Source organism: Psychromonas sp. SR45-3, from assembly GCF_014163575.1.
GTDB lineage: Bacteria > Pseudomonadota > Gammaproteobacteria > Enterobacterales > Psychromonadaceae > Psychromonas > Psychromonas arctica.
In genome coordinates this window covers 1-81,468 of sequence record NZ_JACJDP010000012.1, presented here as the reverse complement: position 1 = coordinate 81,468, position 81,468 = coordinate 1, and the positions used below count along the sequence as shown (strand labels likewise).

Below are 81,468 nucleotides of genomic sequence, written 5' to 3'. Positions count from 1 at the left end.
ATTCGTCTAGGCCTGCAATCACTCACAGGCTCAAGCAACCTACCCGCTTCCAGCATGGGCCATGCCTCAGGAAGCCTATTTGGTTTTGCTTCGGGTGGAGTTTACCTTGCACTAATGATTACCCACTAGCCGGTGCGCTCTTACCGCACCCTTTCACCCTTACCTACTAATAAATTAGCAGGCGGTCTCCTCTCTGCTGCACTTGTCGTTAGCTCGCGCTACCCAGGCGTTACCTGGCACCCTGCCCTTTGAAGCCCGGACTTTCCTCCCCTTTTCAATACTTTAGAAATACATCTTAAGCAATCAAAGCGGCGACGATCTGGCCAACTCCGCGGCGTATTATACGGTAAAGCGATCACACTACAAGTAGTTAAAGCAATTATAATTACTGTAACAATTCTTAAATTAAAATAATAAGCAAACAAGTAAACTATTTCGTTTTTTCAAACGACTAGCATTAACAAATTAAGTTATTTTATAGACTAAAAGTATTTATAGATAAAAGGCTATTATAGATTAAAAGCAGTTATAGATTAAGGTTCATTAGATATTTAAAGTAATACATGAACTAAACCAAGAACTATAAATCTGCCTTTACTTATTAAAGGTAGATTTATAGTTTGAAAGGTAAAGTAGAAAACTAGTACAGCCTATATTCAACCTATAAATTTTCTAGGCCCCATTTATAAAGGTCATTTTTCTTAAGATGATGAATTTCAGCGGTGATCGCAGCTGCTTTTTTAAGCGGCAACTCTTTTTTTAATAAAGTAAGTGTTTTGATCGCTTCTACCGAGAGTGCATCTTTATCTTTGCTCGCACCAGCTACCATCAATACAAATTCACCACGACAATGGTTAGTATCTTGCCCTAACCAATCCAACATTTCACCAGCTGGCAACACGTAATACGACTCGAACATTTTAGTTAATTCACGTGCAATCACTAATTTACGATCCGCACCCATAATATTAATGATATGTTTCACCGTATCTTGAATACGGCGTGGCGATTCATAAAATATCATGGTCTGTGTTTCTTCTGCTAAAGCGGTGAGTTTCTCCGTTTTCGCCTTTTCTTTAACCGGTAAAAAACCTTCAAATGAAAATCTATCCGAAGGTAAACCTGCCGCTGAAAGCGCAGTAATAGCTGCACAGGCACCTGGCACAGGCACAACATCAACACCCGCTTCACGACATTCATTAACCAAATGGTAACCGGGGTCACTGATCAGGGGCGTACCTGCATCTGAAATCAAAGCAACAGATTGCCCTGCTTTAATTTTTTCAATTAACACTTTGCCACGTTGACGTTCATTATGATCATGTAATGGAAATGTAGGCTTACTTATTTGGTAGTAACTTAATAGTTTACCGCTATGGCGGGTATCTTCTGCTGCAATTAAATCAACGCCTTTTAATATTTCAATGGCGCGGTAAGTAATATCTCCAATATTGCCCAAAGGAGTGGCAACAATATACAATTTTGCGCTTACTTCGTTATTTAATTGATTATTTTCAGACATATTTGACTCTATTAAAGTGTTAAGGATTGTTTAACTAAGTCGGCAATATTACACTATAGGCATCTTGATACCTATCTGAAAACTGATCTGAGATTGGTTTGATTAAAAAGGACAAAAAATTTGAACACTGCAATCTTATCTAAACGCGCTTTATACTTTCCTCTCATGGTTTTGAGCATGTTGTTTGTGTCCGCTTGTTCTGTCATTGAGCCAGATAAAAGTACAGCACCAACATTATTTACTGAGTTTAATGAATCAGCACAATATTTATTAAAACAAGCCGATAAACTCGATGAAGCTGACAATACGCCATGGCAATTAGCCGCTGTACAAGCCTTAACACAGGAAAATAAGTTTGTTTTGGCAGATTCTGTGATTGAGCATTTACAAAAGAAAACGCTGACGACACAACAAAAAAATCATTTATTGTTATTGATTGCTGAAAATGACTATGCGCTTAATCAATTTGATAAAACCGATGCAATACTTAAAAAGATTACTCAAAATGTATTAAGTGCGCCGGCGAATCTACACTACTTAAAAATAAAAGTTGATTTACAAGTTAGTAACAAAGAACATCAAGCGGCGTCCGATACATTACTAGAATTAACACCTCTATTAACCACAGGGCAAGATAAACAAACTTACAATGATTTGTTGCTAAATGAGCTATCGTTATTAGACCCAAGTGTTTTAAACAAATTTAAAAAAGTTACGTCAAGCGCTGAAATATTCTCAAATAAGGCCCTAGTAACCGATGCAACGGGTGAAAATACGAATGCACAAACAGCACTTGTTACACAGCAAAAAGAGATGTTTGTACATGGCTGGTACACATTAGCTAGCGTTTATCAACGCTATCAATTACGCAATAATCAATTACTGCAAGCGGTGGACGCTTGGAAGTTAGCTTATTCAAGTCACCCTGTTATTAATTATATGCCTACGCAATTAACTAACATTGAAGAGGCGATTCCTTACAAAGCAAATAAGATTGCCGTGTTATTACCATTATCTGGTCGATTCAAGAAACCAGCTGAAGCAATACAATATGGCATCAGCCATGCTTTTTATAATCAATTAGCATTGAAAAAGCAGTTAGATAATGAACAAGATCAGTTTAAAGAGTCTGACCCGACAATCGCTTATACACCTGAGATCATTATTCCTAGTGAGTTAAAATCGCCTCCAGCCGATTTGCTTTTTATTGACACAACAAAACACACTGCACAATCAATTGCAGACCAACTACATGCTCAAAGTATTGATTTTGTAATCGGTCCTTTAGTGAAATCTAATATTGATCAGTTATTACCTTTGATTACAGATATTCCAGTATTAGCTTTAAATCGCTTCCAAGAGGATGATGAATCAGCGGCGGCAAGCTCATCAATTCATTACGCGTTTCCACTTTCTCCGGAAAATGAAGCTGAACAAGCTGCAGAAATGATCTTCAAAAATAATCATAAAAAACCTTTATTATTAGCGCCAAAATCTAAATTTGGTGAGCGCGTTGCAGCTGCATTTGAAGCACGTTGGATAGCGTTAAATGAAGAGCAACAAGCAGAGTCTGATTATGGTGTAGAGGGGTATCCTGCTGAAACGCATTATTTTGCTGCTAAATCAGAGTATCCAAAGTTAATATCGACGGCATTACAAACAGATAAAAGCCAACAACGTATTAACCAGATGAGATCGGTGGTTGGCTATGGTATTAAATCGGAGCTCAGAAGCCGCCGCGATGTGGATGCTATCTATATTATTAGTAGCCGTAGTGAATTAATTTTATTGAAACCTTTTATTGCGGTGACGGTCAGCCCTTTTGCTAAAAGTATTCCTCTTTATGCAAGTTCACGAAGCCATGCTTCTGATTTAGCTAATATTCAAAATAAAGAACTTTCTGAACTGACGTTTTCAGACATTGCCTTTTTAATGGATGACGACAGTCAGATGAATAAAAATATTCAAGCAATCTGGCCACACCAAAGCTTTAGAACATTACGTTTGTTTGCATTGGGTTATGACAGCTACAATTTAATTGAGCAGTTAAAACAAATGCAAGTTATTGAAGGATATAAATATCAAGGTTTAGTGGGTGAGTTAACATTAGATCAGCGCAATACGTTACGTAGTAAGTTACACTGGGCAAAATACCAAGAAGGCGAACTCGTTGAAGTTACCTCGTCTGTTTCAGGCCAGTAATAACAGTGGCGTAAAATACGAACAACAAGCCTTGGATTTTTTACAACAGCAAGGCTTATTGCTTGTATGCCAAAATTTCTATTGCCGATTCGGTGAAATAGATTTGATTATGTCAGACCAAGATACATTGGTTTTTATTGAAGTACGGTATAGGAAAAATCAAGATTATGGTGGCGCACCGGCCTCCGTAACCTATCAGAAACAACAGAAATTAATTAAAACAGCAAAGCATTATTTATCGCAACTTAATAGTGAACCCTATTGCCGTTTTGATGTGGTCGCGATCAGTGAAAAAACATCAACACCGCAATGGATACAAGATGCATTTCAAGAGTAACATGTCACATGATTAATGAAAAAATTCAAGCTCACTTTGCAGAGAGCATTCAAACTAAGATCGTTGCAGCGGAAGCGCTGCCAGAGCAGATAGAAGCAGCAGCACTATTACTCAAAGATTGTTTAATCAATGGCCATAAACTGTTGGTTTGCGGTAATGGTGGTGCAGCAGGTTTAGCACAAATTTTTGCATCACACTTACTTAATCGCTATGAAACAGATCGCCCTGCTTTACCTGCCATCGCGATCACTTCCGATTCATCGTTAGTTTCAGCGATTGCCAGTGATAGCCATTTTGACCAAATTTATGCACGCCAAATATCTGCATTAGCACAACCGGGTGATGTATTAATTACTATTAGCCATGGTGGTAATAGCCGTAATATGGTGAAAGCCGTTGAAACAGCACTCAGTAAAAATATACAAATTGTTGCTATGACAGGGGTTGATGGTGGCGAAATTGCAGGCTTATTAGGAGCAGATGATATTGAAATACGGGCACCAAGTGATAAAGGTGCACGCATTGAAGAGATTCATTTACTCGTGGTTAACTGTTTAAGTGACTTAATCGATCAACAATTATTCCCACAGTATTAAGCCTACTGCTCGTTACTACTTTGATCTTGTGTTCCATGAGGTGTTTTGATCGAAGCAGACAAAGGATGCCTGCTTATCTAAGTCATGATAGACAATAAAGAACAACACCCTGTAGTGATGCCAAGTAAACGGTTTGATGACTATTTATAGTGCCTTTTCACTTATTTATGTGCGCTAACTACCGGACATCAACCTAGGCTTATATAAAAAGCCAGGAACTCGTTGTAAAATAAACTTGAAAGATTCACCGTCTCTAGGAAAAATTATGAAATATATAACCCGTTTTTTACCCGCTTTATTATGCTTTGCACTGTTACAAGGTTGTGCGAGTGGTTTGATTGTTGCTGCTGGTACCGCGGTCGCGGTTAATAGTGATGAGCGTACTCTTTCTCAACAAATTGAAGATGATCGTTTATCCATGGTAGCCATTGATAAAGTCGTTAACTCAGACGTATATAATAAAAATATGCGCATTAACATCGTCACTAATAACAGCTTTATTTTATTAATTGGACAAGCAGATAGCCAGGCGAATAGTAATAAAATAGAAGATATATTGATTAATATTGATGGTATTAAAGGGGTTTATAACCAACTACGCATCGGTCAAACCATCGGCCTAGTCAGACAAACACAAGATACTTGGCTAACGGCTAAAGTCAAAAGTAAGCTTACTGGACACGATAAAGTCGACCCTTTAAAAATTAAAGTGGTTACTGAAAATGCAGAAGTATTTTTAATTGGTCAAGTAACCAAAGAGATGTCTGACTTTGCGACCAACATTACCAGTAATGTTGAAGGCGTTAAACAAGTAATCAGAGTGTTTGAAGTGATACCAGAGAAAAAATAAGTAACAATAGAAGGCTCTGTTACCTAGGTTTTATGCTCATAAGTGTAGTCATTAGTCATTAGAGATTAGGCATTAAATATATAAGCTTAAAAGCCTTTATTATTGTCCAGCATTTAAAATTGAAAGTATAAAAAAGGGAGTGACTACATAATGTAGAGACTCCCTTTTTTTATCATTACTTTTTGGGTTTAACTTTTAGTTTATTTTCAAATATGGCAAGTGCTATGCTTGTTTCACTAAGCTGTAAATGGCTGTCGATTTACTCTTTAGCTCATTACAATGCTCACACCAAAAACTCACCGCACCACAGGCCTTTAAACGCTGTAATGGTTGTCCACATTCACGACAGCAAACGTTAACTACAAAATCACTGTTACAACTTGAACAATGGCGTTTTAATTCGCCACTATGCGTTAACTCTGATTCACAATCTGGACAAGATAACTGCATATTACTTCTTATTTTTACTGTTAGCGTAGTTGCGTAATAAACGTTGACGTTTATACATTTGATGCGGTGTTAGTTTATTACGACGGCCTTCAAATGGGTTACTTCCTTCTCTAAACTCGATACGGATCGGTGTCCCCATGATCCCTAACGTACGACGGAAATAGTTCATTAAGTAACGCTTATAAGAGTCCGCTAATTTTTTAACTTGGTTACCGTGAATAACGATCAACGGTGGGTTATAACCACCTGCATGTGCATATCGTAATTTAACACGACGTGCGCCAACCATTGGTGGCTCGTGGTCATCGGTTGCCATACCCATAATACGGGTAAGCATCGCCGTTGAGATTCGTTTAGTTGAAGAGATATAAGCTTCTTCTACTGATTCAAATAAATGTCCAACACCCGTACCGTGTAGGGCAGAGATAAAGTGAATTTTAGCAAAATCGATAAAGCCTAAACGGCGATCCAATTCTGTTTTAACACGTTCTTTATCGTATTCTGTCATGCCATCCCATTTGTTCACTGCAATCACTAATGAACGGCCTGAATTTAAGGTGTAACCTAATAGGCTTAAATCTTGATCAGAAATACCATCACGCGCATCAATAATCAACATAACAACGTTTGAATCTTCAATCGCTTTTAAAGTTTTAATAACAGAGAATTTCTCAACGGTTTCATTGACTTTTTTACGCTTACGAACACCGGCGGTATCGATCAGAATATATTCACGTCCATCGCGTTCCATAGGAATATAAACACTGTCACGCGTTGTACCCGGCATATCAAATACTAATACTCGCTCTTCACCTAAGATACGGTTAGTCAATGTTGATTTACCAACATTAGGACGGCCAATCAGTGCAAGTTTAATCGGTAAAGCGGCTAAACGTTCTTGTTCTTTAGCAATTTCATCTTCGTCTTCATCATCGTAATCCAATGCAAATTCATACTCATCAACTTCATCTGAGATTGGATTTTCTTGATGGAACTCTTCTAGTGCAGCATCAATCATTTGACGTACACCTTTACCGTGCGCAGCTGCAATTTGATAAACTTCGCCTAATGCTAAGGCATAAAACTCGCCACACATTGAATCCGCATCAATACCATCAATCTTATTCGCCACGATCATGACTTTTTTGTTTTGCTTACGTAAATGCGCGGCAATCGCTTCATCGGCAACGGTTAAACCAACTCGTGCATCTACTAAAAATAATACGGCATCGGCTTCTTCTATCGCAATTAATGATTGCTCAGCCATTAACGCATCAATGCCCTCTTCATCGCCTTGAATACCACCGGTATCAATAACAATAAATTCAAGTTCTTCAACTTTGGCTTGACCATATTTACGGTCACGCGTTAAACCGGGGAAATCGGCAACTAGCGCATCTCTGGTGCGAGTTAAACGATTGAAAAGCGTAGATTTACCTACATTAGGGCGACCTACTAAAGCGATGACTGGTAACATATTTTTTGAAATCCTATAAACTAAAAAAGCCCCATGCACAGCAAGGGGCTACAGTATAGCGTAAAAACGTATTAAATTATTCTACATTTAATATCGGTTTTTCAATGGCGATCAAATCACCACTGCGTGTTTGTAAATAAAGATGCGTAGACGTTGCAACAGGTTCGATATACAAACCATCAGAGTCTAGATCTTGTTGTGCAACAAATTGTCCGCTTTCGCGATCAATCCAATGTAAATAACCTTCAGCATCACCGACTACAATATATTCATTGGCGACGGTTACCCCTGTCACATTGCGGTAAGCTAATTCTTTATTGATCCAACGTTGCTCACCATCATTACGATTGACAGCAAACACATAACCACGGTAATCAGTTAAGAAAATATCACGACCAGATACCGTTAAGTTCTTAAAGCCTGAATATTTTTTAGACCACAACAACTCACCTTTTAACAGGTCAATCGCCACTAAGTTACCATTGTAACCCAACGCATAAACCGTTCCATTAACAATAACCGGCTTCATATCAACATCAGATAAACGATCTAACTCAGTCGCGCCATAAGGTCTTGAAACCGGAACTTGCCACAATGGTTGACCATTTTTTAATAGTGCGGCAGCCAGATAACCGTCAGCACGACCATAGATGATCCCGCCTTGCGAGATGCTTGGTGTTGCACTGCCACGCAAGGTAAGTTTAGGTTGAGCATTAGTTAAACTCCACATTTCCTTACCGGTTAAGCTATCAAGCGCAATTAATTCACCACGTGAAGTATGTATCACGACTAGGCTATTATCATAAATAGGCTGTGCGACAACTTCACCAGAGACTTTGCTCATCCATTTAATGTCACCGTTAGCAGCATCAAGTGCAAACACTTGTGCATTTTCGGTACCGATATAAAGTGTATCACCACCTAAACTAACACCACCAGATAAACGTGCAGACCGATTAGAGTCATTGGACTCATGATCGCTTAAGTCAATAGACCATAGCTTTTTACCATTTTTAACCGTCAGTGCTTTTACTTCACCATCACGAGCGGCAATGTAAACCGCATTGCTGTCTACGGCAGGTTGTAGTTGAGAGTAGTATTTATCCACACCATCACTAATACTGCTTGTCCAAGCAATAGTTGGTTCATAAATCGCTTCAAACTCTGGCAATTCTGCCATTTTAACAACATCATCTTCACTGCTAAAAATAGAGCAACCACTTAACACGAGTGTTGTTGTGGTGATGACAGTTAGCTTTTTAACCCATTTAATCATTGTATTATCTCAATTTATTGCGCAGCATCTAACTTAGGTGCTGGAGCAACATCTGCTTTAGCAACGGCTAAATCATCTAATTGTAATTGTAATAAAGGATCTACACGGCCTTCACTTGCATCAACTGCCGTTTGAAATGCACTACGAGCAGCTTCAAGATCGCCTTGTTTTAAATAAACTAAGCCTTTACTTTGATTAGCTTTAACAATAAAACCTTTTGCTGTGATTTTGTCTAACGTTGTTAATGCCGCTTGATAATCACCTAACTCACTATTTACTCGAGCAAGGCGTAATTGAATAACGGGTGTTAACGGCTCATAGCTATTGCTGGCTAATAAATTAGTCAACTGTGTTTTTGCTAATGCAAAATCTTTAGCTTGAACGGCTTCTTTAACTAATAATAATGCACCTAATGTGGCGTAGTTATTGTCTTTGTTATTGGCAATAAAAGTACGCATTTCAGCACTACTTTGCTCTTCGCCCTCGGCTTCAAATTTACTTAATACTTGCTGAAATTCAGTGGATGCCTTTTCTTGATTTGTGGTCACAGTTTCACCGTAATAACGCCATCCCCAAAGACCTGCTAAACCAACTACAGCGCCCACAACCAGCATGGTCCCATTTTCTTTCCACCACTGTTTAATGGCATCAACTTGTTGTTCTTCTGTTTCGTAACCTTCAATAATATCAACCACGTGTGTTCCTTACTTATTCTGTTTTTATCAATATACTATGCAAAGTAGGTAGGTAATACCTTAACTAAGCTGTCAATTGCAACGGTTTGTTGCTCTGAGTTTCCTTGCAAGTCTTTAATTGTGACGCAACCACTCTCTAATTCGCTTTCACCGATGATCAACGCAATTTTTGCACCGCTTTTATCAGCACGCTTCATCTGTTTTTTAAAGTTACCCGCGCCACAGTGATGCATCATTTTTAATTGGGGTAATTGATCACGTACAATTTCAGCAACTTTAAAGCCTGCAATATCAGTACCTTCACCAACAAGAATACTATAGATATCAACATCACCTTTAATATCATCATTTAACTCTAGGGTTTCTAGCATTAAAATAATGCGTTCTAAACCCATTGCAAAACCCACTGCAGGTGTTGCTTTACCACCAAGTTGTTCAACTAAGCCATCATAACGACCACCAGCACAAATTGTGCCTTGAGAACCTAGGCTCGTTGTTACCCATTCAAATACGGTGCGGTTATAATAATCTAAACCACGTACAATACGCTCATTGATCACGTATTTAACACCCGCAGCATCTAAATATGCTTGTACTTTGGCAAAATGTGCTGCTGTTTCGTCACCAAAATAATCAGATAGTTTCGGAGCATCTTCTAAGATTGCTTGAACCGCTTCATTTTTGCTATCTAACACACGTAATGGATTCGTTAACATACGGCGTTTACTGTCATCGTCGAGTTTATCTTCGTGTAGCTGCAAGAACTCAACTAATTTCGCTTTATAAACATTACGTTCTTCATTGCTGCCTAAAGAATTTAATTGCAGTTCAACATGTTGCTCAATACCTAATGCTTTCCATAAACGTGCAGATAATAAAATAACTTCTGCATCGATATCCGCACTTGCGATACCAAAGGTTTCTATACCAACTTGGTGAAATTGACGGTAGCGACCTTTCTGTGGGCGTTCATGGCGGAACATCGGCCCGATGTACCACATTCTACGTTCTTGGTTATAAAGTAAACCATGTTCATTACCCGCACGTACACAAGAGGCAGTCCCTTCTGGTCGTAAAGTTAAGCTGTCACCATTACGGTCTTCAAAGGTGTACATCTCTTTTTCAACGATATCGGTTACTTCACCAATCGAACGTTTGAAAAGATGGGTACTTTCTACAATCGGCATACGAATTTCAGAGTAGCCGTAACTGCTGACGGTTTGTCTAATTAATGACTCTAATTTCTGCCAAACTGGGGTTTGTTCAGGAAGGGTATCGTTCATACCACGAATAGCTTGTATCTTCTTTGCCACAATGATTTCCGAATTCTGTCGATGAATAAAAATACATACAGTATGTATTGTTAATAAAATTGTTAGTCATTATAAGGAAGTTTGTGTCTAGATGGAACAATACTGCAGAGGTTTGCTACGTTTAAGGTAAATAAAAAGCCCAAATATTAAAAACACTTGGGCTTATTTCGAGGTTTTCACTAAAAGTCTTGATTAACACAGACTTAATTTATTAAGTACCCGTTATGTTTACCCTTTAACGATAATGTTACTTTGGTCAGTACGGCTAATACGGGCACGAATTTTTGCTTCAAGCTGGTCAATCACGTTGTCATTATCGAAGCGATCACGTTGACGCGTTCCATCTTCGTAAAAACCACTTTTGTTTTTGCCACCAGTAATACCAATATCAGACACTAATGCTTCACCGGGTCCGTTCACAACACAACCAATGATCGATACATCCATCGGCATTACCACGTCTTCTAAACGTTCTTCTAAGGCATTAACCGTGGCAATTACATCAAACTCTTGACGTGAACAGGTTGGGCAAGCAATAAAGTTAATGCCACGACTACGAATACGCAGGGACTTTAAAATATCGAAACCTACTTTGATCTCTTCAACCGGATCAGCGGCCAACGACACGCGCAATGTATCACCAATTCCTTGAGACAATAACATACCGAGACCTACCGCAGATTTAACGCTACCACTACGTAAACCGCCAGCTTCAGTGATACCAAGGTGCAATGGTTGAATAATTTGTTTTGCTAATAGTTGATATGATTCAACAGCTAATAGTGCATCAGATGCTTTTACACTGACTTTAAATTGGTCAAAGTTAAGACGGTCTAGAATCTCCACATGGCGTAATGCAGAGTCCACTAATGCCTGCGCAGTAGGTTCACCATATTGCTCTTGAATATCCGCCTCTAAAGAACCACCGTTAACGCCAATTCGAATAGGAATATTTTTATCACGAGCGCAATCCACAACACTGCGGATGCGTTGCTCATTACCAATGTTGCCAGGATTAATACGCAGGCAATCGACACCGTATTCAGCGACTTTCAACGCGATACGGTAGTCAAAGTGAATATCGGCTATCAAAGGAATATTGCACTGTTTTTTAATTTCACGAAACGCTTCTGCTGCATTCATAGTAGGAATAGACACTCGCACCATATCCGCACCAACCGCTTCTAAGCGTCTTATTTGTGCAACGGTTGCATCCACATCTGTTGTTAACGTGTTAGTCATTGATTGCACAGTAATTGGTGCACCACCACCCACAGGGACATTGCCCACCATAATCTGTTTAGATACGCGGCGTATAATCGAAGAGGTATGACTCATTGTAGTTACTCTTTAAAGTTAAAGGTTCAAGGTGATACGTTAGTATATCGCTTTTATCGTCGAATTATTATGACTGAGCGAAGTGACAATTAGTTGCTTACTCGCACCAATTTAACATTATTTAGTAGAAACTTCGCCGCAATATTGATTGCGTTAATTTTAGTTGAAATAGAACTGCTACTGCAAGTATTAACTAATGGCTTTTAATCCACTATGTCTAATACTCTCTGATATTACCGATACGTTTTCATTTTGTTGATAGCCAACGGTTGATCTAGCTTGCTGAACACTACTGTGCCGTATCTGTTTCCACACTTTGCTGTTCGTCTATCACTGGTTGCGCTGTCGACTCTGCTGGTAAAGTATCTTGGTCATTAAACAAAGGTTCATTTTCATCAGAATGTTCCGGCAAGCGCATCTCTCTATTTTCTGTTACAACACCGGGTTTTACCATGGAGAACAACGCAGAATAATTCCAAAATACAGTCAATCCTGCAGCCGTGATCAAGATCAGTAGGAAGAGTATCCAGATCACTTTTTTTGCCGAGCTTTTTTTTGCCCTGAGAATATGCGGACTTTTTAAGGTTGTCACGCGTTTTTCAGGGTGTATTAGTTGTTGGTATTCAGGATAAGATTTTAGATCAGCCACCCCAACCATTTTACTGTAATTGGCAATATAACCACGCAAGTAAATGATCGGGTATCGATTTTCAGCAATCACCTGCTCTAGGTTATTTTCAATATCTAAAATAACGGTTTCTTTTAAGTTGAGTTTAAGAGCAACCTCATCAATAGATAAATTAGCCGCTAATCGACTTTCTTTAAGAATTTTATCGAGTGTCATTGTCGTTTCCATCTGTAGAATTTGATCAGTCATGGTGCTCATTATTTAAATAGCTCAAAGCTTGTTGAGAGGTAGGGAATTTATCTAAAAGTTGTGCTGAATATCTTGCTAAACTTGCTTTTTTACCGGAAGCATAACTCAAACGTACCCATTGCCATAAACTTTCTGCCGTTGCAGGTGAGCTACGTTGAAAGGTAAATAAATTGATTGCAGCCGCTTTATAATTTTTTTCAGTAATATTTAACTTAGCTAAAGATAAATTAATACCGATGCTATTAGGGCTGTGTGATAAAGCATAACCATAATAGAAAATGGCTTTCTTATTATCTTTTGCCTCTTCCGCACATACGGCTGCATTAGAGTAAGTGCGGGCAACGCGTGTGTAATGTGGTAATGAAATTGCTTTTAAGAAAGCTTCTTCTGCTTTTTCATACTTACCCTGTGCACATAAGAAAGTACCATAATTATGATAAGTATCGCCATTATCTTCATCTAAGGCTAAGGATTTTTTATAAAATTGCTCTGCTTTATCGTTTTCATTTACTTTTTGATAATAATAAGCGTAGATACGAAAGACTTTGGCACTATTAGGTTGGTATTTTAAGGCAGTATCAAGATTTTCTTTGGCTTGCTGCATTTGCTTGTTTTCGAGATATAACAAAGCTAATTTCAAACGTGTATCCGCAGCGCCTTCAGGATTAAAAGCCATTTTTTGGCCACCAGGGCTATTGATGGTTTTGATTGTTTCGCTTGAGACACAAGCTGAAATAAAAAATAAAGAGACTAAGCTAATCAATATAAAACGCATAAATTCCTCAAGAACGAAAAGTCGTGCAGGAAATGTCTTTCAAGCATCTCTATTGTGAAGTAACTTGTTGTTTGATGCATGCTTTTTTTAACTGTTCTTGAACTGGATCGTATTGTTCAAGAACAGAATTTAGGCTTTCTGTTATTAACTCTGTTGAATATTGATGTTTTCACCATGTTGGCGTTTATTCATGGTGCGTTTAGTACGGTCAATAACATCACCCACTAATTGTCCACAAGCAGCGTCGATATCATCACCGCGTGTTTTACGTACGATCACCGTATAACCATATTCCATCAACACTTTATTGAATCGGTCAACACGACTGTTACTTGGCTTAGTATAGTCATTACCTGGAAATGGGTTAAATGGGATCAAATTAATTTTACACGGTGTGTCTTTTAATAAATGCGCTAACTCGTGCGCTTGATCCGTAGAATCATTAACGTGGTCTAATAATAAATATTCTACCGTCACTTTACCTCGGTTTGCATTCGACTTACTAATATAACGTTTTACACCGGCTAAGAAGTCGGCAATATCATATTTGTCGTTAATGGGCATCATTTTAGAACGTAGCACATCATTCGGTGCATGCAATGAAATCGCTAAAGCCACATCAATACGATCGCCTAAGATATCTAACGCAGGCACGACACCCGATGTAGATAACGTCACACGACGCTTCGATAACGCATAACCTAAATCATCTAACATTAATTCCATTGCAGGAATGACGTTATTTAAATTTAATAATGGTTCGCCCATGCCCATCATTACCACGTTAGTAATAGGTCGAGTACCACTTTCCCCCATCACACCGATAATTTTAGCCGCGCGCCATACTTGTCCGATAATTTCAGACACGGTCAAATTACGGTTGAACCCTTGTTGAGCCGTTGAACAGAAATCACAAGCTAACGCACAACCTACCTGTGAAGATACACATAATGTTGCACGGTCTTTTTCAGGGATATAAACGGTTTCAACTTCTTGATTACCAACAGTCATTGCCCATTTAATGGTGCCATCTTCACTGCGTTGTTCAACTTTAACTTCTGGTGCAATTATCTCTGCACGTTGCTTTAATTTTTCACGCAATGCTTTATTAATATTGGTCATTTGATCAAAATCATCACAACCAAAATGGTAAATCCATTTCATTACTTGTTCGGTACGAAACGGTTTTTCACCCATTTCGGTGAAAAAATCACGTAAACCTTGACGGTTCAAATCTAACAGGTTTACTTTTTTCTGACTCATGGAATGCCTCAACTAGACTAATTCTGGTATAAATTCGGAGGTGGATTGTACATATTTTGAATAACTGATGCTAGTCACAAATTTTAACTAAAAAAATACCTGAACCAGTTACTGCATCAGGTATTTGTTGTGTAAGGTTTATTAGCAAAAAATAAATTTGCAAGAAATGATCAACGAAGCATGCTTCAACGCCCTATTTCATGTTCTTGGGCAGTTAGTGTGAGCGATTATAATAAGGTTGTCATTGGGATAACTTGTTGTTTATGCCAACTATAGAAAACCTGTGGAGGCAGTTTATCTCCGCGTTGATTAATTGTTTTTTGTATATGCCCTGCTCGGATCAGTATTTCAATCATCGGTGCAAGCCCATTTCTTTGTAACCTAAAATGCTTTAACAATGTGCCTTCTTCTACACGTTGTTGTGTTTCAATATAGTCTGATAAACGCTTTAAAATCATTGTTACTCCTCTTTACACTAAGGATTGCTCAGAACTAATAGAGACGTCAGCCAGTAAGTTGCCTTTCGACTTTAACTTATACAACACGCCTAAAATTATAATAGCGGAACCTAATAAGTACGCGAGGCTAACCATAGGGTGTAATGCAAAGGTCGCGATTTGGTAATAAGCAACCGAAACAATATAAGCAATGGCAGTAGACCAAACGGCGATAAATCGTGCCCAATTCATACCTACTTCCCTGACGATCGCGCCCATCGCAGCAGCGCACGGTGCATAAAGTAGGATAAATAGTAAATAAGCAAACGCAGCTTCTTGGCTAACAAAGGCTTGTTGAATATTGCTATAAATAGTTAAATCAACACCTTGTACTTCAGCAGCCGTTGTTAAATCCCCTAACTCTCCGACATTTATGCCTAAAGGGTCGCTAATATCAATGCCCATTAGATTTTCAGGAATAGTCGCTAATGCTTCATTAAGCTTCTCTAACAAGCTTAACTCTGCTTCTGCGCCTGCATCTTGGGTTGAGTACAAGTTATTAAGTGTGCCTACTACCGCTTCTTTTGCGAAAATACCTGTTACTATCCCCACGGTAGCTGGCCAGTTTTCATTATTAATACCCAATGGCGATAAAATAGGGGTAATAATTTGTGCCCCTTGACTTAGCAATGAGCTTTCACTGTCTTGATGGCCAAAACTACCGTCAATCCCTACCGAGTTAATGACGTTCAGTAATGTCACCACTAAAACGATGGTTTGTCCGGCTCCAAATAAAAAACCTTTTAGTTTTTGCCATGTTTTGATTAAAGTATTTTTAACGGTTGGTATTTCATAGTCAGGTATTTCTAAAAACATACTTTCACTTTTACCCGGCAGAATCGTTCTACTTAGTACATACCCTGTCAGTACGGCAACTAAAATACCAATCAAATACAATAGGAAGACAATATTTTGTCCTTGCTCCGGAAAAAATGCACTGGCGAATAAAGCATAAACAGGTAATCGAGCTCCACATGACATAAATGGAGACATGATTACGGTGAGCAGGCGTTCGCGCTCTTTTTCTAAGGTTCTTGCGGCCATCACTGCGGGTACGGTACAACCAAAACCCACAATCATTGGCACAAAGGATTTGCCCGGCAAACCGATAAACTGCATGGCACGGTCAATAACAAACGCCGCTCTTGCAAGGTAGCCTGAACTTTCAAGCACGGCTAAGAACAGATACAAACAGGCAATCACGGGAATAAACGTCATGACGGTTTGAATACCATTGCCAACGCCATAGGCTAATACATTTATCAGCCATTCAGGGGCATTAATCAGACTTAACCATTGTGCCATTTGATCAACAAAAATAGCACCAGCGGCAATATCAAAGAAATCAATAAATGCACTACCAATATTGATAGAGAACATAAACATCAAATACATCACTAATAAAAACACTGGGATCCCAGTAAATCTATTTAAAGTAACCGCATCAATTTTTTCCGTTAATGTTTGGCTTAAATGTCCCTTTGTTCTAACCGCTTCCTGTGTGATTACGTAAATGTAGGAGTAGCGAACATCGGCTATTTGTAAATCGACATCAATTGCTAATGAGCTTCTTAGCTGTTCAATAGTCTGTTTATCTTGCTGATTAAAACCTTGTAATATTGAATAATCATTTTCAATACATTTGATCGCTAATGCTTGTCGTTTAAGACGAGTATTAGTAGGAAATAATTGTGATGTTTGCTCAATAATGGGTTGTAATTGTTGTCCATAGTCGAGATAAAAGTCAGCTCCTAAGGTGGCTAAATCAAGTTCGCGAAATGTATGCTTTAATTGTTTTACCGCTTTTTGATCATGCGCAGATAGTGACACAACAGGGCAGCCTAACTGTTTACTGAGTTGCTTTTCATTAATCACTACATGTTGTTTATCTGCTAAGTCCATTTTATTCAGTACAACAAGCACTGGTAAACCAAGCTCTAGCAACTGCAGGGTTAAATACAAACTTCTTTCTAAGCAGCTCGCATCAATAATATTCATCACGATATCAGGTTGACTTTGCATCATATATTCAAAGGCAACGCGTTCATCTAATGAAGTGCCAAACTGGTCGAGGTCAAGGTTGTAGATACCAGGTAAATCAATGATTTTAACCGTTTGCTGCTCACCTAAACTAAAATGCCCTGTTTTTTTCTCAACAGTCACACCACTCCAGTTACCAACACGCTGATTACTCCCCGTAAGCGAATTGAATAAAGTAGTTTTACCTGAATTGGGGTTACCAATGGTTGCAATATTTAAGGTCATATTAACGCTCCACTATGATCTGATTGGCGATACTTTTACGTAAAGCAATGGAGCTATTGGCACAGCGAATAGCTATCGGGTCACCCATTGGAGCAATCCGTAATAATTGTATTTGTGCTTTTGGTAAAAAGCCTAAATTAAGTAGTTTTTTGCGCATGACAGGCTCTATGGCATTGATGTTCACAATGTTTGCTGTTTGGCCTATTTTTAATTCTGATAATGTCATCGTTGATCCTCACCACTGTTGCACTGAATGCGTCTATCAGCACTTGTTACTAAACAACAAGGTAATACAAACTATTATCATTAACAATGTAAAACACCTTAAAAGCTCAGCTATAAAGCGGTCTCTTGTTTTAGATCAATTTGTAACCTTAAAGCACCATGAAGTGAGGATTCTTTTATCGCAATTGCGTTATAAAGGTGTTGATAAATGAATTTTATAAAAGGATTTTATGGGATAATTTTAAAGCGAATATTTTATTGAATTTTGCATCTGCAGTATTAACGGGTATAAAATAGGTAAAACTTAAATAAGTAGGAATGATGATGGATTTTGGTGATTTAAATGTAGTTTATTCTACTGACGGTGGAAAAGTAGAAAAAACCAAACAAAAACAAGTTGCGCCTGAGGGTGACGGCATTATTCGTCTACATCGTGAAACTAAAGGGCGTAAGGGTAAAGGTGTCACGTTAATTAAAGGTTTGCAACTTGACGATAAAGCAATTAAAGCATTAGCGAAAGAAATTAAAAAGCGCACCGGTTGTGGTGGCACGGTAAAAGACTTTGTTATCGAAATCCAAACAGACCAACGTGAGATTATTAAATCTGTATTAGAAAAACAAGGTTATCAAGTTAAGTTGGCTGGCAGTTAGATTAACTCCTTATTAAATTAGGTGTTTGCTAAATAAAGCACTAGTAAATTTAACAAGTAGTGACCAATAGTTGAATGATTTTATTTAAAAAAGGGGCTAATAATAAGCCCCTTTTTTATGACAAATAGCAATACAATTCTGTCATAAGTTATTTAAGCGCTTATAACGGATTTAATGCCACTGCATCAAAATGGATACCAGACCAACCATTAAGCATAAACTGACGAATATTTTGGTGATCACTGGCTTCAGGGTTTTCTAGAACATCATTACGGTAATAGATACCAAAACAAGCTAAGGTTTGCGCTTCAGTTAATTTATTTAATTGTGCAAATGAAAAAACCTTACATGAGCCTGAGTTTTCACCTTCCGCATTAACTTGCAAACCATTGCTAAATGACGTTTCGGTAAATGCATAGTTTGCTTCAATCACTGCCATTGTATCGGCAAACTCAACCTGCTCCGGTTGTGTATTCAGTTTTGCTATAAAGTCTTGTAACGTCATTATTTTCCCTTGTATTTCATTTATTATAATTGTGATGATTTTTGGTTATAGGTTTTAATTTTTAGACAACCGTTATCAATAAAGTGGTGATTGACTACAATTGTTATCATTCATCAGCTATATATTGTACTTGATTACGTCCATTTTGTTTTGCTGAATAAAGGGCTTTATCAACTAATGCCATCATCTCCGTCACCGTTTTAACTTCCGGACGAACCACCGCTACTCCAATACTCAATGTCATCTGTACCGCTTCAGCGTGATCATTCATAACAATACATTCTTGCACTGCTTTTCTGATACGCTCAGCAACGACAACCGCTTGTTCAAGGTTGGTATGTGGTAATAATATAATAAATTCATCACCACCGATCCTAGCAAAAACATCGACATCTCGCAGCGAATGAAAACAAACTTGAGTGAAGGCAACCATTGCTCTATCGCCTGTCGCATGACCATGTGTATCATTAATCAATTTAAAGTGGTCAATATCCAAGGCAAAAATAACCAAATCTGTTTCATATCGATGCACTAGACTTAACTCTTTATTAGCCTCTAACATAAAACCTCGACGATTTAATGTTTTGGTCAAGTGATCAGTTTGCGCTAACAACAAGAGTTTTTTAGCTTGATCCAATTGCTTCCAATAATTCAATAGCAACAAAATCGACATTATAAATAATATGCTGACAATACTGAACATCATCAATGTTTTTAAATACCAACTTTTTAACCAGTCTGTGTCGGCTTCACCAACGATGATATAAAACGGTAAAGTATCAACTTTACGCATACCATAAAAATGACTTTCAGTATCCAATGGGGACTTATATTGAAAGGTAGATAAAGTACCACGATCGGAGTCAACGTACTCAGCAGCAACTTTATCTTGGATCTGCACACCCACTTTTCCTGGCATTTGAGGTTTTCTGGCTAACAACACCATATTGCTATCAATCACACCTATCACACCATGTTTATCCAGCACTACTTGATCGATTAAAGTTGAAAAGAAATTAAGCTCTATTTGAAAGCCGATCATGCCACCGAATTCTTTTGAACCACCGCGAAAAGCTCGATTTTGCACAACACTGAGATTTCCCGTCGTGCTCTTAAAGGAGGGCGTCACATATTGTCCTGAGTTTTCATCGTTTCTATGTTCAATACACCAATCTCGTTTGCTACCATTAAAGCCTATTGCAGATGACCGGGGTGGGTAGTTATAAGCATGAGAAATGATACAGTTTTCATCTGCAGTGCCTATGCCAGTGTAATAATTAGGTAAGGTTTGTAGTTTAGAAGTGAGAAATTTGGTGGTGGCTTGTTGTTGGCTTGGATTGGGATGTGGGTAAATCAAATCATCTGATGAAATATGACTCATTATGTCTAACAAGACATAATCGGATGCCTGAAATTCTCCCTTCAGCCATTCAGCGATCAGGAAACTTGTATTACCGACGCGAGAGCGAACCGCTTCTTTTTCCTTCGCATAACTTGCATATGTATCGTAAACAGCATAGCTCAGGATTAACACACAAAATAAAATACAACATAGCAAACTTCGTCTATATTCGTTCATACGTACCTACTTTTAATAGAGTCTTGTATCTAATGAATATTTACAGAGGGATAAATGAAAATATCCAGAATGTATTTTAAGTTAGGCTAACATTCTGGATTTATACAGCATAAATTATTTTTTGTTTCGGTTATTAAAAATAAATGGCTTTATTTAATCTTCTTCAAAATAAATAGTTTTGTTTTGTGGCAAATTCTCAGGGCTAACAGACTCGCCTTTAATCCGTTTTTCTTCGTCGGCCCATTCACCTAAATCAATAAGCTGACAACGTTTACAACAAAATGGACGGTATAAACTTTGTTTATCCCAAACAACTTGTTTTTGACAAGTTGGGCAATTAACTTTCATCGTTCTTCCTTACATATTTAATCTTTTATTTTAACATTAATCGCTTATGTTATTAACAAAAAACCTGTTCAAATTCTATATAATCAGCGTGGCTATTTTCAGCATTGGCATTCATAAAACGAACCGAATAACGATGTTTGTGCCCTGATATCATAGGATATACCTGTAACGCAGGATCCACATTAATGATAATAAACAAGGCATGTTCAACTTCACCTTGGTAAAAAGCATTCTTAGCACGCTGTTTAGACTTAATACCTTGATGACGTTTCATTTTCAAAAATAATGTTAACGCACGCTCTAATACATCAAAGTGTTCAAACCATTTTAGAGCATCTGCCTTTTGTACCGAAATAGGCTGTGCTTGCCAGAAGTGAAACTGCGGCAAATCAAAGTTACAACAACCACCCGGAATGAAAAAGCGTTGTTTTAACGATGTTAAAAAACGACTGTCTTTGAAGAATTTTAATTGTTTTGACATAACTAACAAGGTACTAATTAATTCACTTATTTCTACCATTAATGCCTTAATAGCTTTTGTATCTGCCTGCTCCCAAGCGAGCCATGATTGCATATCTTCTAATAAAGCGCGTAAGTCTTTAATTAAATCATGGCGAATATCACTGCGATCACTTAATTCTATTAATTCAAATAATGATTTGAAATAAGCAGTGGCATCACTTTCATGATCCAAACCCATGCTTTGCTTAATTTGTAAAAAAAGTGATTCAAAGCGTAAGTAACAACGACTTTTTTCTGTAAGGGGGTATTCAAAAGAGATCATAAAATAGTCTATTTATTTGTTTTATAAAAAGTAAGGTTACATTAAAAGGCATAACTAAGAATTAAATGTCTTCTTTTTTAGGGATAAAAATTTCAAATGTAACGATTTAATTTGTTGTTTTAAAGCCACGCGATCAATACTACTGTTGTCAATAACATAATCAGCTTGTTGTAAGCGAAGCGAACGGCTAATCTGCGCGTCCATAATGGCTTGAATTTGAGATTTTGAATTTTCGTCTCGTTTCATTGCTCGCTCGATTTGCAATTTTTCGTCCACATCAACGACTAGCGTATAGTCAGTATATTGGGTCAGTTTATTTTCCAGTAATAATGGCGCTTCCAAAATCACATATTCACTCTTAGCCATGTTTAATTGCGCTAATAATGTATCGCGAATGATGGGATGCAATAATGCATTTAACCATTTTTTTTTAGTGTCAGATTGAAAAATAAGTTTCCTCAGCTTCGCTCTATCAAGTTCGCCTGCAGCATTTAAGACATCGCTGCCAAAATAAAGTTCAATTTCAGTTAATGCTTGTTGTCCAGGTTCAACTACCTGCCGAGCAACTTTATCTGCATCAACAATATCTATTCCTAAAGCGGTAAATTCTTTTGCTACGGTTGACTTTCCGCTACCAATGCCGCCTGTTAAGCCAATAATTACTTGCATTATATCTTCTCTTTATATTGATCCGCACCTCTTATTTTATAGAAGTTAAGCATTTAGATCATTGGTATTCAAAGGCCATTAGGGTAATATTTCATTTTTTTATCCTCGTCTGGAAATTTACCATGATTGAACAAGAAATTGCACAAAGTGTTAGCTTAGCGTTAAACGAAGATTTAAATGGATTATCGGCAGCAGAAGGTGACATTACTGCTAATTTAATTCCTGAAGATAAACACTCAAAAGCGACAGTAATTACACGTGATGATGCAGTTTTCTGTGGTAAGGCTTGGACCCAAGAAGTATTTCGCCAATTGGGTGATCAAGTCGTTATCACTTGGCATGTTAAGGACGGAGATTTTGTTCTCGCTAATAGCCCTTTATTTACATTACAAGGTCCAGCAAGAACATTATTAACGGGCGAACGTACTGCATTAAACTTTATTCAAACGTTATCTGGTATCGCAACCACCACCAAATACTACTCTGACTTAATTGCGTCGACTCAATGTAAATTATTAGATACACGTAAAACATTACCCGGTTTACGCAATGCCTCTAAATATGCTGTTGTATGTGGAGGTGGTTTTAACCATCGTATTGGACTTTATGATGCCTACTTAATTAAAGAAAACCATATTATGGCCTGTGGTGGTATTAAACAAGCAATAACCGTGGCTAATCAACAGCACCCGGAACGTTGGGTAGAAGTTGAAGTGGAAAGCATTGATGAACTCAAACAGGCACTAGATGCGGGTGCACAACGTGTTATGTTAGATAACTTCAGCATTGCAATGATGTTAGAAGCTGTAGCCATTAATAAAAGTAATTCACGACAAGCAGATTTAGAAGTATCGGGCAATGTAGATAACACGACTATTTTAAGTTATGCCGAAACCGGTGTTGACTATATTTCAGTAGGTGCATTAACCAAACATGTGCATGCTGTCGATTTATCAATGCGTTTTATTCAAGAATAAAAATAACCTAACGCTAAAAAACTTCCTACACTTATAAAAGTCTTTATTCTTTTATCTGTGTTGGAGGTTTTTTATGATAGATACGCTTGCTCGCTTCATTCCCTACCTGTTGCTCGTCACGATAAACAGATTAATAAACCACTATTATATATTATGCAACTGCCTCACCCGCTTTAGACAGAGAAAAACAAGACTCCTGATAATACTCACCTTCTTTAGTACAACTTTTTGTTATGCGCAGACACCTGCTATCCAACTTGCAACAACCTTTCGACAAGACATTAATATTGAACAATATTTTGTCAGTGAAAAATTAGATGGATTACGTGCTTACTGGGATGGTAAACAACTTATATCCAAGCAGGGTAACCGTTTCACCGCCCCGGTTTGGTTTACACGTGACTTTCCTACTACTGCACTGGATGGTGAGCTATGGATATCACGACAACAATTTGAAAAAGTGTCAGGTATTGTGCGCACTCAAGATGTAAATAATTCTCACTGGCAACAGGTGAAGTTTATGATATTTGATCTACCACTTAGCCCAGCACCATTTTCACAACGTATTCAGCAGATGCAACAATTAGTTGATCAAGCGAATAGTCCCTATTTACAGATCATAAAACAACAAAAATTGACCTCTATTACCGCTTTATACGCATTGCTAGATAAGGTTGTTGATGAAAATGGAGAAGGTTTAATGTTGCACCACGAGCAAGCTTTATATCAACATAAGCGTAATAGAGACTTGATGAAACTGAAAAAGTTTGAAGATGCTGAAGCGATAGTGATGGAACATCTACCTGGTAAAGGTAAGTACAAAGGGCAACTGGGTTCTTTATTAGTAAAAACGGAAGATGGCATCACCTTTAAAATAGGCACTGGTTTTAGTGATAAAGAACGCCAAAACCCACCGCCAATTGGCACAACCATCAGCTATCGTTTTACCGGTAAAACGCGTAACAATGTGCCACGATTTGCCTCATTCATGCGTGTTAGAGTAATTTATTGATCACTGTTAAATTAGCTTTAGGGAACTCATATTCACTGAGTTGAGACACGCTGACCCATTTTATCTGTTGCCCTTCTAAGGACACTGGCTCACCTTCATAGTCACTGACTAAATAAAAGTGCAGACTTAGATTTAGTTGATCGTATTGAAAATTCAGTGAATCAAATAAAGTGAACTGGGTTGCACTTAACCCGACCTCTTCTTTCAACTCACGCAACATCGCTGTTTCAAGCGCTTCTCCCTGCTCAACTTTTCCTCCTGGAAATTCCCACTTTCCAGCAAGATGCTTACCTTGTTGGCGGCGGCTAATAAGTAGTTGTTTCTGTTCATTTTGTACAATGGCAATACTGATGGTTTGTTGTTCTATCATAATATTCACACTTACTGAATCGATTAAACTTATTTACGCTTTAAAAACAAAAAGGTGGTCTTCAAAGAAGTACCACCTTTATATCATGCTGTACTAATGTTATTTAAATAACATCGGTATTAGATCACCCTAACTTACCATGACATTGCTTGAATTTTTTACCTGATCCACAAGGACATGGCTCATTACGACCCACTTTTTTGTTTTCACGAATAAAGGTATCTGCCGTTTCATCCGCTTCTTTTTCAGCTTCACCATCGCTATTGACTTGCGCATGTTGATATTGAATTTTCGCTTTCTCTTCCGCTTCACGGCGTTGTTGGTCAATTGCTTCGGCTTCTTCTTTACTTTGGATTTGCACTTTAGACAAAATGCCCACCACATCCATTTTCAAGTTTTCTAACATCGCAATAAACAGTTCAAAAGACTCACGTTTATATTCTTGTTTTGGATCTTTTTGAGCGTAACCACGTAGATGAATCCCCTGACGAAGATGGTCCATCGCCGCTAAATGCTCTTTCCACAACATATCAATAGTTTGCAACATCACTGATTTTTCAAATCCAGCAATAATAGATTCGCCCACTTGCTCTTTTTTATCTTGGTAAGTATTACGAGCATGCTCGACGATATTTTCACGAATGGTTTCTTCTTGTAAATTAGCATCGTCGGTTAACCATTGTTGCACTGGCAACTCGATCAAGAAATCTTGTTTCAGACGCGCTTCTAACCCAGCTAAATCCCATTGCTCCGTTAACGAATGTTGTGGTACATATTCATCGATGCAGGTGTTGAAAACGTCTGCCCACATTTGCTCAATATTTTCAGTGATATTATCACTGTCCATAATGCCATTACGTTGTTGGTAAACGACTTTACGTTGATCATTAGCAACATCATCAAAGTCCAACAATGATTTACGCATGTCAAAGTTACGGCCTTCCACTTTACGTTGTGCATTTTCAATCGCGCGAGTTACCCAAGGATGCTCAATCGCTTCTCCATTTTCCATGCCTAATTTTTTCATCATATTAGACACTTTTTCAGAAGCAAAGATACGCATTAACGAATCTTCCATCGACAAGTAGAAACGGCTTTCACCAGCGTCACCTTGACGCCCCGCACGGCCACGTAATTGGTTATCGATACGACGCGATTCATGTCGCTCAGTACCTACAATGTATAAACCGCCAGCAGCTAATACCGCCGCTTGATCTTCTTTCCATGCAGCAGTTTCAGCAACAATTTGTTGTTCAGTCAGTTCACCTAACTTTTCTAGACGGTTTTGTAAATTACCACCTAGCACAATATCTGTACCACGGCCGGCCATGTTAGTCGCAATGGTAACTGATCCTAACGCCCCTGCTTGTGCGATAATATCAGCTTCTTTTTCATGGAATTTAGCATTTAAAACATTGTGCTTAATATTTGCTTTTGTCATCAACTCAGAAAGTAATTCAGAGTTTTCAATTGAAACGGTACCGACTAACACAGGTTGGCGACGCTCTAAACGAGTTTTAATATCTTCTATAATAGCTTGGTATTTTTCAAGCTCAGTTAAGTACACTAAATCGCCGCCATCTTTACGTACCATTGGGCGGTTCGTAGGGATAACAATGGTTTCTAAACCATAAATAGATTGGAATTCAAACGCCTCGGTATCAGCCGTTCCGGTCATTCCACCTAGTTTTTCATATAAACGGAAGTAATTCTGGAAAGTGATTGATGCAAGGGTTTGGTTTTCATTTTGAATTTTAACCCCTTCTTTTGCTTCAACAGCTTGATGTAAACCTTCAGACCAACGACGACCAGGCATAGTACGCCCAGTATGTTCATCGACTATAACCACTTCACCCTGCGCGGTCACAATGTATTCAACATCTTTTTCAAACAGAGTATGAGCACGTAATGCAGCGTTAACATGGTGTAATAGGCTAATGCTTGATGCCGCGTATAACGACGTGTTTTCTTCTAATAAACCGCGCTCTTGTAGAATACGCTCAACTTTTTCTTGGCCGCGTTCAGTTAATAATACTTGCTTACTTTTCTCATCAACAGTGAAGTCACCTTCACCCACATATTCTTCAGTATCTTCTTTATCTTGTTGAGTCAGTAAAGGAATAATTGAATTAAGTTTGGTATAAAGCGTTGCATCACCATCGGTAGGGCCTGAAATAATCAATGGTGTTCTTGCTTCATCGATTAAAATAGAGTCAACCTCATCGACAATAGCAAAATGAAGACCGCGCATAACGCGTTGTGATGCTTCAAAAGCCATGTTGTCGCGCAGGTAATCAAAACCGAACTCGTTATTCGTACCGTAGGTGATATCTGCAGCGTATGCAGTACGTTTTTCTTCACCGGTCATACCTGACAAGTTAATGCCAACGGTTAATCCGAGATATTCAAATAGTTTTGCATTCCATTCCGCATCACGACGCGCTAGGTAATCATTCACAGTAATAACATGCACACCGTTGCCGGTTAACGCATTTAAATAAGCAGGTAATGTTGCCGTTAACGTTTTACCCTCACCAGTACGCATTTCTGCAATTTTATTCTCATTTAATACAATACCGCCAATCAACTGCACATCAAAATGACGCATACCAAATACACGTTCAGAAGCACTTCTGACTACTGCAAAAGCTTCAACCAAAATATCATCTATGGTTTCGCCTTTAGCGAGACGTTCTTTAAAGTAAGATGTTTTGGCTTTTAGCTCTTCTTCCGATAGTGCTTTAATCTCCGGTTCAAGTTTATTAATTTCATTTACTACTTTACGTAGGTTCTTAAGGTAACGGTCATTTCGACTGCCTATTATTTTTGTTATTAGCGATGTGATCATTTTGCTTTCTCATTGTAAAAAGTCGGATAAAAGTTGTAATTTAGCTTGGTAATCTTTGTATATAATAAACTGGGTCTATTTGGGTGCCATCTTTGATGACTTCATAGTGCACATGTGGCCCTGTAGAGCGACCTGTTGTTCCCATCACTGCTATTTGTTGACCTTTTTCAACAATAGCCCCCACCGCGACAAGTAACGATGAAGCATGTGCATAACGTGTTCTCAAACCACTGCCGTGATTAATCTCAACCACATAACCATAACCAGTACGCGCTTCTGATCTCGTAACTACGCCTGCGGCAGTCGCATTAATTGACATGCCTGTATGTCCAGCGATATCAACGCCTTTGTGGCGACGTAAACGCCCCGTAAATGGGTCTGTTCGCGTACCAAAGGGTGAAGAGATCCAAGAGCCTTGAATTGGAACAGGGCGACCAGAAATGAATAACTCATCTGTAAGATGGAGATTAGTTAATGTAATTTCAAGTTGTTGCAGTAAATTTTGATTCTTTTGGTACTGATATGCGAGGAGTGATACATTTTTATGAAGTTTAGCTAGGTCTGAAGTGTCTAACGTCTTGACATTTGAAACAATATTTAACGGTACAGGTTGCTCAATTTCTTCATCTACTGACTCTGCATTTGCAGAGGTATTCTCAATCGGCTCATGGTCAATAGCCTCTTCGACGACTTGCTCGTTGTCAGACTCTACATTTTGGTCTAGGTTTTGGTCTAGACCTTGCTCTAAGTTATCGGCATCAAGGATAAGTCCTTGATCGATATATTGGTTAATATCAAACTCAAATTCCTCTTTGGGAAAATTTGATTTCTCGACAATACGTTCACCCAAATTATTTAAGCGGATACTCTGTGCCTGTAATTGACCTATTTTAACAGCCAGTGCTTGCACTTGTTGATTGGTTTGAGATTGTAAGGTGTCTAAATAATGTTGTTTAATGAGGTCTCGCTCACTGAGAGCTTGTATTTTATGTTGGGTTAATTGCTGATGGTAATGCGATTGTAATAGCCAAGCACTCGTCATCAAGATCGCGACAATCAATATGCACACGAAAATAAATGTCGATCTTGTTATAGAAAAGTTATGTTCAGTCTCCTTCCTATTATAAATAACCGTTATACTCATAAACTTAATTCACTATTGATGGCTGCTATGAAATCTTACAAGAAACAACCTAAACCCATTGCACTATTATTAGAAAAAAATAGTTATCAGAAAAGTACATCCTTGATAACTAAGTTGGATATGGTACTACAAAGGCTTTTAAAACAACACAACATCAGTGGATGTCGTATAGGAAATATTGAAAATGGGACTTTGATTATAGAAAGTCCGACCTCACTTTGGCTTCAGCGTTTACAATTTATACGAAGTGATATCCTCAGCGAATTGCGCACGCATCATTCATCTTTGATTAACATCAAGGTCAAAGTTAACCCAGCCCTTGCAAAAGTGAGTCCATCACAACTAAAAACCAACAAACCAGTAAAAAAACGCGCACAAAAAATGAGTAAAGATATTGCAGACTCCTTTTTAGCATTAGCTGAAAATGCTGATCCTAAATTAAAAAAAGCACTACAATCATTAGCTAAATTCTCAACCAATAAAAGTGAATAATAGCGATTAACTAATCAAACCTATTCAATTCTGTTGCATTGTATTGTTTAAAGTAGACCACCCCTGTGCTGCAGATTCTAAATTGCACAAGTATTTATCAAAACAATTCCCCTAAAAAACATAAAAAAAAACCACTTTAAATAAAGTGGTTTTCAATGAAGTCTATATTGGCTTAGCTAAACACTTAATTAAATCTTAATTAAGAGTTTTAAGCTGTAACAAACACAGGCTCAATATATTGTATAGGAGATTCGCTCACAGGTTCTTCAAAGGTCACCATTTCAAATGCTTCTTGATCTGCAAGTAATGCACATAAAAGTTTGTTATTTAAGGCATGCCCAGTTTTATAGGCTTTTAAATGACCCAGAATACTATAACCAGATAAATATAAATCACCGATAGCATCTAATACTTTATGTTTTACAAATTCATCTTCATAACGTAAACCTTCAGGGTTTAATACTCGGAATTCATCTAAACCAATCGCATTATCTAAACTAGCACCTAGTGCTAAATTATTAGATTGTAGATACTCAACGCTTTTCATGAAACCAAAAGTACGTGCACGACTGATTTCTTTGACAAATAAATCACCTGAAAACTGCATTTCAACATGTTGGTTTTGACCTTCAAATACAGGATGATCAAAATCAATTTTAAAATCTAAGCTAAAGCCATTATCAGAAGGCTGCAATTCAGCCCACTTACCTTCTTTTTCATCTTCCACACGTACTGTTTTCTTAATACGAATGAATTTTTTAGCTGCATTTTGCTCTTCGATACCAGCAGATTGAAGCAAGAAAATAAAAGGACTCGCACTACCATCCATAATTGGAATTTCTGGTGCGTCAACGTCGATAATAATATTATCAATACCTAGACCAGCCAAAGCAGCAGATAAATGCTCAACAGTAGAAATTTTCTGTCCTTGATCGTTCACTAAACAAGTACATAAAAGCGTTTCTTGTACTGCTTGTGCATGTGCTTTAAAGCTAACCACCGGGTCAAGGTCAATACGACGGTAAACAATACCCGTGTTAACAGGTGCAGGGTGCAACTCAATGGTTACCTTGTTCCCTGAATGTAAACCAACACCTGTTGATTTAACACTTTGTTTTAATGTTCTTTGCTTAATCATAAAATGACCTCCACTACGATGATATCTGCGACGAATGATAACAGTTTGAGATCAATATCACAAACTGTTATATCGCTAGCTTTAATTTAGTTATCTGCTTGACGTCTTAAAAAAGCAGGAATGTCCAAGTAACTTTCGGCGCTAGTTTTATCTTTAACTTCAGCAATTGGCTCTACTATTTCAGGCTCTGTTTGACTAACATCTTCAGTTTCTGCAGTGCTTTTTGCAACGTCCACTTCAGGTGTTTTCTCAACGTTCTCAGCTGTTTTCTGAGTATTAAGCGTAGGGTTTTTAACTACATTTAATTCAGATTTACGCTCACCAATACCCGTTACAATAACTGTAACGTGTAATTCGCCCGTCTCTAGGGTTGGGTCAACGGTTACACCGATGATGTTTTGAGAGTCATCAGAAGCAAATTGTTTTAACGCATCACCTACAGTGTGGTACTCATCCCAACTGAAATCGATACCAGCAACGATATGTACAAGTACACCACGTGCATCTGACAGATCAACATCTTCTAATAATGGGCATGAAATAGCTTCTTCAACGGCTTCTTCAGCACGGTTCTCACCAGAAGAAACACCAATTCCCATTACCGCAGTCGTACCCGCTTCTGTCATGACAGTGCGTACATCCGCGAAATCGATATTGATAGTACTTTCTTCATTATTGATGATTGAAGAAAAGCCAGAAACCGCATCATAAAGTACGCCATTCGCAGCACGTAATGCATCTAAGAAAGAGATACCACGCGGTAACGATTTTTGTAATTTATCATTTGGAATAATCAACAAAGAGTCGATATTCTCAGATAAACGAGCAATACCCTGCGTTGCGTAATTCATTCGCTTACGGCCTTCAAACAAAGAAGGTTTTGATACGACACCGATCGTTAATGCACCTTCCTCTTTAGCGATTTCGGCAACAACTGGACAAGCACCAGTACCTGTTCCACCACCCATACCAGCAGCAATAAATACAACATCGGCACCAGTGACGATTTCTCGAATACGCTCTTTATCTTCAAGTGCTGATTTATAACCAATTTCTGGGTTTGCACCGGCACCTAAGCCATTAGTGATATTAGATCCTAATTGTAAGCGAATATCTGCTTTTGATGAACGTAATGCTTGCGCATCGGTATTCATAGCAATAAATTCAGCGCCAGTTAGGCCTTTTTCGATCATATAATTGATCGCGTTACCACCACCACCACCAATGCCAATAACTTTAATTATGGCTTGTGCTGAATGGTCTTCATCATCGATTATTTCAAACATTTGACTCTCTTCCACTCTATTAACTTCTTGTGACATCGTCTGTTACCACCCAATCCATGTAACTTGATAACTAATATTCTTTTTTTATCCAGTTTTTTATTTTACCGAATAAACTTGTAAAACGATTTTCCGGCTCAGCATCCTCTTCACCTGCAAACTCGTCATTTTTATAACGTAATAAACCTACTGCCGTAGAATAAGCTGGTGAGTTTACATCATCAGCTAATCCTTGAATATGCTCCGGTTTACCAATTCGAACTTGAATATTACCAAAGACTTCTTCAGCAATTTCAACCAAACCTTCAATTTGAGCGGCACCACCTGTTATGACAACACCCGCCGCTAATTGTTGCTTTAAACCTTCACGTGCAAACTTATCATTCAATTTAAAGATTTCATTCTTAACTAAAGTTAATAGCTCACTGTATCGTGGCTCAATAACATCTACTAATATTGAACGCTGCAAACTACGTGCAGGTCGACCACCAACACTCGGTAAGTCGATGGTTTCTTCATCTAGTACTAAGCGTTTATTTAGACACCCATATTTAACTTTTATTACTTCAGCTGACGTTGGTGGAGCACTAAATGCAATGGCAATGTCATTAGTTACCGAGTTACCTGCGTAATCAAGTACCATACTATGCTGTAACGAACCCGCAATATAGATAGACAGGTCCATTGTACCACTCCCCATATCGATCATACAGACACCCAGCTCTTTTTCATCTTCACTGAGAATAGCTTCGCTTGATGCAACACCTGAAAAAGTTAACTGATCAATCACAAGACCACTACGTTCAACTGCTTTTTCTAAGTTTTTAACTAGGTCATTATGACAAGTAATTAAATGTACATTTGCTTTTAGCTTAACACCCGATAACCCAATAGGATTATTAATGTGCCCTTGGGAATCAATAGAGTATTCCTGAGGAATGACATGTAATAAGCGCTGTTCGTCACGAATTTTCACTGATCGTGCGTTATGGATCACACTTTCAACGTCATAGGTAGTCACTTCATGTGCTTCAATCGCCCAAGTACCTGATTCATTCATTGATTCAATGTGTGAACCAGAAACTGATAAGTTAACTGATGAGACTCGACAGTCAGCCATATCTTCAGCTTGCTTTAACGCACTTGTAATCGACTCAACAACTGCATCTAAGTTAGTTACCGATCCTTTATCAACTCCCTTGGACGGGGCACTGCCCACTCCAACGATATTAATTACATCATTTGCTAATAACTCACCGATTAAGACAACCACTTTATTACTACCAATGTCTAAACCAACTGTGTAATTACTTTCCATTCGTCTATCACCATTTTCTCTATTTTAAGAGAGAAGAATTAACTCAACATGAGCACAAAATTGTTATATTAGGTTTTATTATTTTCTGTTTTCTTCCATCCAATTGCCAACCCTGTATCATAACGTAGGTCAACATAATCGATGGAGCTAATTTCATATTTTTGTGCAATTCTTGGAAATGCATTTAAAAATAATTGTATGCGTTCTAATTTTTGTTCTTTACCTAACTTCAAACTAATGCCATTTCTTAACACCAATTCACTGGCATTACGTTGGTCACTGTGTAAAGCAGCAATTCTGTAATGACTTGGCAACAATAACTGATTTAATTGCAAATAAGTATTCAGCACTTGCTCTGCATGTTTATCATCACCAGACAGAGCAATATAATCATTCTCAGGTTCAGGTACCACATCGATAATTTCACCAAACCTATTCAACAATGACTTTTGGTTCCATGAAGCAACAATCGATTGCTCAACAATATGAATCTTTAACGTATCCGGCCAATTTTTTCGAATCGATGCAGAATAAACCCAAGGTTTTTGTTCTAACTGTTTTTGGATTTCAGCTATTTCTAAAGTAAAGAAATTTAACCTATCTTCTTGATCTGCTAACACCTCTCTCACCACGTCTTCAGTAATATGCTCGCGGTGGCCCGTAAGGACTAATGCCGTTAGGGGTGATGATTGGTGGTCCGTTAACCAAAATTTTAATTTAAAAAAGCTGTCCTGTAAGGCATACATTAAAAGTACAAAAACAAAGAAACCAATCCATTTGCTTATTTTGACTTGTTTTAACTTATGCCACATAGATTATAAAGTTTGCTCTAAAATAGATAACACTAATTGATCAAAGCTAATACCCGCTTGTTTCGCTGCTTTCGGCACTAAACTGGTTTCAGTCATTCCCGGCACTGTATTCACTTCTAATAGGAACCAGTTTTTGTTTTCATCACGCATAAAGTCAACACGGCCCCAACCACTACAGCCAATGGTTTTAAACGCTTCTTCAGCTAAATGGTTTAACTTGTTTAGTTCATTATCTGACAGTCCACAGGGACACAAATATTGTGTTTCTGTGGATTGATATTTTGCTTGATAATCATAAAATTGATTCGTTGTTTTCATGCTAATAGCCGGTAATGCGCGACCATTTAGCATTGAGACAGTAAATTCATCACCAGTTATCCAAGATTCTAACAATACTTTATTATCAAACTTAAACGCTTCTTCTAAAGCAGCCACCAATTGTTCTGCATTGTCTGCTTTAGCCATACCAATACTTGAACCTTCATGAACAGGTTTAACCATTACAGAACCTGATAAGGCAGCTAGTATATCGGTAGCGCTTGATGGTTCAAAGTTTTCTTTGATAATAATTTGATAGCTTGCAGTCGGTAACTGACAACTTTGCCAAATTTGCTTAGTTTTGGCTTTATCCATACCAATTGCTGAGCTCGACACATCACTACCAGTAAACGGAATATTCAATGTCTTTAAAAAACCTTGAATAGTGCCATCTTCCCCACCTCGACCGTGCAACACAATAAAGGCACGCTCAAAACCTAACGCTTTAATTTGTGAAATATCATCCAATTTAGGGTCAACCGCATGGGCATCAACACCTTGACGAAGTAAAGCATTTAACACAGCATTACCCGATTTTAATGAGATTTCACGCTCAGCACTCTCTCCGCCAAACAAAACTGCTACTTTTCCAAAATCAACCGCCATTAACCTGCACTCACTTGTGTCATTTTTTCGATATCTAATTTTAATTCAGCTAAGGTTTTAACAACAGCACCAATATTACCAGCGCCTTGAGTAAGCACCAAATCACCCTCTTGAATCACTTTTGCTAATGCACCCGGCAAAGCTTCCGGTGAGGCAACAAAAATAGGCTCTTTGCCACTTTGTTGGCGAATTGTGCGACATAGCGAACGGCTATCTGCCCCCGCGATTGGCGTCTCACCTGCGGAATAAACATCTAATAATAATAGTTGGTCAACCTGCGATAAAACATGTGCGAAATCTTCGTATAAATCACGGGTACGTGTATAACGATGTGGTTGGTACGCCATAACAAGACGTTTTTCAGGCCAACCTTCTCGCGCTGCGTTGATAGTAGCTTGTACTTCGGTTGGGTGATGACCATAATCATCCGCTAACATCGCTTTACCACGACCGGTTTCGAATTCACCATATTGCTCAAAGCGACGGCCAATACCTTCAAAACTTTGTAGTGCAGCTAAAATAGCCGCATCTTCAATATCATCTTCCATTGCAACAGCAATAGCCGCCGCCGCATTCAATGCGTTATGTTTACCAGGTAAATTTAACTGGATCGTTAAATCAGGGCGATTATTACGGTGCACTAAAAATTCACTTCTGCTAACTGTTTGTTGAAAGTTAGAAATACGTACATCGGCTTGCTCATGGAAACCATAGGTCACGCATTGGCGAGCAAAACGTGGGATCAAATTCTCTACCACTTGGTCATCTAAACAAACAACCGCGGTCCCATAAAAAGGCAAGTTTTGAATAAATTGCACAAACGTATCTTTTAAAATTTCAAAGTCACCTTGATAGGTGTCCATGTGATCAGCTTCGATGTTGGTTACCACTGACACCATGGGTTGTAGATGTAAGAATGAAGCATCACTTTCATCAGCTTCGGCAATTAAATAACGACTTTGTCCTAATTTAGCATTAGTACCAGCACTATTTAGCAAACCACCAATTACAAAAGTAGGATCTAAATCTGCTTCACGATAAATACTCGCAATCAAACTCGTTGTGGTGGTTTTCCCATGTGTACCCGCAACGGCAACACCATGGCGATAACGCATCAACTCGGCTAACATTTCCGCACGACGAACCACTGGAATACGCGCTTGCTGTGCCGCCAATAACTCAGGGTTTTCTTTATTAATGGCTGTTGAAACAACCACCACTGAAGCACCATAGATATTCTCTTGTGCATGGCCAATAAAGATTTCCACGCCAATGGTACGCAGACGTTTAACGACTGTGTTTTCAGCAATATCAGAACCAGTGATTTTATAGCCTTCATAGGCTAATACTTCAGCAATTCCTCCCATACCAGCTCCACCTATCCCCACAAAGTGGATCTGTTTTACACGGCGCATTTCAGGGATCATGGTACGGATTTCTGCTAACTCAATTTTTATCATCGGAATTCACTTTCACTATATTTTCACTAAGGAATTACAAACGGCAGCCACTTGCTCCGTTGCATTTCTAATTGCTATATTTTTACAGTTTGTACTCATATCAACAAGCAACTGCCTATTTTGACTTAATGTCGCCAAACATTCACTTAATTTCTTTGCATTTAAGTCTTTTTGAGGAAGTAATATTGCGGCCTCTGCATTTACTAAGCTTTGTGCATTTTTTGTTTGATGATCATCTACCGCATGCGGTAGAGGAACAAAAATAGCAGGTAAGCCTACCACAGCAACTTCAGCAACTGTAAGCGCCCCTGCCCTACAAATAATAACGTCCGCCCAATCATAAGCAGCAGCCATATCAGTAATAAAATCTTGTACTTTATACTCTACTTGAGAGTCTTGATAACGTGCTAAAACAGACTCAGAAAAGCCTTTTCCAGTTTGATGTAAAATAGACACTTTTGTCGCATCAAAGTTCATTAATGCTTGAGGTACTGTTTCATTTAAAACTTGTGCGCCTAAACTTCCCCCAATCACCAGTACCTTTAAACTAGAAGAGGATGCTGAAAATTGCTTTTCAGGTAAAGCCAAAAGGTCTTTACGTATTGGGTTACCGACTAAAATAGCTTTTTCATTCAAAAATGCACCGCTAAAGCCCATTAATACCTTTTTTGAGAAATAAGAGAGTAAGCGATTGGTCATTCCCGCGGTTGCATTCTGTTCGTGTAACACAACAGGAATACCTAAAGTCCATGCCGCGATACCACCCGGTCCACTGGCAAAACCTCCCATACCCAATACTAAATCTACTTGTCTATTTTTTAAGACTTTACGTGCTTGAAAAATTGATTTCAAAATTTGAAAGGGAGCGGCTAGCAAACGTTTGATGCCATTCCCTCTCACTCCGGCCACGTCAATAAAATCTATTTCATAACCATGTTCAGGTACCAACCTTGCTTCCATTCTTGCTGCTGTCCCTAACCAGCTCACTTGCCAGCCTTCATTTTTTAATTTATCTGCGACCGCTAAGCCCGGAAAGACATGCCCACCAGTACCACCAGCCATCACCAATAAGGTTTTAGTTTTGCTCATATTATTCACCCTTTAGTTCATTACTTGATGTATTGCCAGTCATCTTATTGGAGACCTTGCTGAATGTGTTGTCGAATACATTGTCTGATTCAGTATCGATAACATTACCGGAAATGTTATCGGATGGCTCGCTAGGTACATTTTTTGGTTTCGATTTTTTCTTTTTGACTTTCTTTGTAATACGTACCTGTGCTGAGCTTAAGCGTGTTTCAAAATCAATACGTAATACTAACCCCACGGCAATAGCAATAGTGATCAAACTTGAACCACCATAACTAATCAAGGGTAAGGTCAAACCTTTTGTAGGTGCAACACCGGAAGCGGCACCAATATTAACCGCAGTTTGAAAAGCGAACCAAATTGCAATACCGATAGCAACGTAACCAGCAAAAACAAAGTTTTGTTGTAACGCTTTTCTACCAATCGAAAAAGCTTTATAAACTAGAATAAACTCCAGAATAATAACAATACTAACCCCAATAAAACCTAACTCTTCTGCGAGAATAGCCATAATAAAGTCAGTATGTGCTTCAGGTAAATATTCAAGTTTTTGTACTGAATTACCTAATCCTTCACCGAACCAACCGCCTCGGCCAAAAGCCATTAAAGACTGTGTTAACTGGTAACTTCGGCCAAATGGATCAGCCCAGGGATCTAAAAAACCAAAAACCCTTGCCATACGATAGGGTGAGGTAACAATCAATAGGATGATCACCGATAACAACGCCACTGCAATCCCCACGAATGAGATCATGCGCGCATTAGCAATGAATAACATACCCATCATGATCACCACGATCACCACGGTTGAACCTAAATCTGGTTGTAATAATAATAATAAAGCTAATAGCGCTAATATTGCCAAAGGCTTTATAAAACCTTTAATAGTATCAATCACCTCTTTTTGCCGACGTAAAAGGTAACTTGAAATAAACAATACCACAGACAGTTTTGCAAACTCAGAGGGTTGGATATTCAAGGGCCCAAAGCGTAACCAACGTAAGGAACCATTTACTTCGGTACCAATAATCAACACTGAAAATAAAGCTAATGAAGAGAGCAGTAAAATAATAGGCGTGTATTTATGCCAGCGTGTTATTGGGATCGACACTACAGCCGCTAATATAAATAAGCATAAAATAATATAAATAAGGTGTCGTTTTAAGAAACGAAATGGGTCATCGGAAAGCGCTATTCCTTCAGGCATTGAAGCAGAGGCGACAATAACTAGACCAACGCCCATAAGCGTAAATACTAACACTAATAAAGAACGATCATAAGCTTGCGACTGCTGCGACGATTGAAAGGTTAGTGTTCTAAAGAGTGATGCTAACTTATTACTAATAGCCCTAAACATGACTAAATTTTTCCAGTAAGCGCGTTGACTAAACTAATAAAATGATCTCCGCGTGCCATAAAGTTTTTATACATATCTAAACTAGCACAGGCAGGTGTCAAAATGGCTAAATCACCAGCTTCAGCCTGTTGATTAATATATGAAACCGCTTGGTCTAAATTTTCAACAATTATGGTTCGAAGATCTTGCTCTGCAATTAATGTTGCGTCGCGCCCAAAACAAACAATTTGCCCTTTTACTTCTTGTAACACTGGCTTTAATTCAGAAAAATCAGCACCTTTACCATCACCGCCTAAAATAACATGCACTTTACCTTGGATAGTATCAGACAAGCCTAATAGCGCAGCTTGCGTTGCACCTACATTAGTTGCTTTAGAGTCGTTTATCCAACGTACTCCTTGGACTTCTTTAACAAATTCGCAACGATGTTTAAGCCCACTATAGGTTTGTAATGTAGACAACATAGAAGGCATTGGCAAATCGACAACTTGACCTAATGCAAGCGCTGCTAAGGCATTCATCCAATTATGTTTACCGCTCAGTTTTAAAGCTGAACAGGTTAATAAAGGCTGTTGTTCAAGACTGAGGTAATGTTCGTTATGTTGTAAAATCACCCCATAGTGTTGTTGATCAAAACCAAAACTTAATTGTGGTTGTTTGTCAGTAAAGGTTAATGGATCATCTCGATTAATGAGTACTGTTTGGCTCTGTTGATATATTTTATGTTTTGCAGCCGTGTAATCTTGATAGCTGCTATAACGATCTAAATGATCTTCGCTGACATTTAAAATAGTCGATACATCGGCATTGAGGGACTCTGTGGTTTCGAGCTGAAAGCTCGATAATTCTAGAATATACAGAGTTATAGTAGGAGCTAATAAATCTAAAGCAGGTACACCAATATTACCACCAACAGCAACATTCACTTTCGCATCTATCGCCATTTCGCCAAGTAAACTGGTTACTGTACTTTTACCGTTAGACCCCGTGATAGTAACTAATTTTGCATGCTGATAAGGGGGGGTTTTTAATTCACGCGCAAATAACTCAATATCACCGATCACTTCCACACCGGCTTTAATCGCAGCATCAATCGCGGGCGTTGCAATCGCAATGCCCGGACTAACCACTAAACAATCAAATTGACATAAAAGTTGTGCAGATAAAGGCCCAATGATCAGCTTTGTTGTAGCATCAAGTTGATCTTTGCCAGGCGGTACTGCTCGCGTATCGAAGACGGTAACTGAGATGTCTTTTTTACGGAAAAAGTTGATACAGGATAGGCCCGTCGTTCCTAAGCCAATAATAGCAATACGCTTAGCAATCATATTAGCGAACCTTCAGCGTAACTAAGCCAATCAACACTAATACGATAGTAATAATCCAGAAACGAACAATTACACGTGGCTCCGGCCATCCTTTTTTCTCATAATGATGATGAATAGGCGCCATTCTGAAAATACGTTGCTTACGCATTTTATAAGAGCCCACTTGTAAAATAACCGAGACAGTTTCCAGTACAAAAATACCGCCCATGATCACTAATAAAAATTCTTGACGGACCAGTACCGCAATAACACCAAGAATAGCGCCTAGGGCGAGTGAGCCCACATCGCCCATAAAGACTTGCGCAGGGTAAGTGTTAAACCATAAAAAGCCTAAACCAGCACCGGCAATGGTACCGCAAATAATCACTAATTCACTCGCTTGCGGAATATACGGAATAAATAGGTAATGAGAGTAGTTAACATGGCTGGTTAAATACGCTATTAATGCAAAAGCAGACGCCACCATTACCGTTGGCATAATCGCTAGGCCATCTAAGCCGTCGGTTAAATTGACCGCATTACTACTCCCCACCACGGTGAAATAAACCAACGGAATAAATAGTAAACCTAAGTACGGCATGTATTCTTTGAAAAAAGGCACCACTAATGTTAACTGTGCATCACCTTGCGCTGTCATATATAACACGATACCTAACGCTAGGGCGGCCACTGATTGCCAGAAATACTTCCAACGTGCAATTAATCCATCGGGATGTTTGCGTACCACTTTTAAGTAATCATCCATAAAGCCGATCGCACCGAAAGCAACAGTAGTGAACAATACAACCCAAACATATAGATTATCTAATCTTGCCCACAATAACGTACTTAATACAATCGCAGCTAAAATGAGTACACCACCCATGGTTGGTGTTCCAGCTTTACTGAAATGAGATTCCGGCCCATCATCACGTACAATTTGACCGATCTGCTGGCTCTGTAAATAACGGATCAACTTAGGTCCCGCCCACAAAGAAAATGCCAGTGCAGTCAACACAGCTAAGACCATTCTCACGGATAAGTATGTCAATACATTAAAGAAGGTGTAATGACTTGAGAGTAATTCCGCTAACCAGACTACCATGTTGAAATCCTATTTATATAAAGCTGTTGCACAGCTAATGAAGATGGCTTACGCACTGAATGTTTGTTTAATAAAAGCAACGATCTCTTCCATTTTTGCACTACGAGACCCTTTTACAAGGATCACTGTTTTAGATTCTTTATCACTTAAATAAGCATTAAGTGCTTCCTTAAGTTGTTGTTTATCTGTGAAATGTTCTGCCACAGTATTTTTAGCAGCCGCATTATACGCATGGCTGACAAGTTGACTCAAATTTCCTACGGTAAATAATTTCTGTATGCCTTGTTGTTGAGCATATTCGCCCACCGTTTTATGTTCTTGCTCAGCATAATCGCCCAACTCCCCCATATCACCACAAACTAATACTTGATTCGCCTGATATTGAACTAACAAATCAATTCCCGCTTTAACCGATGCGGAATTTGCATTATAGGTATCATCAATCACCGTGACGGTTTCTGAAATAACAGAACAATTAACCCGCCCTACGACTTGCTGGACACTTTCTAAGCCTTTTTTGATATCTTGTAACGAACATCCAAAAGCGACAGCCATGGTACTTGCTGCTAATGCATTACTGACATTATGCAAGCCAGGAAGGTTCAATTGTATGCTTATGTTTTGCAAAGTATTTAGCTTGTTTACTAAGGTATCTGAAAGATTTAGTGTAAAGCTAGCTTGCCCCAGTTCGTTATGCACAATATCACTGGCAAATAGATCCGGTTTCGCCCCGTTTTGCTGCTCACTTTTAGTCGAAAAACCAAGTAATGGTTGATGCTTATTAGCCAATTTCTGCACAAAGTCCACGGCAAAATTAGCCTCTAAATTTACTACTGCGATGCCAGATGGTGTCAAATTAGACCAAATTTCAGCCTTTGCTGTCGCCACACCCTGTAACGAACCAAAACCTTCCAAATGCGCAGGCATGACATTATTAACTAATGCAACATCGGGTTGTGCAAGTGCTGAGGTGTAGGCAATCTCGCCAATATGATTTGCCCCTAGTTCAAGTACGGCAAATTGATGTTGTGCTTGTAATCGTAATAAAGTTAATGGCAAACCGATATCGTTGTTAAAATTACCAGCGGTAGCTAATACCTTATTTTTATCTCCACTATGAACGCTTAATATGGCACTTAATAATTCTTTACAGGTGGTTTTACCGTTACTACCCGTGATCGCTGCACATTTAATGCCTTTTATTTGCTGTTTGATATAGCGTCCTAATAAGCCTAATGCAATTCTTGTATCGGCAACCATCACGACAATGCAATCATTAGCAAAAGTAAAATTGTTGTTTTGACTACAATTCTTTTCAGCCCTATTTTTTTCCACCCAGCTTTTTTCAACTAATAGGACTGCAGCACCTTTATCAATGGCGCTTTGTAACAGATTATGAGCATCAAAGGAGGGACCTTTTAATACGATAAAGAGGTCATTTTCATTGATCGTTCGAGTATCAGTGCTGACATTATTAATCACAACAGAATTAATTTCCGCTAAGGTTAGATTATCTGATTTCTGATCATCTAAATTAATCTGACCATCAGTTGCTTCACATAACTGCTCTACGGTGATCGGTATCATACGCTTTGTTCCTGCTGTTTCTCTTTGTTCTCAATCAAGTCGCTCAAACACTCTCGATCGCTGTAATGTATTTTCTTATCACCAAAGATTTGATAATCTTCATGCCCTTTTCCAGCAATTAAAATAATATCGTTAGCTTGTGCTGATTGAAGTAAATGCAGAATAGCTTGTTTACGATCATGTATCACTAAGGCTAATTCAGGTTGAGTTAAGCCTTTTTTTATATCTTCAACAATCTGCTGCGCATTTTCACTGCGTGGGTTGTCATCAACTATCACCACTTGGTCTGCGCCTTGCTCGGCCATTTTAGCCATTTCAGGTCGTTTGCCTTTATCACGATCACCACCACAACCAAAGACAGCGATAATACGCCCCTTTTGTTTATGATTTTGTAACGCTTTTAAAGCATTCAGCAAAGCATCAGGGGTGTGAGCGTAATCAACTACGAACGTTACCTGTTGTTGCGCAAAAAAGTACTGTTCCATTCTTCCTGGTACAACTGTTAACTTAGCTATTACGTCTGCAATTTGCTTAATCGAAAAGCCATCCGCAAGTAACGCACAACAAACTGCGGCAATGTTTGAAACATTAAAGTCACCATAAAATGGCGCATTGATCACTCCATCCCCCCAACTAGAGGTAAATTCGAAGCTAATTCCCTGCGCGAGGTACTGTACTTTTTTAATGCTGAAGAAAGGTTGATTTGAAAAATATTGCTGTGCATTCACACCATAAGCAATGGCATTTGGAAATGCTTTTAACCAAGCTTGCCCGACTGCATCATCGGCATTAATAATACGATGCTGCAGTGGAAACTCAGTAAATAATGTCTTTTTAGCTAGCGCATATGCTTCTAACGTGCCGTGATAATCAAGGTGATCACGCGTTAAGTTAGTAAAAATAGCGGTTTCAAAAGGGATCGCTGCAACACGGCCTTGTACCAAACCATGTGAAGACACTTCCATGATCGTATGTTTAGCACCTTGGGATTGATAATGTTGCAATTCACGGCAAACTGAAATGGCGTCTAAGGTGGTATTTAAACTGCTTTTTAACTGCCCATATAAACCATTACCAATAGTGCCCATTTGCGCACTTTGCTGATTCAATAGCATATAGCTATTTGCTAGCAAACTAGCAATGGTTGTTTTACCGTTGGTACCGGTAATAGCTGTGATGCTATGTAGATTTTTTTGAGGAAAGTAAAAACGCATTGCTAATGCACTAAGGTGTTGACCTAGTTGATAAATCTCTATGATAGGTGTTGTTGCTTCGAAGCGAATTTGGCCATCAGTAGTTTTATCTGTGGTTTCAGCAAGCACCACTGCAGCGCCAGCATTGATAGCATTTTTGATAAACCGACGGCCATCATTAATTGATCCCTGCAAAGCAACAAACAAGTCACCTTGCTGAATTTCACGACTATCTAAGGTCATGCCAGATAAAGACTGAGTTAATGAAACAGTTAACCAAGGTGCTAGTAGCCAAGCAACGTCGACATTATATTGGCGTTGATTTAGTACACTTTTTACATCCAATGCTGGCACCGGTTGCGTTTCTTTAACCATTATTTAGCCTCCAAATAGGTGTAGCTTTGATCTCCACCATCGGGTAATACATGTGTTAACAATAGAGTACTTTTCATCACAGCAGAAAATACAGGTGCAGCCACATCGCCCGCATAGTATCTATCTCCCTGTGGTTCATTAATCATCACTGCAATAGCAAAGCGAGGACGACTCGCCGGTGCTATTCCTGCAAAGACAGCAACATAATCATCACCATAACCGCCAGCTTCAGCTTTTCGAGAAGTCCCCGTTTTACCTGCAATACGGTAACCTTCAACTTTGGCTTTTTTTGCAGTGCCACCAGGTTTACTAACCCCTTCCATCATTGCGACGACTTCAAGTGCAATATTTTTAGGAATAACTTGTTCGCCAGGCTGTTCTGGACCTTTGATAATGGATAATGGATATTGCATGCCACCACTGCCTAAAATGGCATAAGCTTTAGCAAGTTGTAGCGTTGTCGAGGTAATACCATAACCAAAGGACATAGTGGCTAATTCAAAATCAGACCAACGATGGCGAATAGGTAAACGCCCAACACTCTCACCAATCAAAGCAATACCAGTATCATTACCAAAACCAAAATCCGCAAAAGTTTGCTGCAATTGCTCTGGTTTTAAACGTAAAGCTAATTTACTCACCCCAATATTACTGGACTTTTTCAAAATTTTAGCCAAATCTATTTTTCCGTAATTTCGACCATCGCGAACGCGACGACCACCAATGGTCATCCAACCAGGGGAAGTATCAATCACTTCATCAACATCGGTTTTATGGTGGATCAATGCACTAGCAACCACTAGCGGTTTAACCGTTGAACCTGGTTCAAAGGTATCGGTAATCGCTCGGTTACGTAATTTGTAAGCTTGGTATTGAGTACGATCGTTTGGATTAAATGACGGATAATTGGCCATCGCATAGATTTCACCCGAGTGAACATCTAGCACTACAATAGAGCCTGAAGTTGCGTTATTCATTTTAATTGAACGTTTCAATTCAGTATAAGCAACTGCTTGAATACGTTGATCAATGGTTAACTGTAAATTGCCTGCTAATTTTTTCTCTTTAAGCACTTCAATATTATCAATAACATTGCCTAAACGGTCTTTACGAACTCGTTTTTTGCCAGTTTGCCCTTGCAGATAATCATTATAACTTTTTTCAATACCTTCAATACCTTGTGCATCTAGATCGGTTAATCCTAAGATATTGGCATTAATTTCACCGGTAGGGTAAAAACGGTGTGACTCTAACTGGCTAGCAATACCCGACAGTTTTAACTGTTTAACATATTGCACCATGGGATCGTTAACTTGACGTTTTAAGTAAGCAAAACGCGCATTAGGTCGTTGAATTATTTTTGCAATGGCTTCACGTTCAATGCCTAATACCTCAGCTAATGCAGACCATTTTTTTGATTCATAAAAATATTTTTTGGTATGCCGCTCTAATCCTGTTTTAGGATTGACAACGACACTATCAGCCCACTCTTCAAGAGTGAAAGCAAAATGTTTTTTGACCTCTTTAGGATCTACCCAAATAGCAAAAGCAGGCACGCTGATCGCTAACTCTTCACCATTACGATCTTCAATATTGCCTCGATGTACCACTGATTTAGTGACACGCAAACTACGTTTGTCAGCTTCATTAGTTAAGTATTCAGGCTCTAAGATTTGTATAAAGGCAAGGCGAGAGATTAAGGCTAATGCAATTAATGAAATAGTCACTGCAACAAAAGCATATCTACCCGAGGAATAACTCAGGTAGATTTTTTTCTTTCTTGTTTGTGAGCTTCCTTTTGCCCTTGATGTCGTCCGTCTTTTATTCATCGAATTTCCACTAATACACTATTTTGTTTGGTTGGTTGCGACATTGATAACTGTTTGGTTGCAACTGAACGAATGCGACTATGTTCATCGAGGGTATGTTCTTCGATCAGCAAGTTTTTCCACTCGATCATTAAGTTATCTTTTTGTTGAGATAAGAATTCTTTTTTTGTTACTAACTCTCGTGTTTCATGCGTAATATAAATATTATATAAAGCACTGATTAGTATCATAATTCCAAGAATAACTAGGATCACATTTTGACGTAAATCCGCTAATATCAGTAATAATAAATTTTCACGAGAAGCCACCACCTAGTTAACCTCTGGCTGTCTCAATTTGACAGCAATACGTAATACCGAACTTCGAGCGCGTGTATTGACAGCAATTTCTTGAGCACTTGGTTTAATCGCTTTACCCACTGCTTTTAAGTTTTTACCCACTTGCATTTGTGCGTCAGTTAAAGGCAAACCAGGTGGGTACTCTGGCCCTTTTTCCTGCTTACGAATAAAGCGTTTTACAATGCGATCTTCTAATGAATGAAAACTGATCACCGAAAGTTGGCCACCAATCGCTAAAATATCTAACGCACCATCTAATACTTTGTGGATCTCTTCTAATTCGCTATTGATATAAATACGAATACCTTGGAAGCTGCGCGTTGCAGGGTGTTTTTTCTTTTCACGTTTAGGACATAAACGTTCAATTAACTGTGCTAATTGCAGCGTGCGCGTAAACGGAGTTTCTACTCGATCTGCGACAATTGCGCGTGCAATGCGGTAGGCAAACTTCTCTTCACCGAAGGTCTTTAAGGCCCAACCAATATCATCAACATCTGCTTTTGCTAACCAATCAGCAGCGCTAATGCCCGATGTCGGGTCCATGCGCATATCTAATGGTCCATCGCGCATAAAACTAAACCCGCGCTCTGCGTCATCAAGCTGTGGCGAAGAAACACCAAGATCCAATAACACACCGTCTATCTTACCGGCCAAGCCAAGGTCTTTAATATATTCAGCCAAACCTGAAAAAGGTCCATGAACAATTTGAAAACGACTATCTTCTTTTTGTAAAGCTTCTGCGGTAGCAATTGCACGCGGATCTCTATCGATCGCAATTAAACGGCCATTTGGCCCTAGTTTCGATAAGATATGTCGTGAATGTCCACCACGTCCAAATGTCCCATCGACATAAATCCCATCGGGTTTAATCGCTAGTCCATCAACGGCTTCATTTAATAATACGGTTATATGCTCACTCATCTAGAACGAGAACTCCTTGAGAGAATCACTTAATTCCATGCCTAACGACATGTCACTTTGTAGATCTTGCTGAACTTGTTGATGCCACACTTGCTCATCCCAAATTTCGAATTTGTTTAATTGTCCGACTAACATTATTTTTTTATCTAGCTTTGCATGTTGGCGTAAGGTCGGCGCAATTAAGGTACGGCCATTTTTATCTAACTCACATTCACTGGCATGGCCTAAAATTAACCGCTGTATACGTCTTTCCTGTGGGTTAGTACTTGATAAACCACGTAATTTATTTTCAATCAATAACCATTCATGTAATGGGTAAAGCAACAAACAATTCTGTGTTTGAAAATCAATCGTGCACACAAACTGCCCCTGACAAGTGTCAGATAGCCAATCACGATACCGTGTAGGGATCGCAATACGTCCTTTTGTGTCGAGATTGATCGCATTTGCACCACGCAACATGACGGTTCAGTTCCATTGATAGATGGGTGAAAGATCCATTTTATAAGAAAAAGATCCACAAAACGACACTTTTTCCCACTTTTGGACACCCAGTCTAATATTCTGCGATATTATTGCAAGCAATGGATCTTTTAAATGAGGATCACAATCACAGTTTCCTCGGCTAGGTATTTTATTTATTTGTTATATCGGTTAATAAAAAAGTGAAATTATCCTCAAAAGGCGACCAATTAATAAGTTGCGTGATATACTCCGCCGCTTAATACAATTTAACTAATAAACTCGGAAGGAAATTCCCTTGCAAGACGAACAATTAAAAGCTTTTATCATCAATCAACTTGAAGAAATGAAAGCAAAAGAAATCGTAACTATTGATGTTGCTGGTATCTCTGATGTCACTGATACTTTGATCATCTGTACTGGTACTTCAAAACGTCACGTACGCTCAATTGCAGAACAAACTGCATTAGCAGCAAAAAATGCTGGTGAAGTGCCACTGGGCGTTGAAGGCCTTGAAGGTAGTGAGTGGGTATTAATTGATATGGGCACTGTGGTTGCACATGTAATGCAAGATGAGACACGTCAATTTTATCAACTAGAAAAACTATGGACTGAAACAGCGTAATGAAAATTCAGCTAATTGCAGTGGGTACTAAAATGCCTGACTGGGTTGAAAAAGGTTACCTTGAATATGCACGGCGTTTCCCAAAAGAGATGCAACTTGAGTTATTAGAAATTAACGCAGGTAAACGTGGAAAAAACGCGGACATTAAGCGTATTTTGAAAAAAGAAGGTGAATTAACCTTAGAAGCGATTCCAAAAGGTAATAAAATTGTCACGTTAGAAGTGACAGGGAAATCGTGGACAACGGAACAATTAGCGAATGAAATGACTAAGTGGCAGCACGATGGGCGAAATATTAGCCTATTAATTGGCGGGCCTGAAGGTTTAGCACCGGAATGCATTCAACAGTCAGAGCAGCGCTGGTCTCTTTCTGCATTAACCCTACCGCATCCATTAGTAAGAATCTTAGTTGCTGAAAGCTTATACCGAGCTTTCACGCTAACCATTAACCACCCTTATCACAGGGAATAAAGTTGAAGAGAAAGCGTAATAGCATACGTAACCACAGTGCTGAATCAGCCCTTTTTTTACGTAGAACTCTAGTTGTTTTCTTAGCAATACTGCTTGCAGTGGGTATTTTGATCTCCAATTTGTATTACCTACAAATTAACTCCTTCGATACTTACAAAACACGATCTAATGCCAACCGGATCAGTGTACAAACAGTGCCGCCTAATCGTGGTTTAATCTACGATCGCAATGGCGTCATTCTCGCTGAAAATAGACCTGTGTATAGTTTGCAAGTCATTGCTAATAAAACCAATAACTTAACAAAAGATATTGAACGGTTAACCAAGCTTGTATCGTTAACTGACAGAGAATTGGCTAAATTTAAAAGTCAAAATCGTTATTCACGATCGTTTAAAGCAATCACTATTCGCGATCAGTTAACGCCTGAAGAGGTAGCACTATTTACTGTCAACCAACACCTCTTTAAAGGTTTTTCAATTCAAGCGAGCTTAAAACGTTATTATCCTTTTGGTAATGCATTTACACACGTCTTAGGTTATATCGCAAAAATTAATAGTCGAGACTTAGAAAAAATTGAACAACGTGGCGAACGTGCTCGTTATCAAGGTACCCGCTACATCGGTAAATTAGGTATTGAAAGATATTACGAAGATATTTTGCACGGTCAACCGGGGCAACGCCAAGTAGAGGTTGATAGCTGGGGTAAAGTGATCCGCACCTTACAATTTACAGCACCAACACCCGGTAAAGATATTACCCTTAACATCGATATTAACTTACAACTTAAAACACAAGAATTATTAGCTGATATGCGCGGCAGTATTGTGTTAATGGAAGCAAAAACCGGAGCAGTATTAAGTTTAGTTTCTGCACCAAGCTACGATCCTAATTTGTTTGTAACGGGGATCAGTCAAAAACAATACCAATCATTATTATCTTCTAAAGATCGTCCTTTAATCAATCGAGCTACGCAAGGCCGCTACCCACCAGCTTCCACCATTAAACCGCAAATGGCATTATTAGCGTTAGATGAAAAAGTGATCACCGAAGAAACGAAAATAAAAGATCCAGGTTGGTGGATTGTTCCTAACTCCAAACGCCGTTTTCGTGACTGGAAACGTTGGGGCCATGGTTTAGTGGATGTGTTCCATGCTATTGAACAAAGTTGCGATACCTTCTTTTATGATGCCTCTTATAAGTTAGGTATTGACCGTATCGAGCCCTTTATGCGTTTATTTGGCTTTGGTGAGTACAGCGGCTTAGATATTGCTGAAGAAACAAAAGCAATTATGCCATCTCGTGACTGGAAACGAGGCCGCTTTAATCAACCTTGGTACGATGGTGATACCATCTCGATTGGTATTGGACAAGGTTATTGGACAGTCACTCCTATTCAGTTAACAAAAGCGACGGCAATCTTGGCAAGACGTGGTGAGAATATTAAACCACACGTATTACGTTCAATTACCTCTGCAGGTGAAACCTCAACGCCAGTGTATGAAACAAAACCAGCGATCACATTACACAGCAGCCGTTATTGGGATGTTGCTTTAAAAGCCATGCAAGGTGTAACCAGTAAACGTAGCGGTACTGCTTATCGCGCTTTTGGTGATGCACCGTATACTGTAGCCGGTAAATCTGGTACTGCGCAGGTCATCAATATTAAAGAAGATGAAGTTTATGATGCAGATAAAATTAGTGAGCGTCATCGTGATAACGCAATGTTTGTTGCCTTTGCCCCATTTGAATCACCTGAGATTGTGGTCACTGTTATATTAGAAAATGTAGGTGGAGGCAGCAGTAATGCAGCCCCTATCGCTCGCGCATTATTTGATGAGTACTTTAAAAGTAGACATCCCATCGCTTCTAAATCTGCACCGGACTCTTAATTATGGTTAGCACTCAGGCTCAAAAAAGTATTTTTTACCGTTTACATATCGACCCGTATTTATTGGTTGGATTATTTGCATTAATGAGTATTAGTTTAACGGTATTATATTCAGTGGCTGGTTATGAAATGGTCTATCGCCAAGTAATTCGGTTAGCCATTGCCTTGGCCGTCATGTTAGTAATAGCTCAAATCCCCCCTGAATGGTACCAACGTTGGACACCAGGCATTTTTATCATTTGTGTTTTACTACTGATCGCAGTATTAGTGATAGGCCATACCGGTAAAGGTGCACAACGTTGGTTAGATCTAGGTTTTACTAAGTTCCAACCTTCTGAAATAATGAAACTGATCATGCCTCTAATGGTTGCTTATTATGTCAGCCAACACACCCTACCAACTCGCCTCAAACAAGCTTTTATTGCGCTTATTATTGTTATTGTACCGACCTTAATTATCGCTAAACAACCAGATTTAGGCACCTCTATATTAGTTGCCTCATCCGGGCTATTTGTGCTGTTTTTATCAGGTATTTCTTGGTTATACATTGCTATTGCTCTGGCTGGTGTGATCGGATTTATTCCTATTCTATGGTATTTTTTGATGCTCGATTATCAACGCGGGCGAGTATTAACCTTGCTTAATCCTGAAGCCGACCCGCTTGGTGCAGGTTACCATATTATCCAGTCAAAAATAGCCATTGGCTCGGGTGGTCAATGGGGGAAAGGCTGGTTAGAAGGCACACAATCGCAGCTAGAGTTTTTGCCAGAACGACATACCGACTTTATTTTCTCAGTATTTTCAGAAGAATTTGGCTTTATGGGGGTATTGTTATTACTGAGTATTTACATTTTAATTATTGGTCGTGGTCTGTGGATTGCTAATCAAGCGCAAGATGCCTTTACCAAACTGATCGCAGGCAGTATCATCCTGACCTTTTTTGTTTATATCTTTGTGAATATTGGTATGGTGAGCGGATTATTACCTGTGGTAGGTGTCCCGCTTCCAGTTATCAGCTTTGGCGGGACGTCGATTGTTACCCTATTAGCAGGATTTGGCATCCTAATGTCTATTCACACTCATAAACGCTTTAATATAAAACGGTGACCCCACAATGAAGAATTTAATTCTATTCAGCTTAACTTGTATTTTGTTAAGTGCCTGTAGTAATGATCGAGAACGCTATCAATATCATGATGATCATGCCCCTACGGCTATTCCACCATTAGCACATATAGAAGATGTAAACCCTCGCTATGAGCCACAATCTAGAGGTGGTAACAAAGACTACCGCGTACGTGGAATCAACTACAAAGTGTGGCGTGATATTACCGAGCTAACGGAAACTGGCGGCGCTTCTTGGTACGGCAATAAGTTTCATGGCCACCTCACTTCCAATGGTGAACGTTATAATATGTTTGCGATGAGTGCAGCGCACAAAAATCTCCCCTTACCAAGTTACGTGCAAGTCACTAACTTAGCGAATAAAAAACAAATTATTGTGCGTGTTAATGATCGTGGCCCTTTCCATAAAGGACGTATTATTGACCTTTCCTACGCAGCCGCTAAAAAACTAGACATTATTCAAGCAGGTACAGGACAAGTTGAAATAAAATTAATCCACTTTCCTGAACATGAAAGTACTAGCTTATTAGACAAACAACAAAATGAAAGTATATACGGCACCTTTACTATTCAATATTTAGTGACATCGAGTGCGGCAAAGGCAACACAGCTATCCAATGCATTGACTACTAAACATAACGTAGCCACCTTTTTTGAAAAAAAGAATAATCTGTATTATTTACGTATCGGCCCATTAAGTAGTGAAGCAAAAACAGAAGCTTTATTAAAAACGATTCAAAAAGAATACCCTAAAGCTTACATTATTCATCAAGAGCCTTAATATCAACACCGACTCATAAACTGCTTTTGACATAGCATACTTTTGAAATAATATGTCTTTCTGGCATAGCTTTGTTTCTCTAAAATCAGGAAAGCGGCTCAGAAAATAAAAATGCCGAGTTGAATGTATTTTACTCAACGCGGCATTTTAGCTTTATTCCTTCATTCCTTTATTCCTTTATTCCTTTATTCCTAGAGTCTACTCCCTGCTTGCTGATTTTTATGCTGCGTACTTACCAACACATTTATTTCCAAGCTCTCCCTATGGGCATCAGCAACGTTGTTGGCCTGCTATTCAAGTTTAAATTTATTGATAATAGCCACTAACTGAAGATTTGACTCGGTTAAATGATGAGTGCTATTGACCGTCTCTGTACCATTAATACTGAGAGTATCGACCATACCTTGAATCGCTGTCATATTACGGTTAATTTCTTCACTCACAGAACTCTGCTCTTCGGCAGAGGTTGCTATCTGCCCTACTAAGTCATTAATATCAAGTACAGCTTCGGTCATTAAATCAAGCGAAGTAGATACTTTAGATGTTGTAGTTGCAGTACTGAGACAACTTTGTTTGGTTGAGTCCATACTAACCACGGCAGCTTCAGAACCAACACTTAACTTTTCTAACATGGTATTAATTTCTATCGTGCTTTGTCTTGTTCTCGCAGCAAGTGCCCTTACTTCATCAGCTACCACAGCAAATCCACGACCATGTTCTCCGGCTCTTGCGGCTTCTATCGCTGCATTTAATGCAAGTAGATTAGTTTGCTGTGCAATTTCACCAATCACATTTAAAACACTGCTAATTTGAGTGCTGTCTTCACTCATTGATATAATCGTCTTGCCGGTATCTTCAACCTCATCGACTAAATCCGTGACACTCTGAACTGCTTGTCGCACCGCTACTTTAGATTGCTCTGCTTCACTATTGGTCGCTTCTGTCTGTTTCGCGGCATTAGCTGCACTTTCTGCCACCGCATCAGCTGTCGCACTCATTTCATGAATAGAAGTCACCGCCATTTCCATCTCCTCGCTATGCGACTGCAATAAGCGATGGCTAGACTTGGTCAGGTCTTCTAAGGTATTTATCTGATTGTTAATATTGACACTCGAATGAGAAACATCGAGCATCATAAGTTGTAGGTTTTCAATAAATTTATTAATACCACCCGCAATCTTACCTAAATCATCACTTGTTTCTACCTTAAGCCGATGTGTTAAATCACCACTGCCATTAGCTAAATCTGTGATCACATTTCTTAATGCCACAACAGGACGGAAGGCAATATTAAGGGCAAATACACTGAGCGGAATAATCACAGCAGCAGCAATTAATAATGCGATAGTAATGGAATTATTAAGGTTATCGGTATTACCTTGAATATAACTATTGTCGATGTAGCCGGTCAGCACCCATTCGTTACCCTCAATACTAAAGGTGTTGCTAATAGGCGTTAAATCACCATCTATCTTATTAGAAAATAAAACAGTGCCCACTGAATCTTTTAATACAACATAACTACCTTCCACGGCAGACACTTCAAAAAGGTGGTGTATTTTTGTAAGGTTAATGACAAAAATATCACCAGCATCATCAGCTTCTTTTTTAGTAATATTGATGTAAGGGATCTGATTTTCAAAATAGACATTACTGATTGATAATGGATCTTTTGCCGCAGCAATTTGTGCTATATATTTCTCGTTATTTGACGGGGCATCAATACTGCCTTTTTTATCAAATACCGACCCATACTTAAATTTTATAATATTGCTAAACCCAGTGGAATCGACTGTCTTTTGTATCTCAGAAAAACTAAAATTACTATTACGAGCAAGTTTTACATTATTTTCAAAATCATTAATCAACTGATCTTTAACTAGATTAAGCTGAGCTTGAATATTCTGGGTATCATTTTTATAAATGTACTCTTTAATATAATAATTTGCACTTAAGAAGGAAATCATTACTGATATCGTAATGATGGCAATAACCAATGTTAATATTTTTGCTTTAAATGGTATTTTCTTAAAACTATTTTGCATGTAATTACTCGCTTGCTTTTAGTTAATTGCTTATTTACTCAGTTGTATAAATATGATCAGAGTTCTTCTTGTAAAGCCTAGCTGGGATGTCATCAAAACCCGTTGCAAACAAATAAGTTGAAATAAATGGATTTATTATTAAACGTAGCGCAAACACATTCAGTGAGAGTTTCGTAAGGGGGATGAACAACTGCTGACTCGATTGAGTGTAGTGAGCTTTTAATTAAATGCTTTTGTTACATTTAATTAACATCTACAAATGCTGAGTAGATCACAAAAAATATTACTCATTGTTTTGAAACATTAAAAAAATACACAGACTTTTAAGCAAATAAAAACCAACCATTTATAAATACTATTTAACCTCAATCCTGATTAATGAAAGCGGAATTGTATTTGAAATCATAAAATTATATTTTTTGACTATACAGCGCCGTTAGTTTTGCATAGTTCAAGGAGAATTATTGAAGCAATAACTGGTTATTGAGAGATGATTTAACAAAGAAATCCGCGGAAATAGCGGTGTTGTATCGCCTTGCTTATCCAGAACTGACGTTATTTGGCACTTTACGCTGATTATTTAAACACAACTTCACTTTTACAACTTCATTTGAACAATCATTCAAACAAACCTTGATAAGCATTAAACCATCCCCATTACTTAACTATGTTTGCAAAAAGTAATTTGGTTTACCGCAACTAGTTACAACAACTAGTTACAACAACTAGTTACAACAATGATTGACAACAAAGGAACATATAATGGCTATTGATTTACTTTCACCGTTTAAATTAAACAACACTATCACGCTAAGTAATAGAGTATTAATGGCACCACTGACCCGTTGTATGGCTGATGATGATTTAGTCCCTACAAAGGATATGGTTGATTATTATGCGCGTCGAGCTGATGCCGGCTTAATTATTAGTGAAGCGACTATTATTCGCCCCGATGCACAAGGCTACCCTAATACACCCGGATTATTTACCCTGCAACAAATTCAAGGTTGGAAAAAAGTAACCGATGCCGTGCATAAAAATGGCGGTAAAATGTTTGCGCAATTATGGCATGTGGGTCGAGTGGCACATCCACATTTTTTCGATGGTGAAGTATTAGCCCCTTCTGCAATTGCAGTTGAAGGTTCTGTTCCGCGTATGCGTGAGCTAACTTATATCACGCCTAAAGCAGCGACGATTGAAGATATCCAAGGCTTAATAGCAGATTATGCAAAAGCGGCTGAGAATGCGATAGAAGCGGGTTTTGATGGTGTAGAAATACACGGTGCAAATGGTTATTTGATCGACCAATTTTTACATTATGCAGCCAATACACGTGACGATGAATACGGGCAAACACCTGAAAATATGTCACGCTTTGCATTACAAGTAGTTGACGCAGTGATCGCAGCAATTGGTAATGAACGTACTGCATTACGTTTAACACCCGGTGCTTATTTTAATATGAGTGAAGATAAACGTGATAAAGCGGTGTTTGATTATTTACTACCGCAACTTGAGAGCAGAAACTTAGCTTACTTACACGGTGGTATTTTCGATGATAGTACACGTTTTGACTCATTACAGGGTAAAACAACATCTGAATATTTACGTTCAGGCTACTCAAAAGGTACGTTAGTCGGTGTCGGAAGTTACAGCTTTGAAAGTGCGAAAGAGGCTATTAATACTGATAAGTTTGACTTAATTGCAATTGGTCGTCCGTTTATTGCTAATCCAGATTACATCAGCAAAATGATTCGCGGTGAAGAGACCCTTACTTATAGCGATGAAATGCTAACAGAATTAAAATAATAACAGACCGCGCTTTGTACTATGTAACGGGTATATATCCTATAAAACGAAGCTTAAAATAAAGACAACCTTGCATTAACATAGGTTGTCTTTTTAACTGGATATTTTTATCTTTAATATCTAGTAACTTCGCAAGCGAATAAAGCAAACAAACTTGGTAAGGTGCACAGCGAAAAAGAGGCACAGGCATTATTAGCAAAATTAAAGAACGAATACCCTAGCGCTTTTGTTGTACGACAAAAAAACGCTAGAAAACAATCTCTAAATTAAGCGGCACTAGCCTCTAATTCTGTCACTTTACGGTCTTTTGCTATCAAACTATAACCAACAATAACAAATACCCCTTGGCATGCCATAACTGCGCTCATGGCTATTACACCATACTCACTGAAAAGTGACACCATTGCGCTAGCTAGTACACACAACATCATCTGTAAAAAGTTCAATAAGCCAGATGCTGATGCACTGTTACTTTTGAAAGATACCAATGCATTATTTGCTACAATCGGATAAATTGCACCGTTAGCTGCTGCCATAAAACACATCGGAATTAGCAAGGGAACAATACTATTACCAGTGCCTACCATCGCAACTACAAAAGTTGAAATCACACTTAAAATGAAAGTTTTCAGTAACAATGGCAGTATTTGCTCAGTATTATAGCGATTTAGTAATGTACGACAGGTATATCCACCAATGATAAAAGCGATAGTTTGGGGTACATAACTCAAACCAATATCAGTACCTGAATACCCCATTGCACTCATTGCAAAAGGAGATCCGGTTAACCATGCAAAAAAGGCCGCTGAACAAGCCGCATAAATGATCATATTACCGCTGAATTTTTTTGATTTTAAAATACTAACATACTGTTTTAAAATCGAGATTGAGGGTTGAACAGTGACCTTTTGTTGAATAACGTTATTACTACTAAAGTCGATTAAACTACTTCGAATCGCCCAAACAACACCAATGAAAAGTAAACAATAAAAAATGCTCTGCCAGCCTAATTGTACTTCAAGAAAACCGCCTAATAATGGAGCTAATGCAGGAGATAATGCGACTAACGGCATAACCGTAGCAAATATGTGCTGAGATGTTTTATCATCATATTTTTCGATAACAAAAGATTGCCAAATAACTGTCGCCCCCGCAGCACCTAAAGATTGTATAAAACGCCCTACTAATAATTGTTCTACATTACCCGACATTGCACAGATAATGGTACCAATACTAAAAATAGCTAAGCTAGAAATAAGTACTTTTTTTTGACCAAGTCGTTCGCTTAATGGCCCATAAATAAGCTGACCTATCGCCATACCTAGCAGAAAAATACTTAATGACCAACCGATCATCTGATTTGTTGTTGTTAAATCTTGGCGTAATACATCAAAAGCGGGAAGGTACATATCCGTTGCAAGAAAACCCAGCATACTCAATCCAGATAACCAAATATAAGGAATTTTAGCTTGTTTTTTAATCATTTCAGTACTCTTTATAATAAATTTCCGACAGTATATTCTTGTACAAAACGAGATTAAAACGGTATATTTTAACCTTTACTATCAAAAAAGTTGACGTGTATGTTTTCTCACCATGATTTGATTGTTATCGATACGGTTGCCCGCCGCGGAAGCTTCTCTGGTGCCGCTGAAGAGTTGCATAAAGTGCCCAGTGCAATCAGCTACACGGTGAAATTGATTGAAAATAAATTAGATGTATTGCTGTTTAAGCGCCTACACCGGAAAGTACAGCTCACACCCGCGGGTGAGTACTTTGTCTCACAAACACGTTTGCTACTTAAACAGATGTCGGAGGTGAAAGTACAAGCACAGCGGATTGCTAATGGCTGGCAAAGTAGTGTTTCTATAGCACTAGATAATGTTGTAAGGGAAGCCTCGGTAAATCAATTGGTTGCAGATTTTTATCAGCAATTCCCATATATTGAACTATTACTCACCATGGAAGTGTTTAATGGTGTTTGGGATGCATTAGTTGATGGCCGTGCTGATATCGCCATTGGCGCAACGTCTGCAGTGCCGATTGATGGCGGTGTGGCTTACCGGAGTATGGGTGAATTGTCATGGGACTTTGTTGTCAGTAAAAATCACCCCTTAGCAAAGCATAACGAAGCGTTAACCGAGCAACAGCTAATTATCTATCCAAGTATCTGTTTAGAAGACAGTGCGCGCATATTGCCAAAACGTACCACCTGGCTACTCAATAACCAACGTCGGTTAGTAGTGCCTAACTGGCATAGTGCAGAACAGATTTTTATCGCAGGATTGGGAGTTGGGTTAATGCCCACACATCGTGCAACGCCATTAATCAAACAAGGACTATTAGTAAAGAAAACGTTAGCTTTTAGTACTCAAGATAATAGCCCTTGTTGCTTAGCGTGGCGTGATGGTGTTCTACCACCGGCAATAAAGTGGTTATTAAACTATTTGGGGGATAGTGAAAAATTACATCAGCAATGGTTGGCGTAAACATAAAAACAGCTGTCAGTTACTCTTCTGCCAGCTGTTAATAAAATCAAAATATACAAAGCAATTTAAATGTGTAATTTATGCGCCAGCTATCTTCATTTTTTTAATTAAGATAGAACCCGTTTGTAAACTACTTCTTGGGTCGGTATCACAACCAACCGCACTAATATCCATGAACATCTCTTTCAAGTTACCAGCAATAGTAATTTCATGAACAGGGTAAGCAATCACCCCATTTTCGACCCAGAAGCCCGCCGCACCACGCGAGTAATCACCGGTCACCATATTAACGCCTTGCCCCATTAACTCTGTAACAAATAATCCAGTGCCCATCTCTTTTAATAAACCGGCTAAATCGAGTCCGCCATCCTTTACAAACCAATTATGGATACCGCCAGCATGGCCAGTGCTCTCTAGGCCCATTTTACGTGCAGCATAGCCTGTTAATAAATAGGTTTGTAAAAAGCCATTGTCGATAATATTACGTTTTATAGTACGTCCGCCTTCACTATCGAAAGGTGAACTAGCAATACCTTTAACGATATGTGGGTCTTCAGAAATTGACAGCCAGTCAGGGAATATTTGAGTATTGATTGAGTCTAGTAAGAACGAAGATTTTTTATATAAGCTTGCGCCACTGATCGCCCCCACTAAATGACCAAATAATCCACTGGCCATTTCAGGACAAAATAATACAGGGCTTTCCTGGGTGGCTATTTTACGCGCTCCTAAACGTTCAACCGAGCGCTTAACAGCTTGTTCCGCAACCCATTGTGCAGAAAAAAGATCATCCATATCGCGGGCACTGGTATAACTATAATCACGTTGCATCTCACCGTTTTCTTGTGCAATTAAGACACAGCTTAAACTATGACGACTGCTGCCGTAACTTTCTAAGAAACCATTGCTGTTACCGTACACTTGTAAACTGTTGTGGCTATTAACACCTGCACCATCTGAATTAACAATGCGTTTATCTAAGTTCAGCGCAATATCTTCACATTGCTTGGCTAATGCTAACAGTTGGTCGGTATTTTTATCACTTGCATGGTATAAATCTAAATCAATAGGATCCTGCTCTAAAAAGCGTTTATCTAATAACCCTGCATAGGGGTCTTGGCTTGTATATTTGGCAATATCAACCGCCGCTCTTACACTCGCAGCAATCGCCTCTTCACTTAAATCAGCGGTAGAAGCGCTGCCTTTACGGTGATCAACATAAACACTGATCCCCATCGCACCATCGTGGTTAAACTCAATGTTTTCAACTTCACCTAAACGGGTATTCACAGAAATCCCAGCACTTTTCCCTAACGCAACTTCAGCTTGGCTTACACCTAAATCATTGGCAATATTAAGCGCCGTATTAACGGCATTTTCTAGTAACTGTTTCTGTTCAATCATGTTTAAGCACCACAATGTATAATTAAATTTAAGATAAGAAATAATAACATGGATTAAGGTAAGCATCTTGTGATGATGGTATGATGCGCTTAATTATTTAATCCCTAACGTGATAGACCATAAGCTATGAATAAAAAAGTTGAAGAGATCTTTGAAGAAGACGAGATCAGTAAGTCGCAAATTAAACGTGAAGCTGAAGCTTTAAAAGATATCGGTCGCCAACTCGTGGCCTTAAATGCAAAGCAATTAGCACAAATCCCAGGCAGTGATACCTTGATGGAAGGGATTAAAGTAGCGCATAAAATATCCACTAAACATGAAGCACTGCGCAGACAGTTCCAATATATCGGAAAAGTATTACGTACTGAAGATATGGAAAAAATCACTGCTAAGTTAGATATTATCAATGATAACAACCGTAAACGTACTCATGCGATTTCGCATTTAGAGTTGTTAACGGATCAGTTGATTGAATTGGGCGACCCTAAAGTGAATGATGCACTAGAGATGTACCCACAACTTGAACGTCAAAAATTGCGCCAAATGATTCGCCAAGCAAATAAAGAAAAGAAACTAGAAAAACCAGCTAAAACGGCTAAAGAGTTATTTGTCTACTTAAAAACTAACTGTTTATAAACGCCTATATTGCAAAAAAAAACCAGAGTAGCTATCTATTCTGGTTTTTTTGTATCTATGTTTTTTGTATCTATGTTTTTGTGTATCTACAGCATCGCTAATACTCTTTGCATACTAAAGCAGGAAAGGATCGGTATTAGTTAGTGCCACCCACTGTTAATTGGTCAATTTTAAGTGATGGCTGTCCTACTCCAACGGGTATACTTTGCCCTTCTTTACCACAAACACCAACGCCTGGGTCTAAACACATATTATTAGCGACCATAGACACTTGTTGCATAGTATCAAAGCCATTACCAATTAATGTCGCGCCTTTAATCGGTGCAGTGATTTTTCCATCTTCAATCAAATAAGCTTCAGAGGCAGAGAATACAAATTTACCCGAGGTAATATCAACTTGTCCGCCACCAAAATTCGGCGCGTAGATACCTTTTTTAACACTTTCAATCAACTCTTCATGCTCATACTCACCGTTTAGCATAAAGGTATTGGTCATACGTGGCATTGGCAAGTGAGCATAAGATTCACGACGCCCATTACCCGTTGGCGCAACTCCCATCAAACGTGCATTCAGCTTATCTTGCATGTAACCTTTTAAAATACCATTTTCAATCAGTACATTACGCTGACCTTTAGTCCCTTCATCATCAATGTTTACCGAACCGCGACGGTCAGCAATGCTGCCATCATCGATAATAGTACAATGCTTAGAAGCCACTTGTTGGCCTATTTTTCCTGAAAATGCAGATGAACCTTTACGGTTGAAATCACCTTCTAAACCGTGCCCCACTGCTTCATGTAATAACACACCAGGCCAGCCTGCACCAACAATCACTGGCATCGCACCAGCAGGCGCGGCAATCGCATCAATATTAACTAATGCCTGACGAATTGCTTGGCGTGCATAGGAGAAGGCTTTAAGTTCACCTTCCTGCGTATCAGTAAAATAATCTAAATCAAAACGCCCACCACCACCGGCACTGCCTCGTTCACGTTTACCATTTTTTTCAATTAACACTGAACAGCTAAAGCGGATCAAGGGGCGGATATCTGACGCCAATGTACCATCACTAGCCGCCACTAATATTTCTTCATAAACGGCATTTAATGACACGGTAACTTCACTAACAGAGGGCTCTAATGCACGAGCGAAGGTATCAACTTGCTTTAATAGCTCAATTTTTTTATCGCGGCTCATGCTTTGTAAAGGATCCGCTGAACCATAGTAAATAGGTTGTGCGGTTGGCATTATCAGCTTGATTGACTTTTCTTGCCCTGAATTAGCAATACTTTTGGCAGCATTAGCAGCTTCAGTAATGGCTTTTTTTGAAATATGATCAGAGTACGCAAAGCCAGTTTTTTCACCAGACACGGCACGAATACCAATGCCTTTTTCGATGTTATAACTGCCTTCTTTGACAATCCCATCTTCTAATAACCAAGATTCATGGCGGCTTGCTTGAAAATAAAAATCAGCATAGTCAATTTGAGCTCCAGAAATTTGACTCAGTTGTGATTCTAAATCACTAATTTGCATATCAGCTGGCGCTAAAAAATTGTCTACTACTTGTTCAAAAGACATTGACGATCCTTATTTCTATTAAAGTTTTTGTGTACAGCTAAATTGGTTATGTTGCTGTACAGGCATTATTTTTCTTATATCGAGTAATTTTTCTTGATTAAAATCGTCATAGATAACACCGTTACCAGTGGTCAACTGCGTCATTATTTTTCCCCACGCATCTATGATCATGGAGTGCCCGAACGTATAACGCGGCTCGAAGTGAGCATGATTAAGAAAATGCTCTCCACCCTGATTAGCCGCAATAAAATAACACTGGGTTTCGATGGCTCTAGCTTGTAATAGCGCTTGCCAATGTGCTTCCCCTGTTACCTTAGTAAAAGCTGCTGGCAATAAGATAATATCAGCCTCAAGCTCTCTCAGCTGCTGGAATAATCCTGGAAAGCGTAAATCATAACAGATAGCGAGGCCAACTTTTGCAAAACCGCAATCAATGACCTTAATTTCTTTTCCTGCGATAAAAGTATCAGACTCTCGATATGCGCCCTGAGTGTCTGCCACATCGGCATCGAACAGATGTATTTTATTGTAATGTGCAGTCAATTGCCCCTGCGGCGAAAAAACCAAACTACTTGTATATATTTTGTCTGATTGCTCACTTTGAATTGGGAAGCTGCCACAGACTAAGGTACAGTGATACTGAATAGCCAATTCACCTAATCGGCTTTGAATAGGTCCATCACCTAACACTTCCGCTATACTTAAGTAATGTTTTCTACTGGAAAAACAAAGTGCATTTTCAGGTAACAACACTAGCCTATTTAGCTCTTTTTTTGATTCAGGTAGTGCCTGTAATTGCTCAATAATCTGTTGAAAATTATCTTCAATACAATCATTGCTTATTATTTGAATGGCAACCATTTGACATGTTGCAGTGTGAGTATTTTTAGTGCTCATTTTACCTGACCTCATTTTAAGCTGAGAATTTACAACGACAGTTTTCAGCGATCATTTATAATGACCGTTTACAAGCATAGCTTACAGAAAAATTGACAGTAATAAGCATGTAGTTAAAAGCAAGTAGTTTAAAAAAGATAACATCCAAGGTGAATTTTGTAATAACACTACGCGTTAACATTAGAGTTCAAATTGCTCAGCACCCAACACGTCTATTTTTTAACGCCATTTACGGTAGTACCGTTATCAACCTTACCATTATCAACAACACTACCCTCAATCTCTTCTAACACTTCGCTGTTTTGCAGTTTAACCACGCCTCTTTGTCTGTCTTCTATTTTAACATCAGGATTATCTAACGCACCTTTAACAGAAAAATCTACACGAATAATACTATCCACAACCGGTTCAAGTATTTTGGTCATCATTAATACCGCTGCGCCAGTTAATGGGTTAATAGCAAAGGCTGCCAACACGGGTAAGCTAGAGGTCACAGCAGGGCTATAACTAAAACGATAGTTAACATTGAGGTTGGGTAAGTCAATTAACCCTTCACCTGATATTTTCCCCGCCGAACCATTTAAAAAGTAATCATCATTTTTCAAAATACCATTACTAATATTGGCGGAAAGCGACATATCGTCAAAACCTAGCCCTTTCGAGAAAATATTACCAAACTCTAGGTTCAAACTACGTCTAATTCCGTCGAGGCTTAAGAAACTTAATAGGCGAGCACCTTTATCATCAACTTCAGTGATTTGGCCATTCTCAGCTTTCACTGACAGCTGGCCATTCAACGAATCTAAATTAAAATGCCAAGGCGCACCGACCCAATTTAATGCGCCATTTAGCGATGCTTGTTCATAAACCATTGGGCTACTATAACCTAAACGATCAACAATACTGTTATCACTGCTGCCTTTACTATCAACAATAATATTGGTTCTACGCTGATCCCATACACCTGAAATATTAGTCGCTTGGTCTTTTTCACCTAAGTTTAAATAATCAATATTAAGACCTAATTTACTCGGGTACACATGTGCTTTAAGTGGTGATAATTGCATTTTTTTATAATCACATTGCACACACTCTAAAAAGACTTCAGGATAATCTTCTCGTAAGTTATTGCTCAGTTGAGGTAATGAAGGTCCTTCTTCTTTGCTGAATAGCTCCTGTATTGCATCAACATTTAATAACTGGAAATTCATCTTTTTAATACTAATGTCATAACGGTCAGGAATGCCCTGACGATACTCTATATCCGTAAGTAAATTATCCGCTTTAAGTTTGATCGCCCAAAAATCATCACGATAAATAGCTTGTGAATCTAAATTTACCAAGGGTTGTTCAAATAATTCCGCATGTCTAATATCGAGATAAAACTCGTTAATATTAAATAATGATGTGCTCTTATTATTCGACGCAGTCGCACTTATATTGCTAGCCGCTGTATTTTTTTGAGTGAAGACCCATTCATTAACAATCTCAGCCCAGGGTGTTAAATTAATTTTATCACCAGTAATACGTACTATCTGTTTACGCTTATCAATGCCAATCGCTTGCCCACTCCCCAATCCAAGATAGAGGTACTTAAGAACCGCTACTCTTTCTTTATTAGAGTTTTCAGGGTGTAAAATCTCGCCCACGGACTTCAGTTTATTATTAATACGCGCGTCCCACTGCGTACTGCGCTGATTGCCACTGACATTAATAGAAGTCGGCCATGCTTGTAAGGAGTTTTTATTAAATGGTGCTGGCAAACCTATCTTAACCCCCTGTAATTGCGATGATAAATTCACCGAAAACTGATAGTCTTGGTTCAAACCTTGGGTGAAATCGAGCTGTCCCTGCCAATCTAAATTACCAATTGCTTGTAATGGTGCTAATTGTTTTTCATAACGGCTTAACTTAGCAACATTCCAAAGCCCTGAAAGGTCTGCCGTCAGCCGATATTGCTCAGGCGACTCTTTACTCGCAAAAGATAAGTTAACAGGCTGTTCGAATAAGGTCGCAGTCAGGTCGTTTGCTGTCAGGTCACCATTCACAAAGCTAAAGGAACCATTTACTTTTTTAAAGGGCAAGATCACATCGCTGGTTAACTCAATATCGATATCATTGTCGACTAAATCCAACTTACCTTTTGCAACGGTTTCTGCGTTGCTGGAATCGAGCGGGATTTCTAAGGTTAATCCGCCAGTCACTTGACCGCCGATACGGATCATTTGTACCACTTTACCGACACTGTCTTTAAGTGGTGACCCAATCAAATAGTCAGCAATCGATGAGGATGTTTCAGCAACTTTAGCGTTGATGGTTAATACGCCATCAGGGCTTAAATGGTCGATAACCGCAGATAACGAATCAACACGAATATCGCCTAATTTAGCTTTGTCACTGCTCATAAATAGTGAGTCATTTTCAAATAATAGGTCTAAGTCTAAATCACTTAACCCTTCCCAACCTGTATAAAAGTTATATTGGCCATTTTTAACGGGAACAAAAGCTTGGAATACACCGTCATTATCTTTGTAAGGGTAATCAGTTAACGGCCCATGCCATACAATTTTGGCTCCCGTTACCGATCCTTTCTTAAGCGTGGGTTGCAAATAATCAAACACATCTTGTCCCATTGCTAACATCGGCAAATAGTACTGTGCTTTTTCAACGTCACTTAAAGAGGCATAAGTAAACAAGCTTAAAAATGGACTACTCAGCTCACTATCATTAGGAAAAAATAGCGTAAATTGACTACTGCTATCAAGCTCATCAGTCACTAATATACTTTTATCACTGACCAGTTTGAATCCATCTTGTTGGTTTTCCCAACGTAATTCAAATTGCCCTTTTTGTAATGGCATACTACGACTAAACTGTTTATCAAAAAGGATCGATTGAGGACCCAGTTTAATACTAGCGCGACCCGTTCGTTGATTGCTAAGCAATGAAATATTGGCATCACTAATACCAGGAAATGCCCCCACCGCTTGATTGTTAAAAGCATCGACATTTGCACTTATTGAATACTCGCCAGATTGATCCACTAATAATCCAACTTTATTTACATCTCCACCAAGCTCAAGCGCCAGTATCTGCTCAATATTCGCTTCGGGCAATGTTGAAAATAAGAGGGCAAAGGGCACGATTGAATTAACATTAACACCTGCTAGGTCAAATTCACCAAATTCATTATCAATACCCGCCCCAGAAAAATTAGCATTATTAAGCGGAATGTAATTATGGGTAATATTTAAATCGTAGCTATCAAATAACCAATGTTTATCCTGATCCGTAAACTGTAATAAACCGTCATTAATTTGCCAGTCATGGGATTGATTTAACATCGACCAGGCAATCTCTGAATTGCCCCATTGTAACTGCATGCTCTTAGGCCCATTAAAATCAAAGTCACTCCAAAGCTCAAAAGAAACAATGGCTTTTTTAAGCTCTGCTAATGGATTTACTTGAGGTTGTAAGTATTCAGTTGCATTTAGGTTTTCTGCCTGTGCGTAAAAACGACCAATCAATTGCTCATTGGCGCCTTCTGCTTCACCAGTAATATCAATCACAAACTGTAATGTATTCTCACCTATTGTATTAGGTAATGATGCTTTACCAACACCTTGATGGCGTTTGTCATCATTAACCCAACTAAGATCTTGGATTAAAATAGTCTTTTTATTATTTAGATGATCGATAAAATTAATTTGGCTATCAGTGATAGAAAATGAACTTAAATGTAATAAAAATATATTTTTAAGTGCATCAAGCGTTAACTCTGATTGTGCTTGATCCTGTTCAGATTTCGTTAATACAGACTGGCTAGCAATCGCTTGAGACGAAACCGATGCACTGGCGACAGATTGAGTAGCAATAGCCTGAGAAGTTAATTGCTGAGGATTTGTAGCAACAGCAAGGTTCTGCATTTTTGTTGATTTTAATGATAAATTTGCTCCCTTTAATGAAATATCATTAAAGATAAGCTTTTGCTTAGTTAAACTATCAATAAAATCGAAATGTAAAAATAGATGCTCAATTTTTAACTCAAAGGGTAATACTTGAGTATCAATCAATGTCACATCTTTTAAGGTTAATACTAAGCCAGAAAAGTCGATGCCTGCCGAGACTTTTTCAGCATTAACATTGATATTCTGCTTCGCTGCGACCCACTCTACTAGCTGCTCTTTATAATCATCAACGCCATTGATAGCAAAGCGTGCAATGGTCAACAACACTGCAATAATAATTAATTTGGCAGCGAGCAGGACCCAGAGTCGCTTTAACCATTTAAAGGTGACATGTTTCAAAAATGATAACCCATTAAACCTACTTTCTCCTACTTCATAGCCACATACTAACGGTACTATAACCGTACTATAGCCGTATAATAGCTACATCAGAGCTACATCATAACAACATCAAACTGCTCTGGACCGTATAAAGGTTCAGCATGTATTTCTACGCGTTTTTGCATAAACACGATTAACTCGCCAAGATTATAGGACTCATCGCCCTGTAGTGCTTCAGCAACCGCAACAGAGCTGTAAACAACAAAACGCTCAGCGGTAAAGGCGCGGTCAACACGTAATATTTCTCGCAGTATTTCATAACAAACTGTTTCCACAGTTTTAACGTAACCACGGCCATTACAGGTACTACATTCACCACAAAAAATATGCTCTAAACTTTCATGAGTACGTTTACGAGTCATCTCAATCAAGCCAAGTGGCGAGAAATCATTTATATGCGTTTTCACACGGTCTTTCGATAACGCTTGTTCTAGACTATTAAAGACACGGCGTCGATGTTCTAAAAGCTTCATATCAATGAAGTCGAGTATAATGATCCCACCTAAATTACGTAACCTTAATTGACGCGCAATTGCTAACGTTGCTTCAATGTTAGTATTAAAGATAGTCTCTTCTAGGTTACGGTGCCCCACAAACGCGCCGGTATTGATATCGACCGTGGTCATTGCTTCCGTTTGGTCGATAATTAAATAACCACCTGATTTTAATTCAACCTTTCTATTTAATGCTCGCTGCACTTCATTTTCAACATCAAATAGGTCGAAAATAGGACTTGCACCATCATAATATTCGACTTTTTTCGCTAATTCAGGGACAAACTCCACGCTAAATTTAGAAAGTTGCTTAAAGCTCAACTTTGAATCTATACGAATGCGATCAATTTCATTGCCAACAAAATCACGCAAAATACGAAATGCTAGTCCCAGATCCTGATATAACATCTTATTTTTAGATTGAGTACGCTGTTTACGCGTGATCACTTTATTCCACACACGCTGCAGAAAAGCGGCATCATTTCTTAATTCTTCTTCAGGCGCACCTTCTGCAGCCGTACGAATGATAAAACCACCTAATTCATTAACACAAGATTGAGTAATATCCTTAAGTCGTTCTCTCTCCTCTGCGCTTTCAATACGCTGTGACACGCCTACATGCTGTGTATCGGGCATAAACACTAAATAACGAGAAGGTAACGTAATATCTGTGGTCAAACGCGCGCCTTTTGTACCGAGTGGATCTTTCACCACTTGCACAATAATATTTTGGCCCGGACGAACTAAGGTCGAAATATCGGCCACCTTGAATTTATCTTTTTCAGGATCCGCAACACATTCAGTACGAGGATCAATATCTGAGGCATGTAAAAAAGCTGCTTTTTCTAAACCGATATCAATGAAAGCGGCTTGCATACCAGGGAGAACACGTGTCACTTTCCCTTTATAAATATTACCTGCAATGCCTTTACTCGCTTGGCGTTCAATATGTAACTCTTGTAAAACTCCCCCTTCGATTAACGCAACTCGCGTTTCAGTGGGGGTAATGTTCATTAATAATTCAACAGACATGCTGTTATCCTTTAACGCTTTTGATCAGTTGAGCTGTCTCGTAGAGGGGAAGCCCTACTACAGCACTATAGCTACCGGAGAGATGAGTCACAAATTGACCCGCAATACCTTGAATACCGTAACCACCCGCTTTATCCTGTGGCTCGCCTGTTTCCCAATAGTCCGAAATTTCTTGTTCTGTTAATGCTTTAAACGTGACATCTGTGGTAACTAACTTAACGCGCTGTTGATGTGCAGAAATAACCGCAACCGCAGTTAACACTTGATGAGTATTATCCGATAATAATGTCATCATTTGTCGAGCATGTTGCTTATTTTTTGGTTTCTCCATCACAGTTTTACCACAAACTACAATAGTATCTGCCCCTAACACCACACCTTGCTGATTATTATTATCTAAACCCGCTAACGCTTTCTCTAATGCCAATCGTTGCACGTATTCTGAGCTACTTTCATGAGCTTGTTGAACTTCGTCAATATCTGCTTTAATTCGTTCATATTGAATATTAATTTGCGATAACAATTCACCTCTACGGGGGGAATTCGATGCAAGGAAGATAGGCATTGTTAGCTGACCTTAAAGCGAATACGTAAAAAACGCATAAACAGAAAAAACCATGGCCAAACTAGCATAGAAGTAAACACTGACCAAAAATAATGACGGTGTAAAACGATCTCTTGCATACTCGATGCTATCCAATACAAGGCAAGCTTGGACATAAAAATAAACACACCTAGCAGTAATGTTGTTTGTACTAAGGTGAAGTTTCGAAAACGTTGAAAGTTAATACTGGTGATATAGGCAAGTAACGACAATAACATGGCATGCATACCCAGGATCGATCCGAGCAACAGGTCTAAAAAAAGTCCTAGGATAAAAGCATGCCCAATATTCACTCGGTGCGGTAAGGCAATGATCCAATAACACAGGACTAAAACCATCCAATCTGGACGAAACGCATTAAGTATGATCGGTAACGGAAAAATAGCAGCAACCAAACAGACAAAAAATGTGAAATAAATTATTTTATAACTATTGAACAGGTTCATCGAATGTTTCCGGCGAGTCTAAGGTTAAATCTGCACCCGCTAACGGATCATTATTCCACAACAACAATAAATAACGGCTTCTATCTAAGTCCGCCACAGGCGTCGCCGTAACCGTTGCATATAACTCACCTTCTTGATACTCAAAACGGCTAATTTTAGCAACAGGATAACCAGCAGGAAAACGTCCGCCTAACCCCGATGTCACCAGTAAGTCACCTTCTTTAATATCGGCATTACTTTGTACAAAAGGCACATTCAACTTATCCCACGCGCCACTACCATGAACCACAGCAATAGCATCGTTACGCTGTACACGCACCGGAATACCATGACTGGCATCAACAATTAATACAACCCGACTGGTGGTGCTGCCCACTTGTGAGACTTGTCCAACCACACCTTGTTCATTAATCACCGGTTGCCCGAGATAGACACCATTAATGGCCCCTTTATCGATCAATAATTGATGTGTAAACGGATCTGAACGTAAGCTCATCACTTCGGTGATCATACGTTTGTATTTGAATTGTTTTTTAGAGTTTAATAATTCGCGTAATTGTTTGTTTTCACTTTGTAACTGCCCAAGTAACAAACGATCCGCTTTTAAATGCAAATTATCTTTCTCAAGCTGTTGGTTACGATCCACTAACGCCTGCCTAGTCATAATATTTTCAGAAAAGGCACTAAACAATTTTTGTGGCGCATCAGCAACATACTGAATAGGAGAAACAATGGAGTTGAGGTAAACACGTACGGAGGAGAAAAGGTTAAACTGACTATCGGCGATCAGCAAACCTACGCAACAGGCTATTACAACGAATAGCCTTAACGTAAAAGAAGGACCGCGGGTAAAAATTGTTTTCATGGGTATTTCTATTGAATCAGAGCGCAGGATTTAGCCTGCGCTAGAAATATCAATCTCCGTTAAAGACATCGCCGCCATGCGTATCGATCATCTCTAATGCCATACCGCCGCCACGTGCAACACAGGTAAGGGGATCATCAGCAATAATAACGGGAATGCCAGACTCTTCTGACAACAAGCGGTCTATTTCGCATAACAATGCTCCACCACCTGTAAGTACCATGCCCTGCTCTGCTATGTCAGCAGCCAGTTCTGGTGGTGTTTTCTCTAATGCAACCATCACAGCAGCTACAATACCACTTAATGGCTCTTGTAATGCTTCTAGTATCTCGTTGCTGTTTAATGTAAAGCTACGAGGTACACCTTCAGCAACATTAACACCACGTACTTCAATTTCTTTAATTTCGTCAATTGGGTAAGCAATTGCAATGCTATGTTTGATACGTTCAGCAGTAATTTCACCGATAGTACAGCCATAATTACGACGAACATAATTGATGATTGCTTCGTCAAACTTATCGCCACCAATACGTACAGAAGCAGAGTAAACAATACCGTTTAATGAGATAACAGCAACTTCTGTCGTACCGCCACCAATATCAACAACCATTGAACCTTTTGCTTCAGACACAGGCATACCAGCACCGATTGCAGCGGCCATTGGCTCATCGATTAAAAATACATCTCGCGCACCAGCGCCCATTGCAGATTCACGAATCGCACGACGTTCAACTTGTGTTGAGCCACAAGGCACACACACTAAAACGCGTGGACTAGGACGCATCCAACTGTTGTTATGTACTTGTTTGATAAAATGTTGCAACATTTTTTCAGTAATATAGAAGTCGGCAATTACCCCATCTTTCATAGGACGAATTGCTTGAATATTTCCAGGTGTTTTACCTAACATTTGCTTTGCAGCACTACCAACAGCAGCAACTCTTTTGCCATTTTTATCCATACGGATTGCAACCACTGAAGGCTCATCCAATACAATACCTTGGTCTTTTACATAAATAAGGGTATTTGCAGTTCCTAAATCGATTGATAAATCGTTAGAGAACATACCACGGAACATTTTAAACATGAAGATTTCCAAAAGAAGCGAATAAAAGTAATTCGCGTACTCTACCAACCCACCCAAAATACAGCAAGAAAAGAAAGTGAAAAGCTTGTTTAAAGAGCGATACAACGCCCTAAAGTGATATATTTTGCTGTTACCTGTTGGATATTTAAAAGATGTTAACAAAGATATAAAAATAACTGACAAAATATTGACAATTTAGACATCTGGCTTTTAAAAAAGTAATGGCAAAATATTAAGGTAAGTGAGTGCTTCATTGAACAATTAGCGCTTATAACATTAATGATTCATTTTTATAGCACTAATCATTAGTACTTATGAAATTCACAATAATGTCTGATCAAATTTAAAATAATGTCTGATCAAATTTAAAATAATGCCTAATGAAACTTGCTGAACTTTGCACCTTGAATGGTAACGGCTATAGATGTTAAAGAAATAAAAAAACCTACCGAAGTAGGTTTTTATTAGACCGTTAATGATCGTGCTATAAACGCTTTTTATCGCGTCAAATAAACACAATTAAAAACTAACAGACGCTAATTTTTCAAAGTAATCAGGAAAAGTTTTAGACGTACATTTTGGATCGTTAATAGTCACAGGTGTACCACTTAATGCCACCAATGAAAAACACATCGCGATACGGTGGTCGTCGTAAGTATCAATTTCAGCATGTTTGATTTGTGCAGGTGCCGTCACTTCAATAAAGTCATGGCCTTCAACCACTTCTGCACCCACTTTACGTAATTCAGTCGCCATCGCGTATAAGCGATCGGTTTCTTTCACACGCCAGTTATAAACATTAGTGATTTTAGTGGTTCCTTCAGCAAACAAAGCCGCAACCGCAATGGTCATCGCCGCATCAGGAATATGATTCATATCCATATCAATGGCTTTAAGCTCACCTTTGCTGGCTTTAATGTAATCATCACCCCATTCAATATTAGCGCCCATTGCTTCCAATGCATCAGCAAATTGAATATCACCCTGAACTGATTTTTTACCAATTCCGGTCACTTTAATACTGCCGCCGCCAATCGCCGCTGCCGCTAAAAAGTAAGAAGCCGATGAAGCATCACCTTCTACTAAATAGTTGCCAGGTGCTTGGTAAGTTTGTCCGCCTTTAATCACAAAGCTTTGGTACTCGCCATTAACATTATCTACTTCAACACCAAAGTCTTGCATAATTTGCAGCGTGATTTTGATGTAAGGTTTTGATACTAGTTCACCCACAATATTAATCGTTGTATCTTCAGAAGCCATCGGTGCTGACATTAAAAATGCCGTTAAAAATTGGCTTGAAACGCTACCATCAATAGAAATAACACCGCCCTTCAGGCCAGTACCTTTGATTTTTAATGGCGGGTAATTTTCATTCTTTAAGTAAGTAACATCCGCCCCAGCTTGCTTTAATGAATCCACTAAAGAGCCAATTGGGCGCTCAAACATACGTGGCTCACCGGTCAAAGTATATTCACCTTGGCCTAAACATAATGCAGCACATAATGGGCGCATCGCGGTACCTGCATTACCTAAAAATAGTTCGATATCACCTAGAGATTGGGTATTAAACGCATGTCCTAACCCTTCCACCACACATTGCTTTTTATCCGCTGACAATTGGTAATTAACGCCCAACTTGGTTAACGCATTTAACATGTGACGAATATCGTCACTGTCTAATAAGTTTGTTAACGTGGTTGTCCCCTTTGCCAATGCAGCTAACAATAAGGCACGATTTGACAAGCTTTTTGAGCCCGGTAAATTAATCTCACCATCGACTTTCTTAATCGGGTTTAATAATAACTGTTCCATAGTATTCGTTTCTCTTATTGCAAATTTAAAACTTTAGTAAGTGCTTGCTTGAAGCGTTGATTTTCTGCTTCAGTACCAATACTGATACGCAAATGGTTAGGTAAACCGTAACCCGTGATCGGACGTACAATGACACCTTCTTGTAATAACGCTTGGTAAACCTGATCGCCCGTCTTGTTATCAACCATCTTCTTATCGGCCGTATTGCTATCAAAAAAGTTACCGACATTCACGGTAATAAAGTTACCCATTGAAGGAATATACTGTAAATTATTGGCATCAAAAAAGGCACTTAAGTCTTTCATTCCCGCATTATTTAACGCAACACTTTGTGCAAGGTATTGCTCGTCTTGCAAAACAGTTTCAGCGGCTTTTAACGCGAGTGCATTACAATTAAACGGCTGACGAACACGATTTAAAATATCAGCAATGTCAGGGTGTGAAATACTGTATCCAACACGTAATCCCGCTAAACCATAAGCTTTTGAGAAAGTACGAGAAACGATTAAGTTAGGGAACTCTTTAATCCAAGCAATGGCATTGCCACGACGTGTATTGTCTGCATATTCAAAATAGGCTTCGTCTAATACCACTAATACTCGCGCCGGTACTTTTGCTAAAAAGTCTTTGATGTCTGCTTGCTCTAAAAACGTACCCGTTGGGTTATTAGGGTTAGCAATGAAGATAAGCTTAGTTTTATCGGTGATAGCGGCTACCATCGCGCTTAAATCATGACCATAGTCTTTCGCTTTAACCACGACCGCTGTCGCGCCAATCGCCTGTGTCACTAATGGATAAACGACAAAAGCATGTTCTGCAAACATCACTTCGTGACTGCTATCAACAAAAGCACGCGCAATAAGTTCTAACAGATCATTTGAACCATTGCCCAAAGTAATTTGATCGTTATTAACCGAATACTTTGTAGCAAGTGCTTGCTTAAGATAAAAACCATTAGCATCTGGATAACGTGTTAATTCCGTTAACTCTTTTTGTAATGCTAATTTAACTGATTCGCTTAACCCGAGCGGGTTTTCATTTGAGGCAAGCTTTACAATATCAGTAATTCCTAATTCGCGTTCTAACTCATCGGTTGGTTTACCTGCTTGGTACGGGCGTAATTTTTGTACTCCAACGTTGGCCAAGCTTAAAAAATCATTACTCATTCCAGTTCCTTACAATGCTTTATATTTCTTTGAATCTGCTCTTTATGGGCATTCTTTATAGGTATTCTTTATAGTTGTTGTTTATAGGTATTCTTTATAAGCGTTCTTTATAGGTATTGTTAAAAGCTATTATTTAAAATGCGTGGCGTAACGTATTACTTATAAAGGCCATTTAAAAAAACAACTTAAAAACACCACTCAAAAAAACATTTAAAAAGTGTTAGTTTAGGTTATTCAAACATAACACTTTAAAACAGATGATTTTTAGAGGTTTACTTAGGCGTATTTATTCTCGAAAACAGCCATAAAATCAACTAAAGCTTGTACACCTTCAATCGGCATTGCGTTATAAATGCTAGCACGCATTCCGCCAACTAATTTATGCCCTTTTAAAGTTAATAGGCCCGCAGCTTTAGCTTCACTTAAGAAGGTTTCATTTAAACTATCATCAGCTAATGTGAAAGGAATATTCATACGGCTACGTACACTTGCATCTACATTATTAGTATAAAAATCAGACTTATCAATTGCGTTATAAAGCAACTCTGCTTTAGCAATATTTTTCTGCTCAATGGCTGCTATGCCACCTTCCGCTAATAACCATTTAAACACAAGACCGGCTAAATACCATGAGTAAGTAGGCGGTGTATTGTACATTGAGTCGAAGTCGCTTTGAATTTGATAATCAAAAATAGACGGAATAGCTGTACGTGCATGGCCGATCAAATCTTCACGTACAATCACAATCGCCAAACCAGATGGGCCAATGTTTTTCTGTGCGCTGGCATAAATAACACCAAATTTTGAAACATCAATGGTGCGTGACAAAATGGTTGAGCTCATATCAGCCACTAACGGCACTACACCTGTTTCAGGCACATCAAATATTTCGATCCCTTCAATGGTTTCATTAGGGCAATAATGTACATAAGCCGCACCGGCGTTAACATTCCAATCCGCACTCGGTTTAACAGCAATTTTACCTTGCTCTGTGGTTAACATGATATCGGTCTCATGAATACGAGCATGTTTTTTAGCTTCCGCCACGGCAGACTTAGACCACTGCCCTGTGACAATATAATCAGCGTCTAATTTATCACCTAACAAATTAAGCGGTACAGCAGCAAATTGGCCACGTCCACCACCATGACAAAACAGCACTTTATAATTATCAGGAATAGCCATTAATTCACGTAAATCCAGTTCAGATTGTTTTGCCATAGCAACATATTCAGGACTACGGTGACTCACTTCCATCGCCGAAACGCCTAAACCTTGCCAATTACAAAACTCGCTTTGCGCCTGTTGCATTACTGCTTCAGGTAACATCGCGGGACCCGCACAAAAGTTATATATTTTTGTCATTGCTAACTCTCTTAAAAAGTTGACTCTTTTAAAACAAAATAAGCGGCTATTGCCGCTTATTAAATTGTCATTAACCGTTATTCAGGTGCGTCTGTTGGTTGCTCATCGACATTTTCTAATGCCTCTGATTCACCTTCTTGTACTTCACCCTCAACGACCGCTGGTGCTTGTAATACTAAGTCACCATTTTCATCGTAAACAGGCACATCTTTGATTTCTTCAATACGTTGTAATGCAACGATTTTTTCATCTTCAGCGGTGCGTATTAAGGTAACACCTTGTGTATTACGACCGACCACAGAAACCTCAGAAACACGAGTACGTACTAACGTACCACGGTTAGAGATCAACATGATTTCATCATTATCATCGACTTGAACCGCACCAACCACTTTACCGTTACGCTCACTCACCTTGATTGAGATAACACCTTGCGTAGCACGACTCTTAGATGAGTAATCGTCTAATGGCGTACGTTTACCGTAACCATTTTCTGTGGTTGTTAATATATGACCCGTTGCATTAGGTACAATTAATGAAACGACTTTACCGCCTTCATTTAATTTAATACCACGGACACCCGTTGCCGTACGACCCATTGGACGAACACCTTTGAACTTAATCTCAGGGTTACCGTTTTCATCCAGTACAACATTACCTTCTTCATCAGTTACTTCGCTTTCTTCCGCTTCTTTAAAGCGAACCACTTTACCTGCGTCCGAGAACAACATGATTTCGTTTGTACCATCAGTTAACGCCACACCGATCAACTCGTTATCATCGTTTAGGTTAATCGCAATCAAACCACTTGAACGAGGACGACTGTAAGCACTCAATGCGGTTTTCTTAACCGTACCGTTAGCGGTTGCCATGAACACATATTTATCATCTTCATATTCACGTACTGGTAAGATGGCAGTAATACGTTCGCCTTCTTCAAGCGGCAGAATATTCACAATCGGACGACCACGTGCTTGACGAGACGCTAATGGTAGTTGGAATGTTTTCAGCCAGTACAAACGACCACGGGTAGAGAAACATAAAATCGTATCATGCGTACTTGCTACTAACAGTTTCTCAATGAAATCTTCATCTTTCATCTTAGTTGCAGCTTTACCTTTACCACCACGACGCTGTGCTTCGTAATCTGATAACGGTTGGTACTTAACGTAACCTTCGTGAGAAAGTGTCACAACCACATCTTCTTCAACGATTAAATCTTCCATACATAAATCAGATTCGCTTTCAGTGATTTCAGTACGACGTTCATCATCAAAGTTATCACGCACTTCTTCTAATTCTTCTTCAATCACTTCCATCAAACGCGCAGGACTCTCAAGAATGAATAATAAAGCAGCAATGATTTCTAATAGCTCTTTGTACTCGCCTAAAATTTTCTCGTGCTCAAGGCCCGTTAACTTGTGTAGACGTAAATCTAGAATTGCCTGTGCTTGAATTTCAGTCATGAAATATTGGTTATCACGAATACCAAACTCAATCGCTAAGCCATCAGGACGAGCAGCATCAACACCGCTTGCTTCTAACATAGAAGCAACAGCACCTAAATCCCAACCACGAGACTGTAGCGCTAATTTTGCTTCAGCTGGTGTTGGAGACTTACGGATCATTTCAATGATAGCTTCAATGTTAACCAATGAAATAGCTAACCCTTCAAGGATATGTGCACGGTCACGCGCTTTACGTAATTCAAATACCGTACGACGAGTAACTACTTCACGACGATGTAGAATAAACGCTTCTAACATCTCTTTTAGGTTGAATAGTTTTGGTTGACCGTGGTCAAGTGCAACGGCATTAATACCGAATGTTACTTGCATTTGCGTTTGTGCATAAAGGTTGTTTAAAACCACTTCCCCCACTTCGCCACGTTTAACTTCAACCACCATACGCATACCGTCTTTATCTGACTCGTCACGTAGTGCGCTGATACCTTCAATTTTTTTATCTTTAACAAATTCCGCGATTTTTTCAATCAAACGCGCTTTGTTAACTTGGTACGGTAATTCATGAACCACGATCGTTTCACGACCGGTTTTTTCATTAACTTCAATATCCGCTTTAGCGCGTACTTTAATTTTACCGCGACCCGTATGGTAAGCTTCAATAATACCTTTACGGCCATTAATGATACCTGCCGTTGGAAAGTCTGGGCCAGGGATATGTTCAATCAACTCATTGATCGTAATATCTTCATCTTTAATTAGCGCTAAACAAGCACTGATCACTTCACCTAAGTTATGAGGTGGAATGTTCGTTGCCATACCAACCGCAATACCCGATGAACCATTAATTAATAAGTTAGGGATTTTAGTCGGTAACACTTCAGGAATGAATTCAGTACCATCATAGTTAGGTACGTAATCAACGGTTTCTTTTTCTAAGTCAGCTAATAACTCATGTGCTAACTTCTGCATACGGATTTCCGTATAACGCATTGCCGCGGCGCTATCACCATCAACAGAACCAAAGTTACCTTGACCGTCAACTAACATGTAACGAAGAGAGAAGTCTTGCGCCATACGAACGATAGTATCGTAAACAGCGGTATCACCATGTGGGTGATATTTACCGATCACATCACCAACAACACGTGCTGATTTTTTATAAGGTTTGTTCCAATCATTACGTAGTACATTCATGGCAAACAGAACACGACGGTGAACGGGTTTTAGGCCATCACGTACATCGGGCAATGCACGACCTACGATCACGCTCATTGCGTATTCAAGATAAGAATTTTTTAATTCATCTTCAATATTAATTGGAGAAACGTCAGAGGCAAATTCGCTCATAGAAACTTAAATCCTTAATTTAGTGGAAATAGACTGAATTTAGTAAGAGGCCGATAGTAGCACAAATGCACCTTGGCAGAAGCGTTTTAATGTGCAAAATCGCCTGAGAATCGTTTTATGGCGCAATATGGGGCATTTATTAACTAACTGCTCATTTTTCACACAGCCACTTGTGGCATTTTAAGCCCCTTAGAATCGCAAAATACATTCTCTCGCATTATTGTCATCAGGTTTTATTCGTTGCTCACAATTGGCTCTGGCAAAAAACAAGTAAAACTATCAACAATTAGCGACCACAGAGCAAGCCAAATTGTAATCATCTTCTATGTTAAAAACTCTTTTATAAACTGTTCATGTTCAATAACTATCAAAAATCATGCCTTTTAATCATTCTCGCGATGCAAGATTAACCAAGTTAATCGCTCGAAAGCTCAATTTTATACCTAGCCGCTAAGCACAATTTGGTTTGTTGATTTTGTATCTTGCAGTATCATGGGTACAAAAACCGCAACTAAATAGGATGACAATAGCGTGGCTGAAAACACCCCATCACAGAATAACGCAGCACAAACGACCTCATTACAAGATAATGCGCTGGAAGCGAATGTCGATCAGCAAGAAATTGAAAAGTTTTCTGCGATGGCTGAGCAATGGTGGGATTTAGAAGGTGATTTCAAGCCTTTACATATGCTCAACCCAACGCGTCTGGAATACATAGAGCAAGGTGTTGATGGGCTATTTGGCAAGAAAGTAGTCGATGTAGGTTGTGGCGGCGGCATTTTAGCAGAAAGCATGGCGATTAAAGGCGCAGACGTAACGGGTATTGATATGGCACACGCCTCATTACAAATTGCCCGTTTACATGCTTTAGAGACTGAAACCAAGGTCGATTACCAAAAAACCACTGCAGAGCAATTTGCCCAAACTCATCCACAAGCCTTCGATGTCGTGACTTGCATGGAAATGTTAGAGCACGTGCCGGATCCGGCTTCTGTTATTCAAGCGTGTTGTGATTTAGTTAAACCCGGTGGCACTGTTTACTTCTCAACAATCAATAAAACATGGAAAGCGTACCTAATGATGATTTTAGGCGCAGAGCATGTGTTACGTTGGGTACCAAAAGGGACGCATGAATATGAGAAGTTTATTCGCCCTTCGCAGTTGCTGAGTGCGATTGATGCAACGCAGTTACATTGTGATGATTTGTGTGGTGTGGAATATAGTCCGTTGATGAATGGGTTTAAGATCACGCAGAATGTGGATGTTAATTATATGTTGAAGTGTTCGAAGGTTGGGTAGCTAGCTACCCTTTTGAGTTCTTACTTCACACTTTAGCTCGTCTACGCTCGTCCAGTCACTTTGATGTTTATTAGCTTTGTATTTCGCCCTAACGGCGTGTTACTTTCTTTTGCGTGCCCAAAAGAAAGTAACCAAAGAAAAAGGCACACCGACTCGCTTTCTGATCCAAACCATCAATCCCTTTCCTAACGCACCAGTTCATACGGCGCGTCCATGCGCCGAATGAACTTACAGCAAACGTCCTGTTTGCTGTTGCTGAGTAAGCGTCTAGCAAAGCACACCTAGTATCGACTTTCTGATTGTTTAAAAATATCTGCTCAATAATAAATTCGGAACAGATAATGCAAACTTACAGAACAAGCGCACAGTGGCAACAACTCTTTCAACAACGCCGCCATTTCAGTGGTACTAATGTTGAATTCTGCCAACACCATAATGTCTCTATTACCACTTATTATAAACAGCGCACTTTATTGACAGAGGGCTTGCCTAAAACACCTTTACCAACACAAACGCCAAGACCCACAGCATCACGCTTTGTCCAGGTAAA

69 protein-coding genes, 1 other RNA gene and 1 pseudogene (1 of these 71 only partly in view) are annotated in these 81,468 nt (G+C 38.9%); 18 read left to right on the top strand and 53 right to left on the bottom strand.

Annotated features, from left to right (window positions below; all coding sequences use genetic code 11):
• Positions 1-331: RNase P RNA component class A (gene rnpB, locus H5084_RS08975), an RNA gene on the bottom strand; it reaches 143 nt to the left of the window's first position.
• 330 nt (positions 332-661) lie between these two features.
• Positions 662-1,522 (bottom strand): 16S rRNA (cytidine(1402)-2'-O)-methyltransferase, encoded by an 861-nt coding sequence (gene rsmI / locus H5084_RS08970; protein WP_028869814.1) that lies wholly within the window; start codon positions 1,520-1,522, stop codon positions 662-664.
• Positions 1,523-1,642: 120 nt separating this feature from the next.
• Between rsmI and H5084_RS08965 the strand changes: the two genes are divergently transcribed.
• From H5084_RS08965 to H5084_RS08950, 4 genes are all read left to right on the top strand, one after another.
• Positions 1,643-3,724, top strand: a complete 2,082-nt coding sequence (locus tag H5084_RS08965) for a penicillin-binding protein activator (RefSeq protein WP_182690221.1) — start codon at positions 1,643-1,645, stop codon at positions 3,722-3,724.
• A complete protein-coding gene (locus H5084_RS08960) occupies positions 3,693-4,061 on the top strand; it encodes a YraN family protein (RefSeq protein WP_028869812.1) in 369 nt (122 codons plus the stop codon). Before H5084_RS08965 ends, H5084_RS08960 begins: the two co-directional genes overlap by 32 nt.
• Positions 4,062-4,069: 8 nt before the next feature.
• The gene (locus H5084_RS08955; protein ID WP_182690220.1) at positions 4,070-4,657 is read left to right on the top strand and encodes an SIS domain-containing protein; all 588 of its coding nucleotides are present in this window, start codon (positions 4,070-4,072) and stop codon (positions 4,655-4,657) included.
• Positions 4,658-4,922: 265 nt separating this feature from the next.
• Entirely contained in the window at positions 4,923-5,507 is a 585-nt protein-coding gene (locus tag H5084_RS08950) for a BON domain-containing protein (protein ID WP_182690219.1), read from the top strand.
• 222 nt (positions 5,508-5,729) lie between these two features.
• On the opposite strand, the gene H5084_RS08945 is transcribed toward H5084_RS08950, so the two are convergent.
• The 12 genes from H5084_RS08945 to H5084_RS08890 form a co-directional block, all read right to left on the bottom strand.
• Positions 5,730-5,957 carry a zinc ribbon domain-containing protein gene (locus tag H5084_RS08945; protein ID WP_028869809.1) on the bottom strand — a complete coding sequence of 76 codons (228 nt, stop codon included), beginning with the start codon at positions 5,955-5,957 and terminating at the stop codon, positions 5,730-5,732.
• A 1-nt stretch (position 5,958) separates the two neighbouring features.
• Positions 5,959-7,434 (bottom strand): ribosome biogenesis GTPase Der, encoded by a 1,476-nt coding sequence (gene der, locus H5084_RS08940; RefSeq protein WP_028869808.1) that lies wholly within the window; start codon positions 7,432-7,434, stop codon positions 5,959-5,961.
• A gap of 76 nt (positions 7,435-7,510) precedes the next feature.
• Positions 7,511-8,710 carry an outer membrane protein assembly factor BamB gene (bamB, locus tag H5084_RS08935; RefSeq protein WP_051369227.1) on the bottom strand — a complete coding sequence of 400 codons (1,200 nt, stop codon included), beginning with the start codon at positions 8,708-8,710 and terminating at the stop codon, positions 7,511-7,513.
• Between the two features lie 14 nt (positions 8,711-8,724).
• The gene (locus H5084_RS08930; RefSeq protein WP_028869806.1) at positions 8,725-9,405 is read right to left on the bottom strand and encodes a tetratricopeptide repeat protein; all 681 of its coding nucleotides are present in this window, start codon (positions 9,403-9,405) and stop codon (positions 8,725-8,727) included.
• A 35-nt stretch (positions 9,406-9,440) separates the two neighbouring features.
• A complete protein-coding gene (gene hisS, locus H5084_RS08925) occupies positions 9,441-10,718 on the bottom strand; it encodes a histidine--tRNA ligase (protein ID WP_028869805.1) in 1,278 nt (425 codons plus the stop codon).
• A 228-nt stretch (positions 10,719-10,946) separates the two neighbouring features.
• A complete protein-coding gene (gene ispG, locus H5084_RS08920; protein ID WP_028869804.1) occupies positions 10,947-12,056 on the bottom strand; it encodes a flavodoxin-dependent (E)-4-hydroxy-3-methylbut-2-enyl-diphosphate synthase in 1,110 nt (369 codons plus the stop codon).
• A 289-nt stretch (positions 12,057-12,345) separates the two neighbouring features.
• The gene (locus tag H5084_RS08915; protein WP_028869803.1) at positions 12,346-12,933 is read right to left on the bottom strand and encodes a RodZ family helix-turn-helix domain-containing protein; all 588 of its coding nucleotides are present in this window, start codon (positions 12,931-12,933) and stop codon (positions 12,346-12,348) included.
• The gene (gene pilW, locus H5084_RS08910; protein ID WP_182690218.1) at positions 12,926-13,708 is read right to left on the bottom strand and encodes a type IV pilus biogenesis/stability protein PilW; all 783 of its coding nucleotides are present in this window, start codon (positions 13,706-13,708) and stop codon (positions 12,926-12,928) included. The genes H5084_RS08915 and pilW overlap by 8 nt, the downstream gene beginning before the upstream one ends.
• 144 nt (positions 13,709-13,852) lie before the next feature.
• Complete coding sequence (locus H5084_RS08905) at positions 13,853-14,971, bottom strand: bifunctional tRNA (adenosine(37)-C2)-methyltransferase TrmG/ribosomal RNA large subunit methyltransferase RlmN (protein WP_182690217.1); 1,119 nt, start codon at positions 14,969-14,971, stop codon at positions 13,853-13,855.
• A 227-nt stretch (positions 14,972-15,198) separates the two neighbouring features.
• Positions 15,199-15,429 carry a FeoC-like transcriptional regulator gene (locus H5084_RS08900; protein WP_028869800.1) on the bottom strand — a complete coding sequence of 77 codons (231 nt, stop codon included), beginning with the start codon at positions 15,427-15,429 and terminating at the stop codon, positions 15,199-15,201.
• A gap of 12 nt (positions 15,430-15,441) precedes the next feature.
• Positions 15,442-17,733, bottom strand: a complete 2,292-nt coding sequence (gene feoB / locus H5084_RS08895) for a Fe(2+) transporter permease subunit FeoB (RefSeq protein WP_182690216.1) — start codon at positions 17,731-17,733, stop codon at positions 15,442-15,444.
• A gap of 1 nt (position 17,734) precedes the next feature.
• Positions 17,735-17,959 (bottom strand): FeoA family protein, encoded by a 225-nt coding sequence (locus tag H5084_RS08890; RefSeq protein WP_182690215.1) that lies wholly within the window; start codon positions 17,957-17,959, stop codon positions 17,735-17,737.
• A gap of 323 nt (positions 17,960-18,282) precedes the next feature.
• Here H5084_RS08890 and yciH point away from each other — a divergent pair, with 323 nt between their 5' ends.
• Positions 18,283-18,609 carry a stress response translation initiation inhibitor YciH gene (yciH, locus tag H5084_RS08885; RefSeq protein WP_028869797.1) on the top strand — a complete coding sequence of 109 codons (327 nt, stop codon included), beginning with the start codon at positions 18,283-18,285 and terminating at the stop codon, positions 18,607-18,609.
• A gap of 160 nt (positions 18,610-18,769) precedes the next feature.
• On the opposite strand, the gene H5084_RS08880 is transcribed toward yciH, so the two are convergent.
• The 5 genes from H5084_RS08880 to coaE all read right to left on the bottom strand — a co-directional run bounded on the left by H5084_RS08880 (position 18,770) and on the right by coaE (position 22,494).
• Positions 18,770-19,114, bottom strand: a complete 345-nt coding sequence (locus H5084_RS08880; RefSeq protein WP_028869796.1) for a HopJ type III effector protein — start codon at positions 19,112-19,114, stop codon at positions 18,770-18,772.
• A 106-nt stretch (positions 19,115-19,220) separates the two neighbouring features.
• Positions 19,221-20,693 (bottom strand): GGDEF domain-containing protein, encoded by a 1,473-nt coding sequence (locus H5084_RS08875; RefSeq protein ID WP_182690214.1) that lies wholly within the window; start codon positions 20,691-20,693, stop codon positions 19,221-19,223.
• Between the two features lie 153 nt (positions 20,694-20,846).
• Complete coding sequence (yacG, locus tag H5084_RS08870; RefSeq protein WP_028869794.1) at positions 20,847-21,041, bottom strand: DNA gyrase inhibitor YacG; 195 nt, start codon at positions 21,039-21,041, stop codon at positions 20,847-20,849.
• 52 nt (positions 21,042-21,093) lie between these two features.
• Positions 21,094-21,825: a cell division protein ZapD gene (gene zapD, locus H5084_RS08865; RefSeq protein WP_028869793.1), complete on the bottom strand. Its 732-nt coding sequence runs from the start codon at positions 21,823-21,825 to the stop codon at positions 21,094-21,096.
• A 54-nt stretch (positions 21,826-21,879) separates the two neighbouring features.
• Positions 21,880-22,494 carry a dephospho-CoA kinase gene (gene coaE / locus H5084_RS08860; protein ID WP_182690213.1) on the bottom strand — a complete coding sequence of 205 codons (615 nt, stop codon included), beginning with the start codon at positions 22,492-22,494 and terminating at the stop codon, positions 21,880-21,882.
• 122 nt (positions 22,495-22,616) lie between these two features.
• Here coaE and nadC point away from each other — a divergent pair, with 122 nt between their 5' ends.
• Positions 22,617-23,471, top strand: coding sequence for a carboxylating nicotinate-nucleotide diphosphorylase (gene nadC, locus H5084_RS08855; protein ID WP_028869791.1), 855 nt, complete (start codon positions 22,617-22,619; stop codon positions 23,469-23,471).
• A gap of 73 nt (positions 23,472-23,544) precedes the next feature.
• Entirely contained in the window at positions 23,545-24,483 is a 939-nt protein-coding gene (locus tag H5084_RS08850) for a DNA ligase (RefSeq protein ID WP_182690212.1), read from the top strand.
• Here the strand turns inward: H5084_RS08850 and mutT are convergent.
• The 3 genes from mutT to H5084_RS08835 all read right to left on the bottom strand — a co-directional run bounded on the left by mutT (position 24,467) and on the right by H5084_RS08835 (position 28,743).
• Positions 24,467-24,853 carry an 8-oxo-dGTP diphosphatase MutT gene (mutT, locus tag H5084_RS08845; RefSeq protein ID WP_182690211.1) on the bottom strand — a complete coding sequence of 129 codons (387 nt, stop codon included), beginning with the start codon at positions 24,851-24,853 and terminating at the stop codon, positions 24,467-24,469. The two genes, H5084_RS08850 and mutT, sit on opposite strands and share 17 nt — an antisense overlap.
• A 124-nt stretch (positions 24,854-24,977) precedes the next feature.
• Positions 24,978-27,701, bottom strand: a complete 2,724-nt coding sequence (gene secA, locus H5084_RS08840; RefSeq protein ID WP_182690210.1) for a preprotein translocase subunit SecA — start codon at positions 27,699-27,701, stop codon at positions 24,978-24,980.
• 40 nt (positions 27,702-27,741) lie between these two features.
• Entirely contained in the window at positions 27,742-28,743 is a 1,002-nt protein-coding gene (locus H5084_RS08835) for a M23 family metallopeptidase (RefSeq protein ID WP_182690209.1), read from the bottom strand.
• A 60-nt stretch (positions 28,744-28,803) separates the two neighbouring features.
• Here H5084_RS08835 and H5084_RS08830 point away from each other — a divergent pair, with 60 nt between their 5' ends.
• Positions 28,804-29,337, top strand: a complete 534-nt coding sequence (locus H5084_RS08830) for a DciA family protein (protein ID WP_259396721.1) — start codon at positions 28,804-28,806, stop codon at positions 29,335-29,337.
• A gap of 208 nt (positions 29,338-29,545) precedes the next feature.
• Here H5084_RS08830 and lpxC read toward each other — a convergent pair whose 3' ends face one another.
• The 16 genes from lpxC to mraZ form a co-directional block, all read right to left on the bottom strand.
• Positions 29,546-30,475, bottom strand: coding sequence for a UDP-3-O-acyl-N-acetylglucosamine deacetylase (lpxC, locus tag H5084_RS08825; RefSeq protein WP_028869785.1), 930 nt, complete (start codon positions 30,473-30,475; stop codon positions 29,546-29,548).
• Positions 30,476-30,561: 86 nt separating this feature from the next.
• On the bottom strand, positions 30,562-31,797 hold the full coding sequence (ftsZ, locus tag H5084_RS08820) for a cell division protein FtsZ (RefSeq protein ID WP_220485932.1): 1,236 nt from the start codon (positions 31,795-31,797) through the stop codon (positions 30,562-30,564).
• A gap of 34 nt (positions 31,798-31,831) precedes the next feature.
• Complete coding sequence (gene ftsA / locus H5084_RS08815) at positions 31,832-33,076, bottom strand: cell division protein FtsA (RefSeq protein ID WP_182690208.1); 1,245 nt, start codon at positions 33,074-33,076, stop codon at positions 31,832-31,834.
• Positions 33,077-33,144: 68 nt separating this feature from the next.
• Entirely contained in the window at positions 33,145-33,888 is a 744-nt protein-coding gene (locus tag H5084_RS08810) for a cell division protein FtsQ/DivIB (RefSeq protein WP_182690207.1), read from the bottom strand.
• A gap of 3 nt (positions 33,889-33,891) precedes the next feature.
• Positions 33,892-34,812: a D-alanine--D-alanine ligase gene (locus H5084_RS08805; protein WP_182690206.1), complete on the bottom strand. Its 921-nt coding sequence runs from the start codon at positions 34,810-34,812 to the stop codon at positions 33,892-33,894.
• A complete protein-coding gene (murC, locus tag H5084_RS08800) occupies positions 34,812-36,272 on the bottom strand; it encodes a UDP-N-acetylmuramate--L-alanine ligase (RefSeq protein WP_182690205.1) in 1,461 nt (486 codons plus the stop codon). Before murC ends, H5084_RS08805 begins: the two co-directional genes overlap by 1 nt.
• A gap of 15 nt (positions 36,273-36,287) precedes the next feature.
• Positions 36,288-37,370 (bottom strand): undecaprenyldiphospho-muramoylpentapeptide beta-N-acetylglucosaminyltransferase, encoded by a 1,083-nt coding sequence (murG, locus tag H5084_RS08795; RefSeq protein WP_211235681.1) that lies wholly within the window; start codon positions 37,368-37,370, stop codon positions 36,288-36,290.
• A complete protein-coding gene (gene ftsW, locus H5084_RS08790; RefSeq protein ID WP_182690204.1) occupies positions 37,363-38,718 on the bottom strand; it encodes a putative lipid II flippase FtsW in 1,356 nt (451 codons plus the stop codon). Before ftsW ends, murG begins: the two co-directional genes overlap by 8 nt.
• 2 nt (positions 38,719-38,720) lie before the next feature.
• A complete protein-coding gene (gene murD, locus H5084_RS08785) occupies positions 38,721-40,046 on the bottom strand; it encodes a UDP-N-acetylmuramoyl-L-alanine--D-glutamate ligase (protein ID WP_182690203.1) in 1,326 nt (441 codons plus the stop codon).
• A gap of 1 nt (position 40,047) precedes the next feature.
• Entirely contained in the window at positions 40,048-41,130 is a 1,083-nt protein-coding gene (mraY, locus tag H5084_RS08780; RefSeq protein ID WP_182690202.1) for a phospho-N-acetylmuramoyl-pentapeptide-transferase, read from the bottom strand.
• 48 nt (positions 41,131-41,178) lie between these two features.
• Positions 41,179-42,717 (bottom strand): UDP-N-acetylmuramoyl-tripeptide--D-alanyl-D-alanine ligase, encoded by a 1,539-nt coding sequence (murF, locus tag H5084_RS08775; RefSeq protein WP_182690201.1) that lies wholly within the window; start codon positions 42,715-42,717, stop codon positions 41,179-41,181.
• Positions 42,714-44,285: a UDP-N-acetylmuramoyl-L-alanyl-D-glutamate--2,6-diaminopimelate ligase gene (murE, locus tag H5084_RS08770; protein WP_182690200.1), complete on the bottom strand. Its 1,572-nt coding sequence runs from the start codon at positions 44,283-44,285 to the stop codon at positions 42,714-42,716. The genes murF and murE overlap by 4 nt, the downstream gene beginning before the upstream one ends.
• Complete coding sequence (locus H5084_RS08765) at positions 44,285-46,114, bottom strand: penicillin-binding protein 2 (protein ID WP_028869774.1); 1,830 nt, start codon at positions 46,112-46,114, stop codon at positions 44,285-44,287. The genes murE and H5084_RS08765 overlap by 1 nt, the downstream gene beginning before the upstream one ends.
• On the bottom strand, positions 46,111-46,425 hold the full coding sequence (ftsL, locus tag H5084_RS08760) for a cell division protein FtsL (protein WP_182690199.1): 315 nt from the start codon (positions 46,423-46,425) through the stop codon (positions 46,111-46,113). Before ftsL ends, H5084_RS08765 begins: the two co-directional genes overlap by 4 nt.
• Complete coding sequence (rsmH, locus tag H5084_RS08755) at positions 46,426-47,373, bottom strand: 16S rRNA (cytosine(1402)-N(4))-methyltransferase RsmH (protein WP_028869772.1); 948 nt, start codon at positions 47,371-47,373, stop codon at positions 46,426-46,428.
• The gene (gene mraZ, locus H5084_RS08750) at positions 47,374-47,835 is read right to left on the bottom strand and encodes a division/cell wall cluster transcriptional repressor MraZ (RefSeq protein ID WP_028869771.1); all 462 of its coding nucleotides are present in this window, start codon (positions 47,833-47,835) and stop codon (positions 47,374-47,376) included.
• Between the two features lie 298 nt (positions 47,836-48,133).
• On the opposite strand from mraZ, the gene rsfS reads away from it, so the two are divergent.
• Genes rsfS through H5084_RS08725 form a run of 5 tightly spaced genes read left to right on the top strand, consistent with a single transcriptional unit; the run spans position 48,134 to position 52,724 of the window.
• Positions 48,134-48,460 carry a ribosome silencing factor gene (rsfS, locus tag H5084_RS08745; protein ID WP_028869770.1) on the top strand — a complete coding sequence of 109 codons (327 nt, stop codon included), beginning with the start codon at positions 48,134-48,136 and terminating at the stop codon, positions 48,458-48,460.
• Complete coding sequence (gene rlmH, locus H5084_RS08740; RefSeq protein WP_028869769.1) at positions 48,460-48,930, top strand: 23S rRNA (pseudouridine(1915)-N(3))-methyltransferase RlmH; 471 nt, start codon at positions 48,460-48,462, stop codon at positions 48,928-48,930. The genes rsfS and rlmH overlap by 1 nt, the downstream gene beginning before the upstream one ends.
• 2 nt (positions 48,931-48,932) lie before the next feature.
• Positions 48,933-50,819 (top strand): penicillin-binding protein 2, encoded by a 1,887-nt coding sequence (gene mrdA / locus H5084_RS08735; RefSeq protein ID WP_182690198.1) that lies wholly within the window; start codon positions 48,933-48,935, stop codon positions 50,817-50,819.
• Between the two features lie 2 nt (positions 50,820-50,821).
• Positions 50,822-51,925: a rod shape-determining protein RodA gene (rodA, locus tag H5084_RS08730; protein ID WP_028869767.1), complete on the top strand. Its 1,104-nt coding sequence runs from the start codon at positions 50,822-50,824 to the stop codon at positions 51,923-51,925.
• A 7-nt stretch (positions 51,926-51,932) separates the two neighbouring features.
• Positions 51,933-52,724, top strand: a complete 792-nt coding sequence (locus tag H5084_RS08725) for a septal ring lytic transglycosylase RlpA family protein (protein ID WP_182690197.1) — start codon at positions 51,933-51,935, stop codon at positions 52,722-52,724.
• 290 nt (positions 52,725-53,014) lie between these two features.
• Here H5084_RS08725 and H5084_RS08720 read toward each other — a convergent pair whose 3' ends face one another.
• Positions 53,015-54,769 carry a methyl-accepting chemotaxis protein gene (locus H5084_RS08720; RefSeq protein WP_182690196.1) on the bottom strand — a complete coding sequence of 585 codons (1,755 nt, stop codon included), beginning with the start codon at positions 54,767-54,769 and terminating at the stop codon, positions 53,015-53,017.
• A 762-nt stretch (positions 54,770-55,531) separates the two neighbouring features.
• On the opposite strand from H5084_RS08720, the gene H5084_RS08715 reads away from it, so the two are divergent.
• On the top strand, positions 55,532-56,578 hold the full coding sequence (locus H5084_RS08715) for an alkene reductase (protein WP_182690195.1): 1,047 nt from the start codon (positions 55,532-55,534) through the stop codon (positions 56,576-56,578).
• A gap of 266 nt (positions 56,579-56,844) precedes the next feature.
• Here H5084_RS08715 and punC read toward each other — a convergent pair whose 3' ends face one another.
• Positions 56,845-58,062 (bottom strand): purine nucleoside transporter PunC, encoded by a 1,218-nt coding sequence (punC, locus tag H5084_RS08710; protein WP_028869763.1) that lies wholly within the window; start codon positions 58,060-58,062, stop codon positions 56,845-56,847.
• 99 nt (positions 58,063-58,161) lie between these two features.
• Here punC and punR point away from each other — a divergent pair, with 99 nt between their 5' ends.
• Positions 58,162-59,067, top strand: coding sequence for a DNA-binding transcriptional activator PunR (gene punR, locus H5084_RS08705; RefSeq protein ID WP_182690194.1), 906 nt, complete (start codon positions 58,162-58,164; stop codon positions 59,065-59,067).
• 78 nt (positions 59,068-59,145) lie between these two features.
• Here the strand turns inward: punR and pmbA are convergent, their stop codons facing one another.
• The gene (pmbA, locus tag H5084_RS08700; RefSeq protein ID WP_028869761.1) at positions 59,146-60,471 is read right to left on the bottom strand and encodes a metalloprotease PmbA; all 1,326 of its coding nucleotides are present in this window, start codon (positions 60,469-60,471) and stop codon (positions 59,146-59,148) included.
• Between the two features lie 126 nt (positions 60,472-60,597).
• On the opposite strand from pmbA, the gene yjgA reads away from it, so the two are divergent.
• A complete protein-coding gene (gene yjgA / locus H5084_RS08695) occupies positions 60,598-61,107 on the top strand; it encodes a ribosome biogenesis factor YjgA (RefSeq protein ID WP_028869760.1) in 510 nt (169 codons plus the stop codon).
• 136 nt (positions 61,108-61,243) lie between these two features.
• On the opposite strand, the gene tldD is transcribed toward yjgA, so the two are convergent.
• The 12 genes from tldD to gyrA form a co-directional block, all read right to left on the bottom strand.
• Positions 61,244-62,689, bottom strand: coding sequence for a metalloprotease TldD (tldD, locus tag H5084_RS08690; RefSeq protein WP_028869759.1), 1,446 nt, complete (start codon positions 62,687-62,689; stop codon positions 61,244-61,246).
• A gap of 18 nt (positions 62,690-62,707) precedes the next feature.
• The gene (locus H5084_RS08685) at positions 62,708-63,586 is read right to left on the bottom strand and encodes a carbon-nitrogen hydrolase family protein (protein WP_259396720.1); all 879 of its coding nucleotides are present in this window, start codon (positions 63,584-63,586) and stop codon (positions 62,708-62,710) included.
• A 212-nt stretch (positions 63,587-63,798) separates the two neighbouring features.
• Complete coding sequence (locus H5084_RS08680; RefSeq protein WP_182690193.1) at positions 63,799-67,893, bottom strand: YhdP family protein; 4,095 nt, start codon at positions 67,891-67,893, stop codon at positions 63,799-63,801.
• 95 nt (positions 67,894-67,988) lie between these two features.
• Positions 67,989-69,461: a ribonuclease G gene (rng, locus tag H5084_RS08675; RefSeq protein WP_182690192.1), complete on the bottom strand. Its 1,473-nt coding sequence runs from the start codon at positions 69,459-69,461 to the stop codon at positions 67,989-67,991.
• Positions 69,462-69,465: 4 nt separating this feature from the next.
• A complete protein-coding gene (locus H5084_RS08670) occupies positions 69,466-70,026 on the bottom strand; it encodes a nucleoside triphosphate pyrophosphatase (RefSeq protein ID WP_182690191.1) in 561 nt (186 codons plus the stop codon).
• A gap of 2 nt (positions 70,027-70,028) precedes the next feature.
• Positions 70,029-70,511 (bottom strand): rod shape-determining protein MreD, encoded by a 483-nt coding sequence (gene mreD / locus H5084_RS08665; RefSeq protein WP_028869754.1) that lies wholly within the window; start codon positions 70,509-70,511, stop codon positions 70,029-70,031.
• On the bottom strand, positions 70,495-71,376 hold the full coding sequence (gene mreC, locus H5084_RS08660; RefSeq protein WP_028869753.1) for a rod shape-determining protein MreC: 882 nt from the start codon (positions 71,374-71,376) through the stop codon (positions 70,495-70,497). The genes mreD and mreC overlap by 17 nt, the downstream gene beginning before the upstream one ends.
• Before the next feature lie 49 nt (positions 71,377-71,425).
• Entirely contained in the window at positions 71,426-72,463 is a 1,038-nt protein-coding gene (locus tag H5084_RS08655; RefSeq protein ID WP_028869752.1) for a rod shape-determining protein, read from the bottom strand.
• Between the two features lie 519 nt (positions 72,464-72,982).
• On the bottom strand, positions 72,983-74,275 hold the full coding sequence (gene aroA / locus H5084_RS08650; RefSeq protein WP_028869751.1) for a 3-phosphoshikimate 1-carboxyvinyltransferase: 1,293 nt from the start codon (positions 74,273-74,275) through the stop codon (positions 72,983-72,985).
• Positions 74,276-74,289: 14 nt separating this feature from the next.
• On the bottom strand, positions 74,290-75,441 hold the full coding sequence (gene hisC, locus H5084_RS08645; RefSeq protein ID WP_182690190.1) for a histidinol-phosphate transaminase: 1,152 nt from the start codon (positions 75,439-75,441) through the stop codon (positions 74,290-74,292).
• A 276-nt stretch (positions 75,442-75,717) separates the two neighbouring features.
• Complete coding sequence (gene serC / locus H5084_RS08640; RefSeq protein ID WP_028869749.1) at positions 75,718-76,806, bottom strand: 3-phosphoserine/phosphohydroxythreonine transaminase; 1,089 nt, start codon at positions 76,804-76,806, stop codon at positions 75,718-75,720.
• Between the two features lie 77 nt (positions 76,807-76,883).
• Positions 76,884-79,619: a DNA topoisomerase (ATP-hydrolyzing) subunit A gene (gene gyrA, locus H5084_RS08635; RefSeq protein WP_182690189.1), complete on the bottom strand. Its 2,736-nt coding sequence runs from the start codon at positions 79,617-79,619 to the stop codon at positions 76,884-76,886.
• Between the two features lie 594 nt (positions 79,620-80,213).
• On the opposite strand from gyrA, the gene ubiG reads away from it, so the two are divergent.
• Together ubiG and H5084_RS08625 are read left to right on the top strand one after the other, a co-directional pair.
• Positions 80,214-80,918: a bifunctional 2-polyprenyl-6-hydroxyphenol methylase/3-demethylubiquinol 3-O-methyltransferase UbiG gene (gene ubiG / locus H5084_RS08630; protein WP_259396727.1), complete on the top strand. Its 705-nt coding sequence runs from the start codon at positions 80,214-80,216 to the stop codon at positions 80,916-80,918.
• 341 nt (positions 80,919-81,259) lie between these two features.
• A pseudogene (locus tag H5084_RS08625) lies at positions 81,260-81,468 on the top strand (IS66 family insertion sequence element accessory protein TnpB); the annotation flags it as partial.

Coding starts and splice junctions, on each gene's coding strand:
- rsmI (WP_028869814.1), bottom strand. CDS start 1,522: ATGTCTGAAAATAATCAATTAAATAACGAAGTAAGCGCAAAATTGTAT.
- H5084_RS08955 (WP_182690220.1), top strand. CDS start 4,070: ATGATTAATGAAAAAATTCAAGCTCACTTTGCAGAGAGCATTCAAACT.
- H5084_RS08950 (WP_182690219.1), top strand. CDS start 4,923: ATGAAATATATAACCCGTTTTTTACCCGCTTTATTATGCTTTGCACTG.
- H5084_RS08945 (WP_028869809.1), bottom strand. CDS start 5,957: ATGCAGTTATCTTGTCCAGATTGTGAATCAGAGTTAACGCATAGTGGC.
- der (WP_028869808.1), bottom strand. CDS start 7,434: ATGTTACCAGTCATCGCTTTAGTAGGTCGCCCTAATGTAGGTAAATCT.
- bamB (WP_051369227.1), bottom strand. CDS start 8,710: ATGATTAAATGGGTTAAAAAGCTAACTGTCATCACCACAACAACACTC.
- ispG (WP_028869804.1), bottom strand. CDS start 12,056: ATGAGTCATACCTCTTCGATTATACGCCGCGTATCTAAACAGATTATG.
- H5084_RS08915 (WP_028869803.1), bottom strand. CDS start 12,933: ATGACTGATCAAATTCTACAGATGGAAACGACAATGACACTCGATAAA.
- pilW (WP_182690218.1), bottom strand. CDS start 13,708: ATGCGTTTTATATTGATTAGCTTAGTCTCTTTATTTTTTATTTCAGCT.
- H5084_RS08905 (WP_182690217.1), bottom strand. CDS start 14,971: ATGAGTCAGAAAAAAGTAAACCTGTTAGATTTGAACCGTCAAGGTTTA.
- H5084_RS08900 (WP_028869800.1), bottom strand. CDS start 15,429: ATGATTTTAAAGCGTTTATCAGACTATATTGAAACACAACAACGTGTA.
- feoB (WP_182690216.1), bottom strand. CDS start 17,733: ATGACCTTAAATATTGCAACCATTGGTAACCCCAATTCAGGTAAAACT.
- H5084_RS08890 (WP_182690215.1), bottom strand. CDS start 17,959: ATGACATTATCAGAATTAAAAATAGGCCAAACAGCAAACATTGTGAAC.
- yciH (WP_028869797.1), top strand. CDS start 18,283: ATGGATTTTGGTGATTTAAATGTAGTTTATTCTACTGACGGTGGAAAA.
- H5084_RS08880 (WP_028869796.1), bottom strand. CDS start 19,114: ATGACGTTACAAGACTTTATAGCAAAACTGAATACACAACCGGAGCAG.
- H5084_RS08875 (WP_182690214.1), bottom strand. CDS start 20,693: ATGAACGAATATAGACGAAGTTTGCTATGTTGTATTTTATTTTGTGTG.
- yacG (WP_028869794.1), bottom strand. CDS start 21,041: ATGAAAGTTAATTGCCCAACTTGTCAAAAACAAGTTGTTTGGGATAAA.
- zapD (WP_028869793.1), bottom strand. CDS start 21,825: ATGATCTCTTTTGAATACCCCCTTACAGAAAAAAGTCGTTGTTACTTA.
- coaE (WP_182690213.1), bottom strand. CDS start 22,494: ATGCAAGTAATTATTGGCTTAACAGGCGGCATTGGTAGCGGAAAGTCA.
- nadC (WP_028869791.1), top strand. CDS start 22,617: ATGATTGAACAAGAAATTGCACAAAGTGTTAGCTTAGCGTTAAACGAA.
- H5084_RS08850 (WP_182690212.1), top strand. CDS start 23,545: ATGATAGATACGCTTGCTCGCTTCATTCCCTACCTGTTGCTCGTCACG.
- mutT (WP_182690211.1), bottom strand. CDS start 24,853: ATGATAGAACAACAAACCATCAGTATTGCCATTGTACAAAATGAACAG.
- secA (WP_182690210.1), bottom strand. CDS start 27,701: ATGATCACATCGCTAATAACAAAAATAATAGGCAGTCGAAATGACCGT.
- H5084_RS08835 (WP_182690209.1), bottom strand. CDS start 28,743: ATGACGAGTGCTTGGCTATTACAATCGCATTACCATCAGCAATTAACC.
- H5084_RS08830 (WP_259396721.1), top strand. CDS start 28,804: ATGTTCAGTCTCCTTCCTATTATAAATAACCGTTATACTCATAAACTT.
- lpxC (WP_028869785.1), bottom strand. CDS start 30,475: ATGATTAAGCAAAGAACATTAAAACAAAGTGTTAAATCAACAGGTGTT.
- ftsZ (WP_220485932.1), bottom strand. CDS start 31,797: ATGTCACAAGAAGTTAATAGAGTGGAAGAGAGTCAAATGTTTGAAATA.
- ftsA (WP_182690208.1), bottom strand. CDS start 33,076: ATGGAAAGTAATTACACAGTTGGTTTAGACATTGGTAGTAATAAAGTG.
- H5084_RS08810 (WP_182690207.1), bottom strand. CDS start 33,888: ATGTGGCATAAGTTAAAACAAGTCAAAATAAGCAAATGGATTGGTTTC.
- H5084_RS08805 (WP_182690206.1), bottom strand. CDS start 34,812: ATGGCGGTTGATTTTGGAAAAGTAGCAGTTTTGTTTGGCGGAGAGAGT.
- murC (WP_182690205.1), bottom strand. CDS start 36,272: ATGATAAAAATTGAGTTAGCAGAAATCCGTACCATGATCCCTGAAATG.
- ftsW (WP_182690204.1), bottom strand. CDS start 38,718: ATGTTTAGGGCTATTAGTAATAAGTTAGCATCACTCTTTAGAACACTA.
- murD (WP_182690203.1), bottom strand. CDS start 40,046: ATGATTGCTAAGCGTATTGCTATTATTGGCTTAGGAACGACGGGCCTA.
- mraY (WP_182690202.1), bottom strand. CDS start 41,130: ATGGTAGTCTGGTTAGCGGAATTACTCTCAAGTCATTACACCTTCTTT.
- murF (WP_182690201.1), bottom strand. CDS start 42,717: ATGATACCGATCACCGTAGAGCAGTTATGTGAAGCAACTGATGGTCAG.
- murE (WP_182690200.1), bottom strand. CDS start 44,285: ATGGTTAAAGAAACGCAACCGGTGCCAGCATTGGATGTAAAAAGTGTA.
- H5084_RS08765 (WP_028869774.1), bottom strand. CDS start 46,114: ATGAATAAAAGACGGACGACATCAAGGGCAAAAGGAAGCTCACAAACA.
- rsmH (WP_028869772.1), bottom strand. CDS start 47,373: ATGAGTGAGCATATAACCGTATTATTAAATGAAGCCGTTGATGGACTA.
- mraZ (WP_028869771.1), bottom strand. CDS start 47,835: ATGTTGCGTGGTGCAAATGCGATCAATCTCGACACAAAAGGACGTATT.
- rlmH (WP_028869769.1), top strand. CDS start 48,460: ATGAAAATTCAGCTAATTGCAGTGGGTACTAAAATGCCTGACTGGGTT.
- rodA (WP_028869767.1), top strand. CDS start 50,822: ATGGTTAGCACTCAGGCTCAAAAAAGTATTTTTTACCGTTTACATATC.
- H5084_RS08725 (WP_182690197.1), top strand. CDS start 51,933: ATGAAGAATTTAATTCTATTCAGCTTAACTTGTATTTTGTTAAGTGCC.
- H5084_RS08720 (WP_182690196.1), bottom strand. CDS start 54,769: ATGCAAAATAGTTTTAAGAAAATACCATTTAAAGCAAAAATATTAACA.
- H5084_RS08715 (WP_182690195.1), top strand. CDS start 55,532: ATGGCTATTGATTTACTTTCACCGTTTAAATTAAACAACACTATCACG.
- punC (WP_028869763.1), bottom strand. CDS start 58,062: ATGATTAAAAAACAAGCTAAAATTCCTTATATTTGGTTATCTGGATTG.
- punR (WP_182690194.1), top strand. CDS start 58,162: ATGTTTTCTCACCATGATTTGATTGTTATCGATACGGTTGCCCGCCGC.
- pmbA (WP_028869761.1), bottom strand. CDS start 60,471: ATGATTGAACAGAAACAGTTACTAGAAAATGCCGTTAATACGGCGCTT.
- yjgA (WP_028869760.1), top strand. CDS start 60,598: ATGAATAAAAAAGTTGAAGAGATCTTTGAAGAAGACGAGATCAGTAAG.
- tldD (WP_028869759.1), bottom strand. CDS start 62,689: ATGTCTTTTGAACAAGTAGTAGACAATTTTTTAGCGCCAGCTGATATG.
- H5084_RS08685 (WP_259396720.1), bottom strand. CDS start 63,586: ATGAGCACTAAAAATACTCACACTGCAACATGTCAAATGGTTGCCATT.
- rng (WP_182690192.1), bottom strand. CDS start 69,461: ATGTCTGTTGAATTATTAATGAACATTACCCCCACTGAAACGCGAGTT.
- H5084_RS08670 (WP_182690191.1), bottom strand. CDS start 70,026: ATGCCTATCTTCCTTGCATCGAATTCCCCCCGTAGAGGTGAATTGTTA.
- mreD (WP_028869754.1), bottom strand. CDS start 70,511: ATGAACCTGTTCAATAGTTATAAAATAATTTATTTCACATTTTTTGTC.
- mreC (WP_028869753.1), bottom strand. CDS start 71,376: ATGAAAACAATTTTTACCCGCGGTCCTTCTTTTACGTTAAGGCTATTC.
- H5084_RS08655 (WP_028869752.1), bottom strand. CDS start 72,463: ATGTTTAAAATGTTCCGTGGTATGTTCTCTAACGATTTATCAATCGAT.
- aroA (WP_028869751.1), bottom strand. CDS start 74,275: ATGGAACAGTTATTATTAAACCCGATTAAGAAAGTCGATGGTGAGATT.
- hisC (WP_182690190.1), bottom strand. CDS start 75,441: ATGAGTAATGATTTTTTAAGCTTGGCCAACGTTGGAGTACAAAAATTA.
- serC (WP_028869749.1), bottom strand. CDS start 76,806: ATGACAAAAATATATAACTTTTGTGCGGGTCCCGCGATGTTACCTGAA.
- gyrA (WP_182690189.1), bottom strand. CDS start 79,619: ATGAGCGAATTTGCCTCTGACGTTTCTCCAATTAATATTGAAGATGAA.